A 115,343-nucleotide genomic window follows, 5' to 3' on the forward strand; every position below is an offset into this window, starting at 1 on the left:
TGGTTTCCGCCGCGTTGGAAGTGCACTACAACCCGGAAACCAACCACATCAATGACCCTCTGGGAGCCTATACCGATATCGTGTCGGTCAATGAATACCTGGGATGGTATGGCGGCACTCCGGACATGTGCCGAACCGCGCAGTGGGAAGTGGATTACGACAAGCCGCTGATCATCAGTGAGACCGGTGCCGGGGCCAAGGGTGGTTTCCACGCTGACCGCGAAACCCGCTGGAGCGAGGAGTATCAGGAGTGGTACTACCAGGAACAGATCGCCATGTTTGAGCGTATGCCGGAAGGGTTCAGCGGTGTTGCACCCTGGATTCTGGTGGACTTCCGTTCGCCGAAGCGGAATCACCCGGAATACCAGGAGGGCTGGAACCGCAAAGGGATCATTGATGAGAACGGCAATAAGAAGAAGGCCTTTACCGTATTGAAAAAATATTACGACGAAATGGAAACTGCTACGGCGAACTAATGGCAAGGTATACGTAGTTTTACGTGGCTACCGGCTAGATAAAAATTTCTTTCAGAGATTATTTTTTGATCGTTCGTGGTGTCCTATTCACTTCTTGAGGCAGCCTTCAGGCTGCCTTTTTTATATCCAGTTATGTCTCTCTTCTTCTCATCAATTTTCCCTGCCTTATCGGAGTGGCAGGACATATCAGGGCTAAAAATGGCGTTCTAACAACGGGAAAGTCAAAAAGCTTTGCGGCTGCTAAAAGTAAACGTTTACAGTGATGTGATTAATGTTTCTCTTGATATTTGGGGATTATTTATTGGCTAGGCGTTGTTGGTTAGGTTGAGTGTTTCGATGCACATTGATGGTGCCGGGTGAATCCTCCTTGGTGCGGGCTGTGAGATTTTAGAAGGCTGCACTGTAAAAAATGTCTTTTGGCGCATTTTATATCATGACGCGCGTTTCTTTATTGTGGCGCGTTTTGAATCGTATGCACCAAATTGGACGGTGAGTATTTTAGTCACGAAAGGGGTATATGGCTGTCTGGGATTTTTTTGTAAGGGGTCTGTAAGTTAGGGAAAGGCCGTCGGGTTGGCGGCTTAATCAACCTAATAAAAACAGCTTATTCAAGAGATCCAATGACAAAGGGAGCCATTATGACCCGGTCGAATTTCTGTAAGGGGGAGGCTAAGCCTACGCAGGCGAAGTCCAAGTTTGTTCGTTCAGCATTGAGCATTGCTCTCGGTATGTGTGTTGCCGGTGGTGCATATGCGCAAAGTACCACGGGCTCTATCCACGGTTCAGCTCCAGAAGGCGCGACGGTTGTTATCAAGAACAACAGTGGCTTCAGCCGTTCAGTAACGGTAGACGCATCCGGTCGGTACAGTGTCGGCTCTCTGCCCGTGGGCAACTATGTCGTTACCGCCAAACAGGACGGTGAGACTGTGGGATCACACAGTGTTCCGGTACGTGTTGGTGGCGGTGCTGAAGTTTCATTCGGCGACGCTGAAGCCGAGATGGAAATGGTAACGGTTGTCGGTGGTGAGTTGAGACCGGCTATCGATGTCAGCTCTACCGATACCCGCGTGGTGCTGACTGCCGAACAGCTTGAGCGCCTGCCCATGGGGCGTTCCGCTGAAAACATCGCCCTGCTGGCGCCGGGTGTGAATGCCGGGGCGAGCGGTTACTTCGGCAACATGGTTTCCTTTGGCGGTGCCGGTGTTTCTGAAAATGCCTATTACATCAATGGTTTCCTTGCCAATGATCCGCTGTCCAATCTCGGCGGTTTCAGCCTGCCTTACGCGTCCATTTCTCAGCAGGAAACATTTACCGGTGGTTATGGCTCTAAATACGGCCGTTCTTCCGGCGGTGTTATCAACCAGGTTGGTGCCCGCGGTAGCAACGAGCTGAAGTTTGGCTCTCAGGTGGTGTTCGAACCGAAAGGCCTGAAGTCCAGCAAGCCGGATACCTACTTCCCCAACATGGATCTGCCGGAGGGTTATGAATATACCGACCCGGATCTCGCGGGCACCAAACGCGAAGAGGGCAGTGAAGATTTCTCCTGGAGCGAAACCTATACCGGCTATATCAGCGGCCCGCTGATTCAGGACAAGTTGTTCGCGTTTGTTTCCTTCGAGACCGAACTGAAGGAGTCTCAGAACTCTCCCTATTCAGACGGAACTCCCCGGGTTACGGATTGGGATGACGAGAACAACAAGGTCTATGCGAAGCTGGATTGGTACATCAACGAAGACCACCTGCTCGAATACACCTACATGGGCGAGGAGTACACCTCCGAGGGATCATTTAATGAGTGGGATTTCGATAGTGCTTCCCGTGGGGCTCCTCTTGAAGCAGCGCCGAACAGCCTGACGAACCGCAGTGAGTTCTCAATCCTTAACTATACCGGTTACCTGACCGACTCCCTGACCCTGACTGCGATGTACGGTCATGGCAGCTTCTCCTATAAAGATGAGCTGGGTGGCGATGGCGTATTCCCGTATATCTCCTCTTATACCAACCAGGATCCGTCCATTGTTGGTGATAACCCGGTTGCGAACCGCGCGGGTGGTTATCGAGGCCGTAATGCGCACGACTACACCGATGGCATTCGTGTAAACCTGGAGTGGGTAGTGGGTGACCACACACTGACCGCCGGTATCGACAACATGGAATTCGAGGCTGCCAACGAAGGTACCTCCCAGGTTACCGATGTATGGATTTACAGCCGTTCCGCCAACCCCAATGATCCGATCAATGCGACGCTGAATGTTGGCGCCCCCGGCGGTGAGGGATACTACGTACAGAGTTACCTGTACCAGGATGCCACCAGCATGAAGCTGGACCAGGATTCTTATTACCTGGAAGATCGCTGGCAGGTTACCCCGGAAGTTCTGCTGTCCCTGGGACTGCGTAACGACAAGTTCACCAACTACAACCTCGATGGCGACCCCTACCTGGAGTCCGATGATCAGTGGGCGCCGCGTCTGGGCGCTGCCTGGGACGTATTCGGTGATTCCTCTCTGAAAGTGTATGCCAACGCCGGTCGCTATTATCTGGCAATGCCGAACAACGTGGCGATTCGCGGTGCGTCCGCTTCTACCTACACCCGTGAGTACTTCACTTATTCTGGTGTTGATGCTGAAACCGGTGCGCCCACTGGCCTGACTGCACTGGGCCCGGGCCCGGTATCTGCCAACGGCGAGTACGGACAGGCAATCGACCCGCTGGCGTTTGCGCCCGCGGACCTGGAAAACATGTACCAGGATGAATACATCGTCGGCTTTGAAAAAATGCTGGGTGATGACTGGACCTACGGTGGTAAGTTCACCTTCCGCGACCTGAAATCCGGCATCGACGACGTGTGTGATCCCTACCGCATGATCGACAAGCTGGAAGAGCAGGGTGTTAACCCCGATCGCGTCGACTGGCAGTACTGCTACATGTTCAACCCGGGTGGCACCAACACCTTCAGCATGGCCAACTTCGACGAAAATGGTAACCCGGACGGTACTCGTACCGAGGTGACCATGACCGCCGACGACTGGGGCATGCCCGACCTGAAGCGTGAATACACTGCGGTAGACCTGTTCATCGAGCGTCCGTTCGATGGTAAGTGGGAGGCCCGCGTGGATTACACCTACAGTAAGTTGCAAGGTAATACTGAAGGTCAGGTGAAGTCCGAATTCGGTCAGGACAACATCTCCAAAACCCAGGATTGGGATGTGGCAGAGTTGATGCAGTTCTCTGATGGTTACCTGGCTAACGACCGTCGCCACCAGTTGAAGATTCGCGGCAGCTACGCAATTACCGAAGAGCTGTTGGTTAGCGCCAATGCGCGAATCCTGTCCGGTATGCCGGTCAGCTGTCTTGGCTTCTTCAACCCGGACGGCACCGTGGATGAAGCCTCTGAAGCGGGTGACCCCGTGGGTTACGGCGCTAGCTACCACACCTGCTTCGGTTCCGTTTCCGAGCCGGGCAAGGAGCGTACACCGTGGACTCGCACCCTGGATATGGGCCTGACTTACACGCCCGAATTCATGGACAACAAGCTGCGTCTGAGCATGAACGTGTTCAATCTCCTGAACGAAACCAAGGCAACCCAGCTGGACGTTACCTCAGAAGACTCTCCGTATACGGTGAGCAACACCTATCGTATCCCGCAGGGCTATCAGACTCCGCGTTATGTACAGCTGAGCGCGTCTTACGACTTCTGATAATCAATAATCCTCTCAAAACGGCCCCCCAGGGGGCCGCTTCAAAATGCATCCCGATTGATGCCCCCGCCATTCCGGTCGGGGCTTTTTTGTGCAAATTGAAAATAAAAAAGCCTGCATTAATGCAGGCTTTTTTAGTTTGAATGCGTACGAAAAATCAGGTCTTGATCTTCTTGTACTGCATCCGGTGCGGCGTGGCATTTTCACCGTTGCGGGCCACGAAGTCCTCGTGGTATTCGGTGTAGTTGCCCTCAAAAAACACCACCTTGCTGTCGCCTTCATAGGCCAGAATGTGGGTCGCTACCCGGTCGAGGAACCAGCGATCGTGCGAGATCACCATGGCGCAGCCGGGGAAGCTCAGCAGGGCTTCTTCCAAGGCGCGCAGGGTTTCGATGTCGAGGTCGTTGGACGGTTCGTCCAGCAGCAGTACGTTGGCACCCTGCTTCAGGGTGACCGCCAGGTGCAGGCGGCCGCGCTCACCACCGGACAGTTCGCCCACGCGTTTCTGCTGGTCACTGCCCTTGAAGTTGAATCGGCCGATATAGTTGCGCGAGCCCACTTCGTAGTTGTTGATCTTGAGCATATCGTGTCCGTCGGACACGGCTTCCCACACGGTTTTGTTGTCGTCCAGGTTTTCGCGGCTCTGGTCGACGCTGGCGATTTTCACAGTTTCACCGATCTTGATCTCGCCGGAATCCGGTTGTTCCTTGCCATTGATCATGCGGAACAGTGTGGATTTACCGGCGCCGTTGCCGCCGACGATACCGACGATGGCACCTTTGGGTACGCGGAACGACAGGTCGTCAATCAGCACGCGATCGCCGAACGCCTTGCTCACATGGTTCAGTTCGATCACGTTGTCACCCAGGCGCTCGCCCGGTGGAATGTAGATCTCATTGGTCTCGTTGCGGGCCTGGAATTCCTGGGACTGCATTTCTTCCAGGCGGGACAGACGGGCCTTGTTCTTGGACTGGCGGCCCTTCGGGTTCTGGCGCGCCCACTCCAGTTCTTTCTGCATGGCTTTAGCGCGCGCCTGTTCGCCTTTCTGTTCCTGCTCCAGACGCTTCTCTTTCTGTTCCAGCCAGGTGGTGTAGTTACCTTCCCAGGGAATACCGTGGCCGCGGTCCAGTTCCAGAATCCAGCCGGCCACATTGTCGAGGAAGTAGCGATCGTGGGTAATGGCTACCACGGTGCCGTCGAAGTCGTGCAGGAAGCGTTCGAGCCAGTACACGGATTCGGCGTCCAGGTGGTTGGTGGGTTCGTCCAGCAGCAGCATGTCGGGGCGGGACAGCAGCAGGCGGCACAGGGCCACACGGCGCTTTTCACCACCGGACAGGTTGTTCACATCGGCATCCCACGGCGGCAGGCGCAGAGCGTCGGCAGCCACTTCGAGGCGGTGCTCCATGTTGTGGGCGTCCCAGGCCTGGATCACGTCTTCGTACTGCTGCTGCTTTTTGGCCAGGGCGTCGAAGTCGGCGTCGGGCTCGGCGTAGTCGGCATAGACCTGCTCGAGGCCGGCGAGGGCGTCGATGGCTTCGCGCATACCGTCTTCGACGTTGCCGCGCACGTTCTTGGCCGGGTCCAGCTGCGGTTCCTGGGGCAGGTAGCCGACCTTGATGCCGGGCATGGCACGGGCTTCGCCGTTATAGTCCTGGTCGACCCCGGCCATGATGCGCAGCAGGGTGGATTTGCCGGCGCCGTTCAGGCCGAGAACGCCAATTTTAGCGCCAGGGAAGAAGGACAGGGAAATATCTTTCAGAATCTCACGCTTGGGCGGAACAACCTTGCCCACGCGGTTCATTGTGTATACGTATTCAGCCATTAGAGCATCATTCCAGTCGGTCAGAATTTGCGCGCAAGTTAGCAGTTTGGTGGGAAAGTTCAACCTGCTCTTTCACGTTGTTTATTGGCAATTGTTATGGTGGTTAGTTGGTTGTCCTACGTTGGTCCTCGGGCAGTCCTTTGGCGGCCCTGCTACCGGTAAAACCCTCGCAAGACACGCCGTGCACCCATCCCTGGGGCTCTGCACCGCCATCCATGGCGGTGAAGGTCTTGCGAGGGTTTTACCGGTATCAGCGCCTTCGCATCGAGAACTGTAGTTTCTGTTCACTGCGGAGTCGTCGTGCAACGTAGCGTTGCTGTAGATGCGAAGGCGGAGTGGCGGGGGAAAGGTTTCAAAAGCGTCGGCGACAGGGATGTCGTCGACGCAGCCTACAGGGATGTATTTATGGCGGTTTTGAAACCTTTCCCCCGGTGCTCCGCCGCCACTGAGGGTGAGGTAAGGCGCACCACTGAACCCGCGTGCCCCAGGCTAAACAAGGAAGGGAAGCAGGAGGTAATGCCACCACCATCCCATCTATGTTTAACTTTGCCCCAAATAAGACAACCGGGAACCAGTATGACCCAGGAATCACTCCTTATCGTCGACCGTCAGGGCCCCATCGGCAAATTGACGCTCAATCTGCCCAAAGCCCTGAATGCACTCAACCTCGACATGATCGACCGGATGGCTGCCCAGCTGGACCAGTGGGAAGCCGACGACAGTGTCGCCTGTATCTGGATCGAAGGGGCAGGGGAAAAGGCCCTGTGTGCGGGCGGAGATGTGGTGGCGTTGCATCGGGAATCCGGTAGCTACGGGGATCAGGGTGCGAGCCAGTTTGTGCAGGACTTCTTCACCCGGGAGTATCGCCTCGACTACCGTATCCACACCTATCCCAAGCCCATCATCGTGTGGGGCAACGGTATTGTCATGGGCGGCGGTATTGGCATCATGAGTGGCGCCAGCCACCGGATCGTCAGCGAAACCACGCGCATGGCCATGCCCGAAATCACCATCGGCCTGTTCCCCGATGTCGGCGGCAGCTGGTTCCTGAATCGCATGCCCGGGCGTATCGGCCTGTTCCTTGGCCTCACCGGAGCCCAGTTTAACGGCAGTGATGCCATCTATGCGGGAATGGCCGATCGCATGGTCGCGAGCGCAGACAAGGATGCGCTTCTCTCCAGCCTCGCCCGGCAGACATTCTCTGCAGACGCCGAGCAGAATGGAGTGCTGGTCAGTAGAGCGGTTCAGGCCAACGAAATAGCGCAGGACCAGCGACCCGCGTCCAACCTGCGCGCGCACTACGATGTTATCCAGCAACTGACGGACGCGCCGACCCTTGCCGACGTTTATCAAACTATCGTCAATTACGCTGGTGAAGACTCCTGGCTGCAGCGCGCTGCCGCGACGCTGAAAGCCGGCTGCCCGCTTACCGCGGGTGTCGTCTGGGAACAGTTGCGGCGGGCTCGGCACATGTCCCTTGCCGAAGTGTTGCAAATGGAACTGGCCCTCGCGGTCAACATGTGCAGCAATGGGCAGGTAAAAGAAGGGGTGCGTGCACTGTTGATTGATAAGGATCGCAATCCCCAGTGGCAGCCCGCGACGCTGGAAGGTGTTACACCAGAGCTGGTGGCTGCGTGTTTTAAGCAGCCCTGGGAGACCAATCCGCTGGCAGATTTATAGCGGGTGATTTTCCGGGTAACGGAGCGTTGCAAGAAAAATAATAAAAGGAGAAAACAGAATGGCAGAAGTAAACAAAATCGCCTTTATCGGCCTCGGCAACATGGGTGGCCCAATGGCGGCGAATCTGGTGAAGAAGGGATTCCCGGTCGCCGCCTTTGATCTTTCCAGCGCGGTGCTCGACAGGGCTGTAGCCAGTGGTTGCACCAAAGCCGCCAGTGCCGAGGCCGCTATCGAAGGTGCAGATGTGGTGATATCCATGTTGCCCAGTGGCGAAGCCGTGCGCTCCCTGTACCTTGGCGTGCACGGCCTGCTGCAGGCGATGGGTCCGGAGGTGCTGCTGATCGATTGTTCCACCATTGCCGCCGAAGACGCCCGCCAGGTGATTGCCGCCGCCGGTGAGCGCGGCATCGATGCGGTGGACGCGCCGGTGTCCGGTGGCACTGCGGCGGCCGCTGCGGGCAGTCTGTCATTTATGTGCGGCGGCGAAGCGGCGGCGGTGGAGCGGGCGCGCCCGGTACTGGCGGCCATGGGTGCGAATATTTTTCACGCCGGGCCCGCGGGCAGCGGCCAGATAGCGAAAATCTGTAACAACATGCTGCTCGCCATCCATATGATCGGAACCGCTGAAGCCCTGCAACTGGGGGTGGACAACGGGCTGGACCCGAATGTTCTGTCACAGATCATGGGCGTCAGTTCCGGCGGCAACTGGTCACTGGAAAAATACAATCCTTATCCCGGGGTCATGGAAAATGTACCCGCGTCGCGCAATTACGAGGGCGGTTTTTCGGTGGCGCTGATGCTCAAGGATCTGGGGCTCGCCATGGACACCGCTGCTGGCAGTGCGTCTTCGACGCCGCTGGGGGCACTTGCGAAAAACCTGTATCAACTACACGGCGGCGACCCGATCAACAGTGCGCTGGACTTCTCCAGTATCCAGAACCTGTTCCGGCGTCCGGTGGGGGACTAACGGGAAATCCTGTATGTTTTGGCAATGATCCGGCAATTGATCTGTATCAAGCGCCGGTCTCTGCCAGACGGGTACCTTTGCCCGATCCGACATTCCCGCTCGATGAATCTGGATCACAGGTTACCCGTCAATGGACGAAAACAGCTTTGCCGGCGCTGACAGCGCCAGTGACCCGGCGGTATCTACCGCTATTTCTTCGGCGTTATCCCAGGCGCTGTTGGCGCGTTATGCCGGCCCCTGTCCGCGCTATACCTCTTACCCCACCGCCGACCGGTTTGTGCCGCTGAGTGCTGGCACCGGCTCGCCGGAGTCCGGTGGAAAACCCTGGGAGGCACTGCAGGATGTGCAGACATTGTCGCTGTACGTGCATATCCCGTTCTGCCGTTCCCTGTGTTATTTCTGCGCCTGTAACAAGGTGATCACCCGTCAGTACGGTCTCGCCTCTACCTATCTGGACCGGGTGCTGCAGGAAGCGCAGTGGTACCGGGAGCGGGTCGCCGACGTTCCGGTGACGCAGTTGCATTTAGGCGGCGGCACGCCGACCTACCTGAACGACAGCGATCTGACCCGCCTGATCCACGGCCTGCAGGAAGTGTTCGCGCTGCAGCCCGGAGAGGATGCGGAGTACAGCATTGAGGCCGATCCGCGGGTACTGGAAGTGGAAACCCTGGATACGCTGCGAGGCCTGGGATTCAACCGGCTGAGTATGGGGATTCAGGACTTTAACCCGGATGTGCAGCGCGCCATCAACCGGATCTGTCCGCCCGAGCAGGTGCGGGCGCTTACCCATGCGGCACGCGAGCGCGGCTTTCGCTCCATCTCCTACGACCTGATCTACGGGCTACCGGGACAGGACGTGGAGAGTCTCGAGCGCACCATCGACACGGTGATCGACCTGGCCCCGGATCGCATTGCGCTGTATCACTACGCGCACCTGCCGCAGCGGTTCAAGGCGCAGCGCCTGATCAGTACGGACCTGATCCCGTCCCCCGAGTCGAAGATCGCCATGCAACTGGCGGCAAGTCGCCGGCTGATCGATGCGGGATACCTGTTCCTGGGGATGGACCACTTTTCCCGCCCGGATGATCCCATGGCTGCCGCTGCCACACGGGGTCAGCTGGCGCGCAACTTCCAGGGGTATACGTTGATGCCGGCGGATGCGCTAGTGGGCCTCGGCGCCTCGGCGATCAGCTACAGCCGCGATGGCTATTGGCAGAACCACCACGGGCAGAAGGAGTATGCCGGGGCAATTTCTGAAAGCGGCCAGGCAATCTGTCGCGGCTGGCAGCTGGATGATGATGATCGCGTGCGCCAGTGGATGATCATGGAGCTGATGTGCCATCTCCGGCTGCGCAAACGCGATGTGGAAGCCCGCATCGGGCGTCCCTTCGCGGCCTACTTTGCGCCGGAGCTGGCGCGATTACAGCCCTTGATTGCGGACGGGCTGTTGCTCAACACGGATGATGACCTGGAAGTCACAGAGCGTGGCCGCTGGTTTTTGCGCAATATTGCCTCTGCTTTTGATCGCTACCTGCACGGCAGTGAAACTGCGGCCCAATACTCCCGTGTGCTTTAAAAGGGCGATGGGGATACAATTTTGACATGGGCGTTTGTGCCCCTGATTTAAGCAATGCTTGTGCCCTGAATTCGGGAAATGGAAGAGACAATGTCGAAACCCTCAACCGCGGTCAATTGTGGAAGTTGTTCGGTCAGAAGGCTGTGCCTGCCCGTGGGCCTGGCGGAGGAGGACATCGAGCGCCTCGAACAGGTGACGCGCAAGAAGAAAATCCTTAAGGCGGGAGACACCCTGTTTCGCGCCGGCGATCCCTTTTCCAATCTGTACGCGATCCGTTCCGGCAGCTTCAAGTCGGCGGTGATCGGTGCCGATGGCGATACCCAGGTCACGCATTTTGCCCTGCCCGGTGAACTGCTGGGGTTGGATGCCTACAGTGGTGGTTCGCACCCGGGCTACGCGGAAGCGCTGGAAGACAGCAGCGTGTGTGTACTGCCGTTCACCCAGCTGGAGAACCTGGCGCAGCAGGTGCCGGCACTGCAGAAGCAGATCTACAACATTTTTTCCGAAGAGCTGAAGCAGGACAGCGATGTGCTGTTGCTGTTGGGCAAGCGCTCGGCGGAAAGCCGCCTGGCGGCGCTGCTGATTAATATTTCCAGCCGCTACGCCCGTCGCGGCTACTCCGCCAGCGAATTCAAACTGTCCATGCAGCGGATCGACATCGCCAACTATCTGGGCCTGACCGCGGAAACGGTCAGCCGGTTGATTTCGCGCTTCCAGAAGCAGGGCCTGATCCGTGTACAGGGCAGGGCGATTACCATTCTCGATCTGATCGCGCTCAGCGAGCTGGCGGGCACCCACTGCAGTTACGAAAACGACTGACCGCTTCGTGAAGCGGCCAGTCCCTGCTCAACAGGCTGTCGTCACTTTATTCTCCGCGAGATCCTGATAGATAGCCTCGTAGAGACGCTTGACGCCGCGATGGAAATGACAGCTCTGCCTGTCCGCCAGGGCTGCGGTGACTTCTTCCCAATCGGTTTCTGTCAGGTACTGGTTGACCAGTGGCAGCAATATCTCATTTTCTTTTCGCATATGTTCGCGCTGCAGGGAAATATACTCGCGAGCGGTACTGAATAGCTGTTCCCGTTCCACGGCGGCATCATTGGCGACGGCATAAAAGAGCCGGTTCATACTGCGTGTGGCCTCGGCGATAGCCCGGTGTTCCCGGGATATCTGCTCCACCACATCCCTAATATCCAGCGGTTTACCCAGCAACTGTTCGAATACCAGGTCCTCCACCGGGTGGTGCCACTGGTCCGGGTAAACGGAGAAGTAATCCAGCGCATCGAGAATCATGCTCAGGGTCGCGGGATCGCGATCCTGTTGAGCCAACTCTTGTAACAGCAGCTCAAACGCATCCAGCAGGTTCTGCATGTGCTTGTGGTCATCACAGAGCTGTCGGTAGATACCGTTCATATCGTGCCTCCTTGACGGGTAATGACAATCGACAACCCATTGTTGTCTTCCATCGTGAAAGGCGCTTGATCTGGGTCAAGGCGCAACAACTTCGTGTTGCGGTAGGCGTCGGCTGCTCGAACAGTGAACGGCCGGCGTGGGTGCGGGGGGGGGCTGAAGTGCGCCGTTAGCAGGCGGCGCACCCCAAAACAGGCATGTTTAAAAGTGGTAGTCGCGCAGCTCGATTTCTTCCCAGTCGTACACGAGCTGGAGGCCATCGCCGGTGACCAGGCTGACCTTGTCCGGTGCCAGGCAATCAGACCAGTCCACCTTGTTCAGGTCGACCATCTCGGCGCCGCCTTGCACGTTTACCACAGAGTCCTGCCAGGCCTGGTGGCAATAACGGGGAATCTCACCCTCTACCAGCAGTTCCTGCCCCAGATAAGTGTTGTAGTTGAGCTGCGGCATGCGGTTCATGTGGTAGCGGTCCTGCTCACCGAGCAGGTAAAACTTGCCGTTTTCCTGCACCAGGGTCCCCGTGGCGGTAACCGCCTGCTGCGCCGGGTTGGCGGCACAGGCAGTGAGCAGGGCCAGGGGCAGCAATAAACTCATTCGAGACTTCATATTTATTACTCTTCTGTGTTTTTTTACCAAACTATCAAACCTCCGTTGCAACTGCATGTCATTTAGATTGCAGTGCTCTCTCAACAAATGGGTATCTGCCTGTTTACGGCTGACGGGAACAGTCGGATCTCACTTGCCGCTGTAATCGCGTGTAATGGCCGGGGGCTGTTGGCGCCAAATTTATTTCATTAGAATGCCGCCCGCAAAATAAACACGATGCTTTTGGGGCATAAATAACATGATGAAAAAAGTTTTAGCGGCAGCGGTGATGCTGGGTTGTTCAATTTCTGTTCAGGCCAGTGAAGGCGGTTACTTCGGTACCGTGGCGGGCCTGATGAAGACCTCCATTAATGGCGATAGCCCGTTCAATGCGGGCATCCGCGCTGGTTATACCTGGAATTCTGGATTCGGCCTGGAAGGCGAATACACCACTTCCCTGGTAGATGGTGAAGCGCGTTTTAACAGCGGTTGGGGTGACTTCCGCTGGGATTACTCCATTTCCACCTTTGGCGCCTACGCGACCTACCGCAGCCAGGGCGACCTCTACTTCAAGGGCCGCCTGGGTGTGCTGAACGAAAGTGTCGATTTCGAAGGCGAGAAAGAAAGTGATTCCGGCCTGTCTGCAGGTCTGGGCCTGGGCTTCAATCTCTCCGAGACCGTTAACCTGGAAGCCGAATACACGCTGGTGGAAGAGGATGTGGATTTCTGGTCCGGCACCCTGGTATTCCGCTTCTGAGGCAATACCCTGCTTCCAGAGACTGGCGCTTCTACCTGATCAGCTGGTAAGGGACAGGTGGCTGCCAGTATCAGAACGCGACCCCTCGGGTCGCGTTTTGCGTTTCCGGGGGGCGGAATCCTGTACCGCCCGGGTTCAGCACTGCGCTGAGCAACTTGAATTGCGCGGGGCGCTGAATTGAATTTGTTTCATGTGCACCCTTTGCGCCGCGGGCTCTCCGTTGGTGTACAATGCGCCGCTTTCTGGGGGCGGGCCGGTCACAAATAGGTCGGGATTTGCCCTTGTCGAGATTATGCTAGCGCGATTCGCGCCTTATCATCCGAGGGAACACCATGTTTGATAAATCCGTCACTCTTGCTTCATACGACCCGGATGTGTGGTCCGCCATTCAGGACGAAGACCGCCGCCAGGAAGAACACATCGAGCTGATCGCCTCGGAAAACTACACCAGCCCGCAGGTGATGGAAGCCCAGGGCACCAGCCTCACCAACAAGTACGCGGAAGGTTACCCCGGCAAGCGCTACTACGGTGGCTGTGAGTACGTCGACAAGGTAGAGGCCCTGGCCATCGAGCGCGCCAAGGAACTGTTCGGCGCCGACTACGCCAACGTCCAGCCCCACTCCGGCTCCCAGGCCAACGCCGCCGTATACCAGGCCCTGTGCGCCCCAGGCGACACCGTGCTGGGCATGAGCCTCGCCCACGGCGGTCACCTGACCCACGGTGCCAAGGTGAATTTCTCCGGCAAGATCTACAACGCAGTGCAGTACGGTCTGAATCCGGAAACCGGCGAAGTGGACTACGAAGAAGTGGAGCGCCTGGCACTGGAGCACAAGCCGAAGATGATCGTTGCCGGTTTCTCCGCCTACAGCCGCATCATGGACTGGGCCCGTTTCCGCACCATCGCCGACAAGGTGGGCGCCTACCTGATGGTCGACATGGCCCACGTTGCCGGTCTGGTTGCCGCTGGCGCTTACCCGTCGCCTGTGCCCCACGCAGATGTCGTGACTTCCACTACCCACAAGACCCTGCGCGGCCCGCGCGGCGGCATCATCATTGCCAAGGCCAATGAAGAGATCGAGAAGAAACTGAACAGCGCGGTATTCCCGGGCGGTCAGGGCGGCCCGCTGATGCACGTGATCGCGGCCAAAGCGGTTTCCTTCAAGGAAGCCATGACCCCGGAATACAAGGCCTACCAGCAGAAAGTGGTAGAGAATGCCCGCGCCATGGCCGAGACCTTCCTCGACCGCGGTATCAACATCGTCTCCGGCGGTACTGACGACCACCTGATGCTGGTTGACCTGATCGGTAAAGAGTACACCGGCAAGGATGCGGACGAAGCCCTGGGCAACGCCAACATCACCGTGAACAAGAACGCCGTTCCCAACGATCCGCGCTCCCCGTTCATCACCAGTGGCCTGCGTGTCGGCACCCCGGCGATCACCACTCGTGGTTTCGGTGTGGAAGAGACCAAGCAGCTCACCAACTGGATCTGCGACGTGCTGGACGCGCTGGAGAAGGGCAATGCAGACGCCACCATCGCCGAGGTGAAAGCCAAGGTTCTGGAAATCTGCGCCAAGTTCCCGGTCTACAAAGGCTGATCGCACAGTCGACGGAAAGTACAGTGAACCCGGCCAGTGCCGGGTTCTTCGAAAACGGCCCTCAAGGGGCCGTTTTTGTTTTCTGGGTGGGCAAATGCAGGAAATCGTCCTCCGGTCTGTGAAATGACCGCCAGTTTCTGTTTTAATACGCGCCCTCGAAAACCGAATTGAAATTCAGTTATTGTTTCATTCGGTACTAATCCGGGGGCTCACCGGAGCCGGCTCGGAATTTGCACCCGGTATCTGTAGCACGAAGGATGCGTTGCTCAACAGAGGTTCGCGCAAGCGACCGGTACTTTCGGGTCCAAGCGGTTTCAGGATTCGATGCTTGCTGCCAGTGGCTGGAATGCACGGCGGTCAGCGCTGGACAACCGTGCAGCACAGCTGCGGAGCGAGAGTAGAGCATGCGCCCACTATTCAAACTACTGGTCATTCTGGCCACTGCCATCGGGTTCGGCGTTCAAGCCCAGGCGAGAGAACTCCACTTTGCCAACTGGTCTGAATCCATTGCCGAGGACACCATCGCCAACTTTGAAGCCGCCAGCGGCATCAAGGTGCACTACTTCGAATTCGACGATATCGAAGAGCTGGAGGAGGTCTGGCTGAAAGAGGGGCGTCAGTTTGACGTCATCGTGCCCGGCTCCGACAACATTCCCAAATACATTGCCGCGGGGCAGCTGCAGAAGCTCGATCGCAGCCGTATCGTCAATTGGGAGCAAAATGACCCCGAGTTCATGCAGCGTCTGGCACTGTTCGACCCGGCCAATGAATACGCCTTCCCGTATCTGTGGGGTACCGTGGGTATCGGCTACAACGTGCAGGCGGTGCGCAAGGCATTCGGTGGAGTGCTACCTGAGGACAGCTGGGACCTGCTGTTCGAGCCGGAGAACCTCGGCAAGCTGGATCACTGCAATGCGACCCTGATGCGGTCCCCAGAAGAAATCTTCGATGTGGCGCTCAAGTACCTGGGTAAAGACCCCAACTCCATGAGCATGGCGCACCAGTTCATGGTCGCGAACCTGCTGTCCAAGGTGCGCCTGCATGTCACCGATTTCGACTCCGGCGAATATGTGGAAGACCTGGCCAGTGGCAAGCGCTGTATCGCCCACGCCTGGAGCGGCGATGTGTTAGTGGCGCAGCAGATGGCGGAAGAGGCGGGCAAGCCTTTCGATATCCGCTATGTGATGCCGAAAGAGGGCTTCCCCCTGTGGATCGATGTGGTGTCCATGCCCACCAATGCCCCCAATGTCGATGCCGCCTACGAGTTTCTCAATTATCTGATGCGTCCGGACGTCATTGCCAATATCAGCAATGAGACCCAGTACGCGAACGCAAACATGGACGCCCAGGATCTCGTCGATCCGGCGCTGCGGGATAATCCCATCGTTTACCCCAGCCCGGACCTGCTCGAGCGCACCTGGATCCCGGCGGCGACCAAGTCCCGTATCCTCGCGCTGCGTCACAAGCTGTGGCAGCGGATTATCGAGCGCGAAGACATCTAAGGACCGCTAATTAGTGCCCGGGGGCAGTTCAGGCCTAAATGGTTGACGTGTGGTAAACTCCGCGCATTTTCCGATAGGGCCTACTCCCCATGCACTGTCCATTCTGCAGCGCAGATGAAACCAAAGTCGTAGACTCCCGCCTGGTGGCCGATGGCGACCAGGTGCGCCGCCGTCGCGAGTGCCTGCAGTGCCACGAGCGCTTCACCACCTTCGAGACCGCCGAGCTGGTCCTGCCCCGTGTCGTCAAACAGAACGGCCAGCGCGAACCCTTCAACGAAGACAAGCTCCGCGCCGGTATCCAGCGCGCAGTCGAGAAACGCCCGGTCAGCACTGAGCGGGTAGAAGCTGCTGTCGCCCAGATCAAACACGCCCTGCAGGCTACCGGTGAGCGCGAACTCCCGGCGATGCACATTGGCGAGCTGGTGATGGAACAGCTGCGCGAGCTGGATCAGGTCGCGTTTGTGCGTTTCGCTTCCGTATACCGCCGTTTCGAAGACGTTAGCGACTTCAGCGAGGAGATCGAACGCCTCAATACCCGCGAGACGGGCAAGGGCGCATCTCAAAAGGAGGAGGGATGAGCTTTTCTCCCCGGGAGCTGATGGCGCGCGCCATCCAGTTGGCTGAGCGCGGTATGTACACCACCATGCCCAATCCCCGCGTCGGGTGCGTGATCGCCGATAGTGCGGGCAATATTCTCGGCCAGGGCTGGCATCGGCGCGCCGGTGAGGGCCATGCCGAAGTGGAGGCGTTGAAAGATGCCGGAGATAAAGCCCGGGGCAGCATCGTCTATGTGACCCTGGAGCCTTGCAGTCACAAGGGTAAGACCGGGCCCTGCGCCGATGCCCTGATTGCCGCCGGTGTCGCCAAGGTAGTCTTCGGTATGCAGGACCCCAACCCCAGCGTCAGTGGGAATGGGTTACAGAAACTGCGCGATGCGGGCATTGAAGTGGAAGGCCCGTTGCTGGAAGAATCCTGCCGGGCGCTGAATCCCGGGTTTATCAAGCGTATGACCCTTGGCCTGCCACTGGTGCGCAGCAAATCGGCGATGAGTATCGATGGCCGCACGGCCATGGACAGTGGTGAGTCAAAGTGGGTCACCGGTCCCGCCGCCCGCGCCGATGTCCAGAACCTGCGCGCGCGCAGCTGCGCGGTGATCACCGGTGTGGATACCGTGCGCCACGACAACCCGAATATGAACGTGCGCCCGGAAGAGATGGCTCTGCCGGACGCGGAGGCCGCCGCCGCGGCCGAAAAGCAGCCGCTGCGGGTGATTGTCGACAGTAAACTGCGCACTCCCGCCAAAGCCTTTATTTTGCAGGGTGGCGCCCCCACATTGGTGGTCACCACCGATGCGGCCGATGATGAGCGCCGCGCGCGTCTGGAGAAGACCGGCGCCGAGGTGCTGGCACTGCCCGCGGACAAGAACGGCCGCGTGGACCTGGGTGAGCTGCTGAAAGAGCTTGCCCGCCGCGAGTGCAATGAAGTGCTGGTGGAGAGCGGTGCGACCCTCTCAGGCGAATTCATGTACCAGGGGCATGTGGATGAGATCATCGTCTACCTGGCGCCCAAGATTCTCGGCTCCAGCGCACGGCCGCTGTTCGAGCTGCCGATCGCGCGCATGGGCTCCGTGCTGCCGATCACCATTACCGATATGCGCGCAGTCGGCCACGACTGGCGCATTACCGCAACGACAGATATCGAGCGTTAAAGGTATCCAGATGTTTACCGGAATTATTGAGGCTGTTGGCGAAATCACCGCCCTGCAACCCAGCGGTGGCGACCTGTGTGTACGGGTGAAATCCGGCAAGTTGGACCTGTCCGACGTGAAGCTGGGCGACAGTATTGCCACCAATGGCGTGTGCCTGACGGTGGTGGAGCTGCCGGGAGATGGCTACTGGGCGGACGTTTCCGCGGAGACCCTGACGGTGGCCAGTGTCGGTAGCTGGAAGCTTGGCGACAAGGTAAACCTGGAAAAGGCGCTCACCCCACAGACCCGCCTAGGCGGTCATATGGTGAGTGGCCATGTGGATGGCATCGGCGAGGTGGTTTGGCGCAAAACCACTGCCCGCGCGGAGCAGTTCCGCCTGCGCGCCCCGGATGAACTGGCCAAGTACATCGCCCACAAGGGCTCGATTACCATAGACGGCACCAGCCTTACGGTAAACGCGGTGGACGGTGCCGAGTTCGAGCTTACCATCGTGCCGCATACGATTGCTGAAACCGTGATTGGTGGTTACCAGGCGGGCACCAAGGTGAACCTGGAGGTCGACCTGATTGCGCGCTACCTGGAGCGGCTACTCTTGGGAGATGCTGCCGCCAAGCCAAGCAGCGAAGGTTTGACGATGGAGTTCCTGGCGCAGCACGGTTTTTACAAAGCTTGATAGAAAGCTAAATCGGGATGGCAGAGGGCCGCTTTGTGGCGGTACCGACACCGGGTGGCCATTTGCCCCCGGGATTTGAGGCATGAACAAACTTTGAATGATGAGGCCGATGTTTCATCGGGTAGACCAGAGGTTTTATGGAACTGAATAGCGTTGAAGAACTGATCGACGACATCCGTCAGGGCAAAATGGTAATCCTGATGGACGACGAGGATCGTGAAAACGAGGGTGACCTCGTGATCGCAGCCGAGCAGGTCCGGCCGGAAGATATCAACTTCATGGCAACACATGCCCGTGGCCTGATCTGCCTGACGCTGACCGGCGACCGCTGTGAACAACTCGACCTGCCGCTCATGTCCCGCGACAACGGCGCCCAGTTCAGCACCAACTTCACCGTCTCCATCGAAGCCGCAGAAGGCGTAACCACCGGCATTTCCGCCGCCGACCGCGCGCGCACTATTCGCGCGGCCGTCGCCCGCAACGCCAAGCCGTCGGACATCGTCCAGCCCGGCCACATCTTCCCGATCAAGGCCCAGCCGGGCGGTGTGCTAAGCCGTGCAGGACACACCGAAGCCGGTTGCGATCTCGCGCGCCTCGCCGGATTTGAGCCCGCCGCCGCGATTGTCGAAATCATGAATGAAGACGGCACCATGGCCCGCCGCCCGGACCTGGAAAAATTCGCGCAGCAGCACAACCTCAAGATCGGCACCATCGCCGACCTGATCAACTACCGCGCGCTGAACGAAAAAACCGTCGAATGCGTCAACGAGCGCAACGTACAGACCGAATTCGGTGAATTCAAACTGCGTACCTATCTCGACAAAGCCCGTCGCGAGCGTCACTTTGCCTTCAGCCTCGGCGAGTTCCAGCCGGAAGAGCCGACCCTGGTGCGGGTACACGTTGCCAGCACCCTGCGGGACGTATTCTCCCTGCGCCGCGGCGATGAGAAATATGAACCCTGGACCTTCCGCAACGCACTGAAAAAAGTCGCCGAAGAGGGCAAGGGTGTGGTGGTAGTGATCTGTCACAACGAAACCACCGATGAAATTGAAGAGAGCATCGACTGGCTGATCAGTGGCAAGCAGCAGCGCCCCAGCCAGGACCTGGTGTACAAGCAGGTTGGTACCGGCTCCCAGATCCTGCGCGACCTGAAAGTACGCAAGATGCGCCTGATGAGTGCGCCCTTCAGATTCAGTGCCATCTCCGGTTTCGATCTGGAAGTGGAAGAGTATCTGAACGCAGAAGAGATTTAATCGGTCAGGTAAAACTCGAAAGTTCAAATCGAAGGCGGGGTGCCGGGGATCAGTTTTCAGGAGCGTCGCAAACAGGAGGTGTGCGCCGCAGCACCCAGGGATGGGTTTACAGCGGTCCTGAAAACTGATCCCCGGTGCGCCGCCGCCACTAAAGCAGGGCCGAAGCTCCAGCAAGGCCCGAAGTGGAATAGCAGAAACGGAAACAGACCATGAGCAATATCAAAGTAATCGAAGGGGATTTCGTAGGCAGCACTGGTAAATACGCGCTGCTGGTGAGCCGTTGGAACAGCTTTGTTGTGGAAAGCCTCAAAGACGGCGCCCTGGATACCCTGCGTCGTAAAGGTATCAAGGACGAAGATATCACCATCTACTACGCCCCGGGCGCCTTCGAATTCCCGCTCGCTGCGCAGAAAATTGCCGAAAGCAAAAAGTTCGACGCCATCATTGCACTGGGCGCCGTTATCCGCGGTGGCACCCCGCACTTTGAGTATGTCGCCGGCGAATGTACCAAAGGTCTCGCGCAGGTATCCATGAATACCGGCATCCCCGTCACCTTCGGCGTACTCACCGTAGACAGCATCGAACAGGCCATAGAGCGCTCCGGAACCAAAGCCGGCAACAAAGGCTGTGAAGCCGCCGAAACCGCGCTCGAAATGGTTTCCCTGATCGGCAAAATCTGAATTGAGAAACGACTGAAATGACCGTAACCGCATCCGCCCGCCGCAAGGCGCGTCACTACGCCATGCAGGCCCTGTACCAGTGGCAAATGGCCGGCTCCAACCTCAATGCCATCGAGGCCGAGTTTCATGCCGACAATGACATGAGCAAAACCGACGTGGCCTATTTTCGCGAACTGCTCCACGGCGTAGCGAAAAACCTCGACGAAATTGAAGGCGCCTACAGCCAGTACCTCGACCGCGACGTCGAAGAACTGGACCCGGTGTCCCGCGCCCTGCTGCGTATGTCCACCTTCGAAATGAAAAACCGGGTAGACGTACCTTACAAGGTCGTCATTAACGAAGCCGTCTCACTGGCCAAGAAATTCGGCCCCACCGACGCCTTTAAATTTATCAACGGCATCCTCGACAAGGTTGCGGCCACAGAGCGCAGCGTCGAAGTAAAGGCCGATAAAGGCTGAGCGGAAATATGGCCGGGCCCGGTGAGTTTGAACTGATACGGGAGTATTTTACCTCCCACTTTCAGACCGGCGCCCAGCCAGCTGGCAAACCGGTTGCCCGGGGAAATGCCGCGCAAAGCAGCGTGGAACTGGGCATCGGCGACGACTGTGCCCTCCTGGTGCCCCCGGCCGGGAAAATGCTTGCTACCAGCGTCGATACCCTGGTAGCAGATGTACATTTTCCCGCAGCTGCCGACCCCTATCGGATCGCCAGCCGCAGCCTGAGAGTGAATCTCTCCGATCTCGCGGCGATGAACGCCGAACCCTTGTGGTTTACCCTCGCGCTTACCCTCCCCGAGAGCAATGCGGAATGGCTTGAACCTTTTGCCAGAGGCTTGGCCGATACCGCGCGACTATTCGGTATCACCCTGGTCGGTGGCGATACGACCAAGGGGCCGCTTTCCATCACCATCCAGGTTACCGGCGCCTGTGAGCGACCGCTGCGACGGGATGGTGCCGGCAGTGGCGATCATATATTCGTGTCGAACAAACTCGGTGCCGCTGCGGCAGGCCTTCCCATTGTTCTGGGTGACCTTGAGCCAAGTGCGGAGCAGCGGCAACAGGCGGAGGACGCCTACTATTTTCCCGAGCCCCAGTTTTCGGTGGCGCGCGCCATAGGGCCTTACGCCAGCGCCGCGCTGGATATTTCCGACGGATTGCTCGCAGACCTCGGGCATATCTGCAGTGCGAGCAATCTCGGTGCCCAGCTGGACCTGGACCGGTTTCCGATTGCTGAACTGGCCGCGGCCATGGATCCAGAAACCGCGCTGGAGACCGCGCTCACTGGCGGTGATGATTACCAGCTCTGTTTTACCGTACCGGACGAACATCTTTCAGCCGTACAACAACTAAAACTTCCGATTAGTGCCGTCGGCCGCATGCGCAGCGTGCCGGGTATTCACTGCCAGTTAAACGGGCAGACGTGGCAACCCCGGGTCACCGGCTATCGGCATTTCTGAACGGCGGAACACAATCACATGACACCGACATTCGCACAACTGATCCGCAGCCCGGTATTGTTTCTCGCTTTCGGGTTCGGCTCCGGCCTGGCCCGCAAAGCCCCGGGTACCTTCGGGACCATTGCCGCCATTCCCCTCTGGTATGGCCTGCAGTTCCTGTCACCGGCTGCCTACCTCGGGGTGATCGCGATTACTTTCGCGTTCGGCTGCTACCTGTGCGGTGCCGCCTCGAAAAAGCTCGGCGTGCACGACCACGGTGGCATTGTATGGGACGAGTTTGTCGGCTACTGGCTGACCATGTTTATGGCACCAGTCGGCTGGATGTGGGCCCTGTACGGGTTTGTACTGTTCCGTATCTTTGATATCGCCAAACCGCAGCCCATCGGCTGGGCCGACCGCCGGGTACACGGTGGTCTGGGGATTATGCTCGACGATATACTGGCGGGTATCTACGCTGCCCTGGTATTGCAGGGAACAGCGCTACTGTTAGACACATTCTGAGGCAGGAAGCCCATGAAAAGATTGGTAACAGGTTTTGTACTGACGGCACTGGCGGCTGGCGTGCCGGGATTGGCCTCGGCCGCGGAGGTCCGCCTGCAGGCGATCTTCGGTAGCAGTGCCATGTTCGAGATTGATGGCAAGCGACGCATGCTGAAATCCGGCAAGACCTCCCCGGAGGGGGTAAAACTGGTGTCTGTCACCAGTGAGCATGCGCTGGTAGAGATCGATGGTCGCGCACAGAAACTGACCCTGGCCGCGCCGGTTGCCGCCAATTATGCGACGGTGGAGCGGGCAGAGGTTCGGCTCAGCGCCGACGGTGGCGGTCACTACAGTACCGTAGCCTGGATCAACGGGCGCCGGGTCAATGTGATGGTGGACACCGGTGCGACCAGTATCGCGTTTAATTACCCCACCGCTAAAAGTCTCGGCCTGGACCTGGCCCGAGCGCAGCCGATGACGGTATCTACGGCCAGCGGTATTGAGCGCGCTTACAAGTTACAGCTCTCCAGCGTCACCATTGGCGGTATCACCGTACACAATGTGGATGCGACAGTACTCGGCAATGATTTCCCGCAGGTGACTCTGCTGGGTAACAGTTTTTTGAGCCGCGTGGATATGCAGCAACAGGATGGCCTGTTACTGCTGCGCGCGCGCGATTGATGACGAATTTTGATGGAACGCGAGGTATCAGTTTGACCATTCGTTATGTGGAATCCTCAAAGCTTCCCACGTCCTGGGGAATGTTTGAGATGCACGGTTTCGAGGAAGTGGAAACCGGCAAGGAACATGTCGTTCTGAGCATGGGTGATCTGGATACTGATGCGCCGGTACTGGCCCGTATTCACTCGGAGTGCCTGACCGGCGATGCGCTGTTTTCTTTGCGCTGCGACTGCGGTGCGCAGTTACAGTATGCGTTGCACCGGATTGCGACGGAGGGACGCGGTGCGGTGTTTTACCTGCGTCAGGAGGGGCGTGGAATTGGTCTGCTGAACAAGATCCGTGCATACAAGTTGCAGGATTGCGGGGCGGATACGGTAGAGGCAAATGAGCGTCTGGGCTTTGGTGCAGATATGCGGGATTACTCGATCCTGAAGCCGATGATCGATCACCTGGGCATCAAGTCCATCCGCCTGATGACGAACAATCCGCGCAAGGTAAAGGCGCTGGAGGATCTGGGTGTCGATGTGACTGAGCGCCTGCCGCACCAGAGTGGCCGCAACCCGCACAACACCAATTATCTCTCTACCAAGAAGGGTAAGCTGGGACATCTCTTTGACGATGAAGAGAGTTCAGAAAAGTAACTTTCTCTCTTTACTCCCAAAGCGCCACTAAGGCGCAACACTGGAGTGCGAAGGTCCCGATATCAGGACCTTCGCTTCAGCTATCCTGCTTCGTTCGAAGTATTAGAAAAGAGACTTCAGGAAATCGAAAAAGCCCTGTAGCTTTTCCTTCTTCTCCTGTTTTATCTCTTCAATTTTTTCCTTCAGTTTTTCTTTTTTACCAGCGTGCCGGTTTTCTACGAACACCGCGCTGGTTCGACCCGGCAGAGTGAAGGTTCCAGATTCTCGATCGAAGTCAGCAAACCGCAACTCGTGATCTGCAGAGTGGCGCTGCATTGGATGCAACTTCAGATGAGATCCGATAAGAGTATCGTCAGTGAAAGTAACGGTCTCTTTGTCGCCGTTGAACAGCACCACGATACGTCCATAGCGGCGGTCGATCTGGCCGGCGGAGTCTTCCAGCTGCATCGCAATCAAACCGGGAACCTGTTCCGGACCGGTATTCAGGAAGCTAACATGCTGTTGCACTTCCTCTGCCGTGGTCAAACGGAACAGTGGCGAGCTGTTGCGGATGGCGAGTTGCTCGCGGAAGATCGCCGCGCTGAATTCGCGGTGGCCTTTTTGCGGCGCCAGGTCCGGGTTGGCCAGCAGTGGCTGCATAATCCACCAGCTGTCCTCGTTTTTATCCGCAATAGGCAAGCCCTTGCCCCAGTTGCCCTGCTCAAATGTGAAGTCGATGGCATTGAACCAGTCACCGGAATTGTAACTGTCGCGATCCATGGACTTGGAACGCAGGAAGTCCTGGCCTGCGTGGACAAACGGTATGCCCTGTGCGAATAACACCAGTGAATTACTGAACGCCTGAATACGTGCGCGGTCTTCAATGGTTGCGGTGCTGTTGGCCTTGATCTGAATGCCGTCAAACAGCGTTTCATTGTCGTGGGCGGCAATGTAGTTGATGGATTCCTGCGGGTCGCCGGTGTAGCCGGTGGGCTGGCCGTTGTAGACAAGCTGCTCGCCTGTGGTGGTATTGCCGTAGGAATCCGTGAAGCGGTATTGCTTCAGGTTACCTGCGAGAGAAACGCGTACCTTGTCGGCGAGGGTCAGCAGGGTCTGACGCTCGTCGCCCCAGAACTTGCCGTTGCTGTCGGTAAACAATCCGGTGCCGAATCCCTGTTCCTCAAAGCCGCCAAAAGGATTGCCGCCGCGTACACTGTCGCGCAGACGATCGTTGAAGGTGCCCACGCCGCTGCCAGCCATGTTGCCCTGGCGCGCCTGGACGAAGCGTGCATCGTTGACCACTTCGCCAAAGTTCCAGCCCTCGCCGTAAAGGTAGATGGATTTGCCATCCACTCCGGCGCTGGCCGGGATGAGGGCGTCGAGCATGGCGCGGGTCTTCAGGATATTGTCGAGGCTGTGGTGTCCCATCAGGTCGAAGCGGAACCCGTCAACCTTGTAGTCTTTCGCCCATATCTCCATGGAATCGAGCATCAACTTTTCCATCATGCGATGCTCGCTGGCGGTGTTTGCACAGCAGCTGCTCATCTCCACACCGCCTTCACTGTTGCGGCGGTGGTAGTAGCCCGGAACGATTTTATCCAGAATGGAATTCTGGTATTGCCCGTAGGAGCTGGTGTGGTTGTAGACCACATCCATGACCACGCGCAGGCCGGAGCGGGAAAGCCCCTGTACCATTTCCCGGAATTCGCGGATTCGTGTGGGGCCGTTGGCATCGGTAGCGTAGCTGCCCTCGGGAACGGTGAAGTGCAGGGGATCGTATCCCCAGTTGAACCCGTCGCTATCGCGAACCGCGTATACTGCCGCTTGTTGCTCGCTGCTGTCGGCAGCAAAGGCGTCGAGGTCGGTGGGTTCCTGTTGCTGGCTTCTATCTTCATTGACCGTGGCGAAGTCGAATGCGGGTAGCAGGTGGATATGGGTCATGCCGGCCTGGGCGAGTTTTTTCAGGTGCTGCATGCCGTCGCTTCCGCGGCGGGTGAAGGCCTTGAAGGTGCCGCGTTCGCTCGCCGGGACCGTTTGATCTTTGATGGAAAAATCCCGCACGTGTAATTCATATACGGAAATATCTTCGGGGTTTTCCAGTGCGGGTTTGTGTAACCGTTGCCAGGCGCGGGGCTGCAGGTCGCGATCATCCAGGTTGATGATCTGGCTCCTGCCGCTGTTCATGGACAATCCAAGCGAGTAGGGATCTGTCACCAGGTTGGTTTCCATGGCATCGGAAAAATAGGAAAACACCTCCACTTCATACAGGTAGTAAGCGCGGTCCCATTCTTTGCCGACACTGGCCTGCCAGGCACCGTCCTGCTGGGCCATATCCACTACCATATCGGCGGTGTCAGATTCCGGGGTGGTAAACAGGTGTAGTTTTACCGAGCGCGCGGTGGGGGCCCACAGCGCAAAGTCGATGCTGCCCGGCGCAACCTGGGCACCGAGTTTGCCGTCGTAGTAAAAAACTTCGTCCAGCAGGCCCGCGAGCTGGATACCGGTGGCATCTTTCAGGTTGCCTTCGCTGTCATAAAGCGCGAGTGCGAGCTGGCCGGTTACCAGCTCGGCGAGCGGAACCTGCTCCGTTAGCGCAAACGCTGTCTGTCCTGCCAGGTGGGGGAACTTCTGCTGGCTCGATTCCGGCAGCCCGTTCACTGCATGCAAGGGAAAGCTTCGGTCTGAGGCAACGCCGTCGGGTGTGATCTGCAGCGTGCCATCGGCACTGTACAGAAGCCTGGCCTGATCCCCTTCGGCGGGGCTGATATTCCACGCAAAATGGGATGCATCCAGCCAGTGGGCTTTCTCCTGGGTGAGATCCCCGCGGGGAATACCGTTGGTGCTGACAATGACCTGTTTGCTGTTGGCATCGAAAGCGAAATAGATCTCGTCGCCGTCTTCGGCAACGGTAAACGGCACGTTGCCGCCACCGTTGCCATAGCTTTCGCTCCAGCCCTCATTCAGGGCGACCTTGAATTCGTAGCTGCCGGCGGGAATCTCTGTGGTGAGCAAGGTGTAGATGCCGTCCCCATCGCTATCCTGCATCCAGCTGCGCAGGCAGTCCGGTTGCCAGTTGCCGGGGCAGCCGAGGGCGTTCTGGAAGTTGCCGGCAACGGTGGCGATGGTGCTGTTGACGTTGCTGGTAATCCAGTGGCTTTCGTGGTCGTAATAGAATTTTACCGCGCGACTCTCGCCCAGCTGCAATCCAATATTGGCGCCGTTGCGGTAGCCGTTTGCACCGTAGTTCTCGTCCCAGCCGCCGTTCAGCGCTGCTTTATATTCCCAGTTTCCGGCGGGTACGGTAAGCGTGCCCTGCCATTTGTCGTCGCTGGCATCGTAGGTCAGCTGTGTAATGGGACAGTCGGGCTGCCAGTTGCCGGGGCAACCGATGGCTTCCTGCAGGTTGCCGGGGATTCCCACCATGGTGGGGTTCGGGGTGTCCGAGGCCTGGGCCCGGTTGGCGTCAAAAATGGCGTGGGATAACAGACTGGCGGCCAGCAGCAGGCCAGCGGGCGTGGATAGCGTCGCTTGCATGAGGGTCTCTCTGGTTGGTTATTGTTATTCAGCTCGAAATCGGGGACATCGCTTCCCCGGGATCATTGGACGGAATATTGCGCCCGACTGCCTCCTCCCCGAGGGAGGGTGAATGAAAATGACGCCAGAGGTAGGGAGGTTCCGGAAGCGATTGATCGGAAGGATGGGAGGGGCTGGTATCCGCTGTCACTGTCACAAACCCTTCATAAAAGCGTCATCTGAAAGAAACCAATTAACGCCATTCTGTACTCGAGCAAGACGTTGCACCCGCTGCTTGCCAGGGAAGGGCAAAACAGTCAACTGATGGAATGGCGGGTTCAGTGAGTACGTCTATACTCAAAGTTATCTGATTGCTGAGGGTCGAGAAAGGTGATGTACTCTCAGCGCTCCGATATAAAGGCCGGCATAATGCCGGCTTTTGTTTTTCTGCTACTTTTGTATCGCCCGTGTTTCCTGGCCTGAGCCGCACTTTCCTGGCGCGGTCCTGTACCTTCACTTCCGTTCCCTTGTCTGATTCCCTCTGCGACCGCGTGCTCCCACACCGCTGTTTTTATCCGGGATCCTGTGCCCACAGGGTGTCTCGGACAGCCTACGGATCAGCGCAAGTTTCTACTTATCCGGGCCAATCTGGCGTAAACTGCGAAAATCACTTTTAAGGCTAGCCGGTATGGAATTGGAACCGCTCGGAGAAGATTTTGAGGAAAACTGCGACCGCTTTTTGCCGGAAGCGGTAGAGCAGGGGTGCGTGTGGGCCCTGGAAGGGGAAGAGGGGTTTGCGCTGTGTGAATCAGAGCGTCATGCTGACACCGATGTCATGCCTTTCTGGTCCCAGCGGGAATTCGCCGAGGCGCATGTTGCCGACGACTGGGCGGACTATCAGGTAGTACCCGTCGACCTCGAAGAGTTTATGGACGACTGGCTGACCGGTATGCATGAAGATGTATTACTGGTGGGCATCAACTGGAATGCGGATTTGGAAGGCGAGGAGATAGAACCTCTGGACCTACTCGAGCAGCTGGAGCAGGAGCTGCAGTAATCCGCTTGCCGGCGAACAAAAAACATACAAGAGCAAAGCGGTGACAGCTCAGGAAACAAATCTCCAGGAGGAGGTCTGAGGTGAGTCAGTTTTTGGGGGTGCGCAGCGTCATCTACGGCGTGCCAAATCTGGAAGAAGCCAAGGCGTGGTACACCACGCTGCTGGAAATCGAACCTTATTTTGAAGCCGAGTGCTATGTGGGCTTCAACGTCGGTGGTTTCGAGTTGGGGCTGGATCCGGATGCGCGCAATGTGACCAGCCGCGCCGACGGGGTTGTAGCTTACTGGGGCGTTGAAGATATTGCCTCCCAGGTGGAGCGTATCAACAGCCTCGGCGCACGCCAGCACGGCGAGATCGTCGATGTGGGAGAGGGCATACTGATGGCCAGTTTCCTCGATCCGTACGGCAACGTTTTCGGCCTGATCGAAAACCCCCACTTCAAACTGACATAAACCCCGGCCCGAGTTTATTGGACGCAGTATTGGAGCAGTAACGTGAGCAAGCCCCCCGCCAACCGGTTTCGTCCCTCCGATCACGCTTTCGCCGCCGAGAGCCTGGCGCAGATTGGACGCGGATACGTGGTCCCGGACCGGGTGGCGCTGATCACCGGTTGCTCCAGCGGTATCGGGCGCGAACTGGCGCTCGCCCTGCACAGTCGCGGCACCATCGTCATTGCGACCGCGCGGCGTGCGGAGAGCCTGCAGGAACTGGCGGATGTAGGCATCGCCACCGAGTCCCTGGATGTGAACTCGCAGGCCGATATCAACCGCGTGGTACACGCGATCAAGACTGCCTATGGCCGTCTGGATATCCTGGTAAACAACGCCGGCTACGGCCAGATGGGACCGCTGCTGGAACTGGATACCCGCACCCTGGAAGCCCAGTTTCGCACCAATGTGTTCGCCCCCATGGCCCTGGCGCGGGCCTGTGCGCCACTACTCAAATCCCGTGGTCACGGCATTATCTGCAATATTGGCTCGGTTTCCGGTGTGATGCCGACGCCGTTCTCCGGCGCCTATTGCGCATCCAAATCCGCCCTGCATACCCTGTCCGACGTGCTGCGTCTGGAGCTGAAACCCTTTGGTATCCGCGTGGTGACGGTGCAGCCGGGGGCGATTGCCTCCGAGTTCGGGCGCCATGCAGAGATTTCCCTGCGCGGCCTGTTGGCCCCGGATTCCTGGTACAAACGCAGTGAAGACCACGTGCGCGCGCGTGCAGTGGAGTCCCAGCAGAACGCCACGCTGGCGCGGGACCTGGCCAAACACCTGGCCGCGGAGTTGCTGCGCAAACGGCCGGCCACCCTGTTGCGTATCGGCAACAAAAGTCGCCTGCTGCCCTGGGTGGCCCGCTGGCTGCCGCGCTGGCTGCGCGATCGACTACTGTCCAAGCGCTTCGGGCTGAAACGGCTGCACCTCTCCAATTAATCCACTGCGCCTATCTGCGCAGGTTTCCCCGCTTATTTGATTTCCGCTGAATGCGCTGCGCCGGCATCCGGGCGCAGCGCGACAAATCCACTATGTTTGTGGTTGGTCCGATGATTTTCCTCGGGCACTGGCTGCCGGAAAACCTATTACTCCATGTCTCTCGACCAGATTGTCATTCTGCTGATTCTCGCGGTTACCGTGGTCCTGTTTATCTGGGGCCCCTGGCGTCACGATATGGTGGCGCTGGCGTCGCTGCTGGCGTGCGTATTTGCCGGTTTGATCGAGCCGGAGGATGCGTTTACCGGCTTTGGCCACCCGGCGGTGGTGACGGTGGCCTGCGTACTGATATTGAGCCGCGGGCTGCAGAATACCGGCGCCATGGATGCTCTGGCGCATAAAGTCATGCCGCGACGGGGCGGCATCACCCTCGCTATTACCACGCTCACCGCGCTGGGCGCCGGCATGTCCGGCTTTATGAACAACGTGGGTGCCATGGCGCTGTTGATGCCGGTGGCCACGGACCTGGCCGATCGCTACCAGCTGCCTCCGGGCAAGGTGCTGATGCCGCTGTCGTTCGGCACCATCCTCGGCGGTATGACCACCCTGATCGGCACGCCGCCAAATCTGATTGTCTCCGGTTTTCGCGCGAGCGCCGGGGCGGGCAGTTACGGCATGTTCGACTTTACCCCGGTAGGATTGGTGGTGGCGCTGGTGGGGGTGTTGTTTGTTTCCCTGATCGGTTGGCGTCTGGTGCCCGCGCGTACCCAGGCGGGCGCCGCATCCTTTGATACCGGTACTTACCTGACCGAAGCGCTGGTGGGGGAAAAGAGCGCGGCCGTCGGCAAGTCCCTCGCCGAACTGGTGAAAATGATTGGCGATGAAGATGCCCAGGTAATCGGGCTGGTGCACAATAATGCGCGGGTCTCCACCGCCATGCCCGGGCTGCGAGTGCGGGCGGGGGACATTCTGGTGATCGAGTCGGAACCGGAATCCCTGTCGGCGGTGCTGTCCAATCTGGGCCTGAGCCTGACACCCGCAGCAGAGGAAACCGACAAAGACAACGGCAAACAAAACGGTAAAGACAAGAGCAAACGCAAAGGCAATGGCGAGCGCGGCGAGGAGACCAACGGTGAGGCGGAGCAATCGTCGGCGAGGGCGGCTGCCAGCGATGGCAGCGCACGCAAGAGTGGCGAAGCTGAACAAGTGACGATTCCCCCGGAATTGACCCGAGTAGACCGCAGGCAACCCGGTGTGACCTCGGAAAACTCCCCTGAAGAAGCCGGGCGAGAAGTAGAGCAAGAGAGCGAGCAAGATAAGCAGGAAGGCGAAACACAAGACGAGAAGCAAGAGGAGGAGCAGGAGAAAAAGCGCGCCAGGGATCGCGCGGACCTCACCCTGCGCGAGCTGGTGGTGATGCCGGACTCCTTCCTGATCGGCCGCAGTGCCGAGAACCTGCGTCTCGCTGGCCGCTATGAAATCAACCTGCTGGCGCTGTCCCGTCAGGGGCGCCGCTCGGTCAAGCGCCTGCGTTCCACACCGCTGATGGCGGGGGATGCGCTGTTGATGATGGGAACCGAGCCCAACCTGCGCAACTTCGCCAATGAACAGCGCTGTGTTCCCCTGGCGCAGCGGGATATCTCGATACCCAACAAGGAAAAGGCCTACGTGGCGCTGGTGGCCATGGCGCTGGCGGTGGCCGGGGCGGCCTTTGGGCTGCTGCCGGCAGCCATCTCTTTCGCCACCTGTGCGGTGGCGTTTATGGCGCTGAAGGTGGTGCCACTGCGCAATATGTACGAGGCCATCGACGGTTCGGTAATTGTACTGCTGGGGGCGCTGATTGCCGTTGCCGGAGTAATGGAGTCCACCGGGGCGGCGGATGTGGTGGCCAAATCCATGCTGGATAACCTGGCCCGGGGCAACCCGGTTATCGCGCTGGTGCTGATCCTGGTGGTGACCATGACACTGTCGGATTTCATGAACAACGCGGCCACCGCGGCGGTGATGTGCGCCATTGCCCTGAGTGCCGCGGCGCAACTTGAGGTAAACCCGGACAGCTTCCTGATGGCGGTGGCTATCGGCGCTTCCTGCGCATTTCTGACCCCCGTAGGGCACCAGAACAACACCCTGATCCTGGGGCCCGGTGGATTCAAGTTTGGCGATTACTGGCCCATGGGGTTACCCATGGAGGTACTGGTGGTCGCGGTATCGGTTCCCACCCTGCTGTGGGTGTGGCCGCTGTGAGTCTCCGCTTCAGATTCCCGATCGGGCAGTGTGTTCAGGCGACCGAATCGTCCGTCGGCTGCGCCAGGTCTGCCAGATACTGACTGCAGAAGCGCAGCGCGTCGGTAACTGTAACGATGCCCGCCAGCTCGCCTTCCTTCATCACCAGTACCGAGCCGATCCCGGTATCCGCCATGGCCAAAAGGATCTTGTCCAGCGGGTCGTGGATATCCGCGATATACGGGCGCCGGGCGCACAGGTCGCGGACATACAGCTGCTGCTCTTCCAGGCGGTGTCCCGGCGCGCGGGTGCGCTCAATATCTCCGCGGGAGATGATGGTCTCCAGATCGCCGTCACGAGTCACCGGCAGGTGGTGAACCTCGTGTTCTTCCATCAGTGCTTCCGCGTCTTCGATGGGCGCATCGATATCGATATGGTACGGAAATGGCGTCATCAGTGCCGCCAGGGTGGGCATATGGTGTATATCCCGTACTTTTGCCATAACGTGTTTTCCCCCTGCATGGTTTATTGATTCGGCAAAACAGGTCTGAAACCATCCCAAGAATAGATCAGCGGCCGGGGCTTCATGGAGAAAGATACGGAGAGTTACACGTGAAACGCTTGTCAGGTGTATGTAAGCGGCGAGGCAATATACGCACTCATAAGTAAAAATAGATTAAGCTTGTTGGCGGATTTACCACAAAGCAGTATTATTGGCGCGTTCGAGGGATTCCCCCGTCAGGCCGGTTAACCGCAGTTTCGTTTCCCGGACGTTGAATAAATAAACGCTCTCCACTTGAATTGCCGGGAATCGGCACCACCATGTTGGAATTGACGAATTCAGTCGCAAAATCAATCTGTTTGAAAACGGTTAACGTATACGTTTCTGGATTTCAGGGGCTTCCCCAGGTATCCCATTAGCTGGATAACATGCGTAAATGTGCATTCACCGTTGCCTCCGTATCACCGGGTGATCGGGGTGTTCTGGAGCCTGCTTCTGGTTTATATGCTGTTTATCAGAGTTTTGTGCGGTATTTCCTTTCCCTTGCAGGAAATACAGAGAGTTTTTAAATCCTATATAACGACGCGTTTGTGATGATCTCTGGCGCGTCGGCATATATGAATATTTACGGGTATATATCCGGTTTCCCGAATTAAATCGAAATTTAATACTTCTGGTGGCCGTTCACCAGAAAACTACTATCACTACATACAACACTACATATATCGAGGCTCAAATATATATGTTTCAGGAATACGATCAGATCGAACAGCAAATCGCTGAACACCAGGCAAAAATAGAGGAACTGCAGGAGCAGATGGCGAAGGCCGAGCGCAAGAAGCAGGGTGTGATTGCCTTCGACAAGGCGCTGGTGAACCTGGCCGCCGAGTACGAAATGGAAGAGGAAGAGCTGTACGGTGCGCGCGGCGAGCAGATCGTCGACTGGCTGGTCTCCCAGCTCAGCAATGAAGACGCGCCGGAATACGTGCGCAGCCTCAAGGCCCGCGTTGCTCGCGCCCTCAAGCGTGAGGGTGAGGCGCCGCGTCGCACTGCCCGTCGTGCCTCCACTGCGGCCAAGCCGGCTGAACCGAAGCTGGAAACCGGTCACTACCGCAACCCCTACACCAACGCCACCATCGAAAAGAAAAAGCGCAATCCCAAGCAGCTGAACCAGTGGGTTGCCGAGCACGGATTGGAAAAGGTAAAAACCTGGAAAATCTGATCCGGCTTTCTCGGGGCAAGCGTCCCGGGAAACCTCTAAAAAGCCCCCGACAGTCCCAGCTGTCGGGGGCTTTTTATATATGGGGCGCACAACTGTTCCCGTACCGGACCAACGTCATTCAATTCACGTCAATCCGCGGAATACCGCGCAATCCGGTCAACGACCACTGCTTTATTCGGCAATACTTTTTTGTGGTCGAAGGCAAATGCCGTAATTGAAGTTCGACAAGGAGTCCCCCGTGCCAGTGAGGCCTGTATTCCCGGGTATTGATCCCCTTCGCGCGCGTCTGTATGACGGGTGGAAACTGCTTGTCTGCCTCCTTCTCACTGGCTGTCTCACCGCCTGTAACTTCGACAGCGATTCCGACAATCGCGCACTCGGTAACCCCAACACCAGCAGAAGCAGCAGTTCCAGTAGCTCCAGTGGTGGCACCGGGCGCAGCCAGGGGAGTGGCGAGGAGATGACCGGTGTTTTCGCCGCCGGCGGGGTTCAGGGCCTGCGCTTTCGCACCGATAGCTTTTCCGGGCTCACCGACAGCGACGGCACCTTTCGCTATCGCGACGGGGAAGTGGTGGAATTCTCCCTGGGGGGGATAGTACTGGGCGCTGCGCTTGGCGCACCGCAGTTGACCCCGTTTGACCTGGTAGGAGCGAGCCCCTACACCAGTGAGGTGGACCTGCGTGTGGCACTGGGCAATCACCAGTGGGTGGATCCCCTCGACCAGGTAGCGAATATGATGCGGCTGTTCCTGATTCTCGATCGGGATCAGGATCCGGATACGGGTATCGACCTGAGCGATTGGGATGCGGACCTCGCCGACTACCAGCTCGACCTGGATTATGACCTTTACGCCTTCCCTTACCGCCGCGGAATTGATTCCCTGCCGGCGATAACCAGCCGCTTCTCTATCAAATACCAGTTGCCGCTCGAGTTTCCCCTGATCTACCTCTACGACGCCCTCGGCATTGTCGTGCCCGCGCGCGTACCGGTGCGTGAGACCCGCGATATTGGGGATAACAATACCATCGAGCAGGAAGTGCTCTGGGTATACAACGACCTCGGTCTGCCCCAGGAACTGCGACTTACCTTCGAGCCGGAGGATGAGGACAGCTGGCGCGAGCGGTTGAGCTACGAGTACGACACGCAGGGGCGCCGGGTGCTGTCCCTGCGTGAAAGTGACACCGATGAAGATGGCAACGTGGAGTTTTTCTACCGCTCCGAGCGCTTTTACAGCAAGCGCGGTTTTCTGGTCGAGGTGGTCGAGGAAGACGGCCAGCTACAGGTCAGTGAGCGACGAGTTTATCGCTTTGATTACGACGATGGCGGCAATCGGATACTGTCCGTGTTCGAGCTGGACGACGATGTCGACGGATTGCTGGACTCGGTGTACCGGGTAGAACGCCTGTTCAACGATGATGGCCTGCTGGACTGGTGGCTGGAAGAGGTGGACCTCAACGCGGACGGTCGCATAGAGCGTCGCCAGCGTATTGAATTCCGCTATAACAGCAACGGACGCCTGCTGGAGCAGGTGGATACCCTGGATAACGGCGATCTTTCTCCCGTCGACGGCGTGGTGGATGTGCGTATCGAGGTGGGTTACCGCTACGGTGGCAACGAGCGCCTGCTGCGGGAAACCCAGCGCTTTGATGACAATGGCGATGGTGTGGTGGATCGCGAAAACACATTCGAGTATGCCTATCTCAGCGATGGAAGGCTGCGCCGGCAAACCTGGGAATACGATGTGAATGCGGACGGCGCGGTGAACACGCGGCGCACTTTCGAATATCGCTATCGCAGCAGTGGTGAGCTGATCGAGGAGGAGATGACCCTCGATAACAATGCCGATGGCATTGCCGAGGCTCGGGAGGTGACCGAATATCGCTACAACAGCCGCGGTCAGCTGCGACAGACAGAGATCGCCGTGTACAACGGCGCCGAGGACCTGCAAAGCCTGCTGACCATTTCGCGAGAATACGGTAGCCATGGGCAGCTGCTGAGCTGGTACCGGGAGGGTGAGGGCCGCACCGGCACTACCAATACGCCCATCCGCTTGCGCTGGCAGTATCTGGAAATCGCGGACGGGCTGCGTTACCTGATCGATCATTTCCGCTATCGCGAGCCGGCGTTTACGGAGGTCGGTGTCACTGACCTGAACCAGCCCTGTGAGGATTACCGCTTCGCCCAGGACGGCCCCGTGTGCGCGCTCAGCTGGCCGGCGCGTTGGCAGTTGTTGTGGTCCGAAACCTGGTTGGCACCGGGCCTGAACCTGGGTGGCCCGGTGGTGGTCCGACCCTAACGGTGACCTGTAACCCAGGCGCTGCTTCCGTTAGAAAACGAAACGGATATCCGCATACAGGCTGCGGGGCTCGCCGATAAAGTAGCGGTCACCACCGCCGAGGCTGGAATAGTCTGCGCGCTCCGCGTAATCCACATTGGCCAGGTTCTCCACCCGGATGCCCAGGCTGGTGGACACTCCCAGTGACTGCCGCAGGCGCAGGTGTAGCAGGTCGTGCCCGGCGTAGCGATGGGCATTTTCGATATCCGTGAAATAACTGCCCGTGTACTGCCACTGCAGGGCGACCTGTGTGGCTTGCCGCGGCTGCCAGCTCAGGCTCAGGTTGTGCAGGTTGCGCGGTGCGGTATCGATATCGTTGCCGCGGCTGTCGATCGGCCCGGAGCCCGGTGCGCTGACATTGTTGGTGTAGCGGTGGCGGGCGAAAGTGCCGGCTAGCCCCAGGTCCCACTGATCGGCCAGCGCCCACTGCACTTCGTACTCCAGCCCGTAATGCCTGCTGGCACCGCCGCCCAGGTTCAGTCGCGCGGAGGACTGAAACACCACATCCTCCTTTTCCATATAAAAGCCGGTCAGACTGTAGCGAAGCGTCGTACCCCAGCGGCGCAGGCCGAGCTCGATACTGTCGATGGATTCCGGCTTCAGATCCGCATGCATCTGGCCGTTCTGCAGGCGATACAGTTCGCTGGCCTGGGGCGCGCGAAATCCGTGCGCCAGACGCAGAGACCCGTTCAGGTCTGCGGAAAACTCGTGTACCAGGCTGGCATTGATGGAAACACTGGTGAAGTCGTCGCGGCGATCCTCGGGACGGGTATAGCGACAGCCCACCGCGCCGGTAAAACTGCTGATACACAGGCCGCCGCTGTCGGTGGTATCGCCGCTGCGCATGCGGTTGTCGTAGTCGTAGCGCAGGTATTCTATCCGGCCGCCAAGGGTTGCGCGGGTTGTGTCGGCGAACGCTTTCTCTCCCTGCGCAAAGGCGGCGGCGAGTGCCGCGTTTACCTGATAGTCATACTGTTTGCCCGCGGGAAATACTGAGAATCCCCCGTCCTGGGTCTGGCGCAGCCAGGCATCGGTGAATTCGAGATCGACACCGCTGGTCATATCCAGGGTTTCACTGGCGGCGAAGCGATAGGTACTCTGCAGTCCCAGCCCGCTTTGGCCGTTTTCCTCCAGGGGCGTGCCCGGCAGAAAGTGCATCAGAAACGCCATATCCGTGTAGCGGACATAGGGGGTAATCTGCAGCTCGCTGCCGTCGGACAGTGGCTTTTTCAGCCGCACCTGGGCGCGTGCAGACTGGCTGTCGCGGAAGGCCTCCGGGTTGGGATTTTCCCGTTTGCGATCCCCGTCCCTGAAGGCATCCTTACCGGTAATGTAGCCGCCGGTCTCCTGATTCAGGTTGCTAAGGCTCAGCAGCGCGCGGCTGGACCAGTCCGACCACTGTCCATCGTGGCGCAGTTGCAATTTCTGCTGGTCAAAGCCGGCGTTTTCCTTGAAGCCACCGTCGTGGGCACCGTTAAAACTGATGCGGTAACCACCCTGTGAGTCGCCGCGACTGTGCCCCAGGCGGAGTCGAGCGTAATCATTGGCACCGCCCTCCAGTGCCAGCGTAGATTCCTCGCCATCTACCGGTGGCTGGCTCAGGAGGTTGATCACGCCGTGCTGGGCGTCGGAGCCGTACAGTACGCCACCGGGGCCGCGCAGCACCTCGATACGTTGCGCCTGCTCGAAATTGCCATCGAACAGCTGGTTGACGTTACAGAAACCGGTGCCGCGCAGCGGAATCCCTTCCTCGGTAATCGCAAAGGCGCCGCAGCTGCCGGCACCGGTGAGTACCGGCGAGCGGATGGCGATCAGGCTCTCCTGGCCATTGCCGCGGCTGATCAGTGTGCCCGGTACTGCGGCCAATGCCTGGCTCGGATGGATGGGGCTGATTGCCTGCAGCGTGTCCCGGCTGACACTGGACAGGGATTCGGCCAGCTCGCTGCGCGGGCGCGGTTCGCGGGTGCCGGTGACGGTCAGCTGTTCCAGTTGCTCGGACTGAGCAAGACTATCTGCTGCGATCGCGCCACCAGCGACGGCCAGTAGCCCTGTGGCGACGAGGTATTGATGGAAGCGATGCATCGCTGTGGGGTTCCTGTTTTTTCTCTGATTCCCACCGGGGGAAATGTCGCCATTGTACGGGATATCTGCGCAGAGCAGTGCCCGGGCGAAGGTGGCTCAGTTTTGTTTTTTCAACGCATTTTCACCTTCGGATGGTGTACCGATATTCGTTATCAGTACGACAGCAGCGACAAATAAAAAGAGGCCCCGCAGGGCCTCTTTTTATTTGTCGGTAAACGTGCACAACGGAATCAGTGCATTTTCAGCCGCGGCTTCACAAAGCGGTTGGCCTGCCCGATCAGGTACAGCAGCATGGCCTTGGGCCAGCCGTGCAGGGCCGCGAGGTGCATGCGGTAGAGGGAGCGATAAGCGAGCCCGGCCAGCCGTCCCTCGATGGTCAGGCTGCCTTTGACCAGGCCGCCCATCAAACTGCCCACCGCATCGAACTTGGACAGGGAGACCAGTGAACCCCGGTCTTTGTAGGTAAATGGCTGCAGGTCCGTATCGGGATTTTCCACCAGTGCGATCAGGTTGTCGCGGGCGGTCTTTGCCATCTGTTGTGCGGCCTGGGCGCGCGGTGGCACCTTGTGCTCGGCGGCGTCGATACAGCCGGCGCAGTCGCCGAGGGCGAAAATACTCGGATCGCTTTTACTGCGCAGCGACGCTTCCACTTCAATCTGGTTCTGGCGATTGACGCTGAGACCATCCATCTCCCGCAGGAAGTCCGGAGCCTTAACACCTGCGGCCCACACGCGGATCGCCGCGGGAATCTCCTCGCCTTCGCGGGTTACAAACCCCGTGCCGGTGGCTTCGGCTACCTGGGTGCCGGTGAGCACCCGCACTCCCAGGTTGGACAGTTCCTTCTGCGAGCTGTTACCTAGTCTCGCGGGAAGGGCGGGCAGCAGGTGTGGGCCGGCTTCGATCAGGGTGACCTTGAGGTCGCCGTTTTTGATACGCCCGTAATGCCCCATCTCGTGTACCGCATCCACCAGCTCTGCGGCCAGCTCCACACCGGTGGCACCGCCGCCGACAATGGCGATGGCCACGCTTTCGGCAACACGGCTTTCCAGTTGCAGGAACTGATCCAGCAGGCGGGTGTGAAATTTCTGGGCCTGCTCGGCGCTGTCCAGGAACTGGCAGTTTTCACGCACACCGGGGGTGTTGAAGTCATTGCTCTGGCTGCCTAGGGCAAATACCAGGTAGTCGTATTCGAGCTTGCGCGGCGGTACCAGCGGTTGCCCGTCTTCACTGCACACTTCCGCAAGCTCGATGGTTTTTGCTGCGCGATCAATGCCCTGCAGGCTGCCCAGCTCGAATTGAAAGCCGTTGGCACGGGCGTGAACCTGGTAATTCAGCGCATCGAGGCTGGAGTCCAGTGCGCCGGTGGCAACCTGGTGCAGCAGAGGCTTCCAGATATGGGTACGTTTTTTATCGACCAGGGTGATTTCTGCCGCGGGGGATTTGTTGCGGCGATGAAAGCGTTTGAAAGAGAAGTGACGGCCGAGACTGGTGGCCAATTGCAGACCGCCGGCACCACCGCCGACAATTACGATCTTCTTCATTGCAGAGATTTCCTGTAGAGCTAAAAAACTGTGCTCTTCGCGCGCCCGTGCACTGCCGGAGATCTGGCTCCGGGTCGACAGGTGTCGAAAATAATTACTGATCGGGCGGCGGTCTCTGTGAAGACGCGATCGGGGAAGCTGCTTTGCTTCTCCCTTAATTCTATGCGCGCAATACTAACGCACTCAGGCTGTTTAGCAACGGCCAGTTGGTTTCAAGCGTAAGGGTTTTGTGTGTGGCAGCAAGCGTCTGTCAGGAAATCATCTCACTGTAGCGATTGGCCATTTTCTTCCAGTCGCCGCTTTGGGTCAGGTGTACCGGTTGTGGCGCGTAGGGCAGCTGTTCCCGGTCTTCCGGCAGTTCATCGACAAATCCGATCACGCTGGCGTGGCGACAGCCCGCCGCGTGCAGTGCCGCCACGCAGCGCTCGGCGGTATCCACTGGCACCGAGGCCAGCAGGCCACCGCAGATCTGCGGGTCCACCAGCAGGGGCAGCAGCGGGTCCGCACGCCATGCGGTGGGATTCTGTAGCGCCGCGTAAGTGCGGGTATTGTGCTGGTGCAGGCTGGAAAGCAGGCCGCGTTCTGCGCAGTAAGTTGCGCCGGGCAACAATGGCAGCGCATCGGCAAACAGACTGGCGCCAAGATCGGCCTGGTACTGGCCGCTGGCAGGTTCCACGCGTTGCGGACTGATCCGGTCACTGCGCCATTGCAGCATCTCCAGCAAATGGCCCAGCAGTCCGTAACCGCTGATACCGGTAATGGCACTGGCGCGATTAGCGGCGAAGATTTCCGCTGCGGTGGCGTTGCTCTGCAACATCATTTCAAGTGCCTGTTGTAGCCAGCGACCGCGGGCTTTGCCGTGACGCTCTGCCGCGAACAGGGCGCCGGTGCCAATGGGTTTGGAAAGGATCAGACAGTCTCCCGCGTGCATGCCGGATTTCCCCAGCAATTGCTGCCGCTCCGCGGCGCCACTGACGGTGAGTCCCAGTTGCAGCTCGCTGCCTTCGAAGGTGTGTCCACCGCTCAGGGTGCAGTGGTGCTGGTTCAGCTCGCGTACGGCGCCGTCGAGAATCTGTTGCAGGTCGCGCACCGCCAGCTCGGGGGCCGCGGTGGGCAAGGTCACCAGCGCCTGCGCCGCCACCGGTTGGGCCTGGGCGGCGAGTACATCCGTGAGTGTATGCAGCGCTGCCAGGCGTCCGAATAGCCAGGGGTCGGAGACGGGCGCGCGCATCTGCTGTGAGCGTTGCACCAGCCACTGGCCTGCGGGGAGTTGTGGTGTAGCGGATTGCTCGGTGTGGCCTGCAGCCGCAGTCGGCTGCGATGGCAGCCTGGCCAGTGTCCGCTCGAGAATATCGTTGCTGATTCTGGCGCCGGTACCGCCGCCCTGCAGGCCGGCCACGGAGATATTGTTGCGCTGTTGCAGCCCCCTGGGTTGCGGTCGCAGTAATTGGCGCAGAAGAGAAGGGGGAGTCTGTTGTGCGCCTACCGGCAGTGCGCTGAAGCGCTGCATGAAGTTGCGCTCGCGCTGGTCTTTCCAGTACCACAGGGCACTGTTGGCGGCGGAAAAGCCTCCGCGACAGGCAATGGCGCGGTGATTGCCGCAGGTCACCAGTTGAAGAAAGTGTCTGCGAGGCCGATAGGGCTTGAGGGGCTGCTCCAGCAGGGTCGCGCGCAGGTTGTGGTAGAGCGTAGGTCCCTGGTGCAGGGCAGTGTTGGCAGATTTTTCTTCGGCTGTGTGGATTGTGGATGGATTTGCCGGGCTAGCCACATCTCCGGCGGCGAAGATATACGGATGTCGCTCGGCGCGCAGGTATTCATCTACCAGCACAAACCCCTGGGCATCCAGTGCCAATCCAGACTGGCTCAACCACGGCGGGGCGCCCGCCTCGGTACACAGCAATACCTTATCCATTGGCAGAAACTGCCCATCATCGCTGTGCACACCGCTGTGGGTAATTTCCGCAACCCGCCAGTTGCGATGGGGGTGAATGTTCAGCCGGTTGAGCTCACGCGCAATCAGCCTGCGGGTCAGTAGTGGGTAACCCTCGGGCAGTTTGTTACCCGCGTGCAGCAGGTGTATTTCAACCCTACCGCTGTAAACCGGTTCCTCCAGCGCCGAGGAGATGGCCATGGCCAGTTCACAGCCGCCGAGACCTCCGCCTACTACGCCGAGACGCAGCGGCTGGTGCTCGGTGTGGATCTGTTGCTTCAGCTGCTCCCAGTAACGGTGGAAGTGGCCGATGGGTTTGACCGGTATGGCGAGCTCGGAACCGGGAATATTGCGACAGGGGGTGGCGCCTATATCCAGTGACAGTAGGTCGAACTCCAGGTCCGGTCGTCCCAGCAGGGAAACCGTGCGTTCGTTCGGATCGATCTGGTGTGCGCAGGCTTGGATAAAACGGGCGCCGGCGGCGCGACACAGGCGTGGCAGGTCGATATGGATATCGCTGAAGCCATAGTGACCGGCGATCATCCCGGGGAGCATACCGGCGTAGGCACTTTGTACCTGGGGGGAAACAAGGGTAAGACGAACTCCGGGCAGGGGGTTGTTGGCCCACAGCTGCAGAAGAATTGCATGGCTGTGTCCGCCGCCGATCAAGACGATGTCCTGATAATGTGGGTGTTCCCGCATGTTCTGTTTACCTGCCTGTTTCACCGAGACCCATCGATTCGCAGAGGATTTTGTCGGGTCCTGCCGCCGTCCACTGACTGTGACCCGGTTGCAGAGCCGTTTACGCCATAGTCATAGTGTCAATGGCGCCTGTTGTAACCCGGTTACGGTTACCGACTGAATGACACGGCGCTCCCTGCGAACTGTTCGAAATATAAACAGTGTAATGGGGTCCCGAGGATTAGCACGGCTGTACCGCCTGCTTTGGATACTTGTGGCGTGGGAATATTCGAGTGACGGGGTATAGGCCCTGCATCGGAGAATAAAAATAGTCAGATGCGGGTTTCGACGACATCTGCCCGCAGTGCGCTGGTCTTTACTGTAGGAAGCGCGCAGTTTCCGAATTCAGAATAGCGGCTGCGCGAAATTCTTTGTGCGCCGAGTATAGATGTCCACTTCGCCCGCCAGTCAGTCCGCCGAATCCAGAGGAAGCCACCGCCTGCTGTGGGGGCTGGTCTTTTTCCTGTTGCTGGTTGGCGCACTGAACATCTTCCTCTCTGCTGTGCTGCCGGGGGCGGTACAACGCTGGTTGCACGAGCGCGGTCTCGAAGCGCAGATTCAGCACATGGAAATTTCCCTGCCGCGGCTGCGTGCGCACCTGCGAGGAGTTGAAGTGCGCAATGAATCCGAGCGCGGATTCAATGTGCGCGAGGCAACCCTCGGACTCAGCTGGTGGAAGCTGCTGCAGGGCAAGATCCACGTCAAACAGGTGGAGCTTGAAGGCGGGTATATGGATCTCGAGTCCGAGCCCGGCGAGCACGGCCGGATTTGGGAAATTGGCGGCTGGCGGCTCAAGGAAGGTGGAGAGAAGAAGCCCAGGCATTGGCGGGTGGACCTGACCGCCGCAACCCTGCGCGATATGGTGGTCTGTTACCAGCACAAGCCCGAGTGGAATTCCCCCAGCTGTGCGCGTTTTGGTGAGCTGGTCCTGGATGACTTTTTTGTCACCGGGCACCGCGAAAAAACCGGAGAACCGCTGCAGTTTTCCATCGGCGCCGACGAGCTGGCGCTGGAAAACCTGCTGGCCTGGGATGAAATCCCTCAGATAGATTCGGGTGCGGGTGTTGGCAGCAAAACCCAGGAGCCGGGGGAAGGGGATATGCGCAAATCCGCGCAGGAAAACCCCACTATCGCGGTGGTGCGTCTTAAAACCCGGAATATCCAGTTTTCCCGCCCGGAGAATCTGCTGAGCGTGGCAGAACTCTCTACCCGCAAGTTTGGTGGTTGCCCACCCCAGCGCTGGGCGGACGCGGTGCCGGGGTTGCAGCGAACCATTGGCCACTGTGCCACCGCGCGTCGTTTGCAGTTGCGTGGGCCGGCGAGCTTTTCTTTCGGAAAACAGTCGGAAATTGCCTGGCACAGGGTTGACGGCCAGGAAGTGCGGCTGCGCTATCGCAATCGTCGCCATCCCAACTGGCATGCCGAGACAATCGCGATCAATGACTTTGACCTCCTGCGTGAAGACAAGTCCCTGCAATGGCTGAGCGCCGGTGCCAGCGGTTTTTCCTGGTGTCCCAACCGCCTGCGCACCGGCTCCTCTGCCGACGGCGCGCATCACTACTGCGTGCGCGCGGGCAGCCTGCGTTTGCCGCAGCCCACCCGGTTCGAATGGCGGGACGGATTTACCGTCAATCTTGCAGAAGCGAGTCTGGGACAGGGCACACTGGTGGACCTGGGCACCGATCGCCAGCAGGCGGACCCGTTAAATACCAATATGCTGCGACTCGGCAAGTTGCAGTACCGCAATGACAGTCGTCGCTTGCAACTGCAAAACCTGTCTCTGGACGGCGCGTCCGGGTGTATTCCGGGGCAGCTGTGGGGTGAGAGGGACCACTGTGTTGTGCTTAACCAGTTAAATTTGCCACAAGATTTTGCGATACAGTTTGCCCGTAAACTGCCGCGGGACCATCTCCCCGCGCAGGGCTGGGTGCTGGATAGCGGGCCGCTCACTCTGGAAAAACTGAAGCTCAGTGACGGGCGGGATGGTCCCGAGCATCAGGTGTCGATCGTGGACCTGAACTGGCGTCGTCTTGAGCTTTCGCAACAGGAAAAGCGCTATCTGCTGGAGGACATCAACCTCGAGAAACTCACCGGATGTGTGCCGGAGGGGCTGTTGCCCCAGCGGATGTCTCCCCTGTGTAGTCGCGTGGCACAGCTGCAAGGAAAGGGCGACTTTGTCTTTGCGTTGACGCCATCACCCTACATGGTGCTGGGCGAGCTGAGCCTGGCGTCACTGTTGTTGTCGGACCAGCTGGCTGACGATGCGAGTAAGCAAACCGGATTGATGCTGCGCCAGCTGCATACCGGCAACGGTTTTTTCCGCATACGCGACCAGCAATTGAAGCCTGGTGAATACTTTGCCAGTGAAGACGAACACGGCTGGTTCCCCGGTGAAGAGCATGCAGCTAGTGATAGCAATGCTTCAGACGACGGCCGCGAAAAAGGACTTCTGCCCGAGGAGCGGTTGGCTCTCGAGCGGGCGCGGCAGCAGGCTCTGGAAAGCCGCCACATAGAGAATATTGGCGACAATATTGTCGCGCGCCAGACGGAACTGGAGCTCGCCTCCCTGTCACTGACCGCGCTGGACGGCTGCCTGCCGCTTTCCTGGCAGGCCATAGCCGGAGGCTCTGACCCTGAATATCGTCCCGAATGTTTTGCGGTTCACAATCTGCGGCAGCATCAGCCACTGCACCTGAAACTGGATAGACAGCGACCTACCAGCGCCAATGACGGTGGCCGTTTGCGCGTGGCCTTTCGTGCGGCGGATCTCAGCCTGGAATCCGCCGACGTGAAAAGTGCCAGTGGCAACGATCTGTTGGCCCTTACTCAGTTACTTCTGCCGCGGGCGGATTTCCGCCTGCAGTCCCGGCCGGTTCGCATGCGGCTGAATCTCCCTGGCGCAGCGTTGGGTATCGCGGACTTCTGCTTCGGCGATAAACGCTGTATTGAGGTGGAAACACTGCGTACCGGTGATCGCTTCTCCCTGGACTACGGTCGCGATCGATTCAGCGCGGATCTCAACAACCTGGTGCTGGATCACTTCGCGCTCAGCGGCGGCAAGGATGACATCACGATCGAGGTTAAAAAGCTGCTCGGCCTGGGACTCTACGCCAACCTGCCGCGCACCCCCGGCGCCCGTGCCGACTGGAAAATCACCCAACTGCAGGCCCAGACCGTTGCTACCTGCTGGCCGCAAAGTGGGGAGCCGGAGCGCATGTTGCCGCGTTGTGTACGCGGTCAGCGTTTCAGTTCTGAAAACGGAGGAATTTCGGTAGCGAATCTGTCTCTGCACCATCGACTGCAAGACCCGTCCCAGTTGCAGTTGGGTGCATTGCAGGTAGCAAAGATCGGGCTTGTGCAGGCTGCGCCACCCGACCTCCCGGTACAGCTGAACCTGCACGATCTGCGGGTCGATAGTGTCACGGGTTGCGGACTGAATGACTGGCTTGCCGCAGCGCAGTTGCGGGGAGAAGGCAGTGGCCGCTGGCGGGGTTGTGTGTCTTCCGGAAGCCTGCATCTTGGCGGCGACAATCTGGTCAGCCTGGGTGGTGCTGGAGAAATGTCACCGGGAGATGAAGCAGACCGCCTCTCCCTGGGGCCATTGCAGGCAGCAAACCTGAAGTTGTTGCCGGCTCCGGCACAAGTCGGGGCGTCTCCGATCATGCAGCTCGACTATATCGAGTGGCAATCCATGCGCTGGGCAGGGGGCGCTCGGGTGAGAGTGGAAGACCTGCTGGCGCGGGATTTTTCCGGTTGCCTGCCGGGCAGCGATGGTAGCTCCACCTCGGTGAAGGATCCCCTGTGCTTTTCCTTCCGACAACTGATGGTGGAAGGGCGGCAGGAACTGGCAATGACAGACGCGCTGCGTGCCAGCGGGAAAGTTGCGCTGGAGGATTTTGCATTTCGCCAGGGAGACCGAAAGCGCCTTGGCTTTACCCATTTGGGGGTGAACGGGCTGGTATTTTCCTCGGAGGCAGTGGCGCTGAAACAGGGCGAGGTCACGGGACTCAATGGCTGTCTCGAGCCTTTCAAACTTGGGGAAAAGTCTCTCGCACCCTGCTACGAGGTGGGTCGTATTTCCATGGGCAGCGAGCACAAGGTGTTACTGGGCAGTCTGCGCAGTGGCAGGGCGCAACGGCAGTTTCGCGATATCAAAGTGGATGGCGTGCGGATTACCCAGCAGGACTTCCCTGCGGGCCTGCCATCCCAGTTACTGCATATTGCGACGTTGGAAGCGGATGTGTTGGCATTTGGCAACCGGGAGCTGGTCGCGAAAAACCTGCAACTAGACAATGTGAGTAGCTGTGTCCCCGAAGGATATATCAGGGGAGTGCGGCATTGTTTCAATCTGGAGACGGCGCTTACCTCAGGACGATTCGACTTCGAGCAACGGCAGTTGTCCCTGGCTCTGGCGCAGTTGGACAAGCTACTGGTTCTGAATACTGCCGGGGACCAGTTGTTGGAAAGTGAGTATTTGGAAATCCGCGAACTCAGTGTGGCCAAACAGGCGATCCGTCTTTTGTTTATGGAAATCGCCGATAGCCGGGTATTCCGACGCGATGAGCGCGCCCAGGAGTTCGTCAACCACCAATGGAATACGGAAATTGAAGCCCTGCGCGTCAGCCAGTTTGAATATTTCCCGCCGGAAAAGATTCTGCAGATTGACACCATAGACCTTATCCGACCGCGCAGTATTCTGGCGCGCGGGCGTCAGGGGGATCTTGGGGCCTGGGAGCGTTTCCGCAGCGCATCGCCGGAATTGGAAAACTACCGTTATCAACGGGGCGATATTGCGCGCAAAGCCAATCGGTTCAAATACCGGGTTCGCCAGCTATATGTGGACCGCGGGAAATTCCTATGGCTAGACAACTCCCACGAGCAACGTGCCAGACTGCCCATACGGCGCATCAATCTACTATTGAACGGATTGAGCAATCATCACGATGATCCACCGGCGTTGCTGGTGTTCAACGCGCGTCCCGGCGGGTTTAGCGAGATGCACCTGGCAGGGCAGGTCGACCTGCTGGATAACAATCACTGGGATGGCGGGCTGCTCGGCTATGTCGAGGGGGCCAACCTGATTCCGGCTACCCCCTATATGGCCTCTCTGCTCGGGTACAAAATTCTGCAGGGGCAATTGGATGCAGAGATTAACCTCAAGGTCGACGACAATCAGGTCGATGCATTAGCAAAAATGGAGCTGCAAAAAATTAAAGTGAGAAGAGTGCGTGACACAGATCATTTAAATGTGAAACGAAGTATTATTCCGCTGAGTCTGGCGCTCGCCTTGCTTAAGGATGGAAATGGCGACGTGCGTTTCAAAATGCCGGTAACCGGTGAGCTCTACGATCCTCAATTTTCATTCAGCTTTATTTTCAGCGATCTCCTGCAGCGAGCCATTCTTGAGGCCCTGTTCGTCTACTTTAGTCCGGTAGGTTTCTACAGTCTCGCCAAGCTTGCCTGGGCGCGTTTCCGCGCCGTGAGTTTTTCCGATCTTGAATTTGCCCCGGGCAGCGATACCCTGAGCGCGAAAGCAAAAACCCAATTGGATAGCATGGTGGAAGAAATGCGCGACAACGACAAGGCGCGACCAGGAATCTGCGGTGTATCTACCGCCAGGGATCTGGAAAACATGTTTCCCCACGAAGTCAGTGCCATGCGCGGTATGCGCGAAGTGCGGGAAAACTTTTACAGCGATCCCCCGCGGGTCATTCGCGAGGAATTACTGCGACTGTCGAACCGTCGCAGTCTTCACGTACAGAAACACCTGATCGACGCTGGGCTGAATAAGGAAGACTTTATCCAGTGCGCGCCCGATTACATTGGCACCGACACGGATGAGCCGCGGGTGGAATTTTCTAACTGAGCAGAATCCTAAACGGCGAGCACATCCGATTCCGATCCGATAGCAGGAGAGACCTAATGGCCAGAAATCTCACCCAACAGCTCATCGAACAGCATCTTGTCAGCGGCAAGATGACCCCCGGCGAGGCGGTACAACTGAAAATCGACCAGACGCTGTGCCAGGATGCCACCGGCACCATGGTGATGCTTGAGTTCGAGGCACTGGGATTGCCGAAAGTAAAAACCGAGCTCTCCGCCCAGTATGTGGATCACAACCTGATACAGGCGGATTTCAAGAATGCCGATGATCATCTCTTTTTGCGCAGCGCCAGTCGCAAGTGGGGTATCTGGTTTTCCCGCCCCGGTAACGGCATCAGCCACGCGGTGCATATGGCCTGCTTCGGCATACCCGGAAAAACCCTGCTTGGGTCGGATAGCCATACCTGTGCCGGCGGCGCCATGGGGATGCTTGCCATGGGCGCGGGTGGATTGCAGGTGGCGTTGGCAATGGCCGGGCTGCCATTTTCCCTGGTCATGCCGGAGGTGATCGGTGTCGAAGTGAGCGGAAAATTGCCGCCCTGGGTAAGTGCCAAAGATGTGATTCTGGAGATGTTGCGGCGCTACGACGTAAAGGGCGGGGTCAACAAGGTGTTCGAATACTACGGTCCGGGGCTCGACAACCTCACTGCCATGGATCGGCACGTCATTGCCAATATGGGGCAGGAAATGGGTGCGACGGCCAGCGTGTTCCCCGCAGATGAAAACGTGCGCACATTCCTGCGTCAGCAGGGGCGTGAAGCGGACTTTGTCGAACTGGCGGCGGAGGCGGGGGCGGATTACGATCAGCGCGAGCAGCTGGATTTATCCAAACTCGAACCGATGATTGCCTGCCCCTCGAGTCCCGGTAAGGTTGTCACTGTGCGCGAGGTGGCGGGCAAGCCAATTTACCAGAGTTATATCGGCTCCTCGGCAAACCCCGGACTACGAGACTTCGCCATTCCGGCTAAAATGGTCGAGGGCAAAAATGTCCCGCAGGAAATCTCCCTGGATATCAACCCTACCAGTCGCCAGCTGCTGGAAGAACTCAGTCGCAACGGGGATCTCAACCGTCTGTTACAGGCGGGGGCACGCTTGCACCAGACCGGTTGCAACGGATGTATCGGTATGGGGCAGGCTCCCGCTAGTGGGCGTATCAGCCTGCGCACGGTACCGCGCAATTTCCCGGGCCGTTCCGGTACCAAGGAGGACCAGGTCTACCTGTGCAGCCCGGAAACGGCCACCGCCAGCGCGCTTGCGGGCAAGATCACCGACCCGCGGGATATGGACATGGACTATCCGGAATTCACCGAGCCGGAAAAACTGCAGGACATGCGTCCGCTGATGCTTGCACCCCGCGATACCACCGATGAGATACCGGTAGAGCTGGAGAAGGGGCCGAACATTCAGCCCCTGCCGGAATTTGATCCACTGCCGGAAGTACTCAGTGGACCGATTCTGCTGAAGGCGGGGGACAATGTCTCCACCGATGAAATCCTTCCCGCGGGCACCGATATCCTGCCGTTGCGTTCGAATATTCCTGCAATCAGCCACTACACCTTCTCCCGTATCGATGAAACCTTTTATCAGCGCGCAAAAAGGCTCAATGCCGACAGCTTTGTTATCGGTGGGGATAACTATGGCCAGGGTTCCAGCCGGGAACACGCCGCGATTGCTCCGCGCTACCTCGGGGTACGTGTGGTGATCGCCGTTTCCATGGCGCGTATTCACCGTCGCAACCTGATCAATTTCGGTGTGGTACCACTGTTGTTCAAAGAGCCTGCGGATCTGGCGCGCCTGAATCAGGACGATATGCTGGAAATCGACAACCTCCCGAAGCAATTGCAAGCCGGCAAAAAGATTATGGTCAAGCTGGCAGAAGGTAAGGAGCTGGAAGTCACGCACAATATGGGGGAAGAAGAGGTGGCGACGGTAATAGCCGGTGGCCTGATTGATTACGTGCGTAAAAACCACCTGCAAGGTTGAGGGTAGGGTACATTCGCGCACTGGAAATGGCCCCGTTTCGTACCGGGGTTGTAATCGAGTATGATTGCCCCGAGGGTATGGCAACGGGTGATGCTCGCGTAGTTTATGGCTAGATATACCCGCATTTATTTCAAGGAGAGGGAACAATGCAAGAAACACTCAAAAGCTGGTGGTCTGCCATGGGGCCGCATGAAAGGAATGCTCTGACGGTACTGGGCGTTATCTTTGCCGGAATCCAGATTTTTGCCGCCGGGATCTGGATAGGCCGCGTCGCAGCACAGTTCATGTAAGCGCCGGTCTGGATGTGAGCTACGCCCTTCACCACGATATTTGATGTAGAGGTTTAGATATGATTGGAGGCGTAGCGTGCAGGAAATAGAGATCCTGGTTGACGATTTAAGCGATGGTTCGATTATCCAATTACTCGAGGACCATCTTGCCGAGATGCGTCTATTTTCTCCGCCAGACAGTATCCATGCGCTGGATACTGCGGCGATGGAAGACCCATCAATAACATTCTGGGGCGCGCGCATTGATGGTGAGCTGGTCGCGTGCGGTGCGTTAAAGCAGCTTTCTCCCGAACAAGGAGAAATTAAATCCATGCGCACGAACAAGTGTTTTCTGCGGCGGGGAATTGCGGCCAGATTACTGGAGCGTATTCTGCAAGAAGCGCAATCCCGCGGCTATGAACGAGTCAGTCTGGAAACCGGGACAAACGAGGCTTTTACACCGGCAGTTGGCCTGTATCGACGTTTTGGTTTCGAGGAGTGTGGTCCGTTCGGTACCTATAGGCCGGATCCATACAGTCGATTTTTGTCCAGGGCGCTTTAATCCAAAATCTTTTTCCCCGTAATCGCCAGAAGTACCGTGAAGAAACGAGTCTGGTAATACTACAGTTATGGCGGCGCTGAAACCTTTATCAATAAAGGAACGAATGGGCGCTGGCGCGATTGTCTTTCCGATGCGCAAGTAGCGAAATATGAGCAAAGAACAATTGCGGTGTTCGGCCATGAATGCGCTCGATGGCTTGCCGCGGGTGGAGATTGAATGGAAACGTATCCCAATCTTCCCGCTTGAAGGCACCCATTGAATAAAATCTCCTTCTCCTCATGCCCCGCGCTTCTAGGCACGGGGTATTCATTTACATTGGTAATGCCGTACTGAACCCCTTTCCCTGTTTATGCGCCCCTTGCAATTGGTACTTTCGCACCAGAAAGAATGTTTGCTGGCGCATCCAATAACGTGACCTGTGGGTTATTTTGTGGCTAGATAGCGTACAAATATCAATGCCGATCGGAGTGTATAACTGTAGATCGTAAGTCTTCGACCTCTTCTGTCTATGCGTGTTATACGGATCTAATCAACAGGTTGGGAATGGTCAGGGAACGCCAATATGGAAATTACTTACTTCAATTTGGGCCCGCAAAGGCGCCTGCACGAAATTATTTTTGCCGGTAGCCATGATGCTGCGATTACCTCCGGCAAGAGTAACGCACAGACTCAGAATCTGAATATCTATGAGCAGGCAAAGGTCGGTGTTCGACTTTTTGACTTGCGTATTCTCGCTCAGGGAGATGAGCAAGGTGCGTCTCTGGTGGCTTATCACGGCTCGGCCAAGAAAGCCAAGGCGCGTAAAATGCACAGCGACCACACCAACAAGACGCACAATATAGAAGTCAGCTCGGGGATGAACTTGGGCACTACAGGTCTCAAATTATCCAATATGCTGAAGAGTGCCAAGCGCTTTGTCACTGAACCTGTTACCAAGAATGAATTCCTTATCCTCAAGTTTGACAAGTGCAGTAATTGGAAGTTGATTGCTGAAACTTGTGTGGCGATTCTGGACGATAAAATTTTCAAGAAAACCAACGATATTGAATTCAGTAAGCTCACCTTGCAGGACCTCGCTGGCAAGGTAGTTTGTGTCTTCAATGACAAAGCCCTGGCCGAAACCCCTGATCTTACACTGGGGCCTCAGCATGGCATTCTTGGTTTCCGTTCCCTCAAGTCAAAAAGCGGGCCCAACAAGGCCTATAAGCCCGCTTACCAGGGAATGCAATATTTTGGTAAAGGTGGCACACCGATTTCGCATATTTGGAAAACCAAACGGGGTAAGCGGCAGGAGAACTTCGACAAGCAAAAGAAGCTGATGCTACAAATGGCTAACTCCGACGACCTGCAATCCCCGAATGTACTGGGCATGATGTACTGGACTGCGACCGGTCTCACTCACAGTATCAAGTTGCGCGATGAAGTGCTCTGGAACCGTACCGGTGTGCATAAGTTGGGGGAACTCTGGCGCTGTGGTCTGGAGGCGTCCATTGGTCACCAGATGGAACTGGAGCGTATAAAATGCCTCGAGTGGGGCGGCAAGATGCGGATGAAAGCCTTTTTTCCCAATATTGTCATGATTGACTTTGCCAGCTATGACAAGTGTAAAACAATCTACGGTCTCAATAAGCTCAAGGACGATATGCTGGCTAGGGCTTACGATCAGTATGTGGGAGATGTACAGCCTGCACCCTCAAGTCAAAAACAGCAGGCACGGCCAGCTCTGGTGTAGGTGGGGCAGGGGGCTTCAGGAGGCTAGTGCTTCAAGGTTTTCCCGCGCCTTGCAATCTGTCCAGCCGCAGTCGCTCCCTTGTATCAAATAGCCTTTTTGCACACAGCGCCACTGCTACAAAGGTGCCAAACCCGGTGCCTGCGGCAATGGTGAACATGATCAGTATCTGATATTTCACGGCCAGGGCGGGCGCAGTGCCTGCCAGTATCTGGCCGGTCATCATGCCCGGCAGGGAGACAATACCCGCGGCTGCCATGGCATTGATTATCGGCGTCAGGCCAGAGCGCATGGCTTCACGGCGGAACTCGCCAATGGCGCGAAACCAGGGTTCACCGAGCATCAGCCGGTTTTCGATAATATTCCGGGAGCGGCGCGCACTTTCAGTCAACCGGTCCAGGCCCAGAGCGATACCGGTCATGGTGTTGCCGAGTAGCATGCCCAGGAGAGGAATCGCGTACTGCGGCTCGTACCAGGGGGTGGGGCTGATTACCGCGACCAGTGTCAGAATGGTTACCGCAAATGCGGAGATAAACATCGACAGGGTGCCGATACCGAAGCTCCAGCCGCCTCGCAAACGGTACTTTTGCCGCGCCACCACTTCCCGCCCAGCGAGCAACAGCATCCCGATTCCCATCAGTACCACCCAGTGCAGACTGCCGGCAGCGAAGAGGGCTTCCAGCACCAGCCCCACCAGTGTGAGCTGAATGGCGGTGCGGGCGGCGGCGATCAGCAGGGCTTTCCCCACACCCAGGCGCGCGGCAAAGGTGCATAGGGCGAGCGCGATCAATAGCAGTGCAGCCAGAGCCAATTGCCACCAGGAGAGCGCGATCACGTTCACTGCGATGGCTCCTGTTCAATGATCCCGGAACCACTGATGCGATAGTGACGGTCGGCCACCCGGGCAATCTGGTCTTCGTGATGTGCTACCCAGATTGTCGGCAGACAGCCATTGCGGATCTTGTCGCACAGCCAGGATTCCACTTTGGCGGTGCTCTCCTTATCAAGATTCGCGGTGGGTTCGTCCAGTAGTAGCGCGGAAGGCCCAAAGGAAAGGGCGCGTGCCAGCGCCAGGCGTTGCTTCTCCCCGGAGGACAAGCGGGTGACGGGCCACTGCGTGGCATCGGGGGCCAGGCCGAGCTGAACCAGGGTGGTATCCACGTCGGCTTTCCGTGTGTCGGTAAAGTGCTCCCCTACAGTGTCGTACCACCAGGCGCTTTCCGCCGGTACCATCATCACTTTTCTGCGCCAGGCGTGGCCGGGTAGGGCCGCCTGCCTGGTCTCGCCCAGTGTGACGTGGCCATCGTGGGGTTCCAGGTCGGTGATGGCGCGCATCAGGCGACTTTTACCGCTGCCCGAGGGGCCGGACAGGCAGACGATTTCCCCCGGCGCTACGTTCAGGTCAATGTTCTCCAGTGTCCCGATGCATACCCCGGTAAGCGTGAGCGTCGCCAATGCGTTGTCCTGTTGTTGTAACGGAGTACAAGCCTAACCGAATTGCCCAATGCCTTTTGCCATCAGCGCTGCGCACAGTGCCATGCCAACCATGGCGGTGAGCTCCGCGTGCACGACCAGGCGCAGTCTGCGTCGCTGCTGGTCGGCCACCTGTGGTAGCTGGCCCTCGCGTAGGGGTTTGTTCCAGCGCAGAAACTGAACGGTGGGATAAATAGAGAGCAGCGCGGCGATCACGAACAGGGTGATTTTGCCGTGGAAGGCGCCGTTGTGGAAATAATAGGCAGCACCTTTTTCGAAATGGAATACCCGTATAAACCCGACAACCAGCAGGGTGAGCGCAGATGTACCCAGTACACGATCGACTAGCAGCAACTTACGCGCATTCTGCAGTGTCAGCGGCTGTCCGAGCAGGACCAGCTGCGTGGTAAGCGAGACTGCGAGGGCGAGAAAGGCCAGATGGTGGAGGCTGGCAAATAGTGCGGGCATTGGAGACATCCTTGCTGAAGTGCGCCGATATTTGGTGTCGCATCGATGCATTAAGCTGTTTTTATCAGGAATGCCCCGGAGTCCGCAATCCGGATTGTGTGCGGCCGCAGGAAACAGCGTAAGGTGCAGGGGCTTTGAACCCCTCGCCGGTGTCCGCCATAATCCCCCTCTTCAAACAAAATAACGAGACTCTCGCAGTATGACCGAGCCCTCTGTCTTTGACGCGTCAGAACGCCAGCACCTGGCGGAGTACACCGAGAAGGCGTACCTGGATTATTCCATGTACGTGATCCTCGACCGCGCCCTGCCCAATATCGGCGATGGCCTCAAGCCGGTTCAGCGCCGCATTGTCTACGCCATGAGCGAGCTGGGCCTGAAGAACACGGCCAAGTACAAGAAGTCCGCGCGCACCGTGGGCGATGTTATTGGTAAGTACCATCCCCACGGTGACAGCGCCGTGTACGAGGCAATGGTGCTGATGGCGCAGCCGTTCAGCTATCGCTATCCGCTGGTGGATGGCCAGGGTAACTGGGGCTCTCCGGACGATCCCAAGTCCTTCGCGGCCATGCGTTATACCGAATCCCGTATGGGCAAATATTCCGAAGTGCTGCTGTCCGAACTGGGGCAGGGCACGGTGGACTGGCAGGCCAACTTCGACGGCACCATGGATGAGCCCGCGGTGCTGCCGGCGCGGGTGCCCAATATCCTGCTGAATGGCACCACCGGTATTGCGGTGGGCATGGCCACGGATATTCCGCCGCACAACCTGCGCGAAGTGGTGGATGCCACCGTACATATGCTGGAGAACCCCAAGGCCACGGTCAGTGAGCTGTGCGAGTTTATCCAGGGCCCGGACATGCCCACCGAGGCTGAGATCATCTCCCCTCGTGCCGATCTGCAGAAGATGTACGAGACCGGTAAGGGCTCAGTGAAAATGCGTGCGGTATGGACCAGGGAAGACGGGGATATCGTGGTTACCGCGCTGCCCTACCAGGCCAGTGGCTCCAAAGTGCTGGAGCAGATCGCTGCTCAGATGCAGGCCAAGAAGCTGCCGATGGTATCCGACCTGCGTGACGAGTCCGATCACGAGAATCCCACGCGTCTGGTGATCGTACCCAAGTCCAACCGGGTGGACCTGGACCAGGTAATGAACCACCTGTTCGCCACCACCGATCTGGAGAAGAGCTACCGGGTCAACCTGAACATGATCGGTATCGACGGTCGCCCGCAGGTGAAGTCCCTGGACAAGATCCTGACGGAGTGGCTGAGCTTCCGTACCGTTACCACGCGCCGTCGCCTGCAGTTCCGTCTCGACAAGGTCGAAAAACGACTGCACCTGTTGGCGGGCTTGCTGGTTGCGTTCCTGAACATTGATGAAGTTATCGAGATCATCCGCACCCACGATGAGCCCAAGCAGGAGCTGATGCGCCGCTTCGAGCTCAGCGATGTGCAGGCCGAATACATCCTCGATACCAAGTTGCGCCAGTTGGCCCGTCTCGAGGAGATGAAAATCCGCGGCGAGCAGGCAGAGCTGGAAAAAGAGCGCGATACCCTCACCAAGACTCTGGAAAGCGCGCGCCGCCTGAAAACACTGATCAAAAAGGAACTGTTGCAGGCCGCCGACGAATTCGGCGATGAGCGCCGCTCGCCGATCGTACAGCGCGAGGAGGCCAAGGCCTTTAATGAGACGGATCTGCTCACCTCCGACCCGATTACAGTGGTGCTGTCCGACAAGGGCTGGATCCGTCAGGCCAAGGGCCACGATATCGACCCGACTTCACTCAGCTACAAGGCGGGGGATGGTTTCAAATACGCCGCCCGCGGCAAGAGCAACCAGCCCGCGCTGTTGCTCGACAGTACCGGCCGCAGCTACGCCATTGCCGCGCATACCCTGCCGTCGGCGCGGGGCCAGGGCGAACCGCTTTCCGGGCGTATCAATCCGCCGTCGGGGGCCACTTTCGAAGGCCTGCTGATGGGCGCAGACGATCAGAAGGTACTGCTGGCCAGCGATGCGGGCTACGGCTTTATCGCCAAATATGCGGACTTACAGTCGCGCAACAAGGCGGGCAAGGCCATGTTGAGCCTGCCGAAAAACGCCCGTGTACTGCCGCCGCAGGAAATTGAAAATCCGGATGGCGCGCTGCTCGCTGCGGTGACCAGTGAAGGGCGCATGCTGGTATTCCCGGTCTCCGAGCTGCCGGAACTGTCCAAGGGCAAAGGCAACAAGATCATCAACATTCCCGCAGCCCGCGCCGCCAGCCGCGAGGAATTTGTGGTGGGCATCGCGGTGCTGGAGGGCAGCGACCAGTTGCTCGTCCACGCCGGCAAACGCCACACCAAGATCAAGATCGCGGAGCTGGAGCATTATCAGGGGGAGCGGGGGCGACGCGGCAACAAGCTGCCGCGTGGATTCCAGAAGGTAGACAAGGTGGAAGTGCAGAAGAAGTAATCTGCTTGCACCCCAACGATTTTAAAGCGGCCATCAGGCCGCTTTTTTTGTGTCTGCGCTCCTGGTTTGAAACCGGTCAGTCAGGAGTTTGCTTGCGATATTAGTAAGCATGCTTACAATAAGCCCGCTTAATCGGGGGCGAATTCCTGCATACCCCGCAATCTGCTAAGTGAAAAATGAATAAATCCGATATCGCTGCACAGCTGGGGTTCGAGCTACACACCAGTGCGCGCCTGCTAAAACGCAATTTTGACCGCCGCGCAAAATCCCACGGTCTGACGCGATCGCGCTGGCAGGTGTTGTGGATCCTCAACCGCAGCCAGGGCATGAAGCAGGCAGAACTTGCCGAGCGCATGGACGTGGCGCCCATCACCCTGACTCGCCAAATCGACCTGCTGGAAACGGAGGGGTTGGTAGAGCGCCGACAGGATCCCCAGGACCGCCGATGTTTCCGGATTTATCTCACCGCGGCTGCGGCACCTGTGCTGGAAATTCTGCAGGGGCTTGCCGCGGAAACACGCAGCCAGGCGCTGTCGGGAATCACTGCCGAAGAGCAACAGCAGCTGATGAACCTGTTGACCCGCGTTCACCAGAACCTGAGTCGAGAGGAGGTGCCAGGTGACTGAACCCGCCCAGAACAAAACCGTGGACAGTAATCCAGCAAAAGGTATTTCAGTAGAAGGTAATCCGGTGGAAAGTGTGAAAAGTAACGACATGGAACGCGATACCACGCAAAAGCAGAAATCCCGCCGCGTCGGGTTCGCCCTGGGTATTGTGGTGGCGAGTGCCGTAACAGTCTGGGCAATCTGGGGTGGTGGCAGCAGCGTGCACACGGAAAATGCCTATGTGAAGGCAGACAAGATTTCCCTGGCACCGGAGGTGAGCGGCATTGTGGCCGAGGTCGCGGTGCGCGCGAATCAGGCGGTGAACAAGGGCGACCTGCTGGTACAGCTGGACGATACTCCGTTTCGGCTCGCGGTTGCTGAAGCCGAGGCGCATCTGGCACAGGTAAAAAACCAGGTGCACGCCCGTCAGGCCGAGTACGCAGAAGCGGAAGCTGAGTTGCAACAGGCGCAGACGGACGCGGAGTTTTTCCGGCGCCAGCTGGAGCGCAACGAAAAACTGGGCAAGGTGGCACTGTCGGAGTCCCAGCTGGATGAATCCCGCCAGAAGCTGGATCAGGCGCGTGCGCGTATCGCCATCAGCTCTGAAAAGCTCGCCAGCCTGCGCGCGGAACTGGGGGGGAATTCCCAGGTGCCGCTGGAGCAGCAGGCGGATGTCATGGTGGCCCAGGCGCAATTGGACAAGGCCCGCTACCAGCTGTCGCGTACTCGAATCGTCGCACCGGTTGCCGGTGTCATTGCCAACGAAGCGCCGCAGGTGGGGGAAATGGCCCCGGCGGGGCTGTCTGTGGTGAGCATGCTCGGCACCGAGGCCATGTGGGTGGAAGCCAACCTCAAGGAAACCCAGCTGGAAAACGTGCGCGCGGGCCAGCAGGCAGAAATTACTGTCGATGCCTATCCCGGAGTGAAATTCCAGGCTTTAGTAGAAAGCCTCAGTGGCGCCAGTGGCAGTGAGTTCGCGCTGATTCCGCCGCAAAATGCGAGCGGCAACTGGGTAAAGGTGGTGCAGCGTGTGCCGGTGCGCCTGCGTCTGCTGCCCGCGGAAGATCGACCGGTGCTGCGTGCCGGCATGAGCGCGGAAGTCGAAATCGATATCTCTGAAGACAAAAAGCTGGTATCCGCCCGCGCGACCGATGCCAGCGGCGGCCGGGTTGTACTGGCTCCATGAGCACCGGGGTAAGCGGCGCGGCAGGTTCCGGTAGCGGCGCGCCGATCACGGCGCCGCGGGCTTCCGGCGGCGAGGCGATGATCACCGTCAGTATCATGCTCGCCACCATCATGCAGGTGTTGGATACCACCATCGCCAACGTGGCCCTGCCACATATGCAGGGCAGCCTGGGCGCGAGCAGTGACCAGATCACCTGGGTGCTGACTTCCTATATCGTCGCCGCCGCGATCATGACGCCGCCGGTGGGCTACCTGGCCCAGCGCTTCGGGCGCCGGCAGGTGTTCCTGTGGTCGGTAGGTGGCTTCACCATCACCTCCATGTTGTGCGGCCAGGCGGGCAGCCTGAATGAAATGATCCTGTGGCGACTGCTGCAGGGGGTATTCGGCGCTTCCCTGGTCCCCCTTTCCCAGGCCACGCTGCTCGACACCTTTCCCAAGGAAAAACACGCATCCGCCATGAGCATCTGGGGTGTGGGAGTGATGATCGGCCCGGTGCTGGGGCCAACACTGGGTGGCTGGCTGACGGAATACTACTCCTGGCGCTGGGTGTTCTATATCAATCTGCCGTTCGGCATCCTCTCCATGCTCGGGATTTATTTCTGTGTGCCGGAAAGTGAAACCCGCAAGCAGCGCTTCGACAGCCTCGGATTCGGCCTGCTGGCACTGGCGGTGGGTGCGCTGCAAATGCTGCTCGACCGCGGTGAGCAGGTGGAGTGGTTCGAGGCGCTGGAAATACAGCTGTACGCCATCCTTGCCGTGCTCGGTTTATACCTGTTCGTGGTGCACTCCCGCACTACCAGCAACCCGTTTCTTTCCCCGGAGCTGTTCCGCGATCGCAACTACGTTTCCGGACTGCTGTTTATCTTTGTTGTGGGCATTATCCTGCTCGCCACCATGGCGCTATTGCCGCCTTTCCTGCAGCAGTGGAAGGGCTACCCGGTGGTGACCACCGGCCTGATCCTGATGCCGCGGGGCGTCGGCACCATGATTTCCATGATGGTGGTGGGCAAGCTGATGCAGCGTTTTGATGCCCGCGGGTTGATCCTGCTGGGCATGGGGCTGGTTTCATACTCCCTGTGGGAAATGACCGGGTTCAATCTGCAGGTGAGCCAGCACGACCTGATTGTCACCGGCGTGCTGCAGGGGCTGGGACTGGGGTTGGTATTCGTACCGATCTCCACGCTCTCCTACGCCACCCTGGCGCCGCGCTTTCGGGGAGAGGCGACCGCGCTATTCAGCCTGTCGCGAAATCTCGGTAGCAGTATCGGGGTATCGATCGTGATGGCAGCGCTGACACGCAACCTGTGGATCAACCAGCAGCAGTTGGGAGAGCGGGTGCAATTGCCCGCCGGTATGCTGAGCGGTTTGCCGCCGGCGGATTCGATTTCCGCACTGCCCGGGGTCGTGATGGAAGAAGTGACCCGCCAGGCCGCGGAAATTGCTTACGTGAATGATTTCCAGATGCTGATGTGGATCAACATCGCGGCAATGCCACTGGTATTTCTGTTATCAAATCCGGAAAAAAGCAGCCCGGCAAAAAACTGAGTTAAATCAAACCAAAAGTTGCCCCACTGCTCATACAGGCCGCGAGACCAGATGCGAAAGCCGCCCTGGTGGCCCTGTGCGGAATATTTGTCGATAGGTTGTGGAGCACGGGGCCACCAAGACGGCGCCCCCAAAACCCGCTAACCGGGCGGCCGGCTATTTAACCGGCTGCCAAGTCTGTGTGCGGTAGAAAAAGCCCAGGTAACCCCGCACTTTCAGGTTGCCGCCTTCCTCCCACATCTTGCAGTCGTAAACCTTGCCCTTGGTCGGGTCCAGAATCTGGCCGCCTTCGTAAACATCCCCTTTCTTCACCATATTGGTGATGATGTTCATACCGACGATTTTCTGGCCCTTTCTGTCACCAGGGCAGGCATCACACACCGTATCGTCCGGCTTCATCAGCAGATCGACAACGCGACCGTAGTATTTACCGCCCTGTTCGTAAATTTCCACAATCGACTTCGCCTGTCCGGTTTCATCGTCGATCGTCTGCCAGCGACCCACCACATCGGCGACCGCAAGCTGGGTAGTGAGCAACAGGCTGATTAAGGCAAGAAATAGAGTTTTCATAATGGATCCATCGCTAAAACAGAGGGGTGACCATAACACCATATATGGTCGGTTTCTGCATGGGCGTTTCCATTCTAGTGTAGATGTTCATTGCTGGCGCGCCCGGGCCGCGTCCCGCTGGCGCTGCCAAGCACCGGTATCTGTGGAATAATCCGCAGTTTTACCCAATTAAAATAACGCTCCGGCGGCAGCTCTTGCCGGAAGCCCGGTCAGAAGCGGATCTATGGATACTCCGAAACACGCACTCACGGTAGACAACGTCATTTTTGGTTTCGATGACGGCGAACTGAAAGTGCTGATCGTCAAGCACGGGGAGGGCGAGAGCCGCGGTCGCTGGGGACTTCCGGGGGACTGGCTCAAGCAGAGCGAGACCCTCGAGCAGGCGGCCAGCCGGGTGCTGCAGGATCGCACCGGGGTCAAGGATATCTTTCTCGAACAGCTGCACGCCTTCAGCGACCTGGACCGGCACCCGGGCGATCGCATCATCACCGTGGCCTTCTTTGCCCTGGTGCGCTCCGATGCCCACGTGCTGTCCGTGGGTAAATCAGAGATGGATGCGCAGTGGGTCAATGTGCGGGACACCCCGGAATTGATTTTTGACCACCAGCGCATATTGAGCGCGGCACTGACACGGCTCAAACACAAGGTGCGACACGAACCCATCGGTTTTAATCTGTTGCCGGAGAAGTTCACCCTGCTGGAGTTGCAGCGCCTGTACGAAGCGGTACTGAATATCACCCTCGACAAACCAAACTTTCGCCGCAAAATGATGAAGATGAACCTGCTGGTTAACACCGACGAGAAACAGTCCGGGGTCAGTTATCGCGCTGCCAACCTGTACCGGTTCGATCTCACGGTGTACAAGAAACTCACCGAGCAGGGCTTTGTATTCGAGGTTTAAGGTGCTGGGTTTTATCGACGGAATAAAAAAGCCCGGAGCGCAAATGCCCCGGGCCAATGATCTTTGAGAGAGACAACTCACCACTTTCTACCTGAAAACTCAGGCATCTTCAGGCTCCGATTTCCTCGAGCCGGTTACAGCTCCAGATACTCGAAGAAATCAAAGTCAGCGGGGCGGTTGGCCCCGGAAATATCCTGGCAGGCCATGCCCACAAAGGCGCCGGTAAAGCTTGCTCCCTCGCCGCGTCCCGCCTCGTCGGACACAATACTGTAGTCCAGGGTGGTACCCACCGATTGCCAGTTTTCCCCATCCTCCGACCAGAGGAAGTCCAGCTCGTCGTAGACCACTTCTGCGCGCAGCCAAAGGGCCCTGTTGGCCGGGACCGGCACCACCTTTTCATCACCGGAACCGTAAAGCCCGAGGGGAAATTGCAGGTCGGTGACTTCGCCTTCGCTGTGACTCAGGATCCCCAGGTGTTTGCCGTGCTCCTCATCGTGGGAAATATACAGATAGTGGAATTTCTGCCCGTTGTAGTAACAGGTAATACCCGCCATCTGCTGAAACGTCTCGGGTTCAAACTCCACACGGGTTGTCGCGGAAAAGCGGAAGGCCTGCTGGCGCCGGGCAATCAGCGCCTGTTCGAACTCGTTGCCGATGGATTGCTTGCCGTACAGACGCAGATGTCCGGGGCGATCCTCGAGGCTGTAGAAGTTTTCCGGGTAGGGCGTGCGCGGCCACTGGTAATGCATGGGCAGGGAGGTGTTGTCGAAATCGTCCCGGGCTGGATCCTGCGGCCAGGGATGCGGCGGCAGGTCCGGTCCGTCCAGGGTGGCGCGCGGCTGATTGTTGCCGTGGGCGAGCCGCAACCAGCCATCTTCGCTCCACTGCGCGCGCTGAATTGCCGTTTCGCGACCCAGTGGGCTGCGCTTGCGCCCTTGCAGTGGGCGGGTGGCGAGGTGCACCGCGAAAACTTCCCCCCGGGGGGTTTCCACAATGTCTCCGTGGCCGGAGCGCTGTAGCACCAGATCCGGGTTATCCACAGAAGTGAGGAAGTACCCGGCCGGGTCCAGCTCGTAGGGCCCTTGAATATTTTCCGCTCGGGCGAACGTCATACGGTGCTCGTAACCGGTGCCGCCCTCTGCGGTGAGCAGGTAGTAGTAGCCGTTGCGCTTGTAGATATGCGGGGCTTCGGTAAGCCCCGCTTCGGTACCGCGAAAAATGTTGGTAATCGGACCGACCAGCTTCTGCGCCTGCGCATCGTATTCCTGCAGCAGAATCCCGCCGAAAGGGTTTTTACCGGTGCGGTGATCCCACACCATATTCAGGAACCACTTGCGACCATCATCATCGTGGTACAGCGAAGGGTCGAAACCGCTGCTGTTTACATACGCCGGGTCACTCCATTCGCCATCGATGCTGGCGCAGGTAGTGATGTAATTATGCGCGTCCTTGAAGCTGCCGTTGAAGCGTTTTACATCGGTATACACCAGGTAAAACAGCCCGTCACAGTAGGACAGGCAGGGGGCCCAGACGCCGCAGGAATCCGGGTTGCCGCGCATATCGAGCAGCGCCGCGCGATTTAGTGGCCGGCTAACCAGTCGCCAGTTCACCAGGTCTTTCGAGTGATGAATCTGTACCCCGGGATACCATTCAAATGTGGAGGTGGCGATATAGTAATCGTCCCCGACGCGTACGATGGAGGGGTCCGGGTTGAAGCCTTTCAGTATTGGATTATTCATCACGTCCTTACTTCGTAAACAAATTCAGCTGGAGGCCGCAGGAGCGGCTTTGGGGGATGGTGTGGATAACTCCGCGGCCTGCGCAGTCTGCGCGCCGTCGGCAATGCAGGCATTGGTAAGGCGGTAGCGACGGAATATCGCCATGGTGATCAGGGTGCAGATGACCGGACCCGCGGCAAAGATCAGCACGATGCCGGTAAGTGTGCGTTCGCTCTGTTCGGCGTTGGGCACATAGTCAAAATATCCCAGCAGCCAGCCCGCACTGGCACCGCCGAACGCGAGGCCGAGTTTCAGTGCCATCAGATGGCCGGAATAGGCCATGGCCATTTTCTTCGGGTGTCCCCTGCGGGCGAACCAGTCCACGGTATCCGGCACCATGGAGAACACCAGCGGGATCGCGATCATGTGCACGTAGTTGGCAGCCATGGCCAGCGCCAGTGCCAGATAAACCTGGTCGCGCCCCAGTGGCAGCAGGGCCGCATGGGTAACAACCACGCCGATCATCGACCAGTTGAACAGTCGTACCTTGCAGAAACGTTTGGTCAGGAAGTTGGTGCTCACTGCGCCGGCAACACCCGCCAGCATGGGCAGGGTGACGAACATGCTTACCAGGCTCTCGGACTGGAAATAATAGGTGACGTAAAACGGGGTCACCGCACCGCGCATGGCCACCAGGACCAGCAGGAAAAAGGTCGCCGCAGCGATAATCGCCCACTGGCTATTGCGGAACAGGTTGAAAAAATCCCCGGCGAAGTTTTTTACCAGCCCGGTATTGTCTGTTTGTGCATCGGCTTCGGGCTTGACCCGTTCGCGGGTGGACCAGAAGCAGATAAAGAAACACAGTGCCGCAATGGCTGCCATTACCGCCATTGCCATCTGGTAACCGAACGCCTTGTCCCCCTGGCCCAGCAGGTTCACCAGCGGCAGTGTCAGCGCGGACACCAGTGCGCCGCCCACCATTGCCATGGCGAAGCGGTAGGATTGGATGGAGGCGCGTTCGGTGGTGTCTTCGGTAATCACCCCGCCGAGGGCGGAATAGGGAATATTGATCGCGGTGTAGACGGTCATCAGCAGGGTATAGGTGATATAGGCGTATACCAGCTTGCCGTTATCCCCAAGATCCGGCGTGGTGAAGGCCAGTACCGCAAGCCCTGCATAGGGCAGTGCCATCAGTAGCAGATAGGGCCGGTAGCGTCCCCAGCGCGAGCGGGTGCGATCCGCCATCCCGCCGACAAGGGGATCGGTGATGCCGTCGAAGATACGCACCACCAGTAACAGGGTACCGGCCGCAGCAGCGGAAATCCCGAATACATCGGTGTAAAACACCAGCAAGAAGTTGATCACCACCTGGAATACGATATTGCTGGCGGTATCACCCAGGCCGTAGCCGATTTTCTCGCGGATACTGATCGCTGAAGATTGCATGGTTTTCTCTCGGTTTTTTATTGTTATCAACCGCTATATTGATCTGCCCCGGTCTGCGGATCGTTCCGTGCCGGCGCTGTTTTTTGCCGTTATTTTTCTTTTGACTGACTTTTGCTGAATCAGTGGCTTTCGCCGAATATTCATAATAGTCTTGTTGACTATAACACAGGCGCCCGGGCTGTCTAGCGGTTTGCCCCGGAGGCCGCTCTTACATGGGACGGCTAAATATTGCCCAAAAAGGTTCCAGAACAACAATAAAGCAGAGGATGAGAAGCCATGAAGCAATCCGTTAACCCGGCGATGAATCGCCAAAGACGCCAGTTCCTGCGCAGGACGCTCTCGGCAGCAGCGCTGGGCCTGGTAACAGGCGGTGCCGTGCCCGCCCGGCTACTCGCCGGGACCACACCCGGCGCGGGGCAGGCAAACGGTTTGGCGGGGCTATTCGCTACTGACTTCAAGCTCGGTACCGCGCTGTCCAATACCACCCTGCTGGCCGAGAATCCGGTCACCGAAGCGCTGGTCGCCCGCGAATTCAGTGCGATCACTGCGGAAAATGCCATGAAGTGGGAGGAGATCCATCCGCAGGCGGAGTCCTGGGATTGGCAGCGGGCAGATCACTTTGTGGACTTCGGTCAGCGCCACAGGATGTACACCATTGGCCACACCCTGGTGTGGCATTCGCAGATGCCGGAATCGGTGTTTGTCGACCACCACGGCCGCTTGCGCCCGGCAGCCGAGGTACAAAAAACCATGGAGAGCCACATCGCCACACTGACGGATCGCTATCGCGGCAAAATCCAGGCGTGGGATGTGGTCAATGAGGCGGTTGCCGACAGCGGCGAGTGGCGAAAGAGCCACTGGTACAACACCCTGGGGGAGGACTACTTTTCCCGCGCCTTCCATCTTGCCCGGGAGGGGGATGCCAACGCGGAGCTACTCTACAACGACTACAGCATGCACCTGCCGGCGAAGCGCGACTTTGCACTGGAGCAGATCACCAGCTTCCGCCGCAAAGGCATGCCGGTGAATGGCGTGGGGATGCAGGCTCATGTACACCTGGGAGATCCGGCCCTGGCGGAGTTGGAGGCGAGCATCGAGGCGATTGCCGCGGCAGGGCTGGATGTGCATATTACCGAGCTGGATGTGGATGTATTGCCCAAGGCTTACGACTATATGGGCGCGGAGATATCCACCAAGTTTGAATATTCCGATGAACTCAATCCGTTCCCCGAAGCGCTGCCGCAAAAGGTCGCCGATGAACTGGCGGCCCGTTACGAGTCTCTGTTCAAGCTGTTCCTGAAGCACCGGGACAAAATTCGTCGGGTGTCTTTCTGGGGCACGACTGACGGGGAATCCTGGAAGAACGACTGGCCGGTGGTTGGGCGTACCAACTATCCGCTGATGTTTGATCGTGAGGGACGGCCTAAGCAGGCTTATTACTCCGTAGCTGGTCTGAAAGCTGCTACTCAGCGGGGTTGACCAAGAGCACTGAACTGCCGCTGTGGCGGCCTCGCCAGCAGGTACAACCTTCCCAGACACGCCGTGAACCCATCCATGGGGGCTCGGATGCGGCCGTCCGGGCCGCATAGGGTCTGGGAAGGTTGTACCTGCAAGCGAGGCCTTAGCGAATAGCCTGGAATATTATTTAGCCAAGGACGGTTTGAAATAACGCTAACGAAGTAACGGTATTTAAAATGAAGGGGGAGTGCTGGGGATCTGTTTTTGAAAGCGTCGGAAACAGGGATGTTTCCGACGCAGCCTACAGGGATGTATTCATGGCGGTTTCAAAAACAGATCCCCAGTGCGCCGCCGCCACCTGGCACCAATAAAATGTGCCCCGTAACCCAGCTAGTAATCAAAGACCAAGAATACCTAAGACGAGCAGCTAATAGGCAAATGCTTCCCTGAATCCGAAGGCGCCGCCGCCCAGTCTTCAAATCCCGGATGCTCCTCAAACGGAGACTGCAGCAAGTCAAAAAAAGTCGCCAGAGGCTGATAGTCCCCGGCTTCCGCCGCTTCAATCACCCGTTGCGCGAGATAGTTCCGCAGAACAAATTTGGGATTCGTCGCCAGCATGGCCTTGCTGCGTTCCTGGGCGGAGCGGGACTCCTTTTGCAACCGCTGGTCGTAGCGTCGCAACCAATCTGCAAGCGCCTCGTGCTGTGCCGGTGCAACCAGCACCTCCAGCGCGGCAGCCGGTCGCTCACCGGAATAGTGGCTGAGGGCGCGGAAAAACAGCGAATAATCCACCCGCCCGTGTTCCATCAGCTGCAACAGATCCGCACACAACTGCTGATCCCCATCGTCCTCGACCGCCAGCCCCAGCTTGGCCCGCATCAACCCCGCGTAGTAGTCGATCAACAACGGCTGGAATTTCCCCAGGCAATCCTTCAGCGTTTCCGTATCCAGCAGCGAGGAAAAGGCGTGTGCCAGCGCATTCAGATTCCACAAAACCACCCCCGGCTGTGCATCAAAGGCATAGCGGCCGGTGTGGTCCGAATGGTTGCAGATAAAGCCCGGCTCGTAATCATCGAGGAAACCGTAAGGACCGAAGTCGAACGTATCGCCGATGATCGACATATTGTCCGTATTCAACACCCCGTGGGCGAACCCCACAGACTGCCAGCCCGCCGCCAGCTCCGCACTGCGTGCTACGGTATACCGCAACAGGGCTTCAGCCTGGACCTCCGTCGCCTGGTCGCATACCTCCGGCAAAAACTGCTCACACACAAAAGCGACCAGTTTTTTCTGGGCCTCCAGCTGACGGGTATAAAACAGGTATTCAAAATGTCCGAAGCGCACATGACTGCGCGCCACGCGAATCAGCGCCGCACCGGTTTCCATTTTTTCCCGCGCAACCGGCTCGTCACTACCCGCAATCGATAGTGCGCGGGTACTGCGGATACCCAGTGCAGTCAGTGCCTCCCCGGCCAGATATTCGCGAATGGTCGAGCGCAACACTGCGCGGCCGTCGCCAAAGCGGGAGTAGGGGGTTTTACCCGCGCCTTTCAGGTGCAGTTCCCAGCGTTGGCCATCGTGCTCAACTTCCCCGAGCAACAACGCACGGCCGTCTCCCAGGTCCGGGTTGTAACCGCCGAACTGGTGTCCGGTGTATTTCATCGCGAAAGGTTTGCTGCCGGGAAACAGTTGGCCACCAGTGGTGAGCAGGGCCCACTCCGGGTGCTCCGCTTCGCCGGGATCTATACCCAGCAGAGCCATCACCGATTTATTCACATGAATGGTGTGCGGATTCTGCAGCGGCGTGGGCGCGGTGGGGGTGCCGAACACCGGGCCCAGGTCGGCGAAGTGATGCTGCAGGTGCAATTTGCTGAGGGACGTTGCGCCGGTGGCGGGTTTACTCACGGGGTGCCTAGATCTGTTGTACGGTCAGTTTGATGTTTTTGTCTTCCCAGCATTCCACTTCCAGTTCCAGCAGGTCCTCGATGGCCGGGTGCTGGTACATCCAGTCTTCTGGGACCAACAGGCGGTAGCCGGGGCCATCCACCGACAGGTTCAGGCCGTCGATACTGCGGTCTACATGATCCCGGTGCACGATGCAGGCAAGACGCAGGCACAGTAGCAGTTCGCTACCGGGGTGGAAACCGTAGTGCTCCTTGATTGCCTTTATATCCCCGCGCTGATTGCGCACCAGATAGGCCAGGTTTTCCTGTTCGCTTTTGCTGAACCCCGCCATATCCGCGTGCTCGATCATATAGGCCCCCAGTTTGCGAAAGCTACTGTGGGAAAGAGCCAGGCCGATCTCGTGCAGGTCTGCCGCCCAGTGCAGCAGGCGGCGCTGGGCAACCTGTGAATAAGGGTTCAACTGGCCGAGAAATTGCAGCGCGGTATTGGCGACCCGCCTCGCCTGCTCGGGATCGATTTCTCCGTGCTCCATCAGGGTCGCCACGGTATCGGCGCGGCGGTCGCCACCGGCGGCGCGGCCGGCGAGGTCGTGCACGATGCCTTCGCGAATGGCATAGGGAGAGATATGCATCTGTTGGATATCCAGCTCGCGGAAAATACCGTGCAGGATGGCGAGGCCGGCGGCGAACACCGGGCGCCGTTGCGGGTCGAGATGGGGCAGGTCGATGGCGTCGACGGTCTTGCAGTTGGCCACCTTGTCCGCGAGCTTTTCCAGATCGTCGCGCAGGATCGGCAGCAGCTCGCCGTCGTTCAGTACCCGCGATACGGATTTGACGGTACCGGATGCCCCCATCACCAGCGCATCGTCCGCCATATGCTGGAGTTCCTGTAACTCCGCCTGGGCGGCGCGACGGGCGCGCACAAAATTGTTGCGCTTGCCCGCATCGATTTTTCCGCTGTCAAAAAAGCGGCGGTTGAAGGCGACACAGCCCATACTGACACTTTGCAGCAACTTGGGGGTTTCCACGCCGCGTACCAGTTCCGTGGAGCCGCCGCCGATATCGATGACACAGCGCAGGCTCGGTGTTCCCTCTGCCGCGGCCATCACGCCGGAATAGATCAGGCGCGCTTCCTCGATGCCGGAAATGATTTCAATGGGAGCGCCGAGAATGGATTCCGCTGCCTCCAGGAATCCATCTGCACGGGTACTGGCGGCGCGCAGGGTATTGGTACCCACCACCCGCACATTGTCCAACGGCAGCTCCTGGATCACCGGTGCGAACCGACGCAGGGCCTCCAGTGCGCGCTCGGCGACGTCCGGTGCCAGATTCCGCTCGCTGTCGAGCCCCTCGGCCAGACGCACCATGGCGCGGTCGGTATGCAGGCGCACCATCCGCTGATCGCGAAATTCAGCCAGCAGCAGGTGGAAACTGTTGGAGCCAAGGTCGAGGGCGGCGTAGCGTTCATGGCTGGTATCAGCGGCGTTATCGGCTGTCATCTTAATCGTTGTCAAATTCCCGTAACAAAAATGTAGCAAACTGTGTAGTCATCACCTATGGCTTTTGAGAGCGCTTATCAGCTTGAAACCGAATAATTTTGCTCTGCCAACAGGCCTGTTCCGTTCGGAACAGAATCGTACGGAGCCGCTTTCCATGGAGAATGCTGTAGAGAGTATGGCAAAAGACATTCCCCTGTATCCCAAGGAGCTGAGCTGGCTTTCCTTCAACGCCCGCGTACTGCAGGAAGTGGAAGACGAGAGCGTGCCCATTATTGAACGGGTGCGCTTTCTTGGCATCTTCTCCAACAATCTGGATGAATTCTACCGGGTACGGGTGGCGGATGTACGGCGGCTGGCCACTTTTGCCAAGGGGAGCAAGAAAAAGGAGCACTTTTCCGATCTGCTTGGCCAAATCAATGAAAAGGTACTGCGCTTGCAGGCGCGCTTTGGCCACGCTTATACCAAGGTGCTTAAGGACCTTGGGCAGAACAATATCCACGTCATCAACGAGCGTCAGCTCACCGACAATCAGCGCGCCTACGTGGAGGAGTATTTCCACGGCGAGGTATTGCCGGAGCTGGAGCCGTTTTTCATCGATGACCGGGATACCATGCCGCTGCTCAATGAAGCGAGTATTTACTTCGGCATCTATCTGGAGCTTGAGGACGGGGGACTGCGCTTCGCCGGGCTGGAATTGCCCACGGATATCCTGCCGCGCTTTGTCGCCATTCCTCACCGGGAAAAGCGACACGAGAAGGTCTATATCGTACTCGACAATGTGATCCGCGCCTGTCTGGTGGATGTGTTCCGCAATGTGCTACCCATCGAAAACGCCGCCGCCTACACCTTCAAGATCAGTCGCGATGCAGAACTGGAACTGGGGGAGCACGTTACCCAGAATATTGTCGACCGGGTGGCAAAGTCCCTGAAGAAACGCAAGCAGGCCGAGCCGGTGCGGCTGGTCTATGACTCCACCATGCCGGAAGCGCTACTGCAGCTGATCAAAAAGAAGCTGAAGATGGGGCGCTATGACAGTTACACACCCGGCGGCCGCTATCACAACTCCAAGGACTTCATGAGCTTTCCCGCGGATAGCAAGCGGCACACCTATCGCAAGATCGATCCTCTACCCACCCTGCCGGACAGCGCCAATATTTTCGACTGGCTGCGGGAGGGCGACCGCCTGTGTTATTACCCGTATCACGACTTCCGGGTGATCACCAAACTGCTCGCCTCGGCGGCGATCGATCCCAAGGTGCGTGAGATACGCATCAACCTGTACCGGGTGGCGCAGAACTCGCGGGTGGTGGCGGCGCTGATCAATGCGGTCCGCAACCAGAAGCAGGTGACTGCGGTGGTGGAATTGCAGGCGCGCTTCGACGAACAGGCCAATATCCACTGGTCCAACGAACTGAGCGATGCCGGGGTCAATGTCATCTATGGGGTGCCCGGGCTGAAGGTCCACTGCAAGCTGATTTCCATCGCGCGCGAGGAAAACGGGCGCGACCGCTACTACAGCCACCTGGGTACCGGTAATTTCAACGAGAGTACTGCGCGCTTTTACTGTGATTTCAGCCTGCTCTCCAGTGATGCAAAACTGGGAGAGGACGCGTACCGGGTTTTTGATTTTATCCAGCAGCCACACCTGCAACCGGACTATCACCATATCTGGATGTCGCCCTACACCAACCGCCCGAACCTGCTGGCGTGTATCGACCGGGAGATTATTGCGGCAACCGCGGGGAAACCGGCGGAGATTTTCATCAAGTGCAACAACCTGGTGGATTCGGAAATTATCCAGCACCTGTACCGCGCCGGTGCCGCCGGGGTTCAGGTGCGGATTATCGTGCGCAGTATGTGTGCGCTGTTGTGCCAGACCAAAGGGCTCTCCGACAATTTCAAGGTCATCAGCCTGGTGGATAAGTATCTGGAGCATGCGCGGGTATACGCGTTCCACAATGGTGGCGACGAACAGGTCTATCTGTCATCCGCGGATTTGATGACCCGCAATCTGGACCACCGGGTGGAAGTCACCTTTCCGCTGTTGCGGGCCGAGCACCGGGAGACCGTAATGGAAATTCTGGAACTGCAGTGGCAGGACAATCAGAAAGCGCGAGTGCTGGATGCGGACCAGAGCAACGGGCGTATCGCCAACCGCAACAGCAAGCGCGATGTGCGCTCGCAGGATGCGATCTACCGATTTCTGAAAAAACGGGAATTGTGACAGGCGGAGCGCTGCTGTCGCTCAGTTTTTACTGAACCCCACCAGCTTGCCGTTATCGAAGGAGAAGCGATAACGCTGCCCCACCTTCAGGTCGTTCTTGCAGCGGGACTCGATGGTGATGCGGGGGAACTGCGGGGTCACCACCCAGGTACTGAAATCACCCTCAGGCCCCCGCTTGATTAGCCAGTAGTAATCCCCGTGCTCACATCTGCCTTTTTCCAGGCAGTTGTCGTATCCCCACACATAGGCGCGCACGTCGTACTTGGCGGGCAGGTTGGGGGCGGGCTGAAATGGATGGCGCGGGTCGTCGGTGAAATTGTAGAGATCGTCGAAGGACAGGATTTTGTAGCCCTTGGCGCGGGTCTCGCAGCTGGCAGCGTGGATGCTCACGCCCGCGGCCGCCTTTGGCGCCCCGGCTTTGGGGTCGGGTTCCATTTCACTGGGCAGGTAGCCACAGCCGGTCATTGCCAGGCTACACATTGCCACGCCGACGCACAGGGCATCACAGCCGAAATACCGCACTTCTACCTCCATCGGTACCAAACCGCTTTCCTAACTATAGCCGCTGATTTTCCGGCGTCAGCCAATGCGCAGTTCATTGGCGGTTTTGCCGCTCCAGTTTTTTACTGCGCGGCGCAGGCTGGACGCGCAGGAGAAACCCGTATAGTCCGCAATCTCTTCCACCGCAAGGCAGGATTGACGCAGATGGTGCACGGCGATTTCCATACGGATCTCGTGCAGTAGTTTGCGAAATGTCTCGCCCTCTGCAGACAGCCGCCGTGAGAGGTTGCGCGGTGCAATCTGCAGCTGCTCTGCTACCTGGTTCAGCTCGAGTTCCGGGGTAAAGTGCGAACGCATGTGCCAGCGCACGCGCTCGGCGAAACTGAAGCGTTCGGCGAAACATTCCAGCTCTTGCTCACACTCCCGCTGCAAGCGCTCATATGTGCGCAGTCGCAATGGGCGAAAGCGTTTGAACACCAGCTCGATGCTGCCGGAAATACTCGATCCCGTGTGCCCAAATTCCAGGGACTGGCAGGGCAGCTGGTCGTAGTAGCCGTAGCTGGATGGCTGCGGCAGATCCAGGCGTACCTGGATGTCGGGATCGGCGACCGATTTGTTGCCACAGCTATCCCAGATGCGCAGGGTAGTGACCAGGCGGAACTGTCGCAGAAAATCTTTCAGCACCGGGTCCGCGTCCTGGGAAGTGGCGTAATTGATCGGTTCCACTACCCGATTGCCCTTGTCCAGGTAAGAATTTGAACGACCGGCATGTAGTGCGTAAAACGGCTGCACGGTAACCATATAGCGGCGGAAGGATTCTGCGACCTCCTTCAGGCTCGGGCTGCATCCCAGCATAAAGCCCATTGGGCCCCAGAAACTCCAGTCAAATTCGAGCCCGACAATCAGCCCCAACTGCGGGTGTCGGCACTGGTGCACACCGTTTGCGAGCAGGGCGCGCCACTGGTGGTAACTGATACGGGCTTCCTGCATCTGGAACATGGCGGAGGAAATACCCGTGCCGGCTAACAGAGCAGACTGGTCGGCACCGAGTGCCGTGAATGCCTCGATAAACCCGAGCGGATGCCGGTGCAGGGGAATCAGGCGTGCATTGAAATCCATAACTGATCCAGAATTTTTATTATTTTTCTGGGGAATATCCCGGCATTAACCGCAGTGATGTTTGCACCACGGATAATCGTTCCGGTCAGTTTTACTGAATCGCGCAGCGGCGGGCAAGGGCCGCTACGGCCTCATTGTGAACTGCGTTTGATCGGAAGCCGACGAAAGCGCACTTTGCGGCGATAGGGGAAGGTGCTGTCCACCCGCCCGGCGCGTATACGTTTTTGCAGGCGCTGCCAGTAGTGATAGTCGTAAAGATCGCTGTGTTCGTTTTCAAACGCCTGGCGCGCTACCGGGTTGCCGGAGAAGAACAGGCGAAATTCCTCGGGGAATACATCCGCTTCCGCCACCGTATACCAGGGGCGGTCTGCCATTTCCTGTTCGCTGGTCTGCGGTTCCGGGATCTTGCGGAAATTGCACTCGGTCAGCGGGCAGAGTTCGTCGTAATCGTAAAACACCACCCGGCCGTGACGGGTGACCCCGAAGTTTTTCAACAACATATCACCGGGGAAGATATTCGCCGCCGCCAGCTGCTTGATGGCGTTGCCGTATTCTTCCATGGCCTCGATGGTTTGCTGTTCGTTGGCCGTATCCAGATAGAGATTGAGCGGCTCCATGCGCCGTTCAACATAGAGGTGCTTGATGATGACCCACTTGTCGTCCACATGCAGCTTGGATGGCGCCAGGGTCTGCAGCTCTTCCAGCAGTTCCTCGCTGAAGCGATTGCGGTAAAAAATGAAATTGGTGTATTCCTGGGTATCCGCCATGCGTCCCACCCGGTCGGCACGGGATACAAATTTGTATTTTTCGCGCACGATTTCTTCGGTGACGGTTTTAGGATTGTCGAATTTATCCTTGATCACCTTGAACACCACCGGGTAGGACGGCAGCGTGAATACGCTCATCACCATCCCCTTGATGCCGGGGGCAATCACGAACTTGTCGTTGCTCACCTTCATGTGGGACAGGATGTGCCGGTAGAACTCGGTCTTGCCGTGTTTGTGGAAGCCGATGGAGTTATACAGCTCGGATTTTTCCTTGAGCGGCATGATGGTGGAGAGGAAGCGCACGAATCGCGAGGGGATGGGCGCATCCACCATAAAGTAGGAGCGGGTAAAACTGAAAATGATACTGGCAGAATCGTTGTCGGTAATGAGCGTATCGACAAATATCCTGCCGCGCCCGTTATTCAGGCAGGGCATGATCAGGGGGATGACCTCGCCGGCGAACATCAGGCGACCCACCAGGTAGGCTGCCTTGTTGCGGTAGAAGACGGATTCCAGCATATCCACCCGCAGCCGCTGTTCGTCCTCTTCGCTGTCCAGCTTTCCTTCCAGCGGGCCCTTGCGCAGTGCGTTGCAGATATTGGCCACATCCCGCGGCATGTCTTCCCACGGGATGGAGAATCCGTAATCCGCAAGAATGTCCTCGATCATCGCCTCCAGACCGTCGCGACCACTGTAACTGATATAGATGCTGTAATCGCGCAGTGGCTTCTCATCCGGGGCGCGGGACGATTTGACGAAGATATGGCTGTCGTGAATATGTGCGTGCTGGAACTGGCTACAGAACACCGAATTGAAAAAGGTTTCGGCAATCTCGTAATTATTGTTGTTGGCAATCAGCTGGGCATAGGTGGCCCTGGCCTGGCCCCAGAGTTCCAGCTGGGTGGTGTCCTTGCTGGTCACCGAGTGCACCAGCTTGAGCACCTGGTTGACCTTGACCTTGTACAGGTCAATGCGTTCCTTGTTGGTCTCCTGCACCGCCTCCCAGGCGGCGGTTTCGAACCGCGCCTTTGCCCCCAGGGTAATGTTTTGGAAATCGGCAAAATAGGCATCAAAGCCATTGAGAATTGTTTTGGCGATACGACGCGCGGTCGGGGAATGGTTTGTCATGCACTAGACTCTGTTGGAATCACATCCTTCCTTCTTGCCGATACTAGCACGCCGCTTCGGGAGATCACTTGGACGATTGGATCAGTAGCTTTGTCTTTTTCTTTGCGGTAATAGACCCGGTGGGCACTCTGCCGGTATTTATCGCTGTCACCGGTCGCCACAGCGAGTGGCAGCGGCGCAAGATTGCTATTCTGGCGGTGGCGGTCGCCACCGGTATCCTGATGTTTTTCCTGCTGCTCGGGCAGTATCTGCTGGAGGCCATCGGCGTGCCGCTGTCGGCGTTTCAGGTAGCCGGGGGTATTGTGCTGTTTCTGTTTGCGCTCACCATGATTTTCGGTGAGGGGAAGCCTGAGATGGAGGTCGGAATTATCCGCGAAGGCCACGAAACCGCTATCTTTCCCCTGGCGGTACCGTCCATTGCCTCCCCCGGTGCCATGCTGGCGGCGGTGGTGCTGACCGACAACCACCGCTTCGACCCCATTCACCAGGTGAATACCGCCAGTGCCATGCTCGCTGTGCTCGGCATTGTGCTGCTGTTGCTGCTCACCGCTAACTGGATTTTCCGCTGGATCGGCAATGCTGGCGCCAGCATCGTCAGCCGGGTGATGGGGTTGATCCTGGCCTCGGTGGCAACCACTAACGTGCTGGTGGGCATACAGCAATTCTTTTTGACCTGAGTGGTCATCACGCAAGCGTGTATTTCCCCAACCCATTAAAAACGCCGGATATCCGGCGTTTTTAATGGGCGAGTCCGCAGTGCGGGAACCCGTTTCAGATTATGGTCCGCGGCCCCGCACCAGACGTAGAATCAGCAGAATAACCGCGATAACCAGCAATATGTGCAGAAAGCCACCCATGGTGTAAGAGCTCACGAGCCCGAGCAGCCAGAGCACTACGAGAATGACAATAATCGTCTCGAGCATGTCCAGTACCTCTTGATAGACCTGCTAGCTAGGCCAGCTAGATAGACCAGCTGTATCGGCTGGTGTGGGCCTTCAGCCACGGCTCATCGGAGCGCGTGACGTCTGAGCTAAAACATTAGTGTGGGAGTTTCGTTTCCACCAGAACAGGATTCTCCCGATACCGGCTTTCCCGACACCTTCGCCATTGCGATAGGAAATATGCGTGAACCAAGCTATGGGAAAATGTTCTTAGAATCGTGGTAGGGCATCGCAGCCAGTGCATTCCGGTCGAGGGCATTTGTAAGAAAATCGCCGCTGGTCCGACAGTAACTTGCCAAACCGTTTTCACTCCCAGGAGAAATACCGTGCTGATCAAGAAACCCCCGCGCAGCGCACTCACCGAAGCACACACCACTGCAGAATCCGCTTACGTCTCGCGGCGCACCGTGATGAAAGGGCTCGGTGCGGGTATCGGCGGATTGCTGCTGGCACGCAACACCCACGCCCTGGACCTTTTCGGCAGTGACAAGAACGCGACTGCCGCGCGCAAACCGCTGGAATTCACCGCCGCGAAACCGGCGCCGGAGCTAACGCTCACTCCGGAAGACAAGGTCACCAATCACAACAATTTCTACGAGTTTGGCACCGGCAAAACAGATCCGGCGGAAAACAGCCAGGGACTGAAAATTGAACCCTGGACGCTCACCGTCGAGGGAGAGGTGGAAAAGCCCGCGACGGTGGATGTGTGGAAACTGATGAATGAGATCGGGTTGGAAGAGCGCATTTATCGCATGCGCTGTGTGGAGGCCTGGTCCATGGTGATTCCCTGGGTGGGGTTTGAGCTGGGCAAGTTCCTGCAGCGCTTTGCGCCTACCAGCCGCGCCAAGTATGTGGCGTTTGAGACCCTCTACGATCCGGAGCAGATGCCCGGGCAGCGCAATCGCTATGTGGGGGGCGGTGTGGATTACCCCTATGTCGAAGGCCTGCGCATGGACGAGGCCATGCACCCGCTGACCATTCTATCCGTGGGGCTGTACGGCAAAACCTTGCCACCTCAGAACGGGGCGCCCATTCGCCTTGTGGTGCCGTGGAAATACGGCTTCAAGGGCATCAAGTCGATCGTCAAGATCAAGCTGGTGGAGCGCATGCCGCCCACCAGCTGGAACAAGCTGGCGCCGCAGGAATACGGTTTCTACGCCAATGTGAACCCGGCCGTGGACCACCCGCGCTGGTCCCAGGCCAGCGAGCGCTTTATCGGCCCCGGTGGATTGTTTTCGGTAAAGCGCCAGCCGACCCTGCCGTTCAACGGCTACGGGGAAGAGGTCGCTGGCCTTTACTCCGGGATGAACCTGAAAAAGTTTTACTGATGAGCCGCTCTGCATCTGGCGCCGCCTGGCGCAAACCACTGGCGATCACGCTACAGGTATGTGTGCACCTGGGGGCGCTGCTGCCACTGTTGTGGTTATTCGTGGCTATCAATCAGGGACGTCTTGGCGGGGACCCGGTGAAGGAGCTAATTCACTATCTGGGAATGGGCACCATTCGCCTGCTGCTGCTCACACTGCTGGTTTCCCCGCTGGCGAAATCCCTGCATTTCGGCCAGCTGAACCGGCTGCGCAGGCCGCTTGGGCTCTGGTGCTTCGCCTGGGCCACCCTGCATTTCAGCGCCTGGCTGGCGCTGGATCTCGGCCTTGACTGGTCGTTGATCGGTGGTGAGCTGGTCAAGCGCACCTATATCCTGCTGGGATTTTCCGCCTGGCTGATATTACTGGCGCTGGCGATTACCTCGCTACCCGCATTGCTCAGGAAAATGGGCCGCAATTGGAAAAAGCTCCACGGCCTGCTGTATATCGTGGTGCTGCTCGCCTGCTGGCATTTCTGGTGGTCGGTGAAGAGTGGCTGGATAGAGCCCGCGATCTATTTCGCTATCGCTCTGGCATTGTTGCTGTGGCGGCGGGCTTCTATCTCAAGGTGGATAACTTCACTGCGGCGTTGAGTCAGCTCCCGACCAGACCGCCATCGTCTCTGTGAATGGCGAGCACCGATGGCCGCGGCGGAAGCTGTGGATTATTGTCCGGCCAGCGGTGTATCGGGTGATCAAACGTCGAGTTGTCCGCGTCCGCCGGGTGCTGTACCGAGACAAACAGGGTCTTTCCATCCGGAGTGAATTCCGGACCGCAGATTTCCCCGCCTTCAGGGCAGCCAAAAAAGTGCTTGGGTGCCGCGCGCAGCTCCCCCTCGGTCGCCATCGCCCACAGCCCATCGTGAAAACCGAAGCTCTCACAGCCATCGGTGGCGATCCACATATTGCCGCGCTGGTCGAAGGCCACATTGTCCGGGTTGGCAAACCAGCCGTGGGGGGAAATATTGCCGGGCTGCTGCTGGCCGTAAGCGCCGCGCTCTGCCGGACTCTCCGCATTGGGATTGCCGCCGAGCAAGAAGGTATTCCAGTGGAAAGTGTCTCTGACATGATCCCGTTCGCCGCTGCGTCCCGGCGGCACAATTTCCAGCACATGGCCCGCGGTATTGCGCGCGCGCGGATTGGCCGCGTTTACCTCGTCCGGCTTGCGCTTCTTGTTTTTGGTCAGCATCACATAGGTGCAGTCGGTGACCGGATTGGTCTCCACATCCTCCGGGCGGTCCATCGGTGTCGCGCCCAGCAGTTTCGCTGCACGGCGTGCGTCCACCAGCACATCCGCCTGGTTGCGAAACCCGTTCGCTGTGGTTAGCGGTCCCTGGCCGTGTACCAGCGGCAACCAGCGCCCACTGCCGCCCTCGGAAAACTGCCCCGCGTACAGGGTGCCCTCGGTCAGCAGCTCGCGGTTGTGTCGGTTGTCGCCCGGGCGATAAATACCGCGGGATACAAAGCGGTATACAAACTGGTGCTCATCGTCGTCGCCGCCATAGGCCACAATGGGCTGTCCGGGCTTGCTCACCAGGGTGAAACCCTCGTGTTCGAAACGGCCCAGGCCGGTCAGCTTGCGCGGAGTCGATAGCGGGTCGTAGGGGTCGTATTCCACCATCCAGCCAAAGCGGTTCGGCTCGTTCGGTTCCACGCTGATATCGAAGCGGCGGTCGTAGTCTCCCCAGTTGCGGTTGTCCGGTGAGATGCCAAATGCGTGGTGATTGCGCGCCTCTGTTTCATCCGCAATGTTGTCCGGGTCTCCCTGGAAAGCGCCGCCAAACCCTTCCTCGGCAATCAGCACCGTTCCCCAGGGTGTCTTGCCCCCGGCGCAGTTTCCCACAGTTCCGAATACCTGCGTGCCGCTGGGGTCTTCGTTGGTCTGCAGACGGCGATCGCCCGCGGCGGCACCGACGATTTCCATGGTGGTGGTGAGGGACAGGCGACGGTTGTAGGGGCTGCCCGCAACCGGCTGCCAGCCGTGCGCTGTTTTCTCGATTTCCACCACGGTGTGGCCGCAGGCCTGTTGCTCAATGGCAATGTGATCGTCGCTGGTACCGCGGTTGGCGCTGTCTTCGCTGTAGCCGGCAAACATCAGGTGCGGCTGGGTGTATTCGTGATTGACGCACAGCAGGCCGCGCTCGCTGTTGCGACTCAGGCAATGCCTGTCTCCCTCACCGGGCCCCGCATCCTCGGCCAGCGGCATATAAGCAATGAAGTCATTGTTGTAGCCGAAGCGGCGTGCCTGTTCCGGGGCGGTCAGCTTTTCCGGACTGAATGGCTCGCTGAATCCATCCAGCGGATCCCCCCAGCTCAACACCCGGTCGGCGCTGTAGCCCTGTGGTATGTGGTGGGTGAAATCGAGACGGTGCGGGATCTCTTTGAACCCGAGATTCTCCTGTGCCCTGGGCGTATTTTTTTGCGTACATCCGGGCAGCAGTGTGGCACCGGCCGTGGCGGCGGTTGCTGCCCCCAGGGTTTTGAGCAACGTGCGGCGCTGGGGGTTGCTCGGGGTCTGTTCAGTGCTGTCGGGTTGCTTGCCGTGTGTCATAAATTCTTCACCAATTATTCATTTTTGCGCCACCGCCCGTTGCTGGAGCCCTCTGCCGGCTTTGTTTGCGCTTTCTTCTGCACTTACTTCAGACAGGTTGTGGTTTCAGTGAACCAAGGTTAGCGGCGCTTTATGACAAATTTAAAAAAAGCGTAACGCAAATTTCATATCCCAAGACTAGCCTGCGCCCACAAATTAACAGGTCGGGCGTGGCGGTTTATTTCTCTCCGCTACCTATCGGACGGCCAGCCAACTGCTTCTGTACCAGCACAACCACTTCCTAATGGGGACGGGGATTTATGACTAAGCCTGCATTCAATTTCAAAATGGTGGCGCCTCTTGCCGCCGCGATCATCAGCGTCAACGCCGGGGCGCAGCAAGCGCCGGAAACGCAAGGCGAGCTGATGGAGACCATCGTGGTGACCGCCCAGGCGGCCAACGCCCGCAGTGATATCGAGCGTCAGCGCGAATCCAACAAGGTGGTTGCGGTGCAGACTTCCGAGGCCATCGGCGAGCTGCCGGACGCCAATGTGACCGAAGCCCTGCAGCGTATGTCCGGTGTATTTATTGCCCGCGACCAGGGCGAAGGTCGCTTCGTGGGTGTGCGCGGTATCGATCCCAACCTGAATGCCTCCACCATCAACGGCATGAGCCTGCCGGCGCCGGAAACCGACAGCCGCGCGGTGGCTCTGGATGTGATTCCTTCCGACCTGCTGGCCAGCCTGGAAGTGTTCAAGACCCTGACGCCGGATATGAGTGCCGATTCCATCGGTGGCGCGATCGAGATCAAGAGTATCAATGCGCTGGATCAGGACGGCGAGACCTACAAGGTCACCGTGGAAAACGGCTACAGCGAACTGCAGGGCGAAAACAGCCCGAAGTTCGCTGGCACCTACACCAATAAATTCGATCTGGGTGGCCGCACCCTGGGGGTTGCGGTTGCCGCGTCGCACCAGGAGCGCAACTTCGGTTCCGAAAATATTGAAACCGACGGCGTGTGGGAAGAATTCACAGCCCTCGACGGCAGCGAAGGTATTACCGCCGCGGAAATTGAGCAGCGCGACTACACCGTAACCCGCGAGCGTACCGGCCTCGCCGCGAACTTCGATCTGGAAGTTTCCGAAGGCAGCCAGCTGTACCTGCACACCCTGTACTCCGACTTCTCCGATGACGAAGAGCGCCAGCGCAATTCCTTCAAGCTGGACGAGGAGAATGACGATCCGGATACCGTTTCTGCGAACAGTGTGACCTGGTCTGATGCGGCGCTGGAAAAAGAACTGAAAGACCGCTACGAGGAACAGGAAATCCTGTCGGTGGTTGCCGGCGGTTCCCACGATATGGACAAGTGGGGCGTGGAATACGCCGTGGGCTTCTCCCACGCGGAAGAATCCGAGCCGCACCGTCGCGACACCACATTCGTGCAGGAAGGCCTGGAGCTGGGTTATACCCGCGCGGGCAAGATCCCGAAAATGTTTGCCGCCGATGCCAGCGCAATGGATGCCGCCAGCTATGAGCTGGACGAACTGGTGGTTGAAGACAACTACACCGACGATGAGGAAGTGAGCTTTCGTATCGACTTCCGTCGCGATATCGATGTGGCAGGCCACCCGTCTGAACTGAAGTTCGGTTTACACGAGCGTCGCCGGGAAAAAACCGGTGACCTGAATGCCACCGTTTACGATGGCTTCGGCGGCGACTTCACTCTTGCAGATTTTGCCAGCAATGGCGTTGACTACGGTCTGGGTGACTTCGGCCCGGGCGTGAACAAGGGCGCACTGAATGCGTTTATCAACGCCAACCTGGGCAGCTTCGAAATCGATGAGACCAGCACCGCGCTGGACTCTGCACGCGATTACGTGATGAACGAGGATATCTCCGCGCTCTACCTGATGAACGATATCGACTTCGGCCGCGCCAACCTGGTGTACGGGGTGCGCTATGAAGCTACCGACTTCAGCGCCGACGGCTATCGCGTGGCGGAGTCCGGCGAAGCGATTTCCGGAGCCGAAGAGATTGCCGAAGACGTGTATGTCTCTGCGGTGTCCTACGAGCGCGACTACAGCAACCTGTTCCCGAGCGTGAACTTCAAGTACGACTACAGCGAAAACATCGTACTGCGCGCGGCCTTCACCGAATCCCTGTCCCGTCCGTCCTTCGGCGACCTGAACCCGTCTGCCGCGGAGATTGAATACGACGAGGGCGAGCTGGAAGTGGCCGCGGGCAACCCGGCGCTGGAACCGTACGAAGCGCGTAACTTCGACGTTTCCTTCGAGTACTACGCCGATTCCCTGGGCATGTTCTCCCTGGGTGCTTTCCACAAGCAGATCGACAACTTCGTGGTGACCGCAGACGTGGCCAGCACCGCGGACTACAGCATGTACGTGGGCAGCCTGGCGGTGGAAGAAGCGGAAATTTTCCAGCCGATCAACGGCGACAAGGCGACCCTGACCGGTGCCGAGCTTTCTTGGACCCGCGGTTTCGACAACGGCTTCCTGCTGCGTGCCAATGCCACCATGACGGACTCCGAAGCGGATCTGGGCCTGGGCGCTGACGCCGAGCGCGGCAACAAGATCACCCTGCCTTCCCAGGCGGACCTGGTGGCCAACTTTATCGTTGGCTACGAGCGCGATGCACTGAGCCTGCGCCTGTCCACCGCCTACAAGAGCGAGCGACTGCTGGAAGTGGATCTGGAAGACGAGGCGTTTGACCTTTACGAAGACGACCACATGCAGCTGGACCTGTCCGCCAAGTACCGCTTCGAGAATGGCATGCAGGTGTTCTTCAATGCGGTGAACCTCACCGACGAGCCGTTCTATGCCAACCGTCGCGGCTACAACGGTCAGTACGAAGAGTACGGCCCGGCTTATGTACTGGGTGTGACTTACTCCACCTTCTAAGTCATCAACTGGTAAACAATGGATGGGCAGGGGGCCCGGCGCCGGTGGGTGCCCGGGCTTTCTGCTATTTTTTTATATTGGATTCAACGGTCATCTGTTTGACATCTTTCTGACACGCGGTGGCGTAGTTTTGCTCCCGGTGTTGTCGAAGTCGCCAACAGACGAGACAAAGAACGATAGTGATATGGCGTGTAAAACCTTTGCGTGTAAAACCCTGGCGAGAGGCGCTGTAGCGCTTGCTCTGACTGGTCTGCTCAGCGCCTGTGGCCCGCAGATTGAGCAGGCTGCGGCGCCCAAACCGATCACCGCGCAGAATGCGCTGGCCCTGCAGGATGTGGTGTCCAGCCAGCTGGCCCCGCTGCAGCTGGCAGGGCGCGATTACCTGTTGCTGGCCAGTGAAAAGCGCGGCCTGGTGCTGGTCGATGACGCTGGCAGTGAACAGCTCGCCCTGGATGGCGGTACCGTGGAGCGGTTTGCCCTGCAGCAACTCGAGCAGGACAACTGGCTGATTGCGGTATACGACGAGGACAGTGCGGAACTGCAGTTGCGCCTGCTGGACCTGGAAGAGGGCAGCCCGCGCATTCGCTACCTGGGCGCCATGGCGACTACGGCCCCGCAGGTGGCCATGTGCTTCTCTCGCCAGGCCGGGCGCACCCACCTGTTTGCCATCGATGAAAATGGCCTTGGCCACGAGTATGTGGTGCACCCCCGCGAGCAGGCCTGGGAGTTTACCGGCGTACGCCCGTTGTATTTCGGCGAGCAGGTGTCCTCCTGTGTGGTGGATGACCGCAGTGGCCGGCTGCTGGTGGCGCAACCGCCGCTCGGAATCTGGAGCCTGAATGCAGATGCCGAAATGGACGAGGGCCGCGAGGTGTTCGCCGCATCTGCAGAGCTGCCCGAGGGCGAATTCGGCGGCCTGTGGCTGGACGGTGTCAGCGGAAACCTATGGATGACCGCTGGCGACCGGGTGCTCGCCTTCAATATCAATACACCGCGTCAGAAGCCGCATTTCTCCGAAGTGCTGGCGGATATGCAGCCGGTTTCCGCGGCAGTGCTGCAGGGCGCGTTACTGGCGCTGGAGGAAGAGAGCGACCGGGTGCTGCGCTTTGCGGTCACTTTGCCTGAGCCCGCGGCGGAGATGCAGGCCTTCCGCGGCCCGGTGGAGATACCGCGGGTGCGCGCCAGCGCGCAGACCGCACCGGTCACCTCCGGCGGCGACGCCGCGGATGACCCGGCGATCTGGGTCAACCCGGTCAATCCATCCGCGAGCCTGATCCTCGGCACGGACAAGAAGAGCGGGCTCAGCGTCTACGACCTGAACGGCAAGCTGGTGGAGCATTTCGCCGTCGGCCGCGTCAACAACGTGGACCTGCGCCCTATCCAGCACGGCAAGTTTGTCGCCATCGCCGCGGCCACCAACCGCACGGATCCCGGTGTGAGCCTGTTCGGTATCAGCGCTGCGGGTGAGGTCGACTATCTCGGGTTGCGCAATCTGGACATGGAAGACCCCTACGGCCTGTGTGTGTACCGCAAAGGCGCGGACCTGATGGCCTGGGTGTCGGACAAGGATGGCGCGGTACAGCTGCTGCAGATCGTGCCCGGCACCGGCAACGTGGACTGGAGCCTGCAGCAGATGGCCACGCTGGAAGTGGAAAGCCAGGTGGAAGGCTGCGTGGTGGATGACGAAATGCAGATGCTGTTCTTCGGTGAGGAAGACGGCGGTATCTGGCGTCTGGACATCGCCGGATTCCTCGCTGGCGAAGCCAAGCCCCAGCTGATTGCACCGGTGGACGGCGAGCGCCTGGCGGCGGATGTGGAGGGCATGGGCCTCTACCACGCTGGCGACAAGAGCTATCTGGTGGTTTCGAGCCAGGGCAACAACAGCTATGCGCTGTTCAGTCGCGACGGCAGCCAGTTTGTGGGTCACTTCCGTGTGGATATCAACCTGGACAAACACCTCGACGGCAGCTCGGAAACCGACGGCCTGGAAGTCTCCAGTGCGGCGTTTGGCAGTCAGTATCCACAGGGGCTGCTGGTGGTGCAGGACGGCCGCAACCGCATGCCCAGCCAGACCCAGAACTTCAAGCTTGTGTCCTGGGCAGATATTGCCGAGACCCTGAAGTTGCCGCAGTAAAGGTTGCTGCCTGTCTCTCTGCTTCTACCGATGTGATTCCGCCCCCGGACGGGGGCGGTTCAATCCCATCGAGACTATGCGAAAATCCGCCGATTCATTGTTGAACCGGCGGATTATCATGCAACGCGTTACCTCCTCTCTCGCCCCCGACCTTTCCCTGTCCCGCATTGCGTTTGGCCTCTGGCGGCTGACCGACTGGAACTACGCCCCCTCGGAAAGCGTGGGGTTGTTCGAGCAGATGCTCGACCTCGGGGTGACCACATTCGACCTGGCAGATATTTACGGTGATTACCGCTGTGAGCAGGCGTTTGGCGCGGCGCTGAAGCACAATCCGCAGTTGCGCGCGCGCATGGAGATTGTGAGCAAATGCAGTATCCGCCTTGCGGGGGAAATGTCCGGCGCGCGTATCAATCACTACGACACCAGCGCGGCACATGTGCGCAGTGCCGTGGAGACCAGCCTGCGGGATATGGGCATCGAGCAGATGGATCTGTTGTTGCTGCACCGCCCGGATCCGCTGATGGATGCGGATGCGCTGGCGCTGGTCCTTGAGCAGCTGGTGGCTGAGGGCAAAGTAAAGCACCTGGGGGTTTCCAATTTCCTGCCGCACCAGACCGACCTTCTGCAGTCCCGCCTGTCGACTCCTCTGGCGGTGAACCAGATCGAGGTGTCACTGCTGCACTCGCAGCCGATGTTCGACGGACAGTTGGATTACTGTCAGCAACACAAGCTCCTGCCGATGGCGTGGTCGCCTTTTGCCGGTGGTCGTCTGTTTACCGGCAACGACGAGGATGCACTGAGGGTACAGGCGGAATTGCGTCGTGTGTGCGAATCCCGCGGGCTGGCCCTCGATGTGGGTGCCATGCAGTTGGCATTGGCGTGGCTGTTGAAACACCCTTCAAAAATGGTTCCAGTTCTGGGGAGTGGTAATCCCGAGCGGTTGGTTGCTGCACTGGCGGCACTGGAAATGGAGCTCGATCGGGAGGCATGGTTTGAATTGTTGCGCGCGGGTCGCGGGCGGGATGTGGATTAAAAGACCCGCGGGTATTGTTCTTAAGCAGGTTGGGTGGCGGCACTGCCACCGGGGATCGATTCGCGAGACACGCCGTGAACCCATCCCTGGGGGCTCTTCTAAAACATCCCTGTTTTAGAAGGTCTCGCGAATCGATCCCCGCTGTCAGCACCTTCGCGGAAAATCATCACTTCGATTCTTATTGTGGCATTAACAATTGCTTACGAAGTAGTGGGGGTAGGGGAGAAGCGGGAGTGCTGGGTATGTGTTTTTGAAAGCGTCGACGACAGGGACGTCGCCGACGCAGCGTACAGGGATGTATTCACAGGGGGGGCGCCTAGCTCGGTTTCAAAAACACATACCCAGTGCTCCGGCGCCACGTTGCTGTGAATAGAGCGCCGTAAAACCGCGGAGGTGAGGTGGTTATCCTGCGTAAGCGTTCTCAGGCACCAGATCGTAATTCACATCGCCAAGGTCAAACTGCTCGAGCGGAGCCAGTTGCATGGGGACGCTGTAGCAGCGCAGTACATCGCCGTCGCGGCAATCCATCACCTCGAGGTTTTCGCCGGCAATGCTGTGCAGCAGGCGGTCAAATTCGGTTACCGCAGAGGCAATGACGGACTTGTAGTCCAGCTCATCCCCCAGCTTGATATAGCGGGCATCTGTAGCGCTGGTTTCGATACGCAGCCAGCCCGGGCCGCGGTCTGCACCGGCAACGCCCAGCACCAGCGCGCCCTGCTGATCCTGGCACAGGGGCGTCAGATCGTGCACGCACGGCTCCGGATCCACCTCGTTGCCAACCCATACCCAGCCCGGAAGGCCAATGCGGGTCAGGTGCCATTCCGACAGCCATACCGTCTGGTCGTCGTCCACCCGGAACTCACTGTACTCCTTCTGCCCGCCGCGGCTGGCAAGGCTCACATTCGCCTCCGGATTGTCCTTGCGGAAATTGTTCAGCTGCTGGGTCATCTCGTAATTCACTTCCCAGTGCTTGCACAGACGCCACTGCATCGGGTACTCGCCCCATTCCACCAGGTATTCCTCGCGCTCACGGATCGTCTCCGCCACACGCCAGAAGGCACCGTCGATCAGAATGCAGGTGTCCCCGGGTTTACTGCCCGGTGCGATGATGCTGTGTTCCGGGGAGGCCTCGGATGCGTTTACCACATGTTCACTGCGGCCCTCGATCACCTCGTACCAGGGAAATCCGTGGCGCAGGGGCGGGGGGAAGGCGAGAGGTGGGCGGCCGGCCAGCAGGCGGCGGAATAACACCGACTTTTCGATTTCCAGATCGGACAGGGTGTAGCCTTCCTTCTGGGTAATCTGCCCCCAGGCAAAAGCAGCCCGTACCAGTTGTTTTTCTCTGTCTGAAAAGCTCATTTTTTCGGTGGGGTATCGCTGGCTATTAATTATTCGATATAAAAACGACCGCAAACGATACCACCGCAGGCTCCGGGGTGCCACGACTAATGCCGCCGGGGGCCCTGCAAAGCGAGGGCGGGTGGCGGGAAAGTCCGGTAGACTGGCTGGGTTTGCCCGCCGGCTCACGAGGCTGGTGAGGTCAGTTAACGGATAATGATCAACGCTTACGAATACGGGAGTGTGCATTGGACTCAAGGAAGCGACTTGTCCCACAGCGGCTGCAATACAGCCTGGGAATCACCTTATTTGCGGGACTGTTCAGTTTTGGCGCGCTGGCCGAGCCAAGCCCTGCGGAAGCGACTGCCCCCGCCAGCGAAACCTGTTATGCCGATGGCTGGTCAGAGTCGCTGCGCTGTTACCGGATCCCGGTTGGGGCGGACAGCGCGGATGACCAGATAACATTGTCGGTGCTGGTTGCGCCGGCGGTAAACGGCGGCCAGCACGAGCCGCTGTATCTGCTCGCGGGTGGCCCGGGGCAGGCCGCCAGTGACCTGGTGCGGCTGCTGAACCCGCTGCGCAAGTTGAACCGTGGGCGGGATATCGTGATGGTGGATCGCCGCGGGGGAGGGCGTTCCGATGCCTTCGATTGCGGCTTTGGTGCCGAGATTCCCAACAATATCGAACTCATGACCGCCCAGCTGGCCGCCTGCTATATCAATGCCGGCGAGCGTCCCCTGACCATCAACAGTCGCCAGACCGTGGAAGACCTGGAGTCGGTGCGCCGGGCGCTGGGGCACGAGCGTATTTCCCTGTGGGGAGGCTCTTGGGGCACCCGCACCGCGCTGCTTTACCAGCAGTGGTATCCCGATGCCCTGCAGAGCCTGGTGCTGGACGGCGTTGCCCCCATTGATACCAAGGTGTTCCTGGCCGCGTCCGCGGCGGAGTCCGCACTGCGGGAACTGGAGCAGGCGTGCAGTGAAGACCCCGTATGTACGGGATTTGGAAATTGGCGCAGTCAGCTGGACAACCTGCTGGCGAACTGGAGCCATGCCCAGGCGAGTAACTTCCCGGACCCGTTTACCGGGCGTCCTGCCGAAGAACCGGTGGAAACCTGGATGTTGGCCGGCGCCGTGCGCACCGCTCTGTACGATCCCGCCGCAGCGGCACAGCTGCCGTACGCGGTGAGCGAAGCCAGTCGCGGCAACTATGCGCCGCTGTCCGGCATCCTTGGGCTGTTTGCGGATATGGAAGGGGCCATGTCACTGGGACTTACCTATTCCGTGGCCTGTGCTGAGGAAATGAACCGGATCGACGCGGCGGATATCGCCCGCGACGCCGACGGCACCTTTATCGGCGATATGTTTATCCGCATCTTCGTGGAGGGCTGCAAGGTCTGGCCGGTGCCGCCCCGTCCTTACGACACGCCGGAGCCCCGCGATCACCCGGTGTTGCTGATTTCCGGCACCGCCGATCCCATTACCCCGCCCGAGTACGCGGACGAACAGCTCGCGTATCTGCCCAACCAGCAGCACCTGGTGGTGCAGGGCGGGGGGCATATCAATTCGCCGCGAGGATGTGTGCCGGACCTGATCCTGCAGTTCCTCGATCAGCCGGGTGCGCCCCTGGACGACGGCTGTATCGCAGATATTCGCCGGCCGCCGTTTGCGGCCGGGGCGTTCGGACCCGCACTGATGCCTGAACAGATGATTCCTGAAGCGGAATCAATGCTCGCGCAAGAAGGTTCTGCCGGAAGCGCGAGCGAGGGCTCAGAAAAGAATCCGGAACAGCTGGAGCAACGGGATACCCCCACGGAAGAAGTCGCAGGAGGTGACCAGCCATGATTCGCGTCGACAAAATCTGCAAATCTTTCGAGGGGCAGCAGGTGCTGCACAACCTGAGTTTTGAAGTGCCGGATGGTCGTATCACCGCATTGCTCGGCGCCAATGGCGCGGGCAAGACCAGCTGCCTGCGCATCGTCTGCGGGTTGCTGCAGGCGGACTCCGGGCGCGTGCTGGTGGGCGATGCGGACCCCGCTTCGGATCCCATGGCGGTGCGTCGCCAGCTGGGGGTAGTGGGCGACCGCGAAGGACTCTACGAGCGGCTCACCGTGCGCGAGTACCTGTCGGTATTCGCACAGATGCAGGGACTTTCCGGTGCGGCGCTGCAGGAGGCACTGCAGGCGGTGCGTGAGGAACTCGAACTGGATGCCCTGTGGGATCGACGCGCCAGGGGATTTTCCCAGGGGGAGCGCATGAAGGTCTCCCTGGCTCGGGCCCTGGTACATCGCCCGCGCCACCTGATTCTGGATGAGCCCACCCGCGGTCTGGATGTACTGGCGGTGCGGCTGTTGCGCAAAACCCTGCTGCGCCTGCGCGCCGCGGGTACCACCATCCTGTTTTCCAGTCACGTGATGCCGGAAGTGGCGGAACTGTCCGACCGGGTACTGGTGATGGCGGCGGGGAAAATTGTCGGTGCCGGCACGCCGGAACAGCTGGCGGCGGAAACCGGCTGCACGAATCTAGAAGACAGTTTTGTGGCCCTGGCCTACGGGCAGCGGCCAGCGGTTGCGCAGATGCAAGGAGAGCCAGCGTGAGTATTTTGAATGTGATCCGCGGTGTGAAACAGATGGCGCCGCTGCTGCGCAAGGAATTGCTGGAGGCTTGGCGGGACCGCCGGGCGCTGGTTATGGCGGTGTGCTTTTCCCTGATGTTTCCCACCGCGCTGGCGGGCGGCACCATCTTCATGATCAAGAAGCAGAGCGAAGACGTTACCCGTGTCGCGCTGCTGGGCGCCGAGCGCGCGCCGCTGATCCAGGAGCGGCTGCAGTCCCCGGACCTGGAAGTGTCATCGCTGGACAGTGGTTCGCCGCGGGAACTGCTCGCCGGTGATTACGATATTGTGCTGGAATTCGGTGAGGACTTTGCGCAGCGCTATCAGGGATTCCGTGCGCCGCCCCTGTATCTCTACGTCAACAGTTCAGACACTGGTAGTGGTCGCGCCCAGCGGGACATACAAGAGCGCCTGGGGGCCCTGCAGCAGCTGGTGGTCTCCCAGCGTCTTGCTGCGCGGGGCGTGGCGCCGCGGCTGCTGGCGCCCTGGCGTGTCGAAACCCGCGATGTCAGTACCCCGTCCAGCCGCGGCGCGCTGATTCTGGCCACAGTGCCCGGGTTGCTGATCATGACCCTGTTTGTCGCCTGTCTTGCTACCGCTGTGGATACCTCCGCCGGCGAGCGGGAGCGGCTCAGCCTGGAGCCGCTGTTGCTGCAGCCTATGGCGGGCTGGCAGATCATTACCGCCAAAACTATCGCCGTCGCGAGCCTGGGGTGGCTCGGCTCACTGCTGGCAATTGCCACATTGCTGCTGTTAATGCCGGTGATGCCGCTCACTGAACTGGGCATCCAGCGCGCCACCACTCCCGGCGGTGTGATCGCCATGGGGTTGATCATGTTGCCGCTGGCGTTGCTGGTGGCGGTGTTGCAGATTCTGCTGGCGCTGCGCTCCCAGTCGTTCAAGGATGCGCAGACCCAGTTGAGCATTTTCCAGATAGCGCCGCTGGTGGTGCTGATGGCGTTGGACATCGCGCAGGTAAAACTGTCCGACAGCTGGCAGCTGCTGCCGCTGGTGGGGCATCAACAGTGGCTCAAGGGCCTGTTGGTGGGCGGTGAGGTTTCTCCCGTGTGGATGGTCGCCGGTTCCCTGGTTACCCTCGGGTTGGTGTTGGCCGCGGTCATGGTGGGTGCACGTGCCCTGCGCCGTGAAAGTTTGTTGTCCGCCAGTTAAGTCTGGCGTTGAGGAAGGCATCGAGAGTGACGATTTCCGATCACGAGCGCGAAGGGCTGCTCACCATCGATCTGGGCGCCATTGTCCACAACTACAGCTGGTTGCGTGCACGCCTGCACGACGGCTGCGAGTGCGGTGCAGTGGTCAAGGCGGATGCCTATGGCCTGGGCATAGCGCAGGTGGCTCCGGCCCTTTACCGGGCAGGCTGCCGGACCTTCTTTGTCGCCACCCAGAGCGAGGGCGTTCAGCTGCGCGATATCCTGGGCGCGGCCGCCACAATCTACCTGTTGACCGGCGTGCGCCCGGGGTGCGAACGGGCCTGTGCCGAGTCCGGATTGATCCCGGTGCTGGTGACGACCGCACAGATACAGCGCTGGTGTGATGAGACATGCGGTGTTGCCGGCGATAACGCGCTGGCGGCGCCGGCAGCGCTGAAGGTGGATTCCGGGATGACCCGCCTGGGCATGGGCGAGGATGAATTTGCGCTTCTGTTAAAACAGCCTGCGCTGTTGCGGCGGGCGAACCTGCAGTTGATCCTCAGTCACCTCGCTTGTGCGGACGAGGTCGGCCACGCGCTAAACGGCCATCAGCAGGCTGCCTTTGCCACTATGGTGGCGAGCCTGCGGGAGATCTGCCCGCAAGTGCCGGCGAGCCTGGCAAACTCCGCGGGTATCTGTCTCGGTAAGGATTTCCAGTTCGAGGTGGCGCGCCCGGGGTGTGCCCTGTACGGGGTCAACCCGACGCCGGCACAGCCGAACCCCATGCGCCCGGTTGTCAATTTGCGCCTGCCGGTATTGCAGCTGCGCCAGGTAAGCAGAGACAGTGCGGTGGGCTACGGTGCTACCCAGACAGCGGTGGCTGGCAGCTGGCTGGCGGTGGTCAGGGGCGGATATGCCGACGGTATACTGCGCACCCAGAGTGGTCGCGGCAGCGGCGTGGCGATTGCGGGGGAGCAACGGATTCCCGTACCCATGCTGGGGCGTGTGTCCATGGATACCACCGTGTTCGATGTCTCTGCCCTCAGTGAGGACCAGCGCGCACAGCTATCGCTGATCGAAGTGCTGGGGGAGTCATTGACGGTGGATCATATGGGCGCCGCTGCTGGCACCATTGGCTACGAAATCCTGACCTCTCTCGGTCACCGCTACTGCCGCCGTTATCGGTGAACCGCGGCATTGCCGGAAACCCTTCGCAGTACCCGAATTACCGGAGAAATTAACTTGGTCTCGCGTCATTCCAACGAAGTGCCGGCAGGTCCGCTGGCCGCACTGCGCCCCCTGTTGTTGTTGCTCGCCGATGGTGAGGTCCACTCCGGTGAATCTCTCGGTGAGGTACTGGGGGTGAGTCGCGCGGCGGTGTGGAAACAGCTGCAGAAGCTGGAGCCCCTGGGGCTGCAAGTGGAGTCGGTCAAAGGGCGGGGATATCGCCTCGCTGGTGGTCTGGATCTGCTGGAGCCGGAACTGATTCTCTCATCGCTGGGGAGTGCCAGCTCATCACTGCTGGGCGGACTGCAGGTATTTGATCAGGTGGACTCGACCAACGCGCGGGTACTTGCAAGCCTGGAGCAGGGAAGCGGGCACGCGCGCGTGGTGCTTGCGGAAATGCAGTCCGCCGGGCGCGGGCGGCGCGGTCGCAGTTGGGCGAGCCCCTTCGCCTCGGGGATCAGCCTCTCAATCGGTTGGCAGTTCAACGGCGGCGTGCAGTTGCTCGAAGGGCTGAGTCTCGCCGTTGGCGTCGCCCTGGCTCGGGCACTGGCGCGCTTCGAGGTGCCGGATGTGCGCTTGAAATGGCCCAATGATGTCTGGTGTCGTGGCCGCAAGTTGGCTGGGGTGCTGCTCGAATTGAGTGGCGACCTGACCGATCGCTGCGCTGTGGTGGTGGGGATCGGCCTGAACATGCGCCTGCCCGATGCCGCTGCCGAGGGCATCGGCCAGCCGTGGATAGATCTCGCAGAGGTTTGTCCGGGTATCCCGCGCAATCAACTGGTCGCGGCAATGCTCGATGAGCTGTTACCGATGCTTGCCGATTATCCCGAGGACGGGTTTGCCCGCTGGCGCGATGCGTGGCTGGCCCTGGACCAGTTTGCCGGTGCGGAGGTCTGCCTGCAGTCCGCCCAGCAGCGCTGGTGCGGGATTGAGCGCGGGGTCGATGGCAGCGGTGCACTGGTGCTGGAATGCGACGGTGAACGCAGGGTTTTCCACGGTGGCGAGGTATCCCTGCGTCCTGTCGAGCGAGCGGTCGAACAGGGACCGGCCCGCAAGGGGCGGGAGGTGTAAGGGTGAAGATTCTCGAGCTGGACCAGGGAAATACCCGCGCCAAGTGGCGTCTTATCGACACCGGCACGGGTGCCACTGATCCCGCGGTCCTCGCGCGCGGCGGGTTTGCGCCCGGGCCCTGGTGGGAAGTATCGGAAACCCCCGCGGCCTGGGGGGAGTACGCCCCGCAGAGGGTCCGGGTGGCGAATGTGGCGGGCGCGACGGTCGAGCAGAGTATCGCTTCGCACGTACAGCAGCTTCTCGGCGTGCAGCCGGAGTTTGCCCGGGTTACGCCGGAGTGTGGCGGGGTGCGCTGCGCCTACCGGGATGAGTCAAAGCTCGGGGTGGATCGCTGGTTGGCGGTGCTGGCAGCGTATCGGCGCCGCCCCGCCCCGGCCCTGGTGGTCGATTGCGGCAGTGCCGTCACCCTGGACCTTCTGGGTGGCGACGGTCAGCATCTTGGCGGGTATATAGTTCCGGGGCTGGGGCTGATGCGCCGCGCCCTATACAGTGACACCGATGCGGTGAAAGTGGCGCCGCCGGATAGCCCGCCCGCCTCCCTCGATCCCGGGTGTAACACGCGGGACGCGGTGGACCGCGGCTTGCCGGTAATGGTGCTTGGCGCGGTCGAGCGTGTCTACGATGAGCTGGCCCATCGCTGCGCCGTGTCTGGGGACGCGAGTCCGCGGTTGCTGTTTTGTGGCGGCGACGGTGAAATACTGGCGCCGTTGTGTGATCGCCCCGGGGAGTGGGTGGCGGATCTGGTGATGGAGGGGCTCGCAGTCACCAACCCCTAGACCTGGAACTCCCAGACCCGGGGCGAGAGCCCCGCAGCTCGCAGTGTGCGCCAGTGGCTGCCCCTGAGGCGCTCGGGTTGGCTAGAATGCGCACTGTTCAACACTCTGACGCCGTTATTGGCATTCACAGTACTAATTACCTGAATACATTATGCGCTGGATATTTATTTTGTTGGCGGTTGCCAACCTCGGTCTGTTTGCCTGGTTCCTGTCCAATGACCGGCCTGCCGCCGCGCGCGTGACGCCGGTGATTGCGGCGGAAGAGGGGGGTGGTATCTCGCTGGTTACCGAGGCCGATCCCGCCGCACTGCCGGTGCCAGAACCGCAGCCAAAGCGTGAGCGATCCCCGGCACCGGAGCGGAGCACCCGTGCCGGGGCGGAAGCACTGTGCACGCTGGTGGGCCCATTCGCTGAGGCCTATCAGGGAGAAGATGTGGCGCGACGCCTGCAGGCGCTTCAGATAAATGCCGCCATGCGCGAGATAGAAATGCAGGGGCAGATGCGCTACTGGGTATACTTGGCGCCACTGAATTCCTCGCAGGAAGCCTTCCGCAAGCTGCGTGAGCTGCAGGCGGCGGGTATCGATAGCTATGTGATACCCAAAGGTTCGCTGGAAAACGGCATCTCGTTCGGTATTTTTTCCGAGAAAGATCGCGCCGAGACCCTGACCAATGAACTGCAGGATCGCGGTTTCGCGGCACAGTTTCGCGAGGAGCCGCAGACTTACCTGGAGCGCTGGGTGGTCCTCGCGGCGGGCGAAGGCGCTGCCGGGGCGGCGTCTCTGGCGGAGGATTTCTGGGATCAGCTGCAGCTGGATTACCCCGATATCGGTCGTCGCCAGAACCTGTGCAGCGAGATCCGCACTGCGCAAGCAGAGTAGTTGGAGGATTAATTGGCGGGTGTGTTTTGCCTGGGTGAAGAAAAGCGACAATCCCCTGTTGCTTGTCGCGGACAGTTCCCCTAGAATCCCGCCTCCACTTCAGGGGGTGTCAACAACGCCCGGAGTGGTGAGTCCTTTTGGGGGCTCATATATGGACATGCTGGCGTAGCTCAGTTGGTAGAGCAGCTGACTTGTAATCAGCCGGTCGGGGGTTCGACTCCTCTCGCCAGCTCCATTTTCCTCCGGCTTGTGGCCGGTTTTGCCGAAGGGTAAAGAAAGCAGCTAAGTCTGTGAAAATTAAGGAAAAAAATTGTTGACAGCGAGGCGGTCGCTGTAGAAAATACGCACCGCTTTCGAGCAGGGGTTCCCGAGTGGCCAAAGGGATCAGACTGTAAATCTGACGCGCAAGCTTCGGTGGTTCGAATCCACCCCCCTGCACCATTATTCAGATGCCTGTGTGCTGGCATCGAAGGTAGAAGAAGTTGTTTGGTCTTCTATCGTGGAGGTTTTCGCACGCGATAGCGCGGGCATAGTTCAATGGTAGAACCTCAGCCTTCCAAGCTGATGATGCGGGTTCGATTCCCGCTGCCCGCTCCATTCTTTAGTGCGGAGCTTGGTTGGTAACTTGCTTGATCTGCGGGTCGGGCGAGAGCACAGGCAGCCCCGCCTGTGTGTCGACAGTTTCTGTCGATGTCCGGAGTATGCTCATGTAGCTCAGGGGTAGAGCACACCCTTGGTAAGGGTGAGGTCGGCGGTTCAAATCCGCCCATGAGCTCCATTATTCGTAGCCGCGGTGACTTGTGTCTCCGCGGCTATTTGTATCCGGCTTATTTGCCGTCAGGCGGGTCTGGGTGCACTGGTTCCCGGTTTGGCTCCTGGAAAGGTGCTCGGGAGCTGTTCTTGGGTAAGGTCGCTAGTTCGGCTCACGCTTATATTGGGAGGCCCGCAATGGCAAAAGAAAAGTTTGAACGCTCCAAGCCCCACGTAAACGTGGGCACCATCGGTCACGTTGACCACGGTAAGACCACTCTGACTGCAGCGCTGACTCGTGTATGTGCGGAAGTATGGGGCGGCGCGGCCGTTGCCTTCGACGGCATCGATAACGCACCGGAAGAGCGTGAGCGCGGTATTACCATTGCTACCTCTCACGTTGAGTACGAATCCCCGACCCGTCACTACGCGCACGTAGATTGCCCGGGACACGCCGACTACGTTAAGAACATGATTACCGGTGCCGCTCAGATGGATGGCGCTATTCTGGTGTGTTCTGCTGCTGACGGCCCCATGCCGCAGACTCGTGAGCACATCCTGCTGTCTCGCCAAGTAGGTGTACCTTACATCGTGGTATTCCTGAATAAAGCCGATATGGTTGACGACGAGGAGCTGCTGGAGCTGGTTGAAATGGAAGTTCGCGAACTTCTGGACCAGTACGAGTTCCCGGGTGACGACACTCCGATCATCACCGGTTCTGCCCTGATGGCGCTGAACGGCGAAGACGACAATGAAATGGGTACCACCGCTGTTAAGAAGCTGGTTGAAACCCTGGATGAGTACATTCCGGAGCCGGAGCGTGCGGTAGATCTGCCATTCCTGATGCCGATCGAAGACGTGTTCTCCATTTCTGGTCGCGGTACCGTGGTAACCGGTCGTGTAGAGCGTGGCATCATCCGCACTGGTGACGAGATCCAGATTGTTGGTATCAAAGAGACTACCTCTACCACCTGTACCGGTGTTGAAATGTTCCGCAAGCTGCTCGACGAGGGTCGTGCTGGTGAGAACATCGGCGCACTGCTGCGCGGCACCAAGCGTGACGAAGTAGAGCGTGGTCAGGTTCTGGCCAAGCCGGGCTCCATTACTCCGCACACCAAGTTCGAGGCGGAAGTATACGTATTGTCCAAGGACGAAGGTGGTCGTCACACCCCGTTCTTCAAAGGTTATCGTCCTCAGTTCTACTTCCGTACCACCGATGTAACTGGTGCGTGTGAGCTGCCGGAAGGTACCGAAATGGTAATGCCGGGTGATAACGTTCAGATGACCGTTACCCTGATCGCTCCGATCGCCATGGAAGATGGTCTGCGCTTCGCAATTCGCGAAGGTGGCCGTACCGTTGGCGCTGGCGTGGTTGCCAAAATCATCGAGTAATCGATGCGTTGAGTGCGATTCTCATCTGACTTGAGGGTCGCGCTTGCAAATGCTGGGGTGGGTGGTATGATCCGCCCCTCATTTTTTCCGGTGGTGACGCAGTTTGCCCCGGATGTGTTCCAGGCCAGTAGTTCAATTGGTAGAGCACCGGTCTCCAAAACCGGCTGTTGGGGGTTCGAGTCCCTCCTGGCCTGCCAACTTTCAGATGCCCGCAAGGGGCCTGCAGTTGGGCTATCCTGTACTGCTGTCGCTCTTTGCGGTCGTTGGCAATAAAGGCGCCTTGCAGTAACCGGGCGCGCTAAAGGCTTCTTTGTATGAATGCTAAAGTAGAGGCGAAAACCTTTCGTCTTGACGGCCTTAAGTGGCTGTTGGTAGTGCTGCTTGTTGGTGCTGCTGTGGCGGGCAATTCCTACTACGCCGAAATCCCCCTGCTGTATCGTGTGCTGGCAATCGTTGCGCTTTGCCTGGCAGCTGTATTTGTTGCAGTGCAGACCGAGAAGGGTAACTCCTTCTGGAATCTGCTGCGGGAGGCGCAGAATGAGGTGCGCCGCGTAGTTTGGCCGACTCGTCAGGAAGCGACTCAGACCACTTTGATTGTGGTGGTGTTCGTGCTGCTGATGGCTGTCATTCTGTGGGCGCTGGATTCCGGCCTCGGTTGGGCTGCCTCCAAGATCATTGGCTAAAGGTTAATCCATGGCAAAGCATTGGTATGTAGTTCAGGCTTACTCCGGCTATGAGAAGCGTGTAAAGACTTCTCTCAAGGAGCGCATTGAGCTGCACGAGATGGATCACCTCTTCGGAGAGGTGCTGGTCCCCACCGAGGAAGTGGTGGAAATGCGTGCCGGTCAAAAGCGCAAAAGTGAGCGCAAGTTCTTTCCTGGCTACGTGCTGGTGGAAATGGAGCTCAATGACGACACCTGGCACCTGGTTAAAGAGACCCCGCGTGTGCTGGGTTTTATCGGTGGTAAGGCAGACAAGCCGGCGCCGATTACCGATCGCGAAGCTCAGGCTATCCTGAATCGCATCGATGATTCCGTTGACAAGCCCAAGCCCAAGACGCTGTTTGAGCCGGGTGAGATGGTTCGTGTTATCGACGGTCCGTTTAATGATTTCAACGGTGTGGTTGAAGAGGTCAATTACGAGAAGAGTCGCCTGCGGGTGGCGGTATTGATCTTCGGTCGCTCCACACCGGTAGAGCTGGAATTCGGTCAGGTAGAAAAGAACTGAGTTCGAGCTGAAAGGATTCGGCCCTCTTTCGCCGCAGGTGGAAGAGGGCTTTCGCGTCCCTGAAAACCGTGTTGAGCGGTGTACGGGGTAAACAGGGGAGCTGAGCGTTGCATGTTTGTAAGAGTGTACAGCGCAGGCGCTAATACCCAGTTAAAGAGGAAGCTGTAATGGCTAAGAAAATTGAAGCTTACATCAAGCTGCAAGTGAAGGCCGGCCAGGCCAACCCGAGTCCGCCCGTTGGTCCTGCACTGGGTCAGCACGGCGTGAACATCATGGAGTTCTGTAAAGCGTTCAACGCACAGACCCAGAGCCTGGAGCCGGGCCTGCCGGTACCGGTAGTGATCTCTGTATACAGCGATCGCTCCTTCACCTTCATCATGAAATCTCCGCCCGCCGCAGTTCTGCTGCGCAAGGCTGCCAAGATCAAGAGCGGTTCCGGCCGTCCGAACACTGAGAAAGTGGGCAAAGTGACCCGCGCTCAGATCGAAGAGATCGTGGAAATGAAGAAGGCTGACCTGACTGCATCCGACATGGATGCAGCGGTGCGCACCATCGCTGGTTCCGCCCGCAGTGCCGGTATCGAAGTGGAGGGTGTGTAAGTGGCTAAATTGACCAAGCGTCAGCGTGCTATCGCTGAAAAAATTGAAGCTGGCAAAGCATACGGCATCGATGAAGCTGTTGCGCTGCTGAAAGAGTTTTCCAACGTCAAGTTCGCGGAAACTGTTGATGCTGCCATCAACCTGGGTATCGACCCGCGTAAATCCGACCAGGCTGTACGTGGCGCGACCACTCTGCCGCACGGTACCGGTAAAGAAGTGCGCGTTGCCGTATTTACCCAGGGTGCCAATGCCGACGCCGCTAAAGAAGCTGGCGCCGACCTGGTAGGCATGGACGAGCTGGCTGCTGAAGTTAAAGCCGGCAAGATGGACTTCGACGTGGTTGTGGCTTCTCCGGACGCCATGCGCGTTGTCGGTCAGCTGGGCCAGATCCTCGGTCCGCGCGGCCTGATGCCGAACCCGAAGACCGGTACTGTTACCCCGGACGTTGCGACTGCCGTTAAAAATGCCAAGGCTGGTCAGGTGCGTTTCCGCGCTGACAAAGGCGGCATCATCCACGGTGGTATCGGCAAGGTGGCGTTCGACGCCAACCTGCTGAAGGAAAACCTGGAAGCGCTGGTAGCTGACCTGAAAAAGGCCAAGCCGGCTTCCGCGAAAGGCGTGTATCTGAAGAAGATCACCCTGAGCACTACCATGGGCCCGGGTCTGACCATCGACCAGGCTTCTCTGGACGTTAAATAATTTTCCGAGAATTCAATTCTCTGAAAATTGACAACGTTCAGTAAAAAGAACTTTGGGGTCCACCACCGCGCAAGCGGGTAGGTGGGTCGTCAAAGACCGTAGGTGCGGCGGGTGTTTGAGGTTTAAATGCCCACCGCTTAATCCAGATCTCTGGTCAGGTTGACCAGTTAAGAGATCGAGCCTACGCAGACGGTGTGCCCAAACCAGTATTTTTACTGGATTTGAGCTTTAAGCACCGGAACGGGCCGGGGTTACATGTAGTTCCCGGCCTTCATTCAAATCCAGGAGTGACACTATGGCTATTGGACTCGTAGACAAGAAAGCGATTGTCGCGGAAGTCCAGCAGGCTGCTGAGGGTGCTCTGTCGGCGGTGGTTGCGGATTCCCGCGGCGTTACCGTGAACGACATGACTGCCCTGCGCAAAGAGGCTCGCGAGAACGGCGTTTGGTTGAAAGTCGTCCGCAATACTCTGGCGCGTCGCGCTCTGGCCGGTACCGAATTCGAATGTCTCATTGAGAACTTCGTCGGTCCCAGCATCATTGCTTTCTCTAACGAACACCCGGGTGCCGGCGCGCGCATCCTGAAAGAGTTCGCTAAGGGCAATGACAAGCTGGAGCTGAAAGGTGCCGCCTTCGAAGGCGTAGCGACTGACATCGCTCTGTTGGCAAGCCTGCCGACTTACGATGAAGCAATCGCGAAGCTGATGAGCTGCATGAAAGAAGCCTCTGCTGGCAAACTGGTTCGCACTATTGCGGCCGTTCGCGACCAAAAAGAGCAGGAAGCTGCGTAACTGTTTCGCTGAGGCGAAATGGCAGTTTTCAACTTTTAAAGAAATTACGAGCAGTTTCCTGCTCACACGAAATCAGGTACTAACTCATGTCTCTGACTAAAGAAGATATCATCAATGCGATCGCTGAAATGTCTGTTAAGGACGTTGTTGAGCTGATCGAAGCTATGGAAGAGAAGTTCGGCGTAACCGCAGCTGCTGCTGTTATGGCTGGACCGGCTGGCGGCGAAGCTGCTGCAGAAGAAAAGGACGAGTTCGACGTAATCCTGGCCTCTGCTGGCGACAAGAAAGTGAACGTGATCAAAGCTGTTCGCGGCATCACTGGTCTGGGCCTGAAAGAAGCCAAAGCTCTGGTAGACGGCGCTCCGAGCCCGCTGAAAGAAGGCGTGTCCAAAGACGAAGCCGAAGCAGCGAAGAAAGAGCTGGAAGAAGCTGGCGCTACCGTAGAACTGAAGTAATTCAGATCTACACACCACCGTCAGTGGCTGCGTAATCAACCACTGACGGCAAGGCTGGTGGACATTTGTCCGCCGGCCTTTTTGCCGTTTGCGGCATAGGGCTTTTTCCCGCCAAAGGGAGATGCCTCGAACGCGGCAAACGACAGAAAAACCGAGAGGTTTGCGCACAGGGCGGTGCAGTTTTTAACCACCTGTTTTAAGCGTAGCGCAATGTGCAGAGACTTCTCGCCCGGATGGACTGCGTATCGTCAGATAACTGACCGCAGTTCTGATGAAGTCTTGTCACCGATCAAGCTGGGGAATATGAATGGCTTACTCATACACTGAGAAAAAACGTATCCGCAAGGATTTTGGCAAGCTGCCTAAGGTCATGGATGTGCCTTTCCTGCTTGCGATACAGTTGGACTCGTATCGCAAATTTACTCAGGCCGACACGCGCCCGGATGAGCGCCTGGACATGGGCTTGCAGGCGGCGTTCAAGTCTGTATTTCCAATTGTCAGTTACTCTGGCAACGCCGCACTGGAGTACGTTAGCTACACCCTCGGCAAACCTGCCTTCGATGTCAAGGAATGTACCCTGCGCGGCGTAACTTATGCCTGCCCGCTGCGGGTTCGCGTTCGCCTGATTATTTACGATAAAGAATCTGCGAATAAGTCCATCAAGGACATCAAGGAGCAGGAAGTCTACATGGGCGAAATTCCGCTCATGACTGAAAACGGTACCTTTGTTATTAATGGTACCGAACGTGTAATCGTATCCCAGCTGCACCGCTCCCCGGGTGTATTCTTCGATCACGACAAAGGCAAGACTCACTCTTCCGGCAAACTGCTGTACGCCGCGCGGGTGATTCCTTACCGCGGTTCCTGGCTCGACTTCGAGTTCGACCCGAAAGACCTCGTATACGTGCGTATCGACCGTCGCCGCAAACTGCCGGCGACCATTCTGCTGCGCGCCCTGGGTTTCGCCTCCCAGGAAATGCTGGAAATGTTCTTCGACACCAGCAAGTTCACCCTGAATGACGACACTGTCAGCCTCGACCTGATCCCATCGCGCCTGCGCGGTGATGTTGCTTCCTTCGATATCAAGGACGGCAGCGGCAAGGTAATTGTTGAGGAAGGTCGCCGTATTACCCCGCGTCATATCCGCCAGCTGGAAAAGGCCGGTGTAGAGAAGCTTGAAGCTCCGCTGACCTACCTGAACGGTCGCGTTCTGGCGAACGACATCATCGATGATTCCACCGGTGAAGTGGCGGTGGAATGTAATACCGAGATCACCGACGAAGTGGTTGCCAAGCTGCGCATCCTGAACGTCAAGAATTTCGAGACCCTGTACACCAACGACCTGGATTGCGGTCCGTTTGTTTCCGATACCCTGCGTGCGGATCCGTCTCGCACCCAGCTGGAAGCACTGGTCGAGATCTACCGCATGATGCGCCCGGGCGAGCCGCCCACCAAGGAGTCTGCGGAATCCCTGTTCGAGAATCTGTTCTTCTCCGACGAGCGTTACGACCTGTCCGCTGTTGGTCGCATGAAGTTCAACCGTCGCCTGGGTCGTGAAGATGAGACCGGTCAGGGCACCCTGAGCAAAGAAGACATCGTCGACGTGCTCAAGACCCTGATCGAGATCCGCAACGGCCGCGGCATGGTGGACGACATCGACCACCTGGGTAACCGTCGTGTGCGTTCCGTGGGCGAAATGGCCGAAAACCAGTTCCGTGTGGGCCTGGTGCGTGTAGAGCGTGCGGTGAAAGAGCGCCTGTCCATGGCGGAATCCGAAGGCCTGATGCCGCAGGATCTGATCAACGCCAAGCCGGTGGCCGCTGCGGTCAAGGAGTTCTTCGGCTCCTCCCAGCTGTCCCAGTTTATGGACCAGAACAACCCGCTGTCGGAAGTTACCCACAAGCGCCGTGTATCTGCATTGGGCCCGGGCGGTCTGACCCGCGAGCGCGCCGGCTTTGAGGTGCGCGACGTACACCCGACCCACTATGGTCGTGTATGTCCGATTGAGACGCCGGAAGGTCCGAACATCGGTCTGATCAACTCTCTGGCCACCTATGCCCGTGCCAACCACTACGGTTTCCTCGAGAGCCCGTACCGTAAGGTTGTCAACGGCCAGGTGACCGACCAAATCGAATACCTGTCTGCGATCAACGAAGCCAACTTCGTGGTTGCACAGGCGTCAGCAGCTGTGGACGAAAACGGCCGCTTTACCGATGACCTGGTCAGCGTGCGTTACCAGTACGAGTTTACCCTGAAGACTCCGGACGAAATCCAGTACATGGACGTGTCCGCCCGTCAGGTGGTATCCGTTGCTGCGGCGATGATTCCGTTCCTCGAACACGATGACGCCAACCGCGCATTGATGGGTTCGAACATGCAGCGTCAGGCGGTTCCGACCCTGCGCGCTGAAAAGCCGCTGGTAGGTACCGGCATGGAGCGCACCGTAGCGCGCGACTCCGGCGTATGTATCGTGGCCAAGCGCGGTGGTGTGATCGAGCGTGTCGACGCCAGCCGTGTGGTTGTACGCGTACGCGACGAAGAGGTGGAAGCCGGTGATGCGGGTGTGGATCTGTACGGTCTGACCAAGTACACCCGCTCCAACCAGAATACCTGTATTAACCAGCGTCCGATCGTTAAGACCGGTGACGTGGTAGCGCGTGGCGACATCCTCGCCGACGGCCCGTCCGTCGACCTGGGTGAGCTGGCACTGGGCCAGAACATGCGCATCGCGTTCATGCCCTGGAACGGCTACAACTTCGAGGACTCCATCCTCGTATCCGAGCGCGTGGTTCAGGAAGATCGCTTCACCACCATCCACATCCAGGAACTGACCTGTATTGCCCGTGACACCAAGCTGGGCAGTGAGGAAATCACCGCGGATATCCCCAACGTGGGCGAGTCTGCGCTGAACAAGCTGGATGAGTCCGGCATCGTGTACATCGGTGCGGAAGTGGGCGCCGGCGATATCCTGGTTGGCAAGGTAACGCCGAAAGGCGAAGCCCAGCTGACCCCGGAAGAGAAGCTGCTGCGTGCGATCTTCGGTGAGAAGGCGTCTGACGTTAAAGACACTTCCCTGCGTGCGCCGTCTGGCACCCGCGGTACCGTGATCGACGTGCAGGTGTTCACCCGCGACGGTCTGCAGAAAGACCAGCGCTCCCTGGCAATCGAAAAAGCCCAGCTCGACGAAGTCCGCAAGGACCTCAACGAGGAATACCGCATCGTAGAAGGCGCAACCTTTGAGCGTCTGGCGGCGGCACTGGACGGCCAGAAGGTCGCCGGCGGCAAGGGCGTGAAGAAAGGCGACGAGCTGAACGCTGAAGTCCTGGCCGGCCTGCCGCGCGAAGACTGGTTCAAGCTGCGCATGGCCGAAGAGAGCCTGAACGAGCAGCTGGAAAAAGCCGAAGCCCAGCTGAAAGAGCGTCGCAAACTGCTCGACGAACAGTTCGAAGACAAGAAGAAAAAGCTGGAATCTGGCGACGATCTGGCGCCGGGCGTGCTGAAGATTGTCAAGGTATACCTGGCGATCAAGCGTCGCATCCAGCCTGGTGACAAGATGGCCGGTCGTCACGGTAACAAAGGTGTGATCTCCGTGATCAAGCCTGTGGAAGACATGCCGTACGACGAGAACGGTGAGCCGGTAGACGTGGTTCTTAACCCGCTGGGTGTACCGTCCCGTATGAACGTGGGTCAGGTTCTGGAAATGCACCTGGGTATGGCCGCCAAGGGCCTCGGTGTGAAGATTGATCGCATGATCAAGGAGAAGCAGGAAGCGGCGAAAGTTCGCGGGTTCCTGGAAGAGGTCTACAACTCCACCGGCGGCAACAAGGAAGAGCTGGACGAGCTGTCTGACCAGGAAGTGATGGCGATGTCCGAAAACCTGCGTCGCGGTGTACCCATGGCGACTCCGGTGTTCGACGGTGCCGAAGAGCCCGAGATCAAGAAGCTGCTGCGTCTCGCGGACATCCCGGATTCCGGCCAGATCACGCTGTACGACGGCCGTACCGGTGACGCCTTTGAGCGTCCGGTTACTGTGGGCTACATGTACATGCTGAAGCTGAACCACCTGGTAGACGACAAGATGCACGCGCGTTCTACCGGTTCCTACAGCCTGGTTACCCAGCAGCCGCTGGGTGGTAAGGCGCAGTTCGGTGGTCAGCGTTTCGGTGAGATGGAAGTGTGGGCACTGGAAGCATACGGTGCCGCTTACACCCTGCAGGAAATGCTCACGGTCAAATCCGATGACGTTGAAGGTCGTACCAAGATGTACAAGAACATCGTGGATGGCGACCACCGCATGGAGCCGGGCATGCCCGAATCCTTCAACGTACTGGTCAAGGAAATCCGCTCGCTGGGTATGAACTTCGAGCTGGAAAACGAATAAGACTGGTAACAATCGGATTTAGTAGACAGAGGCCGGCGGTTGTAAAACACCGCCGGCGCTCCCGGCCCCAGAAGCAGTTGGCCGGGTTGACTACCCCCTAGTGGAGGAAAGGCCTTGAAAGATTTGTTAAACCTGGTGAAAGCCCAGGAGCAGCTGGAAGAATTTGACGCGATCCGTATCGGTCTGGCTTCGCCAGAAATGATCCGTTCCTGGTCCTACGGCGAAGTGAAAAAGCCGGAGACCATTAACTACCGTACCTTCAAGCCGGAGCGTGAAGGTCTGTTCTGTGCCAAGATCTTTGGCCCGGTAAAAGACTACGAGTGTCTGTGCGGCAAGTACAAGCGCATGAAGCACCGCGGCATCATCTGTGAAAAGTGCGGTGTAGAAGTGACCAAGGCCAAGGTGCGTCGTGAGCGCATGGGCCACATCGAGCTGGCGAGCCCGGTTGCGCACATCTGGTTCCTGAAGTCCCTGCCGTCCCGTATCGGCCTGCTGCTGGATATGACCCTGCGCGATATCGAGCGCGTGCTGTACTTCGAATCCTACGTGGTTACCGATCCGGGTATGACTACCCTGGAGCGCGGCCAGCTGCTGAACGACGAGCAGTACTTCGAAGCAATGGAAGAGTTCGCCGACGAGTTCGAAGCCAAGATGGGTGCGGAAGCCATCCAGGAGCTGATGAACGACATCGAGCTGCCGTCCGAGATCCAGCGTCTGCGCGAAGAGATCCCGGCGACCAACTCCGAGACCAAGATCAAGAAGCTGTCCAAGCGTCTGAAGCTGCTGGAAGCCTTCTACAAGTCCGGCAACAAGCCGGAGTGGATGATCATGCAGGCTCTGCCGGTTCTGCCGCCGGATCTGCGTCCGCTGGTACCCCTGGACGGTGGCCGCTTCGCGACCTCCGACCTGAATGATCTGTACCGCCGGGTGATCAACCGTAACAACCGTCTGAAGCGCCTGCTTGAGCTGAACGCGCCGGACATCATCGTGCGCAACGAAAAGCGCATGCTGCAGGAATCTGTTGACGCCCTGCTGGACAACGGCCGTCGCGGCCGCGCCATCACCGGTTCCAACAAGCGCCCGCTGAAGTCCCTGGCCGACATGATCAAGGGTAAGCAGGGTCGTTTCCGTCAGAACCTGCTGGGTAAGCGTGTGGACTACTCCGGTCGTTCCGTGATCGTGGTTGGTCCGACCCTGCGCCTGCACCAGTGTGGTCTGCCAAAGAAAATGGCCCTCGAGCTGTTCAAGCCGTTCATTTTCGGCAAGCTGGAAACCCGCGGCCTGGCCACCACCATCAAGGCGGCCAAGAAAATGGTCGAGCGCGAAGAAGCGGTGGTGTGGGATATCCTCGATGAGGTGATCCGCGAGCACCCGGTACTGCTGAACCGTGCACCAACCCTGCACCGTTTGGGTATCCAGGCGTTCGAGCCGGTACTGATTGAAGGTAAAGCGATTCAGCTGCACCCGCTGGTTTGTGCGGCGTACAACGCCGACTTCGACGGTGACCAGATGGCGGTACACGTACCGCTGACCATCGAAGCGCAGCTGGAATCCCGCGCGCTGATGATGTCTACCAACAACATCCTGTCGCCCGCCAACGGTGAGCCGATCATCGTACCGTCCCAGGACGTTGTACTGGGTCTGTACTGGATGACCCGTGAGCGCGTGAACGATAAAGGTGAGGGCATGTCCTTCTCCGATATCAAGGAAGTTAGCCGCGCGTTCTACGCCAAGCAGGTAGGCCTGCAGGCGAAGATCAAGGTACGTATCGACGAGACCTCCATCGGCGAAGACGGTGAGAAGCAGGTTACCCGCACTATTTACGACACCACTGTCGGTCGTGCGCTGCTGTGGAACATCGTGCCGGAAGGCCTGCCGTTCGAATACGTCAACCAGCCGATGAAGAAGAAGGCGATCTCCCGCGTTCTGAACGAGTGCTACCGTAAAGTGGGCCTGAAGGCGACCGTCATCTTTGCTGACCAGCTGATGTATACCGGTTTCGACTTCTCCACCAAGTCCGGTTCCTCCATCGGTGTGAACGACTTCGAGATCCCGGCGGCCAAGGCTGACCTGATCGCTTCCGCGGAAGAGGAAGTGAAAGAGATCGAAACCCAGTTCGCATCCGGTCTGGTTACCGCGGGTGAGAAATACAACAAGGTCATCGACGTTTGGTCCCGCACCAACGACAAGGTGACCCAGGCGATGATGGCCGGTATCAAGAAAGAGCCGGTCATCGATCGCGAAGGTAAAGAGACCGAGCAGGACTCCTTCAACTCCGTATACATGTACGCGGACTCCGGCGCTCGTGGTTCCGAGGCGCAGATTCGTCAGCTGGCAGGTATGCGTGGTCTGATGGCGCGTCCGGATGGCTCCATTATCGAAAACGCCATTACTGCGAACTTCCGTGAAGGTCTGAGCGTACTGCAGTACTTCATCTCGACCCACGGTGCTCGTAAAGGTCTGGCGGATACCGCACTGAAAACTGCGAACTCCGGTTACCTGACCCGTCGTCTGGTAGACGTGGCGCAGGACGTGGTAATTACCGAGATCGACTGTGGCACCGACGACGGCCTGACCATGGCGCCGGTGATCGAAGGCGGTGACGTCATCGAGTCCCTGGGTGACCGTATCCTCGGCCGTGTAGTCGCGCGCGACGTGACCAAGCCGGGCAGCGAAGAGATCGCGGTTCCCGCTGGCACCATGATTGACGAGGCCTGGGTCGAGCGCATCGAAGGTATGGGTATCGACGAGGTAATCGTGCGTTCCGCGATTTCCTGTGAAACCGCCCACGGCATCTGCGCCCAGTGCTATGGCCGTGACCTGGCCCGTGGCCACCGCGCCAACCCGGGTGAGTCCGTGGGTGTTGTGGCTGCCCAGTCCATCGGTGAGCCGGGTACCCAGCTGACCATGCGTACCTTCCACATCGGTGGTGCGGCGAGCCGTGCCTCTGCTGCAGACAGCATTCAGGTGAAACAGCCTGGTACCGTGCGTCTGCACAATGTGAAGACGGTTAAAACCGAAAGCGGCAACCTGGTAGCGGTTTCGCGCTCCGGTGAGCTGGCAGTAGCGGACCCCGCCGGTCGTGAACGCGAGCGTTACAAGCTACCTTACGGTGCTGTGATCAGCGTCGACGAAGGTTCGAGTATTGACGGTGGCCAGATTGTGGCCAAGTGGGACCCGCACACCCACCCGATCATTACCGAAGTTGCCGGTTGGGTGAAACTGTCCGGTATGGAAGACGGCCTGTCTATCCGCAAGCAGACCGACGAGATTACCGGTCTGTCCTCTATCGAGGTCATCGACCCGGCAGAGCGTCCGGCGGCAGGTAAAGACCTGCGTCCGGCGGTAACCCTGGTGGACGAGAACGGTGAGGAGCTGACCCTGGCCAACTCCAACGCACCGGCGCACTACGCACTGCCGCCGCGCGCGATCCTGAGCCTGAAGGACAGCGACAAGGTAAACGTGGGTGATATCGTCGCACGTATTCCGCAGGAATCCGGCGGTACCAAGGACATCACCGGTGGTCTGCCGCGTGTTGCCGACCTGTTTGAAGCGCGTAAGCCGAAAGAGCCGTCCATCCTGGCGGAGATCTCCGGTACCGTTTCCTTCGGTAAAGAGACCAAAGGCAAGGTGCGTCTGCAGATCACTCCGAAAGACGGCAAGCCGCTGGCCAATGGTAAGGATCATTACGAAGTACTGATTCCGAAACACCGCCAGCTGACCGTGTTCGAAGGTGAAACCGTAGAGAAGGGTGAGGTTATCTCCGATGGCCCGTCCAACCCACACGACATCCTGCGCCTCAAGGGCGTGGAGGAGCTGGCGCGCTACATCACCAACGAGATCCAGGAGGTTTACCGCCTCCAGGGTGTAGGCATCAACGACAAGCACATCGAGACCATCGTGCGTCAGATGCTGCGTAAAGTTGAGATCCTCGAGATGGGTGACTCTGAGTTCATCAAGGGCGACCAGGTGGAATACCAGCGCGTTGTTGAAGAGAACGAGCGTCTGCGTGCCGAAGGCAAGCAGCCTGCGCAGTTCGAGCGCCTGCTGCTGGGTATCACCAAAGCGTCTCTGGCGACCGAGTCCTTCCTGTCTGCGGCCTCCTTCCAGGAGACCACCCGTGTACTGACCGAAGCGGCAGTAACCGGCAAGGAAGACAGCCTGCGCGGCCTGAAGGAAAACGTGGTAGTGGGTCGTCTGATCCCGGCCGGTACCGGCCTCGCCTACCACGCAGAGCGCAAGCGCAGACGCACCCAGCAGTTGACCCAGGGCTATGCCGAAGGTCCTTCTGCAGAAGAGGTGGAAGCTGCACTGACCGAAGCCCTGAAATCTTCCGGGGAATAAGGTCGACGGAACGGAGTAGTCTGACCGGCAGTTCTTGCTTGCGGAGCAGGCATTACCGGTCAGTTCCGGCTCGCAATTGCCCGCTGGGGTAAGTATTTACTTCGGTAGGTGATTGACTCGGGGTTGCCGCGCTTATAGAATGCGGCCCCCGCTAATGGGGTGCGATTGCCAATCGGTCCATGGACCGTGCGGAAGTCGCGCACTGACGATAGGCCCCCGCTGCTGTAAAGGTGGGGGCGTTTTATTTTGGAGTGATTTTTAATGGCAACGATCAACCAGTTGGTTCGTAAGCCGAGAAAACGCAAAGTTGAAAAAAGCGACGTGCCTGCACTGCAAGCTAGCCCGCAGCGCCGTGGAGTTTGTACTCGTGTGTATACCACTACACCGAAGAAGCCGAACTCCGCACTGCGTAAAGTTTGTCGTGTGCGCCTGACCAACGGTTACGAAGTAACTTCGTACATCGGCGGTGAAGGCCACAACCTGCAGGAACACAGCGTGGTGCTGATTCGCGGCGGTCGTGTAAAAGACCTGCCGGGTGTGCGCTACCACACTGTACGCGGTGCACTTGACTGTGCCGGCGTGAACGATCGCAAGCAGGGCCGTTCCAAGTACGGTGCCAAGCGTCCTAAGGGTTAATTCCCCTAGGTCAATTTGCGTTTCGGTTTAACGAATAACCGGAGTAAGGCTGAGCTCGCCGATTTGTAGTTACTATTTGTAGTTAGTACGGCGGCATCTCAGAGTAACCCTGAAGAGAGGCAATCCCATGCCAAGAAGACGAGTAGTCGCCAAGCGCGAAGTGCTGCCCGATCCCAAGTTCGGGAACGTGACTCTGGCCAAGTTCATGAACCATGTCATGATCTCTGGTAAGAAGTCTGTGGCAGAGAGCATCGTTTACGGTGCACTGGATCTGGTTTCAGAAAAGCTGAACAAAGATCCTATTGAGGTTTTTGAAGAGTCCCTGGAAAACATCGCCCCGATGGTGGAAGTTAAGTCCCGTCGTGTTGGTGGTGCTACCTACCAGGTGCCGGTAGAAGTGCGTCCCGCACGTCGTACCGCGCTGGCAATGCGCTGGCTGGTAGATTTCTCCCGTAAGCGCGGTGAGAAGTCCATGGCCCAGCGTCTGGCCAATGAAATGATCGATGCTTCCCAGAACAAGGGCGGCGCGGTCAAGAAGCGTGAAGACGTGCATCGTATGGCGGAAGCCAACAAAGCGTTCTCCCACTATCGTTTCTAAGATAGAGGCGCTTCTAAGTCTGATGAATACCCACATCGGAAATTAAAACCGAAAGGCAGCAGGGCCAGTTTTTTAACTCGCGCCCAGCTGCCTTTTGCCGTTATATCGAGGATACAACTGTGGCACGTAAAACGCCTATCGAACGCTATCGCAATATCGGTATCTGCGCCCACGTAGACGCCGGTAAAACCACGACTACCGAGCGCGTACTGTTCTACACCGGTCTGTCCCACAAAATTGGTGAGGTGCACGAGGGTGCCGCAACCATGGACTGGATGGAGCAGGAGCAGGAGCGTGGTATCACCATCACCTCCGCAGCGACCACCTGTTTCTGGGCTGGTATGCAGCAGCAGTTTCCGCAGCACCGCGTAAACATTATCGACACCCCCGGACACGTTGACTTCACCATTGAGGTGGAGCGTTCCCTGCGTGTACTGGACGGCGCTGTTGTTGTGCTGTGTGGTTCTTCCGGTGTGCAGCCGCAGACCGAAACTGTATGGCGTCAGGCCAACAAGTACGAAGTACCGCGTATGGTATTCGTCAACAAGATGGACCGCGCCGGTGCAGACTTCCGCAAGGTTGTTGGTCAGCTGAAGACCCGTCTGAACGCGAACGCTGTTCCGCTGCAGATGACCATTGGCTCTGAAGACGAGTTCAAGGGTGTGGTCGACCTGGTCAAGATGAAGGCCATCCTGTGGAACGAAGACGACATGGGTATGACCTTCGACTACGCCGATATCCCGGCTGACATGCAGGACGAGTGCGAAGAAATGCGCGAGTTCCTGATGGAAGCAGCGGCGGAAGCGACCGAAGAGCTGATGGAAAAATACCTGGAAGAAGGTGAGCTGTCCGAGGAAGAAATCAAGTCAGCTATCCGTCAGCGCACCCTGGCCAATGAAATCGTACCGGTTCTGGGCGGCTCTGCGTTCAAGAACAAGGGCGTACAGGCCATGCTGGACGCGGTTATCGAATACCTGCCTGCGCCGAACCAGGTGCGTGAAATCGAAGGTACTCTGCTGGACGCTAATGAGACCGTTGAGACTCGTCCGGCCGACGACGATGCGCCCTTCGCTGCACTGGCATTCAAAATCGCTACCGACCCCTTCGTTGGTACTCTGACTTTCTTCCGTGTTTACTCCGGTAAGCTGGAAAGCGGCACCGCGGTATACAACTCCGTGAAGCAGAAGAAAGAGCGCGTTGGCCGTATGGTGCAGATGCACTCCAACGACCGTAAAGAAATCAAAGAAGTGCTGGCGGGTGACATCGCTGCGGCTATCGGCCTGAAAGATGTGACCACTGGTGACACTCTGTGTGCCGAAGACGCCAAGATCGTTCTTGAGCGTATGGAGTTCCCGGAGCCGGTAATCTCCGTAGCAGTAGAGCCGAAGTCCAAGCCGGATCAGGAAAAAATGGGTATCGCGCTGGGCAAGCTGGCTCAGGAAGACCCCTCTTTCCGCGTTAAGACCGACGAAGAGACTGGCCAGACCATCATCTCCGGTATGGGTGAGCTGCACCTGGACATCATCGTTGACCGCATGCGTCGTGAGTTCAACGTTGAGGCCAACATCGGTAAGCCGCAGGTGGCCTATCGTGAGACTATCCGTAACACCTCTGAGATCGAAGGCAAGTTCGTTCGTCAGTCCGGTGGTCGCGGTCAGTACGGTCACGTATGGGTGAAGTTCGAGCCGGCTGAAGACGAGTCCCAGGAAGGCCTGGAATTCGAAAACGCCATCGTTGGTGGTGTGGTACCGAAGGAATACATTCCGGCGGTGCAGAAGGGTATCGAAGAGCAAATGCAGAACGGTGTTCTGGCTGGCTACCCGCTGCTGGGCCTGAAGGCTACCCTGTACGACGGCTCTTTCCACGATGTGGACTCCAACGAAATGGCGTTCAAGATCGCAGGCTCCATGGCAACCAAGAAGCTGGCTGACGTTGGCGGCGCGGTTCTGCTTGAGCCTATGATGAAAGTGGAAGTGGTTACCCCGGAAGAGAACATGGGTGACGTTGTGGGTGACCTCAACCGTCGTCGTGGTCTGATCCAAGGTATGGACGACAGTGCCTCCGGTAAGGTTGTTAACGCGGAAGTGCCGCTGGCCGAAATGTTCGGTTACGCCACTGACCTGCGTTCTGCTACCCAGGGCCGTGCGACCTACACCATGGAATTCCTGAAGTACGCTGAAGCGCCGAAAAACGTCGCTGACGAAATCATTGCGAAAAACAAAGGCTAATTTCCTAACTTCTTTTAGCTAGAGGACATTGAAAATGGGAAAAGAAAAGTTTGAACGTTCCAAGCCCCACGTAAACGTGGGCACCATCGGTCACGTTGACCACGGTAAAACCACCCTGACCGCTGCACTGACTCGCGTATGTGCGGAAGTATGGGGCGGCGCAGCCGTTGCCTTCGACGGTATCGACAACGCACCGGAAGAGCGTGAGCGCGGTATCACCATCGCCACCTCTCACGTTGAATACGAGTCCCCGACCCGTCACTACGCGCACGTAGACTGCCCGGGCCACGCCGACTACGTTAAAAACATGATCACCGGTGCTGCTCAGATGGACGGCGCTATCCTGGTATGTGGTGCGACTGACGGCCCTATGCCGCAGACTCGCGAGCACATCCTGCTGTCTCGTCAGGTAGGTGTACCTTACATCGTTGTATTCCTGAACAAGGCTGACCTGCTGGCAGAAGACTGTGGCGGTGTTGGTTCTGAAGAATACGCCGAGATGATGGAACTGGTTGAAATGGAGCTGCGTGAGCTGCTGGACCAGTACGAATTCCCGGGCGACGACACTCCGATCATCGCTGGTTCCGCCCTGATGGCGCTGAACGGTGAAGACGGTGACGAGCTGGGTACTACCGCTGTTAAGAAGCTGGTAGAAACCCTGGACGAGTACATCCCGGAGCCGGAGCGTGCAGTAGACATGCCGTTCCTGATGCCGATCGAAGACGTATTCTCCATCTCTGGCCGTGGTACCGTGGTAACTGGTCGTGTTGAGCGTGGCATCATCAATACCGGCGACGAAATCGAAATCGTTGGTATCAAAGAGACCACCAAAACCACCTGTACCGGTGTTGAAATGTTCCGCAAGCTGCTCGACGAAGGTCGTGCTGGTGAGAACATCGGCGCACTGCTGCGTGGCACCAAGCGTGACGAAGTTGAGCGTGGTCAGGTCCTGGCGAAGCCGGGTTCCATCACCCCGCACACCAAGTTCGAAGGTGAGGTGTACATCCTGTCCAAGGACGAAGGTGGTCGTCACACCCCGTTCTTCAAAGGCTACCGTCCGCAGTTCTACTTCCGTACCACCGACGTAACTGGTGCGGTTGAGCTGCCGGAAGGCACCGAAATGGTAATGCCGGGCGACAACATTCAGATGAAAGTTGAGCTGATTGCCCCGATCGCCATGGAAGAAGGCCTGCGCTTCGCAATCCGCGAAGGTGGCCGTACCGTTGGTGCTGGCGTTGTAGCTAAAATCCTCGACTAATATTTAGTCCTGGTTTTAAGCACGAAAAAGCCGCAGTGGAAACGCTGCGGCTTTTTTTATGGTCGCCCGTACGGCCGGTGACTTTAAATCCAGTCTCGGGTCAGGTTGCAGTGTCTGCTGCCTGACATGAGCTGGTCGAAGTCACGACCATCCATTGCGATCAGTGACTCGTGGTCCCCGGACTCGAGGTAGAGGGTGTCCCGGTCGTCCAGGCCGCTGTCCACCAGGGTGGTAATGCCGTACGCTGGACCCAGCGGGGGCAGGGCGCCGACCTCGCAGTCAGAAAAGTGTTGCTGGAATTCGCTCTCATCCATCATTTCCAGGTGATTGCGGCCGGTTTCCTCGTGTACGGCGCGCATGTCAAGGCTGCTGCTCGCCGGGATGATGGTCATCACCATCCCGCGTTCATCCTTGAGCATGATGGCCTTGGCGACCCGGT

87 protein-coding genes and 5 tRNA genes (2 of these 92 only partly in view) are annotated in these 115,343 nt (G+C 58.6%); 68 read left to right on the top strand and 24 right to left on the bottom strand.

The features are described 5' to 3' along the window. Both ACONT6_RS01925 and ACONT6_RS01930 read left to right on the top strand, forming a co-directional pair. Window positions 1-476: the end of a glycoside hydrolase family 2 protein gene (locus ACONT6_RS01925; RefSeq protein WP_428820202.1), read on the top strand. It extends 601 nt beyond the left edge of the window; the window shows 476 of its 1,077 coding nt (coding positions 602-1,077); the start codon falls outside the window, past its left edge; it ends in the stop codon at window positions 474-476. Window positions 477-1,186: 710 nt separating this feature from the next. Next, window positions 1,187-4,174 carry a TonB-dependent receptor gene (locus tag ACONT6_RS01930; protein WP_428820203.1) on the top strand — a complete coding sequence of 996 codons (2,988 nt, stop codon included), beginning with the start codon at window positions 1,187-1,189 and terminating at the stop codon, window positions 4,172-4,174. A gap of 157 nt (window positions 4,175-4,331) precedes the next feature. On the opposite strand, the gene ettA is transcribed toward ACONT6_RS01930, so the two are convergent. Next, window positions 4,332-5,996 (bottom strand): energy-dependent translational throttle protein EttA, encoded by a 1,665-nt coding sequence (ettA, locus tag ACONT6_RS01935; protein ID WP_428820204.1) that lies wholly within the window; start codon window positions 5,994-5,996, stop codon window positions 4,332-4,334. A 576-nt stretch (window positions 5,997-6,572) separates the two neighbouring features. Here ettA and ACONT6_RS01940 point away from each other — a divergent pair. The 4 genes from ACONT6_RS01940 (at window position 6,573) to fnr (ending at window position 11,038) form a co-directional block, all read left to right on the top strand. After that, on the top strand, window positions 6,573-7,676 hold the full coding sequence (locus tag ACONT6_RS01940) for an enoyl-CoA hydratase/isomerase family protein (RefSeq protein ID WP_428820205.1): 1,104 nt from the start codon (window positions 6,573-6,575) through the stop codon (window positions 7,674-7,676). Between the two features lie 58 nt (window positions 7,677-7,734). Next, window positions 7,735-8,643, top strand: coding sequence for a 3-hydroxyisobutyrate dehydrogenase (mmsB, locus tag ACONT6_RS01945; protein WP_428820206.1), 909 nt, complete (start codon window positions 7,735-7,737; stop codon window positions 8,641-8,643). A 130-nt stretch (window positions 8,644-8,773) separates the two neighbouring features. Continuing rightward, window positions 8,774-10,219 carry an oxygen-independent coproporphyrinogen III oxidase gene (hemN, locus tag ACONT6_RS01950; protein WP_428820207.1) on the top strand — a complete coding sequence of 482 codons (1,446 nt, stop codon included), beginning with the start codon at window positions 8,774-8,776 and terminating at the stop codon, window positions 10,217-10,219. Window positions 10,220-10,309: 90 nt separating this feature from the next. Beyond that, window positions 10,310-11,038 (top strand): fumarate/nitrate reduction transcriptional regulator Fnr, encoded by a 729-nt coding sequence (gene fnr, locus ACONT6_RS01955; RefSeq protein ID WP_428820208.1) that lies wholly within the window; start codon window positions 10,310-10,312, stop codon window positions 11,036-11,038. Between the two features lie 27 nt (window positions 11,039-11,065). Here fnr and ACONT6_RS01960 read toward each other — a convergent pair whose 3' ends face one another. Then, window positions 11,066-11,632 (bottom strand): hemerythrin domain-containing protein, encoded by a 567-nt coding sequence (locus tag ACONT6_RS01960; RefSeq protein ID WP_428820209.1) that lies wholly within the window; start codon window positions 11,630-11,632, stop codon window positions 11,066-11,068. Window positions 11,633-11,830: 198 nt separating this feature from the next. Then, window positions 11,831-12,223, bottom strand: a complete 393-nt coding sequence (locus tag ACONT6_RS01965; RefSeq protein ID WP_428820210.1) for a hypothetical protein — start codon at window positions 12,221-12,223, stop codon at window positions 11,831-11,833. Between the two features lie 250 nt (window positions 12,224-12,473). On the opposite strand from ACONT6_RS01965, the gene ACONT6_RS01970 reads away from it, so the two are divergent. The 13 genes from ACONT6_RS01970 to ribA all read left to right on the top strand — a co-directional run bounded on the left by ACONT6_RS01970 (window position 12,474) and on the right by ribA (window position 23,643). Further along, on the top strand, window positions 12,474-12,971 hold the full coding sequence (locus ACONT6_RS01970) for an outer membrane beta-barrel protein (protein WP_428820211.1): 498 nt from the start codon (window positions 12,474-12,476) through the stop codon (window positions 12,969-12,971). Window positions 12,972-13,303: 332 nt separating this feature from the next. Next, the gene (glyA, locus tag ACONT6_RS01975; RefSeq protein WP_181254226.1) at window positions 13,304-14,569 is read left to right on the top strand and encodes a serine hydroxymethyltransferase; all 1,266 of its coding nucleotides are present in this window, start codon (window positions 13,304-13,306) and stop codon (window positions 14,567-14,569) included. A 404-nt stretch (window positions 14,570-14,973) separates the two neighbouring features. After that, on the top strand, window positions 14,974-16,071 hold the full coding sequence (locus ACONT6_RS01980; protein ID WP_428820212.1) for an extracellular solute-binding protein: 1,098 nt from the start codon (window positions 14,974-14,976) through the stop codon (window positions 16,069-16,071). Between the two features lie 89 nt (window positions 16,072-16,160). Continuing rightward, window positions 16,161-16,649, top strand: coding sequence for a transcriptional regulator NrdR (gene nrdR / locus ACONT6_RS01985; RefSeq protein ID WP_181254224.1), 489 nt, complete (start codon window positions 16,161-16,163; stop codon window positions 16,647-16,649). Next, window positions 16,646-17,779, top strand: coding sequence for a bifunctional diaminohydroxyphosphoribosylaminopyrimidine deaminase/5-amino-6-(5-phosphoribosylamino)uracil reductase RibD (gene ribD, locus ACONT6_RS01990; RefSeq protein WP_428820213.1), 1,134 nt, complete (start codon window positions 16,646-16,648; stop codon window positions 17,777-17,779). Before nrdR ends, ribD begins: the two co-directional genes overlap by 4 nt. A 10-nt stretch (window positions 17,780-17,789) precedes the next feature. Then, on the top strand, window positions 17,790-18,452 hold the full coding sequence (locus ACONT6_RS01995) for a riboflavin synthase (protein ID WP_428820214.1): 663 nt from the start codon (window positions 17,790-17,792) through the stop codon (window positions 18,450-18,452). A 137-nt stretch (window positions 18,453-18,589) separates the two neighbouring features. Next, entirely contained in the window at window positions 18,590-19,705 is a 1,116-nt protein-coding gene (gene ribBA, locus ACONT6_RS02000) for a bifunctional 3,4-dihydroxy-2-butanone-4-phosphate synthase/GTP cyclohydrolase II (protein WP_181254221.1), read from the top strand. A 209-nt stretch (window positions 19,706-19,914) separates the two neighbouring features. Then, on the top strand, window positions 19,915-20,385 hold the full coding sequence (ribH, locus tag ACONT6_RS02005; protein WP_078085154.1) for a 6,7-dimethyl-8-ribityllumazine synthase: 471 nt from the start codon (window positions 19,915-19,917) through the stop codon (window positions 20,383-20,385). A gap of 17 nt (window positions 20,386-20,402) precedes the next feature. Further along, on the top strand, window positions 20,403-20,843 hold the full coding sequence (gene nusB, locus ACONT6_RS02010; RefSeq protein WP_428820215.1) for a transcription antitermination factor NusB: 441 nt from the start codon (window positions 20,403-20,405) through the stop codon (window positions 20,841-20,843). Window positions 20,844-20,851: 8 nt separating this feature from the next. Beyond that, window positions 20,852-21,841: a thiamine-phosphate kinase gene (gene thiL / locus ACONT6_RS02015; RefSeq protein WP_428820216.1), complete on the top strand. Its 990-nt coding sequence runs from the start codon at window positions 20,852-20,854 to the stop codon at window positions 21,839-21,841. Between the two features lie 18 nt (window positions 21,842-21,859). Then, a complete protein-coding gene (locus tag ACONT6_RS02020; protein WP_428820217.1) occupies window positions 21,860-22,342 on the top strand; it encodes a phosphatidylglycerophosphatase A family protein in 483 nt (160 codons plus the stop codon). 12 nt (window positions 22,343-22,354) lie between these two features. After that, entirely contained in the window at window positions 22,355-23,002 is a 648-nt protein-coding gene (locus tag ACONT6_RS02025; protein WP_428820218.1) for a retropepsin-like aspartic protease family protein, read from the top strand. A gap of 32 nt (window positions 23,003-23,034) precedes the next feature. Then, a complete protein-coding gene (gene ribA / locus ACONT6_RS02030) occupies window positions 23,035-23,643 on the top strand; it encodes a GTP cyclohydrolase II (protein WP_428820219.1) in 609 nt (202 codons plus the stop codon). A 102-nt stretch (window positions 23,644-23,745) separates the two neighbouring features. Here the strand turns inward: ribA and pulA are convergent, their stop codons facing one another. Continuing rightward, on the bottom strand, window positions 23,746-27,156 hold the full coding sequence (pulA, locus tag ACONT6_RS02035; protein ID WP_428820220.1) for a pullulanase-type alpha-1,6-glucosidase: 3,411 nt from the start codon (window positions 27,154-27,156) through the stop codon (window positions 23,746-23,748). Window positions 27,157-27,823: 667 nt separating this feature from the next. Between pulA and ACONT6_RS02040 the strand changes: the two genes are divergently transcribed. The 4 genes from ACONT6_RS02040 to ACONT6_RS02055 all read left to right on the top strand — a co-directional run bounded on the left by ACONT6_RS02040 (window position 27,824) and on the right by ACONT6_RS02055 (window position 31,857). Then, window positions 27,824-28,192, top strand: a complete 369-nt coding sequence (locus ACONT6_RS02040) for a DUF2750 domain-containing protein (protein WP_181254216.1) — start codon at window positions 27,824-27,826, stop codon at window positions 28,190-28,192. Between the two features lie 80 nt (window positions 28,193-28,272). Further along, window positions 28,273-28,644 (top strand): VOC family protein, encoded by a 372-nt coding sequence (locus ACONT6_RS02045; RefSeq protein WP_428820221.1) that lies wholly within the window; start codon window positions 28,273-28,275, stop codon window positions 28,642-28,644. Window positions 28,645-28,686: 42 nt separating this feature from the next. After that, window positions 28,687-29,616, top strand: a complete 930-nt coding sequence (locus tag ACONT6_RS02050) for an SDR family oxidoreductase (protein ID WP_428820222.1) — start codon at window positions 28,687-28,689, stop codon at window positions 29,614-29,616. Between the two features lie 153 nt (window positions 29,617-29,769). Then, a complete protein-coding gene (locus ACONT6_RS02055) occupies window positions 29,770-31,857 on the top strand; it encodes an SLC13 family permease (RefSeq protein ID WP_428820223.1) in 2,088 nt (695 codons plus the stop codon). A 34-nt stretch (window positions 31,858-31,891) separates the two neighbouring features. On the opposite strand, the gene ACONT6_RS02060 is transcribed toward ACONT6_RS02055, so the two are convergent. Next, on the bottom strand, window positions 31,892-32,338 hold the full coding sequence (locus ACONT6_RS02060) for a CBS domain-containing protein (RefSeq protein WP_255463447.1): 447 nt from the start codon (window positions 32,336-32,338) through the stop codon (window positions 31,892-31,894). A 742-nt stretch (window positions 32,339-33,080) separates the two neighbouring features. On the opposite strand from ACONT6_RS02060, the gene ACONT6_RS02065 reads away from it, so the two are divergent. Then, window positions 33,081-33,560 (top strand): hypothetical protein, encoded by a 480-nt coding sequence (locus ACONT6_RS02065; RefSeq protein ID WP_181254213.1) that lies wholly within the window; start codon window positions 33,081-33,083, stop codon window positions 33,558-33,560. Between the two features lie 238 nt (window positions 33,561-33,798). Continuing rightward, window positions 33,799-35,856 (top strand): hypothetical protein, encoded by a 2,058-nt coding sequence (locus ACONT6_RS02070; protein ID WP_428820224.1) that lies wholly within the window; start codon window positions 33,799-33,801, stop codon window positions 35,854-35,856. Window positions 35,857-35,886: 30 nt separating this feature from the next. Here the strand turns inward: ACONT6_RS02070 and ACONT6_RS02075 are convergent, their stop codons facing one another. The 3 genes from ACONT6_RS02075 to selD all read right to left on the bottom strand — a co-directional run bounded on the left by ACONT6_RS02075 (window position 35,887) and on the right by selD (window position 42,150). Then, window positions 35,887-37,977, bottom strand: coding sequence for a TonB-dependent receptor (locus ACONT6_RS02075; protein ID WP_428820225.1), 2,091 nt, complete (start codon window positions 37,975-37,977; stop codon window positions 35,887-35,889). 230 nt (window positions 37,978-38,207) lie between these two features. Beyond that, the gene (locus ACONT6_RS02080; RefSeq protein ID WP_428820226.1) at window positions 38,208-39,518 is read right to left on the bottom strand and encodes an NAD(P)/FAD-dependent oxidoreductase; all 1,311 of its coding nucleotides are present in this window, start codon (window positions 39,516-39,518) and stop codon (window positions 38,208-38,210) included. Window positions 39,519-39,768: 250 nt separating this feature from the next. Next, window positions 39,769-42,150: a selenide, water dikinase SelD gene (selD, locus tag ACONT6_RS02085; protein ID WP_428820227.1), complete on the bottom strand. Its 2,382-nt coding sequence runs from the start codon at window positions 42,148-42,150 to the stop codon at window positions 39,769-39,771. 427 nt (window positions 42,151-42,577) lie between these two features. Between selD and ACONT6_RS02090 the strand changes: the two genes are divergently transcribed. The 4 genes from ACONT6_RS02090 (at window position 42,578) to ACONT6_RS02105 (ending at window position 50,886) form a co-directional block, all read left to right on the top strand. After that, a complete protein-coding gene (locus ACONT6_RS02090) occupies window positions 42,578-48,055 on the top strand; it encodes a DUF748 domain-containing protein (protein ID WP_428820228.1) in 5,478 nt (1,825 codons plus the stop codon). A 56-nt stretch (window positions 48,056-48,111) separates the two neighbouring features. Further along, window positions 48,112-50,055: an aconitate hydratase gene (locus ACONT6_RS02095; protein WP_428820229.1), complete on the top strand. Its 1,944-nt coding sequence runs from the start codon at window positions 48,112-48,114 to the stop codon at window positions 50,053-50,055. A gap of 146 nt (window positions 50,056-50,201) precedes the next feature. Further along, window positions 50,202-50,345 (top strand): hypothetical protein, encoded by a 144-nt coding sequence (locus ACONT6_RS02100; RefSeq protein ID WP_428820230.1) that lies wholly within the window; start codon window positions 50,202-50,204, stop codon window positions 50,343-50,345. A 76-nt stretch (window positions 50,346-50,421) separates the two neighbouring features. Beyond that, window positions 50,422-50,886 carry a GNAT family N-acetyltransferase gene (locus tag ACONT6_RS02105; RefSeq protein ID WP_428820231.1) on the top strand — a complete coding sequence of 155 codons (465 nt, stop codon included), beginning with the start codon at window positions 50,422-50,424 and terminating at the stop codon, window positions 50,884-50,886. Window positions 50,887-50,974: 88 nt separating this feature from the next. On the opposite strand, the gene ACONT6_RS02110 is transcribed toward ACONT6_RS02105, so the two are convergent. Then, window positions 50,975-51,142: a hypothetical protein gene (locus tag ACONT6_RS02110; RefSeq protein WP_428820232.1), complete on the bottom strand. Its 168-nt coding sequence runs from the start codon at window positions 51,140-51,142 to the stop codon at window positions 50,975-50,977. A gap of 306 nt (window positions 51,143-51,448) precedes the next feature. On the opposite strand from ACONT6_RS02110, the gene ACONT6_RS02115 reads away from it, so the two are divergent. Next, on the top strand, window positions 51,449-52,618 hold the full coding sequence (locus ACONT6_RS02115; RefSeq protein ID WP_428820233.1) for a phosphatidylinositol-specific phospholipase C domain-containing protein: 1,170 nt from the start codon (window positions 51,449-51,451) through the stop codon (window positions 52,616-52,618). Between the two features lie 31 nt (window positions 52,619-52,649). Here the strand turns inward: ACONT6_RS02115 and ACONT6_RS02120 are convergent, their stop codons facing one another. The 3 genes from ACONT6_RS02120 to ACONT6_RS02130 are packed head-to-tail and all read right to left on the bottom strand — an operon-like array spanning window position 52,650 to window position 54,556. Next, on the bottom strand, window positions 52,650-53,456 hold the full coding sequence (locus ACONT6_RS02120) for an ABC transporter permease (protein ID WP_428820234.1): 807 nt from the start codon (window positions 53,454-53,456) through the stop codon (window positions 52,650-52,652). Continuing rightward, a complete protein-coding gene (locus ACONT6_RS02125) occupies window positions 53,453-54,070 on the bottom strand; it encodes an ABC transporter ATP-binding protein (RefSeq protein WP_428820235.1) in 618 nt (205 codons plus the stop codon). Before ACONT6_RS02125 ends, ACONT6_RS02120 begins: the two co-directional genes overlap by 4 nt. 33 nt (window positions 54,071-54,103) lie before the next feature. Continuing rightward, entirely contained in the window at window positions 54,104-54,556 is a 453-nt protein-coding gene (locus ACONT6_RS02130) for a DUF2214 family protein (protein WP_428820236.1), read from the bottom strand. 199 nt (window positions 54,557-54,755) lie between these two features. Between ACONT6_RS02130 and parC the strand changes: the two genes are divergently transcribed. The 4 genes from parC to ACONT6_RS02150 all read left to right on the top strand — a co-directional run bounded on the left by parC (window position 54,756) and on the right by ACONT6_RS02150 (window position 60,340). Then, window positions 54,756-57,005, top strand: a complete 2,250-nt coding sequence (gene parC / locus ACONT6_RS02135) for a DNA topoisomerase IV subunit A (protein WP_428820237.1) — start codon at window positions 54,756-54,758, stop codon at window positions 57,003-57,005. Between the two features lie 176 nt (window positions 57,006-57,181). Then, a complete protein-coding gene (locus tag ACONT6_RS02140; protein WP_428820238.1) occupies window positions 57,182-57,631 on the top strand; it encodes a MarR family winged helix-turn-helix transcriptional regulator in 450 nt (149 codons plus the stop codon). Next, window positions 57,624-58,796, top strand: a complete 1,173-nt coding sequence (locus tag ACONT6_RS02145; protein WP_428820239.1) for an HlyD family secretion protein — start codon at window positions 57,624-57,626, stop codon at window positions 58,794-58,796. Before ACONT6_RS02140 ends, ACONT6_RS02145 begins: the two co-directional genes overlap by 8 nt. Then, entirely contained in the window at window positions 58,793-60,340 is a 1,548-nt protein-coding gene (locus ACONT6_RS02150) for a DHA2 family efflux MFS transporter permease subunit (protein WP_428820240.1), read from the top strand. Before ACONT6_RS02145 ends, ACONT6_RS02150 begins: the two co-directional genes overlap by 4 nt. 156 nt (window positions 60,341-60,496) lie before the next feature. Here ACONT6_RS02150 and ACONT6_RS02155 read toward each other — a convergent pair whose 3' ends face one another. Further along, complete coding sequence (locus tag ACONT6_RS02155; RefSeq protein WP_428820241.1) at window positions 60,497-60,910, bottom strand: DUF2147 domain-containing protein; 414 nt, start codon at window positions 60,908-60,910, stop codon at window positions 60,497-60,499. 223 nt (window positions 60,911-61,133) lie between these two features. Here ACONT6_RS02155 and ACONT6_RS02160 point away from each other — a divergent pair, with 223 nt between their 5' ends. Beyond that, window positions 61,134-61,811 (top strand): NUDIX hydrolase, encoded by a 678-nt coding sequence (locus ACONT6_RS02160; protein ID WP_428820242.1) that lies wholly within the window; start codon window positions 61,134-61,136, stop codon window positions 61,809-61,811. Between the two features lie 134 nt (window positions 61,812-61,945). On the opposite strand, the gene ACONT6_RS02165 is transcribed toward ACONT6_RS02160, so the two are convergent. Beyond that, window positions 61,946-63,550: a glycoside hydrolase family 43 protein gene (locus ACONT6_RS02165; protein WP_428820243.1), complete on the bottom strand. Its 1,605-nt coding sequence runs from the start codon at window positions 63,548-63,550 to the stop codon at window positions 61,946-61,948. Window positions 63,551-63,574: 24 nt separating this feature from the next. Continuing rightward, window positions 63,575-64,975: a glycoside-pentoside-hexuronide (GPH):cation symporter gene (locus ACONT6_RS02170; protein ID WP_428820244.1), complete on the bottom strand. Its 1,401-nt coding sequence runs from the start codon at window positions 64,973-64,975 to the stop codon at window positions 63,575-63,577. Between the two features lie 276 nt (window positions 64,976-65,251). On the opposite strand from ACONT6_RS02170, the gene ACONT6_RS02175 reads away from it, so the two are divergent. Next, window positions 65,252-66,454 (top strand): endo-1,4-beta-xylanase, encoded by a 1,203-nt coding sequence (locus tag ACONT6_RS02175; RefSeq protein WP_428820245.1) that lies wholly within the window; start codon window positions 65,252-65,254, stop codon window positions 66,452-66,454. Between the two features lie 393 nt (window positions 66,455-66,847). On the opposite strand, the gene ACONT6_RS02180 is transcribed toward ACONT6_RS02175, so the two are convergent. Both ACONT6_RS02180 and ACONT6_RS02185 read right to left on the bottom strand, forming a co-directional pair. Further along, on the bottom strand, window positions 66,848-68,338 hold the full coding sequence (locus tag ACONT6_RS02180; RefSeq protein WP_428820246.1) for a protein adenylyltransferase SelO: 1,491 nt from the start codon (window positions 68,336-68,338) through the stop codon (window positions 66,848-66,850). Window positions 68,339-68,345: 7 nt separating this feature from the next. Next, a complete protein-coding gene (locus ACONT6_RS02185; RefSeq protein WP_428820247.1) occupies window positions 68,346-69,836 on the bottom strand; it encodes a Ppx/GppA phosphatase family protein in 1,491 nt (496 codons plus the stop codon). Window positions 69,837-69,990: 154 nt separating this feature from the next. On the opposite strand from ACONT6_RS02185, the gene ppk1 reads away from it, so the two are divergent. Beyond that, the gene (gene ppk1, locus ACONT6_RS02190) at window positions 69,991-72,060 is read left to right on the top strand and encodes a polyphosphate kinase 1 (RefSeq protein WP_428820248.1); all 2,070 of its coding nucleotides are present in this window, start codon (window positions 69,991-69,993) and stop codon (window positions 72,058-72,060) included. Window positions 72,061-72,081: 21 nt separating this feature from the next. Here the strand turns inward: ppk1 and ACONT6_RS02195 are convergent, their stop codons facing one another. From ACONT6_RS02195 to aceK, 3 genes are all read right to left on the bottom strand, one after another. After that, window positions 72,082-72,603 carry a hypothetical protein gene (locus ACONT6_RS02195; RefSeq protein ID WP_428820249.1) on the bottom strand — a complete coding sequence of 174 codons (522 nt, stop codon included), beginning with the start codon at window positions 72,601-72,603 and terminating at the stop codon, window positions 72,082-72,084. Window positions 72,604-72,639: 36 nt separating this feature from the next. Then, on the bottom strand, window positions 72,640-73,680 hold the full coding sequence (locus ACONT6_RS02200; RefSeq protein WP_428820250.1) for an AraC family transcriptional regulator ligand-binding domain-containing protein: 1,041 nt from the start codon (window positions 73,678-73,680) through the stop codon (window positions 72,640-72,642). Between the two features lie 131 nt (window positions 73,681-73,811). Continuing rightward, complete coding sequence (gene aceK, locus ACONT6_RS02205) at window positions 73,812-75,575, bottom strand: bifunctional isocitrate dehydrogenase kinase/phosphatase (protein ID WP_428820251.1); 1,764 nt, start codon at window positions 75,573-75,575, stop codon at window positions 73,812-73,814. 68 nt (window positions 75,576-75,643) lie between these two features. Here aceK and ACONT6_RS02210 point away from each other — a divergent pair, with 68 nt between their 5' ends. Then, window positions 75,644-76,252, top strand: coding sequence for a MarC family protein (locus ACONT6_RS02210; protein ID WP_428820252.1), 609 nt, complete (start codon window positions 75,644-75,646; stop codon window positions 76,250-76,252). Between the two features lie 99 nt (window positions 76,253-76,351). Here the strand turns inward: ACONT6_RS02210 and ACONT6_RS02215 are convergent, their stop codons facing one another. Further along, on the bottom strand, window positions 76,352-76,498 hold the full coding sequence (locus tag ACONT6_RS02215) for a lmo0937 family membrane protein (protein WP_160154582.1): 147 nt from the start codon (window positions 76,496-76,498) through the stop codon (window positions 76,352-76,354). 344 nt (window positions 76,499-76,842) lie between these two features. Here ACONT6_RS02215 and msrP point away from each other — a divergent pair, with 344 nt between their 5' ends. Both msrP and msrQ read left to right on the top strand, forming a co-directional pair. Further along, entirely contained in the window at window positions 76,843-77,844 is a 1,002-nt protein-coding gene (gene msrP / locus ACONT6_RS02220) for a protein-methionine-sulfoxide reductase catalytic subunit MsrP (RefSeq protein ID WP_428820253.1), read from the top strand. Next, complete coding sequence (gene msrQ, locus ACONT6_RS02225; RefSeq protein ID WP_428820254.1) at window positions 77,844-78,473, top strand: protein-methionine-sulfoxide reductase heme-binding subunit MsrQ; 630 nt, start codon at window positions 77,844-77,846, stop codon at window positions 78,471-78,473. Before msrP ends, msrQ begins: the two co-directional genes overlap by 1 nt. 1 nt (window position 78,474) lies before the next feature. Here the strand turns inward: msrQ and ACONT6_RS02230 are convergent, their stop codons facing one another. Next, entirely contained in the window at window positions 78,475-80,430 is a 1,956-nt protein-coding gene (locus tag ACONT6_RS02230; protein ID WP_428820255.1) for a PhoX family protein, read from the bottom strand. Window positions 80,431-80,729: 299 nt separating this feature from the next. Between ACONT6_RS02230 and ACONT6_RS02235 the strand changes: the two genes are divergently transcribed. The 3 genes from ACONT6_RS02235 (at window position 80,730) to ACONT6_RS02245 (ending at window position 86,494) form a co-directional block, all read left to right on the top strand. Continuing rightward, complete coding sequence (locus ACONT6_RS02235; RefSeq protein ID WP_428820256.1) at window positions 80,730-83,327, top strand: TonB-dependent receptor; 2,598 nt, start codon at window positions 80,730-80,732, stop codon at window positions 83,325-83,327. Between the two features lie 184 nt (window positions 83,328-83,511). Continuing rightward, window positions 83,512-85,461 (top strand): phytase, encoded by a 1,950-nt coding sequence (locus ACONT6_RS02240; RefSeq protein WP_428820257.1) that lies wholly within the window; start codon window positions 83,512-83,514, stop codon window positions 85,459-85,461. A 118-nt stretch (window positions 85,462-85,579) separates the two neighbouring features. Next, on the top strand, window positions 85,580-86,494 hold the full coding sequence (locus tag ACONT6_RS02245; protein WP_428820258.1) for an aldo/keto reductase: 915 nt from the start codon (window positions 85,580-85,582) through the stop codon (window positions 86,492-86,494). Between the two features lie 402 nt (window positions 86,495-86,896). On the opposite strand, the gene ACONT6_RS02250 is transcribed toward ACONT6_RS02245, so the two are convergent. Further along, entirely contained in the window at window positions 86,897-87,853 is a 957-nt protein-coding gene (locus tag ACONT6_RS02250) for a hypothetical protein (RefSeq protein WP_428820259.1), read from the bottom strand. Between the two features lie 227 nt (window positions 87,854-88,080). Between ACONT6_RS02250 and ACONT6_RS02255 the strand changes: the two genes are divergently transcribed. The 25 genes from ACONT6_RS02255 to tuf (ACONT6_RS02375) all read left to right on the top strand — a co-directional run bounded on the left by ACONT6_RS02255 (window position 88,081) and on the right by tuf (ACONT6_RS02375) (window position 114,904). Further along, window positions 88,081-89,676: an alpha/beta hydrolase gene (locus ACONT6_RS02255; RefSeq protein ID WP_428820260.1), complete on the top strand. Its 1,596-nt coding sequence runs from the start codon at window positions 88,081-88,083 to the stop codon at window positions 89,674-89,676. Further along, window positions 89,673-90,428 carry an ATP-binding cassette domain-containing protein gene (locus tag ACONT6_RS02260; RefSeq protein ID WP_428820261.1) on the top strand — a complete coding sequence of 252 codons (756 nt, stop codon included), beginning with the start codon at window positions 89,673-89,675 and terminating at the stop codon, window positions 90,426-90,428. The genes ACONT6_RS02255 and ACONT6_RS02260 overlap by 4 nt, the downstream gene beginning before the upstream one ends. After that, window positions 90,425-91,615: an ABC transporter permease gene (locus ACONT6_RS02265; RefSeq protein ID WP_428820262.1), complete on the top strand. Its 1,191-nt coding sequence runs from the start codon at window positions 90,425-90,427 to the stop codon at window positions 91,613-91,615. Before ACONT6_RS02260 ends, ACONT6_RS02265 begins: the two co-directional genes overlap by 4 nt. Window positions 91,616-91,641: 26 nt before the next feature. Then, the gene (gene alr, locus ACONT6_RS02270) at window positions 91,642-92,781 is read left to right on the top strand and encodes an alanine racemase (protein WP_428820263.1); all 1,140 of its coding nucleotides are present in this window, start codon (window positions 91,642-91,644) and stop codon (window positions 92,779-92,781) included. 54 nt (window positions 92,782-92,835) lie between these two features. After that, window positions 92,836-93,891, top strand: coding sequence for a bifunctional biotin--[acetyl-CoA-carboxylase] ligase/biotin operon repressor BirA (gene birA / locus ACONT6_RS02275; protein ID WP_428820264.1), 1,056 nt, complete (start codon window positions 92,836-92,838; stop codon window positions 93,889-93,891). A gap of 2 nt (window positions 93,892-93,893) precedes the next feature. Beyond that, window positions 93,894-94,667 carry a type III pantothenate kinase gene (locus tag ACONT6_RS02280; RefSeq protein WP_428820265.1) on the top strand — a complete coding sequence of 258 codons (774 nt, stop codon included), beginning with the start codon at window positions 93,894-93,896 and terminating at the stop codon, window positions 94,665-94,667. A gap of 151 nt (window positions 94,668-94,818) precedes the next feature. Further along, complete coding sequence (locus ACONT6_RS02285; protein ID WP_428820266.1) at window positions 94,819-95,547, top strand: SPOR domain-containing protein; 729 nt, start codon at window positions 94,819-94,821, stop codon at window positions 95,545-95,547. Window positions 95,548-95,706: 159 nt separating this feature from the next. Further along, window positions 95,707-95,782, top strand: a tRNA-Thr gene (locus tag ACONT6_RS02290). Between the two features lie 122 nt (window positions 95,783-95,904). Next, window positions 95,905-95,988 (top strand) — tRNA-Tyr (locus ACONT6_RS02295). An 82-nt stretch (window positions 95,989-96,070) separates the two neighbouring features. Further along, window positions 96,071-96,144: transfer RNA gene (locus tag ACONT6_RS02300), tRNA-Gly, on the top strand. 106 nt (window positions 96,145-96,250) lie between these two features. Next, window positions 96,251-96,325, top strand: a tRNA-Thr gene (locus tag ACONT6_RS02305). A gap of 170 nt (window positions 96,326-96,495) precedes the next feature. Beyond that, window positions 96,496-97,689 carry an elongation factor Tu gene (gene tuf, locus ACONT6_RS02310; protein WP_428820267.1) on the top strand — a complete coding sequence of 398 codons (1,194 nt, stop codon included), beginning with the start codon at window positions 96,496-96,498 and terminating at the stop codon, window positions 97,687-97,689. A gap of 121 nt (window positions 97,690-97,810) precedes the next feature. Next, window positions 97,811-97,886, top strand: a tRNA-Trp gene (locus tag ACONT6_RS02315). Between the two features lie 117 nt (window positions 97,887-98,003). Beyond that, the gene (gene secE / locus ACONT6_RS02320; protein WP_428820268.1) at window positions 98,004-98,372 is read left to right on the top strand and encodes a preprotein translocase subunit SecE; all 369 of its coding nucleotides are present in this window, start codon (window positions 98,004-98,006) and stop codon (window positions 98,370-98,372) included. A 10-nt stretch (window positions 98,373-98,382) separates the two neighbouring features. Beyond that, window positions 98,383-98,916, top strand: a complete 534-nt coding sequence (nusG, locus tag ACONT6_RS02325; protein WP_078083382.1) for a transcription termination/antitermination protein NusG — start codon at window positions 98,383-98,385, stop codon at window positions 98,914-98,916. A 167-nt stretch (window positions 98,917-99,083) separates the two neighbouring features. Further along, the gene (rplK, locus tag ACONT6_RS02330; RefSeq protein ID WP_078083381.1) at window positions 99,084-99,515 is read left to right on the top strand and encodes a 50S ribosomal protein L11; all 432 of its coding nucleotides are present in this window, start codon (window positions 99,084-99,086) and stop codon (window positions 99,513-99,515) included. After that, on the top strand, window positions 99,516-100,214 hold the full coding sequence (gene rplA / locus ACONT6_RS02335; protein WP_066967239.1) for a 50S ribosomal protein L1: 699 nt from the start codon (window positions 99,516-99,518) through the stop codon (window positions 100,212-100,214). A 295-nt stretch (window positions 100,215-100,509) separates the two neighbouring features. Then, on the top strand, window positions 100,510-101,004 hold the full coding sequence (gene rplJ / locus ACONT6_RS02340) for a 50S ribosomal protein L10 (protein WP_078083380.1): 495 nt from the start codon (window positions 100,510-100,512) through the stop codon (window positions 101,002-101,004). A gap of 86 nt (window positions 101,005-101,090) precedes the next feature. After that, window positions 101,091-101,459 (top strand): 50S ribosomal protein L7/L12, encoded by a 369-nt coding sequence (gene rplL, locus ACONT6_RS02345; RefSeq protein ID WP_078083379.1) that lies wholly within the window; start codon window positions 101,091-101,093, stop codon window positions 101,457-101,459. A gap of 307 nt (window positions 101,460-101,766) precedes the next feature. Further along, the gene (gene rpoB, locus ACONT6_RS02350) at window positions 101,767-105,840 is read left to right on the top strand and encodes a DNA-directed RNA polymerase subunit beta (RefSeq protein ID WP_428820269.1); all 4,074 of its coding nucleotides are present in this window, start codon (window positions 101,767-101,769) and stop codon (window positions 105,838-105,840) included. 114 nt (window positions 105,841-105,954) lie between these two features. Further along, window positions 105,955-110,184, top strand: coding sequence for a DNA-directed RNA polymerase subunit beta' (gene rpoC, locus ACONT6_RS02355; protein WP_428820270.1), 4,230 nt, complete (start codon window positions 105,955-105,957; stop codon window positions 110,182-110,184). 261 nt (window positions 110,185-110,445) lie between these two features. Further along, window positions 110,446-110,820, top strand: a complete 375-nt coding sequence (gene rpsL, locus ACONT6_RS02360; protein WP_067150990.1) for a 30S ribosomal protein S12 — start codon at window positions 110,446-110,448, stop codon at window positions 110,818-110,820. A gap of 127 nt (window positions 110,821-110,947) precedes the next feature. Beyond that, window positions 110,948-111,418 carry a 30S ribosomal protein S7 gene (gene rpsG / locus ACONT6_RS02365; protein ID WP_066967219.1) on the top strand — a complete coding sequence of 157 codons (471 nt, stop codon included), beginning with the start codon at window positions 110,948-110,950 and terminating at the stop codon, window positions 111,416-111,418. A 119-nt stretch (window positions 111,419-111,537) separates the two neighbouring features. After that, entirely contained in the window at window positions 111,538-113,646 is a 2,109-nt protein-coding gene (gene fusA, locus ACONT6_RS02370; protein ID WP_428820271.1) for an elongation factor G, read from the top strand. A gap of 34 nt (window positions 113,647-113,680) precedes the next feature. After that, complete coding sequence (gene tuf / locus ACONT6_RS02375) at window positions 113,681-114,904, top strand: elongation factor Tu (RefSeq protein WP_181254167.1); 1,224 nt, start codon at window positions 113,681-113,683, stop codon at window positions 114,902-114,904. 83 nt (window positions 114,905-114,987) lie between these two features. Here the strand turns inward: tuf (ACONT6_RS02375) and ACONT6_RS02380 are convergent, their stop codons facing one another. Further along, window positions 114,988-115,343: the 3' portion of an aminoacyl-tRNA deacylase gene (locus ACONT6_RS02380; protein ID WP_428820272.1), read on the bottom strand. It continues 121 nt past the right edge of the window; 356 of the gene's 477 nt are visible here — the last part of the coding sequence; the start codon falls outside the window, past its right edge; the stop codon is at window positions 114,988-114,990.

It is taken from the genome of Microbulbifer sp. MCCC 1A16149 (genome assembly GCF_050368945.1).
Classification (GTDB): Bacteria; Pseudomonadota; Gammaproteobacteria; order Pseudomonadales; family Cellvibrionaceae; genus Microbulbifer.

Bases quoted from the DNA above. Each gene is read 5' to 3' on its own strand.
- ettA (WP_428820204.1), bottom strand. From the start codon at position 5,996: ATGGCTGAATACGTATACACAATGAACCGCGTGGGCAAGGTTGTTCCG.
- ACONT6_RS01940 (WP_428820205.1), top strand. From the start codon at position 6,573: ATGACCCAGGAATCACTCCTTATCGTCGACCGTCAGGGCCCCATCGGC.
- mmsB (WP_428820206.1), top strand. From the start codon at position 7,735: ATGGCAGAAGTAAACAAAATCGCCTTTATCGGCCTCGGCAACATGGGT.
- hemN (WP_428820207.1), top strand. From the start codon at position 8,774: ATGGACGAAAACAGCTTTGCCGGCGCTGACAGCGCCAGTGACCCGGCG.
- fnr (WP_428820208.1), top strand. From the start codon at position 10,310: ATGTCGAAACCCTCAACCGCGGTCAATTGTGGAAGTTGTTCGGTCAGA.
- ACONT6_RS01960 (WP_428820209.1), bottom strand. From the start codon at position 11,632: ATGAACGGTATCTACCGACAGCTCTGTGATGACCACAAGCACATGCAG.
- ACONT6_RS01965 (WP_428820210.1), bottom strand. From the start codon at position 12,223: ATGAGTTTATTGCTGCCCCTGGCCCTGCTCACTGCCTGTGCCGCCAAC.
- ACONT6_RS01970 (WP_428820211.1), top strand. From the start codon at position 12,474: ATGATGAAAAAAGTTTTAGCGGCAGCGGTGATGCTGGGTTGTTCAATT.
- glyA (WP_181254226.1), top strand. From the start codon at position 13,304: ATGTTTGATAAATCCGTCACTCTTGCTTCATACGACCCGGATGTGTGG.
- ACONT6_RS01980 (WP_428820212.1), top strand. From the start codon at position 14,974: ATGCGCCCACTATTCAAACTACTGGTCATTCTGGCCACTGCCATCGGG.
- nrdR (WP_181254224.1), top strand. From the start codon at position 16,161: ATGCACTGTCCATTCTGCAGCGCAGATGAAACCAAAGTCGTAGACTCC.
- ribD (WP_428820213.1), top strand. From the start codon at position 16,646: ATGAGCTTTTCTCCCCGGGAGCTGATGGCGCGCGCCATCCAGTTGGCT.
- ACONT6_RS01995 (WP_428820214.1), top strand. From the start codon at position 17,790: ATGTTTACCGGAATTATTGAGGCTGTTGGCGAAATCACCGCCCTGCAA.
- ribBA (WP_181254221.1), top strand. From the start codon at position 18,590: ATGGAACTGAATAGCGTTGAAGAACTGATCGACGACATCCGTCAGGGC.
- ribH (WP_078085154.1), top strand. From the start codon at position 19,915: ATGAGCAATATCAAAGTAATCGAAGGGGATTTCGTAGGCAGCACTGGT.
- nusB (WP_428820215.1), top strand. From the start codon at position 20,403: ATGACCGTAACCGCATCCGCCCGCCGCAAGGCGCGTCACTACGCCATG.
- thiL (WP_428820216.1), top strand. From the start codon at position 20,852: ATGGCCGGGCCCGGTGAGTTTGAACTGATACGGGAGTATTTTACCTCC.
- ACONT6_RS02020 (WP_428820217.1), top strand. From the start codon at position 21,860: ATGACACCGACATTCGCACAACTGATCCGCAGCCCGGTATTGTTTCTC.
- ACONT6_RS02025 (WP_428820218.1), top strand. From the start codon at position 22,355: ATGAAAAGATTGGTAACAGGTTTTGTACTGACGGCACTGGCGGCTGGC.
- pulA (WP_428820220.1), bottom strand. From the start codon at position 27,156: ATGCAAGCGACGCTATCCACGCCCGCTGGCCTGCTGCTGGCCGCCAGT.
- ACONT6_RS02040 (WP_181254216.1), top strand. From the start codon at position 27,824: ATGGAATTGGAACCGCTCGGAGAAGATTTTGAGGAAAACTGCGACCGC.
- ACONT6_RS02055 (WP_428820223.1), top strand. From the start codon at position 29,770: ATGTCTCTCGACCAGATTGTCATTCTGCTGATTCTCGCGGTTACCGTG.
- ACONT6_RS02060 (WP_255463447.1), bottom strand. From the start codon at position 32,338: ATGGCAAAAGTACGGGATATACACCATATGCCCACCCTGGCGGCACTG.
- ACONT6_RS02065 (WP_181254213.1), top strand. From the start codon at position 33,081: ATGTTTCAGGAATACGATCAGATCGAACAGCAAATCGCTGAACACCAG.
- ACONT6_RS02075 (WP_428820225.1), bottom strand. From the start codon at position 37,977: ATGCATCGCTTCCATCAATACCTCGTCGCCACAGGGCTACTGGCCGTC.
- ACONT6_RS02080 (WP_428820226.1), bottom strand. From the start codon at position 39,518: ATGAAGAAGATCGTAATTGTCGGCGGTGGTGCCGGCGGTCTGCAATTG.
- selD (WP_428820227.1), bottom strand. From the start codon at position 42,150: ATGCGGGAACACCCACATTATCAGGACATCGTCTTGATCGGCGGCGGA.
- ACONT6_RS02090 (WP_428820228.1), top strand. From the start codon at position 42,578: ATGTCCACTTCGCCCGCCAGTCAGTCCGCCGAATCCAGAGGAAGCCAC.
- ACONT6_RS02095 (WP_428820229.1), top strand. From the start codon at position 48,112: ATGGCCAGAAATCTCACCCAACAGCTCATCGAACAGCATCTTGTCAGC.
- ACONT6_RS02100 (WP_428820230.1), top strand. From the start codon at position 50,202: ATGCAAGAAACACTCAAAAGCTGGTGGTCTGCCATGGGGCCGCATGAA.
- ACONT6_RS02110 (WP_428820232.1), bottom strand. From the start codon at position 51,142: ATGGGTGCCTTCAAGCGGGAAGATTGGGATACGTTTCCATTCAATCTC.
- ACONT6_RS02115 (WP_428820233.1), top strand. From the start codon at position 51,449: ATGGAAATTACTTACTTCAATTTGGGCCCGCAAAGGCGCCTGCACGAA.
- ACONT6_RS02130 (WP_428820236.1), bottom strand. From the start codon at position 54,556: ATGCCCGCACTATTTGCCAGCCTCCACCATCTGGCCTTTCTCGCCCTC.
- parC (WP_428820237.1), top strand. From the start codon at position 54,756: ATGACCGAGCCCTCTGTCTTTGACGCGTCAGAACGCCAGCACCTGGCG.
- ACONT6_RS02140 (WP_428820238.1), top strand. From the start codon at position 57,182: ATGAATAAATCCGATATCGCTGCACAGCTGGGGTTCGAGCTACACACC.
- ACONT6_RS02150 (WP_428820240.1), top strand. From the start codon at position 58,793: ATGAGCACCGGGGTAAGCGGCGCGGCAGGTTCCGGTAGCGGCGCGCCG.
- ACONT6_RS02155 (WP_428820241.1), bottom strand. From the start codon at position 60,910: ATGAAAACTCTATTTCTTGCCTTAATCAGCCTGTTGCTCACTACCCAG.
- ACONT6_RS02160 (WP_428820242.1), top strand. From the start codon at position 61,134: ATGGATACTCCGAAACACGCACTCACGGTAGACAACGTCATTTTTGGT.
- ACONT6_RS02165 (WP_428820243.1), bottom strand. From the start codon at position 63,550: ATGAATAATCCAATACTGAAAGGCTTCAACCCGGACCCCTCCATCGTA.
- ACONT6_RS02170 (WP_428820244.1), bottom strand. From the start codon at position 64,975: ATGCAATCTTCAGCGATCAGTATCCGCGAGAAAATCGGCTACGGCCTG.
- ACONT6_RS02175 (WP_428820245.1), top strand. From the start codon at position 65,252: ATGAAGCAATCCGTTAACCCGGCGATGAATCGCCAAAGACGCCAGTTC.
- ACONT6_RS02185 (WP_428820247.1), bottom strand. From the start codon at position 69,836: ATGACAGCCGATAACGCCGCTGATACCAGCCATGAACGCTACGCCGCC.
- ppk1 (WP_428820248.1), top strand. From the start codon at position 69,991: ATGGAGAATGCTGTAGAGAGTATGGCAAAAGACATTCCCCTGTATCCC.
- ACONT6_RS02200 (WP_428820250.1), bottom strand. From the start codon at position 73,680: ATGGATTTCAATGCACGCCTGATTCCCCTGCACCGGCATCCGCTCGGG.
- aceK (WP_428820251.1), bottom strand. From the start codon at position 75,575: ATGACAAACCATTCCCCGACCGCGCGTCGTATCGCCAAAACAATTCTC.
- ACONT6_RS02215 (WP_160154582.1), bottom strand. From the start codon at position 76,498: ATGCTCGAGACGATTATTGTCATTCTCGTAGTGCTCTGGCTGCTCGGG.
- msrQ (WP_428820254.1), top strand. From the start codon at position 77,844: ATGAGCCGCTCTGCATCTGGCGCCGCCTGGCGCAAACCACTGGCGATC.
- ACONT6_RS02230 (WP_428820255.1), bottom strand. From the start codon at position 80,430: ATGACACACGGCAAGCAACCCGACAGCACTGAACAGACCCCGAGCAAC.
- ACONT6_RS02235 (WP_428820256.1), top strand. From the start codon at position 80,730: ATGACTAAGCCTGCATTCAATTTCAAAATGGTGGCGCCTCTTGCCGCC.
- ACONT6_RS02240 (WP_428820257.1), top strand. From the start codon at position 83,512: ATGGCGTGTAAAACCTTTGCGTGTAAAACCCTGGCGAGAGGCGCTGTA.
- ACONT6_RS02245 (WP_428820258.1), top strand. From the start codon at position 85,580: ATGCAACGCGTTACCTCCTCTCTCGCCCCCGACCTTTCCCTGTCCCGC.
- ACONT6_RS02250 (WP_428820259.1), bottom strand. From the start codon at position 87,853: ATGAGCTTTTCAGACAGAGAAAAACAACTGGTACGGGCTGCTTTTGCC.
- ACONT6_RS02260 (WP_428820261.1), top strand. From the start codon at position 89,673: ATGATTCGCGTCGACAAAATCTGCAAATCTTTCGAGGGGCAGCAGGTG.
- ACONT6_RS02285 (WP_428820266.1), top strand. From the start codon at position 94,819: ATGCGCTGGATATTTATTTTGTTGGCGGTTGCCAACCTCGGTCTGTTT.
- tuf (WP_428820267.1), top strand. From the start codon at position 96,496: ATGGCAAAAGAAAAGTTTGAACGCTCCAAGCCCCACGTAAACGTGGGC.
- secE (WP_428820268.1), top strand. From the start codon at position 98,004: ATGAATGCTAAAGTAGAGGCGAAAACCTTTCGTCTTGACGGCCTTAAG.
- nusG (WP_078083382.1), top strand. From the start codon at position 98,383: ATGGCAAAGCATTGGTATGTAGTTCAGGCTTACTCCGGCTATGAGAAG.
- rplK (WP_078083381.1), top strand. From the start codon at position 99,084: ATGGCTAAGAAAATTGAAGCTTACATCAAGCTGCAAGTGAAGGCCGGC.
- rplJ (WP_078083380.1), top strand. From the start codon at position 100,510: ATGGCTATTGGACTCGTAGACAAGAAAGCGATTGTCGCGGAAGTCCAG.
- rplL (WP_078083379.1), top strand. From the start codon at position 101,091: ATGTCTCTGACTAAAGAAGATATCATCAATGCGATCGCTGAAATGTCT.
- rpoB (WP_428820269.1), top strand. From the start codon at position 101,767: ATGGCTTACTCATACACTGAGAAAAAACGTATCCGCAAGGATTTTGGC.
- rpsL (WP_067150990.1), top strand. From the start codon at position 110,446: ATGGCAACGATCAACCAGTTGGTTCGTAAGCCGAGAAAACGCAAAGTT.
- rpsG (WP_066967219.1), top strand. From the start codon at position 110,948: ATGCCAAGAAGACGAGTAGTCGCCAAGCGCGAAGTGCTGCCCGATCCC.
- tuf (WP_181254167.1), top strand. From the start codon at position 113,681: ATGGGAAAAGAAAAGTTTGAACGTTCCAAGCCCCACGTAAACGTGGGC.